Source organism: Sandarakinorhabdus limnophila DSM 17366 (assembly GCF_000420765.1).
Lineage (GTDB): Bacteria > Pseudomonadota > Alphaproteobacteria > Sphingomonadales > Sphingomonadaceae > Sandarakinorhabdus > Sandarakinorhabdus limnophila.
This window is the reverse complement of the sequence record NZ_ATVO01000007.1, coordinates 57672-173014: the sequence shown is the minus strand read 5'-3', so window position 1 is coordinate 173014 and position 115343 is coordinate 57672. Positions and strand designations below refer to the sequence as shown.

97 protein-coding genes, 2 tRNA genes and 6 pseudogenes (2 of these 105 cut by a window edge) are annotated in these 115343 nt (G+C 64.2%); 45 read left to right on the top strand and 60 right to left on the bottom strand.

The features are described from left to right. Positions 1-849, bottom strand: the start of a protein-coding gene (locus tag G566_RS0110410; protein WP_029131543.1) for an AMP-binding protein. It extends 4641 nt beyond the left edge of the window; 849 of the gene's 5490 nt are visible here — the first part of the coding sequence; it begins with the start codon at positions 847-849; the stop codon falls past the left edge of the window. 393 nt (positions 850-1242) lie between these two features. On the opposite strand from G566_RS0110410, the pseudogene G566_RS14170 reads away from it, so the two are divergent. Both G566_RS14170 and nhaA read left to right on the top strand, forming a co-directional pair. Continuing rightward, positions 1243-1688, top strand: a pseudogene (locus G566_RS14170) (GDP-mannose 4,6-dehydratase); the annotation flags it as partial. 46 nt (positions 1689-1734) lie between these two features. Further along, a complete protein-coding gene (gene nhaA / locus G566_RS0110395) occupies positions 1735-2910 on the top strand; it encodes a Na+/H+ antiporter NhaA (protein WP_022680609.1) in 1176 nt (391 codons plus the stop codon). Positions 2911-2913: 3 nt separating this feature from the next. Here the strand turns inward: nhaA and G566_RS0110390 are convergent, their stop codons facing one another. From G566_RS0110390 to epmB, 4 genes are all read right to left on the bottom strand, one after another. Next, positions 2914-3408, bottom strand: a complete 495-nt coding sequence (locus G566_RS0110390; protein ID WP_022680608.1) for a Dps family protein — start codon at positions 3406-3408, stop codon at positions 2914-2916. Positions 3409-3523: 115 nt separating this feature from the next. After that, entirely contained in the window at positions 3524-4228 is a 705-nt protein-coding gene (locus G566_RS15690; RefSeq protein WP_051136026.1) for a hypothetical protein, read from the bottom strand. 23 nt (positions 4229-4251) lie between these two features. After that, positions 4252-4641, bottom strand: a complete 390-nt coding sequence (locus G566_RS0110380) for a glycine zipper 2TM domain-containing protein (RefSeq protein ID WP_022680607.1) — start codon at positions 4639-4641, stop codon at positions 4252-4254. An 82-nt stretch (positions 4642-4723) separates the two neighbouring features. Further along, on the bottom strand, positions 4724-5746 hold the full coding sequence (gene epmB / locus G566_RS0110375) for an EF-P beta-lysylation protein EpmB (RefSeq protein WP_022680606.1): 1023 nt from the start codon (positions 5744-5746) through the stop codon (positions 4724-4726). A gap of 131 nt (positions 5747-5877) precedes the next feature. Here epmB and G566_RS0110370 point away from each other — a divergent pair, with 131 nt between their 5' ends. The 6 genes from G566_RS0110370 (at position 5878) to G566_RS15435 (ending at position 13998) form a co-directional block, all read left to right on the top strand. Continuing rightward, positions 5878-8019 carry an FAD-dependent oxidoreductase gene (locus G566_RS0110370; protein ID WP_022680605.1) on the top strand — a complete coding sequence of 714 codons (2142 nt, stop codon included), beginning with the start codon at positions 5878-5880 and terminating at the stop codon, positions 8017-8019. Positions 8020-8122: 103 nt separating this feature from the next. Continuing rightward, on the top strand, positions 8123-11143 hold the full coding sequence (locus tag G566_RS0110365; RefSeq protein ID WP_022680604.1) for a TonB-dependent receptor: 3021 nt from the start codon (positions 8123-8125) through the stop codon (positions 11141-11143). A 13-nt stretch (positions 11144-11156) separates the two neighbouring features. After that, positions 11157-12413 carry a NupC/NupG family nucleoside CNT transporter gene (locus tag G566_RS0110360; RefSeq protein WP_022680603.1) on the top strand — a complete coding sequence of 419 codons (1257 nt, stop codon included), beginning with the start codon at positions 11157-11159 and terminating at the stop codon, positions 12411-12413. Beyond that, positions 12406-13011: a CDP-alcohol phosphatidyltransferase family protein gene (locus G566_RS0110355; protein ID WP_022680602.1), complete on the top strand. Its 606-nt coding sequence runs from the start codon at positions 12406-12408 to the stop codon at positions 13009-13011. Before G566_RS0110360 ends, G566_RS0110355 begins: the two co-directional genes overlap by 8 nt. Then, on the top strand, positions 13008-13715 hold the full coding sequence (locus tag G566_RS0110350; protein WP_156874498.1) for a DUF3047 domain-containing protein: 708 nt from the start codon (positions 13008-13010) through the stop codon (positions 13713-13715). The genes G566_RS0110355 and G566_RS0110350 overlap by 4 nt, the downstream gene beginning before the upstream one ends. 70 nt (positions 13716-13785) lie before the next feature. Next, positions 13786-13998 (top strand): hypothetical protein, encoded by a 213-nt coding sequence (locus tag G566_RS15435; protein ID WP_156874497.1) that lies wholly within the window; start codon positions 13786-13788, stop codon positions 13996-13998. Here the strand turns inward: G566_RS15435 and G566_RS0110345 are convergent. The 4 genes from G566_RS0110345 to G566_RS0110330 form a co-directional block, all read right to left on the bottom strand. Further along, positions 13977-14051, bottom strand: a tRNA-Val gene (locus tag G566_RS0110345). The genes G566_RS15435 and G566_RS0110345 overlap by 22 nt on opposite strands. A 77-nt stretch (positions 14052-14128) precedes the next feature. Then, complete coding sequence (lon, locus tag G566_RS0110340) at positions 14129-16519, bottom strand: endopeptidase La (RefSeq protein ID WP_022680601.1); 2391 nt, start codon at positions 16517-16519, stop codon at positions 14129-14131. 136 nt (positions 16520-16655) lie between these two features. After that, positions 16656-17840 (bottom strand): CaiB/BaiF CoA transferase family protein, encoded by a 1185-nt coding sequence (locus G566_RS0110335; protein WP_022680600.1) that lies wholly within the window; start codon positions 17838-17840, stop codon positions 16656-16658. A gap of 7 nt (positions 17841-17847) precedes the next feature. Beyond that, positions 17848-19401, bottom strand: a complete 1554-nt coding sequence (locus G566_RS0110330; protein ID WP_243442440.1) for an MFS transporter — start codon at positions 19399-19401, stop codon at positions 17848-17850. Positions 19402-19546: 145 nt separating this feature from the next. Here G566_RS0110330 and G566_RS15940 point away from each other — a divergent pair. Continuing rightward, a pseudogene (locus tag G566_RS15940) lies at positions 19547-20344 on the top strand (TSUP family transporter). Between the two features lie 51 nt (positions 20345-20395). Next, the gene (locus G566_RS0110320; RefSeq protein ID WP_022680598.1) at positions 20396-21976 is read left to right on the top strand and encodes a phytoene desaturase family protein; all 1581 of its coding nucleotides are present in this window, start codon (positions 20396-20398) and stop codon (positions 21974-21976) included. On the opposite strand, the gene G566_RS0110315 is transcribed toward G566_RS0110320, so the two are convergent. Next, positions 21955-23226, bottom strand: coding sequence for an amino acid permease (locus G566_RS0110315; protein WP_022680597.1), 1272 nt, complete (start codon positions 23224-23226; stop codon positions 21955-21957). The two genes, G566_RS0110320 and G566_RS0110315, sit on opposite strands and share 22 nt — an antisense overlap. 111 nt (positions 23227-23337) lie before the next feature. On the opposite strand from G566_RS0110315, the gene edd reads away from it, so the two are divergent. After that, positions 23338-25158 carry a phosphogluconate dehydratase gene (edd, locus tag G566_RS0110310; RefSeq protein ID WP_022680596.1) on the top strand — a complete coding sequence of 607 codons (1821 nt, stop codon included), beginning with the start codon at positions 23338-23340 and terminating at the stop codon, positions 25156-25158. Between the two features lie 54 nt (positions 25159-25212). Here edd and G566_RS0110305 read toward each other — a convergent pair whose 3' ends face one another. The 4 genes from G566_RS0110305 to G566_RS0110290 all read right to left on the bottom strand — a co-directional run bounded on the left by G566_RS0110305 (position 25213) and on the right by G566_RS0110290 (position 30104). Further along, the gene (locus tag G566_RS0110305; protein ID WP_022680595.1) at positions 25213-25644 is read right to left on the bottom strand and encodes a pseudoazurin; all 432 of its coding nucleotides are present in this window, start codon (positions 25642-25644) and stop codon (positions 25213-25215) included. A gap of 192 nt (positions 25645-25836) precedes the next feature. Continuing rightward, on the bottom strand, positions 25837-26865 hold the full coding sequence (locus tag G566_RS0110300) for a DUF2855 family protein (RefSeq protein WP_051136023.1): 1029 nt from the start codon (positions 26863-26865) through the stop codon (positions 25837-25839). Between the two features lie 2 nt (positions 26866-26867). Beyond that, on the bottom strand, positions 26868-28793 hold the full coding sequence (locus G566_RS0110295) for a beta-galactosidase (RefSeq protein WP_022680592.1): 1926 nt from the start codon (positions 28791-28793) through the stop codon (positions 26868-26870). An 18-nt stretch (positions 28794-28811) separates the two neighbouring features. Then, on the bottom strand, positions 28812-30104 hold the full coding sequence (locus tag G566_RS0110290) for an acyl-CoA dehydrogenase family protein (RefSeq protein ID WP_022680591.1): 1293 nt from the start codon (positions 30102-30104) through the stop codon (positions 28812-28814). Between the two features lie 313 nt (positions 30105-30417). On the opposite strand from G566_RS0110290, the gene G566_RS0110285 reads away from it, so the two are divergent. From G566_RS0110285 to G566_RS0110265, 5 genes are all read left to right on the top strand, one after another. Next, positions 30418-31518 carry a PEPxxWA-CTERM sorting domain-containing protein gene (locus G566_RS0110285; protein ID WP_022680590.1) on the top strand — a complete coding sequence of 367 codons (1101 nt, stop codon included), beginning with the start codon at positions 30418-30420 and terminating at the stop codon, positions 31516-31518. A gap of 116 nt (positions 31519-31634) precedes the next feature. Continuing rightward, positions 31635-33332: an amidohydrolase gene (locus G566_RS0110280; RefSeq protein WP_022680589.1), complete on the top strand. Its 1698-nt coding sequence runs from the start codon at positions 31635-31637 to the stop codon at positions 33330-33332. Further along, positions 33329-33886 carry a GNAT family N-acetyltransferase gene (locus tag G566_RS14155; protein WP_243442439.1) on the top strand — a complete coding sequence of 186 codons (558 nt, stop codon included), beginning with the start codon at positions 33329-33331 and terminating at the stop codon, positions 33884-33886. Before G566_RS0110280 ends, G566_RS14155 begins: the two co-directional genes overlap by 4 nt. A gap of 348 nt (positions 33887-34234) precedes the next feature. Then, positions 34235-36958 carry a TonB-dependent receptor plug domain-containing protein gene (locus G566_RS0110270; protein WP_243442438.1) on the top strand — a complete coding sequence of 908 codons (2724 nt, stop codon included), beginning with the start codon at positions 34235-34237 and terminating at the stop codon, positions 36956-36958. A 90-nt stretch (positions 36959-37048) separates the two neighbouring features. Then, the gene (locus G566_RS0110265; protein ID WP_022680585.1) at positions 37049-37519 is read left to right on the top strand and encodes a Rid family hydrolase; all 471 of its coding nucleotides are present in this window, start codon (positions 37049-37051) and stop codon (positions 37517-37519) included. 54 nt (positions 37520-37573) lie between these two features. Here the strand turns inward: G566_RS0110265 and G566_RS0110260 are convergent, their stop codons facing one another. Together G566_RS0110260 and G566_RS0110255 are read right to left on the bottom strand one after the other, a co-directional pair. Beyond that, positions 37574-38212, bottom strand: a complete 639-nt coding sequence (locus tag G566_RS0110260; protein ID WP_029131535.1) for a carbonic anhydrase — start codon at positions 38210-38212, stop codon at positions 37574-37576. A 16-nt stretch (positions 38213-38228) separates the two neighbouring features. Next, the gene (locus G566_RS0110255; protein ID WP_029131534.1) at positions 38229-39809 is read right to left on the bottom strand and encodes a SulP family inorganic anion transporter; all 1581 of its coding nucleotides are present in this window, start codon (positions 39807-39809) and stop codon (positions 38229-38231) included. Positions 39810-39931: 122 nt separating this feature from the next. On the opposite strand from G566_RS0110255, the gene G566_RS0110250 reads away from it, so the two are divergent. After that, entirely contained in the window at positions 39932-40594 is a 663-nt protein-coding gene (locus tag G566_RS0110250) for an MBL fold metallo-hydrolase (RefSeq protein WP_029131533.1), read from the top strand. Here the strand turns inward: G566_RS0110250 and G566_RS0110245 are convergent. The 5 genes from G566_RS0110245 to G566_RS0110225 form a co-directional block, all read right to left on the bottom strand. After that, positions 40591-41007: an MAPEG family protein gene (locus G566_RS0110245; RefSeq protein WP_022680583.1), complete on the bottom strand. Its 417-nt coding sequence runs from the start codon at positions 41005-41007 to the stop codon at positions 40591-40593. The two genes, G566_RS0110250 and G566_RS0110245, sit on opposite strands and share 4 nt — an antisense overlap. After that, complete coding sequence (locus G566_RS0110240; RefSeq protein WP_022680582.1) at positions 41007-41816, bottom strand: outer membrane protein assembly factor BamD; 810 nt, start codon at positions 41814-41816, stop codon at positions 41007-41009. The genes G566_RS0110245 and G566_RS0110240 overlap by 1 nt, the downstream gene beginning before the upstream one ends. Before the next feature lie 74 nt (positions 41817-41890). Next, a complete protein-coding gene (locus G566_RS0110235; RefSeq protein ID WP_022680581.1) occupies positions 41891-43333 on the bottom strand; it encodes an aldehyde dehydrogenase family protein in 1443 nt (480 codons plus the stop codon). A 12-nt stretch (positions 43334-43345) separates the two neighbouring features. Beyond that, complete coding sequence (locus tag G566_RS0110230) at positions 43346-44320, bottom strand: NADPH:quinone oxidoreductase family protein (RefSeq protein WP_022680580.1); 975 nt, start codon at positions 44318-44320, stop codon at positions 43346-43348. Positions 44321-44359: 39 nt separating this feature from the next. After that, positions 44360-45265 carry a hydrogen peroxide-inducible genes activator gene (locus tag G566_RS0110225; RefSeq protein WP_022680579.1) on the bottom strand — a complete coding sequence of 302 codons (906 nt, stop codon included), beginning with the start codon at positions 45263-45265 and terminating at the stop codon, positions 44360-44362. A gap of 121 nt (positions 45266-45386) precedes the next feature. On the opposite strand from G566_RS0110225, the gene G566_RS0110220 reads away from it, so the two are divergent. The 4 genes from G566_RS0110220 to G566_RS0110205 all read left to right on the top strand — a co-directional run bounded on the left by G566_RS0110220 (position 45387) and on the right by G566_RS0110205 (position 47772). Next, positions 45387-45935 carry a peroxiredoxin gene (locus G566_RS0110220; protein WP_022680578.1) on the top strand — a complete coding sequence of 183 codons (549 nt, stop codon included), beginning with the start codon at positions 45387-45389 and terminating at the stop codon, positions 45933-45935. 155 nt (positions 45936-46090) lie between these two features. After that, positions 46091-46609, top strand: a complete 519-nt coding sequence (ahpD, locus tag G566_RS0110215; protein WP_022680577.1) for an alkylhydroperoxidase, AhpD family — start codon at positions 46091-46093, stop codon at positions 46607-46609. A 121-nt stretch (positions 46610-46730) separates the two neighbouring features. Further along, positions 46731-47399, top strand: coding sequence for a serine O-acetyltransferase EpsC (epsC, locus tag G566_RS0110210; RefSeq protein ID WP_022680576.1), 669 nt, complete (start codon positions 46731-46733; stop codon positions 47397-47399). Positions 47400-47430: 31 nt separating this feature from the next. Then, positions 47431-47772, top strand: coding sequence for a DUF2794 domain-containing protein (locus G566_RS0110205; RefSeq protein ID WP_022680575.1), 342 nt, complete (start codon positions 47431-47433; stop codon positions 47770-47772). Here the strand turns inward: G566_RS0110205 and G566_RS0110200 are convergent. The 10 genes from G566_RS0110200 to gph all read right to left on the bottom strand — a co-directional run bounded on the left by G566_RS0110200 (position 47769) and on the right by gph (position 57869). Beyond that, positions 47769-48887: a hypothetical protein gene (locus G566_RS0110200; RefSeq protein ID WP_022680574.1), complete on the bottom strand. Its 1119-nt coding sequence runs from the start codon at positions 48885-48887 to the stop codon at positions 47769-47771. The two genes, G566_RS0110205 and G566_RS0110200, sit on opposite strands and share 4 nt — an antisense overlap. After that, positions 48844-49740: an SDR family oxidoreductase gene (locus G566_RS0110195; protein WP_022680573.1), complete on the bottom strand. Its 897-nt coding sequence runs from the start codon at positions 49738-49740 to the stop codon at positions 48844-48846. The genes G566_RS0110200 and G566_RS0110195 overlap by 44 nt, the downstream gene beginning before the upstream one ends. Before the next feature lie 122 nt (positions 49741-49862). Next, a complete protein-coding gene (phoB, locus tag G566_RS0110190) occupies positions 49863-50585 on the bottom strand; it encodes a phosphate regulon transcriptional regulator PhoB (RefSeq protein ID WP_022680572.1) in 723 nt (240 codons plus the stop codon). Between the two features lie 18 nt (positions 50586-50603). After that, a complete protein-coding gene (gene phoU, locus G566_RS0110185) occupies positions 50604-51314 on the bottom strand; it encodes a phosphate signaling complex protein PhoU (protein ID WP_022680571.1) in 711 nt (236 codons plus the stop codon). Between the two features lie 37 nt (positions 51315-51351). After that, a complete protein-coding gene (gene pstB, locus G566_RS0110180) occupies positions 51352-52098 on the bottom strand; it encodes a phosphate ABC transporter ATP-binding protein PstB (protein WP_051136022.1) in 747 nt (248 codons plus the stop codon). A 38-nt stretch (positions 52099-52136) separates the two neighbouring features. After that, positions 52137-53447 (bottom strand): phosphate ABC transporter permease PstA, encoded by a 1311-nt coding sequence (gene pstA / locus G566_RS0110175; RefSeq protein WP_051136021.1) that lies wholly within the window; start codon positions 53445-53447, stop codon positions 52137-52139. Then, positions 53447-54841, bottom strand: coding sequence for a phosphate ABC transporter permease subunit PstC (gene pstC / locus G566_RS0110170; protein WP_022680568.1), 1395 nt, complete (start codon positions 54839-54841; stop codon positions 53447-53449). The genes pstA and pstC overlap by 1 nt, the downstream gene beginning before the upstream one ends. After that, on the bottom strand, positions 54838-55902 hold the full coding sequence (locus G566_RS0110165) for a substrate-binding domain-containing protein (RefSeq protein WP_156874503.1): 1065 nt from the start codon (positions 55900-55902) through the stop codon (positions 54838-54840). The genes pstC and G566_RS0110165 overlap by 4 nt, the downstream gene beginning before the upstream one ends. Before the next feature lie 129 nt (positions 55903-56031). Next, a complete protein-coding gene (locus G566_RS14150) occupies positions 56032-57192 on the bottom strand; it encodes a sensor histidine kinase (protein WP_022680566.1) in 1161 nt (386 codons plus the stop codon). After that, complete coding sequence (gph, locus tag G566_RS0110155) at positions 57189-57869, bottom strand: phosphoglycolate phosphatase (RefSeq protein ID WP_040605595.1); 681 nt, start codon at positions 57867-57869, stop codon at positions 57189-57191. Before gph ends, G566_RS14150 begins: the two co-directional genes overlap by 4 nt. A 104-nt stretch (positions 57870-57973) precedes the next feature. On the opposite strand from gph, the gene glmU reads away from it, so the two are divergent. Beyond that, complete coding sequence (gene glmU / locus G566_RS0110150) at positions 57974-59314, top strand: bifunctional UDP-N-acetylglucosamine diphosphorylase/glucosamine-1-phosphate N-acetyltransferase GlmU (RefSeq protein WP_022680564.1); 1341 nt, start codon at positions 57974-57976, stop codon at positions 59312-59314. Between the two features lie 2 nt (positions 59315-59316). Then, entirely contained in the window at positions 59317-61140 is a 1824-nt protein-coding gene (gene glmS, locus G566_RS0110145; RefSeq protein WP_022680563.1) for a glutamine--fructose-6-phosphate transaminase (isomerizing), read from the top strand. A 1-nt stretch (position 61141) separates the two neighbouring features. Here glmS and msrA read toward each other — a convergent pair whose 3' ends face one another. Further along, the gene (gene msrA, locus G566_RS0110140) at positions 61142-61678 is read right to left on the bottom strand and encodes a peptide-methionine (S)-S-oxide reductase MsrA (protein WP_022680562.1); all 537 of its coding nucleotides are present in this window, start codon (positions 61676-61678) and stop codon (positions 61142-61144) included. 140 nt (positions 61679-61818) lie between these two features. On the opposite strand from msrA, the pseudogene G566_RS0110135 reads away from it, so the two are divergent. The 6 genes and pseudogenes from G566_RS0110135 to glnA form a co-directional block, all read left to right on the top strand. Next, positions 61819-62253, top strand: a pseudogene (locus tag G566_RS0110135) (autoinducer binding domain-containing protein); the annotation flags it as partial. After that, positions 62230-62526, top strand: a complete 297-nt coding sequence (locus G566_RS0110130; RefSeq protein ID WP_243442443.1) for a response regulator transcription factor — start codon at positions 62230-62232, stop codon at positions 62524-62526. The pseudogene G566_RS0110135 and the gene G566_RS0110130, both read left to right, overlap by 24 nt. A 61-nt stretch (positions 62527-62587) precedes the next feature. Further along, positions 62588-64225 carry a spinster family MFS transporter gene (locus G566_RS0110125; RefSeq protein ID WP_022680559.1) on the top strand — a complete coding sequence of 546 codons (1638 nt, stop codon included), beginning with the start codon at positions 62588-62590 and terminating at the stop codon, positions 64223-64225. Beyond that, a complete protein-coding gene (locus G566_RS0110120; RefSeq protein WP_022680558.1) occupies positions 64222-64992 on the top strand; it encodes an SDR family oxidoreductase in 771 nt (256 codons plus the stop codon). Before G566_RS0110125 ends, G566_RS0110120 begins: the two co-directional genes overlap by 4 nt. 138 nt (positions 64993-65130) lie before the next feature. Next, a complete protein-coding gene (locus G566_RS0110115; protein WP_017667505.1) occupies positions 65131-65469 on the top strand; it encodes a P-II family nitrogen regulator in 339 nt (112 codons plus the stop codon). A 49-nt stretch (positions 65470-65518) separates the two neighbouring features. Beyond that, positions 65519-66928 (top strand): type I glutamate--ammonia ligase, encoded by a 1410-nt coding sequence (gene glnA / locus G566_RS0110110; protein WP_022680557.1) that lies wholly within the window; start codon positions 65519-65521, stop codon positions 66926-66928. 291 nt (positions 66929-67219) lie between these two features. Here the strand turns inward: glnA and G566_RS0110105 are convergent, their stop codons facing one another. After that, positions 67220-68569 carry an ammonium transporter gene (locus tag G566_RS0110105; RefSeq protein WP_029131529.1) on the bottom strand — a complete coding sequence of 450 codons (1350 nt, stop codon included), beginning with the start codon at positions 68567-68569 and terminating at the stop codon, positions 67220-67222. 66 nt (positions 68570-68635) lie between these two features. Between G566_RS0110105 and G566_RS15430 the strand changes: the two genes are divergently transcribed. Genes G566_RS15430 through G566_RS0110090 form a run of 3 tightly spaced genes read left to right on the top strand, consistent with a single transcriptional unit; the run spans position 68636 to position 71622 of the window. Further along, complete coding sequence (locus G566_RS15430; protein WP_022680555.1) at positions 68636-69016, top strand: hypothetical protein; 381 nt, start codon at positions 68636-68638, stop codon at positions 69014-69016. A 39-nt stretch (positions 69017-69055) separates the two neighbouring features. Next, complete coding sequence (gene parE, locus G566_RS0110095; protein WP_022680554.1) at positions 69056-71047, top strand: DNA topoisomerase IV subunit B; 1992 nt, start codon at positions 69056-69058, stop codon at positions 71045-71047. Beyond that, positions 71044-71622, top strand: coding sequence for an acyl-CoA reductase (locus G566_RS0110090; protein ID WP_084706846.1), 579 nt, complete (start codon positions 71044-71046; stop codon positions 71620-71622). The genes parE and G566_RS0110090 overlap by 4 nt, the downstream gene beginning before the upstream one ends. Here the strand turns inward: G566_RS0110090 and G566_RS0110085 are convergent. Next, positions 71619-73484 carry an ABC-F family ATP-binding cassette domain-containing protein gene (locus G566_RS0110085; RefSeq protein WP_022680552.1) on the bottom strand — a complete coding sequence of 622 codons (1866 nt, stop codon included), beginning with the start codon at positions 73482-73484 and terminating at the stop codon, positions 71619-71621. The two genes, G566_RS0110090 and G566_RS0110085, sit on opposite strands and share 4 nt — an antisense overlap. 48 nt (positions 73485-73532) lie before the next feature. On the opposite strand from G566_RS0110085, the gene G566_RS0110080 reads away from it, so the two are divergent. Then, positions 73533-73997, top strand: coding sequence for a hypothetical protein (locus G566_RS0110080; RefSeq protein WP_022680551.1), 465 nt, complete (start codon positions 73533-73535; stop codon positions 73995-73997). Between the two features lie 44 nt (positions 73998-74041). Here G566_RS0110080 and G566_RS0110075 read toward each other — a convergent pair whose 3' ends face one another. The 10 genes and pseudogenes from G566_RS0110075 to G566_RS0110030 form a co-directional block, all read right to left on the bottom strand. Then, complete coding sequence (locus G566_RS0110075) at positions 74042-75415, bottom strand: M20/M25/M40 family metallo-hydrolase (protein WP_022680550.1); 1374 nt, start codon at positions 75413-75415, stop codon at positions 74042-74044. Positions 75416-75573: 158 nt separating this feature from the next. Next, a pseudogene (locus tag G566_RS15145) lies at positions 75574-75678 on the bottom strand (PEPxxWA-CTERM sorting domain-containing protein); the annotation flags it as partial. Positions 75679-75900: 222 nt separating this feature from the next. After that, the gene (locus tag G566_RS0110065) at positions 75901-76719 is read right to left on the bottom strand and encodes a LysR family transcriptional regulator (protein WP_022680548.1); all 819 of its coding nucleotides are present in this window, start codon (positions 76717-76719) and stop codon (positions 75901-75903) included. A 31-nt stretch (positions 76720-76750) separates the two neighbouring features. After that, entirely contained in the window at positions 76751-77161 is a 411-nt protein-coding gene (gene apaG / locus G566_RS0110060; protein WP_022680547.1) for a Co2+/Mg2+ efflux protein ApaG, read from the bottom strand. A 5-nt stretch (positions 77162-77166) separates the two neighbouring features. Beyond that, positions 77167-78375: an O-succinylhomoserine sulfhydrylase gene (gene metZ, locus G566_RS0110055; protein ID WP_022680546.1), complete on the bottom strand. Its 1209-nt coding sequence runs from the start codon at positions 78373-78375 to the stop codon at positions 77167-77169. A gap of 87 nt (positions 78376-78462) precedes the next feature. Continuing rightward, positions 78463-81522 carry an efflux RND transporter permease subunit gene (locus G566_RS0110050; RefSeq protein WP_022680545.1) on the bottom strand — a complete coding sequence of 1020 codons (3060 nt, stop codon included), beginning with the start codon at positions 81520-81522 and terminating at the stop codon, positions 78463-78465. Beyond that, positions 81519-82541, bottom strand: coding sequence for an efflux RND transporter periplasmic adaptor subunit (locus G566_RS0110045; protein ID WP_022680544.1), 1023 nt, complete (start codon positions 82539-82541; stop codon positions 81519-81521). The genes G566_RS0110050 and G566_RS0110045 overlap by 4 nt, the downstream gene beginning before the upstream one ends. A gap of 283 nt (positions 82542-82824) precedes the next feature. Further along, positions 82825-83109 (bottom strand): hypothetical protein, encoded by a 285-nt coding sequence (locus G566_RS0110040; protein ID WP_022680543.1) that lies wholly within the window; start codon positions 83107-83109, stop codon positions 82825-82827. A 281-nt stretch (positions 83110-83390) separates the two neighbouring features. Next, positions 83391-84443 carry a ribonucleotide-diphosphate reductase subunit beta gene (locus tag G566_RS0110035; RefSeq protein ID WP_022680542.1) on the bottom strand — a complete coding sequence of 351 codons (1053 nt, stop codon included), beginning with the start codon at positions 84441-84443 and terminating at the stop codon, positions 83391-83393. A 440-nt stretch (positions 84444-84883) separates the two neighbouring features. After that, the gene (locus tag G566_RS0110030; RefSeq protein WP_273433604.1) at positions 84884-86755 is read right to left on the bottom strand and encodes a ribonucleoside-diphosphate reductase subunit alpha; all 1872 of its coding nucleotides are present in this window, start codon (positions 86753-86755) and stop codon (positions 84884-84886) included. A gap of 525 nt (positions 86756-87280) precedes the next feature. Here G566_RS0110030 and G566_RS0110025 point away from each other — a divergent pair. From G566_RS0110025 to G566_RS0110015, 3 genes are all read left to right on the top strand, one after another. Beyond that, entirely contained in the window at positions 87281-88795 is a 1515-nt protein-coding gene (locus G566_RS0110025; RefSeq protein WP_022680540.1) for a fumarate hydratase, read from the top strand. Positions 88796-88805: 10 nt separating this feature from the next. Next, complete coding sequence (locus G566_RS0110020) at positions 88806-89468, top strand: HAD family hydrolase (RefSeq protein WP_040605585.1); 663 nt, start codon at positions 88806-88808, stop codon at positions 89466-89468. An 84-nt stretch (positions 89469-89552) separates the two neighbouring features. Beyond that, complete coding sequence (locus tag G566_RS0110015) at positions 89553-90122, top strand: hypothetical protein (RefSeq protein WP_022680538.1); 570 nt, start codon at positions 89553-89555, stop codon at positions 90120-90122. On the opposite strand, the gene G566_RS14145 is transcribed toward G566_RS0110015, so the two are convergent. Continuing rightward, on the bottom strand, positions 90116-91381 hold the full coding sequence (locus tag G566_RS14145; protein WP_022680537.1) for a serine hydrolase domain-containing protein: 1266 nt from the start codon (positions 91379-91381) through the stop codon (positions 90116-90118). The genes G566_RS0110015 and G566_RS14145 overlap by 7 nt on opposite strands. Positions 91382-91459: 78 nt before the next feature. Between G566_RS14145 and G566_RS0110005 the strand changes: the two genes are divergently transcribed. Together G566_RS0110005 and G566_RS0110000 are read left to right on the top strand one after the other, a co-directional pair. Further along, a complete protein-coding gene (locus G566_RS0110005) occupies positions 91460-91960 on the top strand; it encodes a RidA family protein (RefSeq protein ID WP_022680536.1) in 501 nt (166 codons plus the stop codon). Then, positions 91957-92553, top strand: a complete 597-nt coding sequence (locus G566_RS0110000; RefSeq protein WP_022680535.1) for a pyridoxamine 5'-phosphate oxidase family protein — start codon at positions 91957-91959, stop codon at positions 92551-92553. Before G566_RS0110005 ends, G566_RS0110000 begins: the two co-directional genes overlap by 4 nt. Before the next feature lie 45 nt (positions 92554-92598). Here G566_RS0110000 and ettA read toward each other — a convergent pair whose 3' ends face one another. Next, positions 92599-94278: an energy-dependent translational throttle protein EttA gene (ettA, locus tag G566_RS0109995; RefSeq protein ID WP_022680534.1), complete on the bottom strand. Its 1680-nt coding sequence runs from the start codon at positions 94276-94278 to the stop codon at positions 92599-92601. 132 nt (positions 94279-94410) lie between these two features. Here ettA and G566_RS0109990 point away from each other — a divergent pair, with 132 nt between their 5' ends. Next, positions 94411-95793 carry a M28 family peptidase gene (locus G566_RS0109990; protein WP_022680533.1) on the top strand — a complete coding sequence of 461 codons (1383 nt, stop codon included), beginning with the start codon at positions 94411-94413 and terminating at the stop codon, positions 95791-95793. Here G566_RS0109990 and G566_RS0109985 read toward each other — a convergent pair whose 3' ends face one another. Next, complete coding sequence (locus G566_RS0109985) at positions 95794-96372, bottom strand: hypothetical protein (RefSeq protein WP_022680532.1); 579 nt, start codon at positions 96370-96372, stop codon at positions 95794-95796. Positions 96373-96470: 98 nt separating this feature from the next. Continuing rightward, complete coding sequence (locus G566_RS0109980; RefSeq protein ID WP_022680531.1) at positions 96471-96653, bottom strand: hypothetical protein; 183 nt, start codon at positions 96651-96653, stop codon at positions 96471-96473. Positions 96654-97131: 478 nt separating this feature from the next. Between G566_RS0109980 and G566_RS0109975 the strand changes: the two genes are divergently transcribed. From G566_RS0109975 to G566_RS0109965, 3 genes are read left to right on the top strand one after another with little or no spacing between them, the layout of a single operon-like run. Next, positions 97132-98856: an alpha/beta hydrolase gene (locus tag G566_RS0109975; RefSeq protein ID WP_022680530.1), complete on the top strand. Its 1725-nt coding sequence runs from the start codon at positions 97132-97134 to the stop codon at positions 98854-98856. Next, positions 98856-99122 (top strand): hypothetical protein, encoded by a 267-nt coding sequence (locus G566_RS0109970; RefSeq protein WP_022680529.1) that lies wholly within the window; start codon positions 98856-98858, stop codon positions 99120-99122. The genes G566_RS0109975 and G566_RS0109970 overlap by 1 nt, the downstream gene beginning before the upstream one ends. A 3-nt stretch (positions 99123-99125) precedes the next feature. Then, positions 99126-99797 carry a spermidine synthase gene (locus tag G566_RS0109965; RefSeq protein WP_022680528.1) on the top strand — a complete coding sequence of 224 codons (672 nt, stop codon included), beginning with the start codon at positions 99126-99128 and terminating at the stop codon, positions 99795-99797. Between the two features lie 165 nt (positions 99798-99962). Here G566_RS0109965 and G566_RS15140 read toward each other — a convergent pair whose 3' ends face one another. The 10 genes and pseudogenes from G566_RS15140 to G566_RS0109925 form a co-directional block, all read right to left on the bottom strand. Further along, positions 99963-100637 carry a fatty acid desaturase gene (locus tag G566_RS15140; protein ID WP_156874495.1) on the bottom strand — a complete coding sequence of 225 codons (675 nt, stop codon included), beginning with the start codon at positions 100635-100637 and terminating at the stop codon, positions 99963-99965. A gap of 22 nt (positions 100638-100659) precedes the next feature. Then, the gene (locus tag G566_RS15820; RefSeq protein WP_051136016.1) at positions 100660-100887 is read right to left on the bottom strand and encodes a hypothetical protein; all 228 of its coding nucleotides are present in this window, start codon (positions 100885-100887) and stop codon (positions 100660-100662) included. 341 nt (positions 100888-101228) lie between these two features. Beyond that, positions 101229-101656 (bottom strand): annotated as a pseudogene (locus G566_RS15135) (cupin domain-containing protein). 16 nt (positions 101657-101672) lie between these two features. Beyond that, positions 101673-102923: an ATP-dependent Clp protease ATP-binding subunit ClpX gene (gene clpX, locus G566_RS0109955; RefSeq protein WP_022680527.1), complete on the bottom strand. Its 1251-nt coding sequence runs from the start codon at positions 102921-102923 to the stop codon at positions 101673-101675. Positions 102924-103101: 178 nt separating this feature from the next. After that, positions 103102-103731, bottom strand: a complete 630-nt coding sequence (clpP, locus tag G566_RS0109950) for an ATP-dependent Clp endopeptidase proteolytic subunit ClpP (protein WP_029131524.1) — start codon at positions 103729-103731, stop codon at positions 103102-103104. Between the two features lie 17 nt (positions 103732-103748). Further along, the gene (locus tag G566_RS0109945; protein WP_022680525.1) at positions 103749-104069 is read right to left on the bottom strand and encodes an acyltransferase family protein; all 321 of its coding nucleotides are present in this window, start codon (positions 104067-104069) and stop codon (positions 103749-103751) included. Positions 104070-104341: 272 nt separating this feature from the next. Next, positions 104342-104740 (bottom strand): acyltransferase family protein, encoded by a 399-nt coding sequence (locus G566_RS0109940; protein ID WP_169522840.1) that lies wholly within the window; start codon positions 104738-104740, stop codon positions 104342-104344. A 29-nt stretch (positions 104741-104769) separates the two neighbouring features. Beyond that, positions 104770-106356, bottom strand: a complete 1587-nt coding sequence (gene tig / locus G566_RS0109935; protein ID WP_022680523.1) for a trigger factor — start codon at positions 106354-106356, stop codon at positions 104770-104772. A gap of 63 nt (positions 106357-106419) precedes the next feature. Beyond that, positions 106420-106504: transfer RNA gene (locus G566_RS0109930), tRNA-Leu, on the bottom strand. A 323-nt stretch (positions 106505-106827) separates the two neighbouring features. Beyond that, positions 106828-107241, bottom strand: a pseudogene (locus G566_RS0109925) (cytochrome ubiquinol oxidase subunit I); the annotation flags it as partial. Positions 107242-107310: 69 nt separating this feature from the next. On the opposite strand from G566_RS0109925, the gene G566_RS0109920 reads away from it, so the two are divergent. Then, complete coding sequence (locus G566_RS0109920) at positions 107311-109032, top strand: formate--tetrahydrofolate ligase (protein WP_022680521.1); 1722 nt, start codon at positions 107311-107313, stop codon at positions 109030-109032. Positions 109033-109041: 9 nt separating this feature from the next. On the opposite strand, the gene G566_RS0109915 is transcribed toward G566_RS0109920, so the two are convergent. After that, positions 109042-109221 carry a hypothetical protein gene (locus G566_RS0109915; RefSeq protein WP_029131523.1) on the bottom strand — a complete coding sequence of 60 codons (180 nt, stop codon included), beginning with the start codon at positions 109219-109221 and terminating at the stop codon, positions 109042-109044. Between the two features lie 87 nt (positions 109222-109308). On the opposite strand from G566_RS0109915, the gene G566_RS0109910 reads away from it, so the two are divergent. Further along, on the top strand, positions 109309-112752 hold the full coding sequence (locus tag G566_RS0109910) for an indolepyruvate ferredoxin oxidoreductase family protein (protein ID WP_022680519.1): 3444 nt from the start codon (positions 109309-109311) through the stop codon (positions 112750-112752). Positions 112753-112879: 127 nt separating this feature from the next. Here G566_RS0109910 and G566_RS0109905 read toward each other — a convergent pair whose 3' ends face one another. Then, entirely contained in the window at positions 112880-113671 is a 792-nt protein-coding gene (locus G566_RS0109905) for a PEPxxWA-CTERM sorting domain-containing protein (protein WP_022680518.1), read from the bottom strand. A gap of 506 nt (positions 113672-114177) precedes the next feature. Here G566_RS0109905 and G566_RS0109900 point away from each other — a divergent pair. After that, on the top strand, positions 114178-115343 hold the 5' portion of the coding sequence (locus tag G566_RS0109900) for a class I adenylate-forming enzyme family protein (RefSeq protein ID WP_022680517.1). Its footprint extends 532 nt past the window's final position; 1166 of the gene's 1698 nt are visible here — the first part of the coding sequence; it begins with the start codon at positions 114178-114180; its stop codon lies beyond the right edge, outside the window.

Below are 115343 nucleotides of genomic sequence, written 5' to 3'. Positions count from 1 at the left end.
GGTCGTGTCGGACAGGCCAAGATCGGTCCCGCCCAGGCGGTCCTCAAGCATCCGCAGCGCGACATTGACCGGCACATAATTGTCCAGCGCCGGATCGGTATAGGCGGTCTTGAACGGCACGATCTGGGCGTTGCGATAGCCGCCGTCTGCGGTGATGACGATACGGGCGCCGGCATCGTGGATGCGGTCAGACAATGTCTTATCCGAAAAGCCGCCGAACACCGGCGTGTAGATGACGCCGATGCGCTTGGCCGCTTCGGTCCAGTACAGCTGGGCCGGCACGTTGGGCATGTTGAGCGCGATGCGGTCGCCGGCCTTGAGGCCGAGCTTCTGCAATGCGACGGCACACTTGGCGGCTTCCAGCAGCAACTGACGGCGCGAGACGGTGACGCAATCGACCGGCGCGCCGCGGCCATTGTTGGCGGCGAGATCCCAGCGGTCACCCTCGAAGATGAAGGCGGCTTCCGCGCCGTGGCCGGCGAGCACGTGGCGATCGAGCTCGTTGAAGGCGGCGTTGGTGCGGCCACCTTCAAACCAGCGGAAGTTGGGCGCGTCATCGGCGTTGAAGGCGCGCGTCCAGGGCACGAAATCGTCGCCCAGATCGGCGGTCACTGACGCGGCGGTTTCGGCATCCCAACCGGTCCAACCGGCCTCCGATTTGCTCAGCCAGGCCGGGCGGCCGGCGACATCAACCAGCCAATGCAGGTTTTGGGCAGCAATCCTGCCGTGGAACGCGCCCGGATCCGTCAGAACTTCGGCACGCATTGCCTCCCAATCGGCTCGGGTGCGCACCGGATTGACACCGGGAACCAGCATCTGGACACGCGCAGCAGCAGTGGGATCAACCATGTTCATTCTGCCCAACCATTGCCGCTGACACGGCAAAGGCCGGCCAACGGACAGGAAATCGTGATAGAAGCCGCGCTTAGGGTAAGATTATGTCGCCGCCAAGTGGCGAATGGTAATTTTGCTACTAATGCGACATTCTGTCCGCCCAGGGTCGGTCAGGTCTGCGGCAGGCCGTGCCCCGCCCTCGGCCAACCGCTCTCAGAAGGCATTCCGGGGCAGTAAAACCGCACCCACGGTCCGCACCAAGATGTAGAGATCGAGCCAGATCGACCAATTCTCAATGTAATAGAGTGTCCCCCGTCAGCACCAATGGCACAGATTTGAGGTTGTGAATTAAGGAGGGTTGGGGCTTCGTCGTAGTGACGAAGGAACGAAGATGAAGACCTGTGGATCGGCATGCAGATCCGTGATTGGCTGCATGTGGAAGATCACTGCCGCGGCATCGAGGCGACCCTGCTCAAGGGCCGGGTGGGCAAGACCTACAATATCGGTAGCGGTGCCCATTGCCCAACCTGACCGTGATCGAAACGCTGTGCGCTGCCGTGGATGCCGCCTTTGCCGCTGACCCCGGCCTCGCCGCGCGCTTCCCGGGCTCGCCGGCAGCCAAGGGCCAGCCCACCGCCAGCCTGAAAACCTTCGTCACCGATCGTCCTGGCCATGATCGGCGCTATGCCATTGACGAGACCAAGGCACGCGCCGAACTAGGCTATGCTCCGGCGCGGACCTTCGATCAGGGCTTTGCCGAAACCCTGCACTGGTATCTGGCCAATAAAGGCTGGTGGCGGGCGGTGATCGACGGCAGCTACCGCGACTGGGTGGCCACCAACTATACACGCTGAACCGGATTTCCTTTCCGGCCAGAGCCTTGCTTGCTAACACAGGGCCATGGCATTTCCCCTGCCCCGCCTGCGCCTGAGCGTCATCCGTGAGTTGCTGTCCAGCCAGGCGGCGGGCGGCCAGATATTGATGCTGGCGGCTGCGGCAGCGATGGGCATTGCCAATTCGTCGCTGGCCGAGGATTATTTTCACCTGCTGCATGTGGATGTCGGGCCGATGAGCCTGCTGCACTGGATCAACGATGCGTTGATGGCGGTGTTCTTCCTGCTCGTCGGCTGCGAGATCAAGCGCGAATTTGTCGATGGCGAGATGGCGACATGGCCGCGCCGCATATTGCCCGGCGTGGCAGCGGCGGCGGGCATGGCGGCGCCGGCGTTGGTGTTCGTGGGCCTCAATCTTGACGCTCCGGCCAATTTGAAGGGCTGGGCCATCCCCACCGCGACCGACATCGCCTTTGCATTGGGCGTGATGGCGCTGCTTGGCAAAAAGGTGCCGGCCAGCCTGAAATTGCTGCTTACCGCCATTGCCGTGATCGACGATCTGGGCGCGATCGTGGTGATCGCCGCTGTCTATACCGAGGGGGTTGATCTGGCGGCACTGGCGGCGGCGGCCGGGCTGTGTGGCCTGCTGGCCTTGCTCAACGGGCGGCGAGTGCAGGTGGTGTGGCCCTATCTGCTGTTGGGGGCGGCCTTGTGGGTTGCGGTGCATGCCAGCGGTATCCACGCCACGCTTGCCGGGGTCATCACCGCGCTGGCGCTGCCCATCAAGCCCAGCCCCGGAGTGCCGGAAATCCATGACAGCCCGCTTCTGCGGGTGGAGCATGGCATTGCGCCGTGGGTGGCCTTTGCCATTGTGCCGATCTTCGGATTTGCCAATGCCGGCGTGGATGTGCGCGGGCTTTCATTGGATGCCGTGATTGATCCGCTGGTGCTGGGTATCGCGGCCGGCCTCGTGTTCGGCAAGATGATCGGCATCTTTGGCGCGATCATGGCACTGGTGAAGCTAGACATCGTCGACATGCCGGCAAATGCCAATGGCTGGCAGATCTGGGGTCTGTCGCTGCTGTGCGGGATCGGCTTCACCATTAGCCTGTTCATCTCTGCACTGGCCTTTGGCGAAGGCAGCCCCCAGGAAGCGGCCGCCAAGCTGGGCATCATTGCCGGCAGCGTGGCGGCCGCGCTGGCTGGCGTGACAGTGCTGCTGTATTGCAAGCGCGGCGACTGAGCCTCAGCCTAGGTTGGCGCGCAGCATCCAGGCGGTCTTTTCGTGCACCTGCATGCGCTGGGTGAGCAGATCGGCAGTCGGCTCATCTTGGGCCGCGTCGGCCAACGGAAACACGCTGCGCGCGGTGCGAACAACGGCCAGCTGATCGTCGGCCAGGATGCGCACCATCTCGGTGGCGCTGGGCACGCCGTCGGCCTCCTTGATGGTCGAAAGCTTGGCAAAGGCCGAATAGCTGCCCGGCGCCGGTTCACCCAGCGCGCGGATGCGTTCAGCGACCAGATCAACCGCCAGCGCCAATTCCGTATACTGGCCTTCGAACATCAGGTGCAGCGAATTGAACTGCGGGCCGGTCACGTTCCAGTGGAAATTGTGGGTTTTCAGGTAGAGCGTGTAGGTATCGGCGAGCAGCCGCGACAGGCCGTCGGCAATCGCGCGGCGCTGGGCATCGGGCATGCCCAGATTGATTGCATCATCCTTGGCTTTTTTCTTGGCCATCATTAGTCTCCTTTGGCAGAAGCATAGGCCGGGCATGCAAATGGCGTCCATCGGGATTATCCGATGAACGCCATCGCTTTTTTCAACCGCTCAGCGGTAGGCGCTTAACGGCAGACGCTTATCGGCAGACAACCCGGTTGCGATCGACGCTGTTGCCGATCACGGCACCCAGCGTGCCGCCGATGATGCTGCCCAGCACCTTGGAACCGCCCGGCGCCAGCACATTGCCGAGCGTTCCACCGGTGAGGCCGCCGATAATCAGTCCGGTGGTGCCATCGCTGCGCCGACAGTAATAGCGGTTGTCATATCCGCGCCAGATCTGATCATTGGCACCAAGGAAGCGCGGCTGGTAGCTGTTGCCGGGGCGATAGAATTGCTCAGCATGCCAGCCCTGACGGTTCCAACCATCCTGGCGATAGCGCCAATCATTGGCCGGCCGGCCACCGGGGCCCCAGCCGCGGCCGTTCTTCTGGCCACGGCGGCGGTCATCATCATCCCAGCCGCCGCGGCGGCGATCATCGTCCCAGCCGCCGCGGCGGCGATCATCGTCCCAGCCAGCCCGATAAAGATCGGCACGATCCTGACGGAATTCGCGCTGCGCCCGATAAAGTTCACGCGACTCTTCGCGGATGTCGCGGGGATCGCCGCGATACTGGGCCCGGGCGAGATCGCGGCGTTCTTCCTGCAACCGATCATAGCTGCGCGCCACTTCGCGCGGGGAGGCGTTGCGGCGATCGCGCCAATCATCATCGCCGGCCAGCGCCGGGGTGGCGGCGCCCATCGTGAGCAGGGCAAGGCCCAAGCTGATTTTCAGGCTGTTCATGGTCACTCTCCTTGAGATGCGGTTCAGCGGCAGACGGTGCGGCCGCGATCGATGCTGCGTCCCAACAGGCCGCCGACAACGGCGCCGGCCACAGTGGCCACGGTGCGATCATTGCGCCTGGCCACCTGGTTGCCGATCACGCCGCCAGCAATCGCGCCAACAACCGTGCCGGTCCCGCCGCTGCTGCGCCGGCAATAGCCGTCGCCCTGATAATCGCCGCGGTATCCGGCGTTATAGCCGCCATTCCAGTTGCCATTGCGCCGGGGGTCGCCGCGATAGCCATCGTCCCAACCGCCCTGATAGCCGCCGTTCCAGCCGGCCTGCTGCACGGGTTCCTGCCACTGGGCTGCGGCCGGGGCTGCGATGCCAAGGCCAAGCGAGGTGAGGAGTGCGATGGTCAGCGTCATCTTCATGGACCGTCTCCGGCTGGTGTTGATGAAGATTGATTCGCACAGATCACATGTGAACTGTCTGAACGGACTTGTTATCGCCCGTTCATGTGGGCAGCGCCCACAGCGGCGTCTTGCCCGTTTCACCCGGCACTTCGCGCACGATGCGCGGTACCAGATAACCGGGCAGCGCCGCCCGCAGTTCAGTCTCGATTCCGCGGGCGCGGGATTCATCCACATCGAAATGCGCTGCCCCGTCCACCGGATCGGTGAGGTGGAGATAATAGGGCAGCACGCCAGCCGCGAAGAGCCGGCGGCAATGGGCCGCAATCGTGGTGGCATCGTCGTTCACCTGCGCCAGCAGCACCGACTGGTTGAGCAGAGTCACCCCCGCCGCCCGCAGCCGGCCCAGTGCTGCCGCCACGTCGTGGGAGATTTCCCGTTCATGATTGCTGTGGGTGACGATCACCACGGTAAGCCGCGTGCAGGCCAGCAGATCGACCAGCGCCGGTGTTACCCGGTCCGGAATGGCCAGAAACGTCCGGCTGTGCAGACGCAGCGTGGTGACGTGCGGGATGGCAGCGATGGCCGACACCAGCGCGGTCAGCCTGGCATCCGTCAGGCTGAGCGGATCACCGCCCGACAGGATGACTTCGTCGATGGCGGCATCGCCGGAAATCACCGCCAGTGCCTCGGCCTCGCCGGAGCGGGTGAGCATGGCGGCGCCATAATCCGTGTGGCGGCGGAAGCAGTAGCGGCAGTGGATGGCGCAGGCGCCGGACGCGATCAGCAGCGCCCGGCTGCGATACTTGCGCAAAACGCCGGGCGCGGCGCGATAATCGGCCTCCTCCAGCGGATCGGTGAGGCGGCCCGGCTGCGGCAAGGCTTCCTCGCCGCGCGCCAGCACCTGCAGCAGCAGCGGATCAGCCGGATCGCCGCGGCGGATCAGCGAGAGATAATGCGGCGGCACGGACAGCGGGAAATCCGGCTGAGCGATCACGCCCTCGGCAAAATCCGCCGCTATCAGCCCGATATGGGCCAACAGATCGGCGGTACTGATGCGGGCAGCACGGGCCTGCGCTTGCCAGGCTTCGGCGGGTGGCAGGACAAGATCAACAACGGGGGACATGCCGGGGGCGAATAGCGGAGTGCGCCGGCAAAGGGAAACACTGCATCCTTTGCCGCCACTCGTGCGAACAACAGATTTGCGTGGCCTGCGCTTTGCGTTCACCGTGACCTGATGAAACGGAACCCTGCCCGATGAAACGTCTGCCCATCATCCTGCTGATCGCGGCGGCGATCTTCGCCTGGTTCCAGTTCGACCTTGGCCAGTACCTCACGCTTGATGCGCTGAAAGCCCGGCAGGGCGAGATCGCCGCGCTCTATGCTGCCAACCCGGCTGTGGTGATCGGCGGCTATTTCGCGGCCTATGTGGCACTCACGGCCCTGTCCTTCCCCGGTGCTGCGATCATGACGCTGGCCGGCGGGGCGATCTTCGGCCTGGGGCTGGGCCTGCTGATCGTCTCCTTCGCCTCCACCATCGGCGCAACCTTGGCCTTCCTCACGTCCCGCTACCTGCTGCGTGATTGGGTGCAGGGCAAGTTCGGGGCGCGGCTTGGCGCGATCAACGCCGGGATTGAGTGCGATGGCGCCTTCTACCTTTTCTCGCTGCGGCTGGTGCCGGTGTTTCCCTTCTTTGTGGTCAATCTGTTGATGGGCCTCACCCCCATTCGCACGCTCACCTATTTCTGGGTCAGCCAGATCGGCATGTTGCTGGGCACCGCGGTCTATGTGAACGCTGGCACGCAGCTGGCCGGCATTTCCAGTTTGCGCGATGTCGCCTCGCCCGGCCTGCTGGCCAGCTTCGCTGCGCTGGGCCTGCTGCCGTGGATCGGGAAAGCCGTGATGAGCGCGCTGAAGCGCCGCCGCGTCTATGCCCGCTGGACCCGCCCAAGCCGGTTTGACCGCAACATGGTGGTTATCGGCGGCGGCGCGGCTGGACTGGTGAGCGCCTATATCGCCGCGACGGTGAAGGCCAAGGTGACGCTGGTCGAAAGCCACAAGCTGGGCGGCGATTGCCTCAACTATGGCTGCGTGCCATCGAAAGCCTTGATCAAGTCCGCCCGCATCGCCCACCAGATGCGCCACGCCGATACCTATGGCCTGACCCCGCACGAAGCCCAGTTTGATTTCCGCGCCGTCATGGCCCGCATCCGGAATGTCATTGCCACCATCGAACCCAACGACAGCGTGGAGCGCTACACCGGGCTGGGTGTCGACATGGAGCTGGGCCATGCTCGCATCCTCGATCCCTGGACGGTGGAGATCACCCGTCACGACGGCGCAACCCAGCGCCTCACCACCCGCAGCATCGTGATCGCGGCCGGTGCCGCGCCGCTGGTGCCGCCGCTGCCGGGCCTCACCGACAGCAATCACCTTACCAGCGACACGCTGTGGGATGCCTTCTCGGCGCTCGATGCCATTCCCAAACGCATCATCGTGCTTGGCGGCGGCCCGATCGGTTGTGAACTGGCGCAGGCGCTGGCCCGGCTGGGCGCGCAGGTGAGCCAAGTGGAGATGGGCCCGCGCGTGCTGCCGCGCGAGGATGACGATGTCGCCGCCATCGCTCATGCAGCGCTGCTCGGCTCCGGCGTGGAGGTGCTCACCGGCCATGCGGCGGTGCGGGTGGAAGGCGCGCAGACCCTGATCGTCAGCCACGCCGGCGCCGAACGCGCCCTGCCCTACGACGCGCTGATCGTTGCAGTTGGCCGCAAGGCGCGCCTCACCGGCTATGGCTTGGAAGAGCTGGGCATCGAGACCGAACGCACGGTGGTGACCGACGATTATCTGGCGACGCTCTATCCCAATATCTACGCCTGCGGGGATGTCGCCGGGCCATACCAGTTCACCCATGTCGCTTCGCACCAGGCCTGGTATGCAGCGGTGAACGCGCTGTTCGGCCAGTTCCGCCGCTTCAAGGCGGATTATCGCGTCATCCCGTGGACAACCTTCCTCGATCCCGAAATCGCGCGCGTCGGCCTGTCGGAAGATGAAGCCAAGGCCAAGGGCGTCGCGGTCGAGGTGACCACCTACAAGTTGCACGAACTCGACCGCGCCATCGCCGACAGCGCCACCACCGGTTTCGTGAAGGTCCTCACCCCACCCGGCAAGGACAAGATACTGGGCGCCACCATCGTCGGTGACCATGCCGGCGAGCTGCTGGCCGAATATGTGCTGGCGATGAAGCACGGCCTGGGCCTCAACAAGCTGCTCGGCACCATCCACACCTACCCCACCATGGCCGAAGCCAACAAGTTCGCCGCGGGCAACTGGAAGCGGGCGCATGCGCCGCAGGGTCTGCTGGCCTGGGTGGGCCGCTATCACGCATGGCGATTGCGGTAGTGGAGAGGGGGTAACCAATCGCCGGCCTGTTGCGTATTTGAATGGCAACAGTCATGAAAACCGCGCGCACGCCTGTGGGTGGCGGAGCACTTGGGGGATTGGAATGAAGGGTTTGAACCGGGCTGCGGCCGTCTTTCTGGCCGGCGCAGCGATGGTGGCGATGCCGGCGCAGGCGCAACAGGCCGGCATCCAGATTTCGGTGGTAGATGCGCTAAGCGGCGCACCGGCAGCCGATGTGGAAGTGGTCATCGAAAATCCCGGCACCGGTTTCCGCCGCGTGGCCCGCACCGATGCCCAGGGCCTGTTGCGGCTAGAAGGCCTGACCACCAGCGGCCAGTTCCGGATCAGCGCCGCTGCCAGCGCCGCCTATGACGCCGCCGAACCGCAGTCGCTCACCTTGCGCAGCAATTTTTCCAGCAGCATCACCCTGCGGTTGACCCCCGTTGGCCAGACCATCACGGTGACCGGCGCACGGACTGTTGTTGGCCTCAACGCCGTCAACGCCGAAGTCTCCGCATCGCTGGGCCGCGAGCAGTTGACCGCGCTGCCCATCGAAGGCCGCGACGTGATCGGTTCGCTGATCCGGCTGCCGAACGTGGTGGCCAGCACCGGCTTCTTCCCGGAAGCGCCGTCGATCTCGATCAATGGCAGCAATGGCCTCGACACCAATTATCTGATCGACGGCCTCGACAATAACGAGAATTTCCTTGGCGGCATCAAGTTCCCGGTGCCGCTGGGCTTCACCCGCAGCGTGACGGTGCTCGCCAACAGCTATTCGGTCGCCTATGGCCGCACCGCCAACGGCATCGTCAACTATACCACGCCATCGGGCACCAACGAGCTGCACGGCGAAGCCTATGGGCTGCTCCGCCCCGGCCGGCCGCTGGACGCCGCCTCGCCCTTCCCGCGCCGCGACCTGTCGGGCAACGCGGTAGGTGAAAGTTTCGAACGCTATCAGGCCGGCTTTGCGCTCGGCGGGGCGATCGCGAAGGACAAGACCTTCTTCTACATCAACTACGAGTATACCCGCGATCGCAACACCCAGGTCGTCGATGCGCCGCTGCTCGGCATCACCGACACGGTGACCGGCAACAACCAGTTCCACCTCGCTTCGCTGCGGCTCGATCATCGGCTGACCGATGACTGGACCCTGGGCCTGCGCGCCAATATCGGCCGCGTCACCATCGAACGGCCCGGCGGCGGGCTGGGCGGCGGCAACAGCCTGCCCTCGGCCGGCTCCAACCAGGATCGCCATTCGACGCTGGTTGCTGCCACGGCGAGCTATGCCGGCGATGACTGGAGCTATGATGGCGCCGTGCAATATGCGCGCTTCCGCTGGGATTATGGCGAGGCGCTGGCCGGGCCGGGGCCGCAGGTGGTGATCCGCGACCCTTCGGGACTGACCGCCGGCGTCGTCGGCCACCCCGGTTATCTGTTCGACAGCCTGGAAGAGACGATCCAGACCACCCATCGCCTGCAACGCAAGCTGGGCGCACACCGGCTGCGGCTGGGCGCCGACGTCATCCACAGCAACTTCACCCTTTTGGGCGGCGGCAACCCCGATGGCAATTTCGTCGTCGATCTGACCGCGCCGCAGCTGGCCGCGCTGCGCGCCGGCGGCCGCGGGCTGGGGCTGACCGCCAGCGACGTGCTGGCGCTGAACCCGGTGGTGGCCAATTACGCCGTTGAATTGCGACCGCAATCCTTCGGCACCGATCAGACCTTGCTGGCCTTCTATCTGGAAGACGAATGGCAGATCAGCCCGCGGTTCACCGCCACGCTGGGCGTGCGCTGGGATTATGACAGCCTCACCGCCAAGGGTTTTGGTGGCGGTGACTTCGACAATATCGCACCGCGGCTGGCGCTGAACTGGCGGCCGGATGCCCGCTCGTCGGTGCGCTTTGGCGCCGGCATCTTCACCGGCAAATTGAGTTATGCCGTCATCTCCGACGCCCTGCAGCGCAACACCACAGCGCCGGCCTTCCTCACCCAATTGGGCCAATTGCAGAGCCGCGGCCTCATCCCGACCGGTATCAACCTGCGCGACGTGACGTTCGACGGCAACCTCACCGTCGCCCCGCCCTGCGCCACGGTTTCGGCCTGCCCAACCCCGGCGCAGGTACAGGCGCTGCGCGGCGCCGCCACGCTGGGCGAAGCGCGCATATTGTCGCCCACCGGCTATGACAGCCCGTGGAGCCTGCAGTTGAGCGGCGGCTATCAATATCAGGCGACGTCCACACTGACGCTGAGCATCGATGGCATCTACAGCCGCAGCCGCAATCTGGTGCGGCTGCGCGACCTGAATGCGCCGGCGGCCTTCACGCCCAACACCGCCGCGCTCACGCCGGCCAATATCGCCCTGCTGCAGGCCGCGCCCGACAATGCAACGCGGGCGGCGCTGGCGCAGACGCTGGGCCTCGTGCGCAGCCAGGCTGCCGCTGATGCCAGCCGGCCGGTCGCGCTGGTCGCGGGCGGGGCGCGGCAGATCACGGTTTCGGAAACCGAAGGCCGCTCGGAATATATGGCGCTCATCCTGCAGGCCGTGAAGGAGCGCGGCGCAGATGATTATGGCTTCCGCCTCAGCTACACGCTGTCGCGGCTGAAGAACGACACCGACGACATCAACTTCCGCGCTGCCAATGCCAATGATTTCAGCACCGAATATGGCCCGTCGGCAAACGATCGACGGCACTTGATTTCGGCGGTGGGCTATCTCTATCCGATCGAGGGCCTGACGTTGACGGCCGCCGGCCTGTTCCAGTCGGGCCAACCGGTCAATCTGGTGCCCGATGCACGGATTTTCGGCACTCAGGATCTGAACGGAGACGGCGCTTCGTTCGGCGAGAATTTCGTCGGCAATTCCGACCGTTTCCCCGGCGCCTCCCGCAATTCGGCGCGGCTGCCGTGGTCAGCCACGGTCGATCTCGGCGTCCGTTATCTGCTGCTGAAGCGCATCGAGCTTTCGGCCGACGTGTTCAACCTGTTCAACGCCAACAACCAGTCCGGCTTTGCCAACGCGGCCACCACATCCAACCAGGTGCAGTTCGGCGGCGGCGCACCCTTCGTGCAACGCAACGCCGGCCCGCCGCGCCAGTTCCAGTTCGGTATCGCGTACAAGTTCTGATATGCCAGCCGGGATGCAGCAATTTCAGGGTCTGATCGGGCTGGCGGCCATTTTGCTGCTGGCTTGGGCGTTCAGCGAAGACCGCGCCAATCGCCCTGGCTGGCGCTGGCTGGGCGGCGCGTTGCTGCTGCAACTGGCGATTGCCGTGGTCGTGGTGCGGGTGCCGCCAATCTGGGCCGCCGTTGGCGTGGCCAATCAAGGCGTGGCTGCCATCGAGAAGGCCACGTTGGTCGGCTCCTCCTACATGTTCGGCTATCTGGGCGGCGCGCCGTTGCCATTTGCCTTGGCGCAAGGCGCCAGCCCGCCGCTGATCATCGCCTTCCAGATCCTGCCGCTGATCATCGTGTTTTCGGCGCTCTCCGCGCTGCTCTGGCACTGGGGCATCTTGAAGGCGCTGGTGCGCGGGCTCAGTTGGGCACTGCGGCGCACGCTGGGCGTTTCGGGCGTTGTCGGGCTGGGCGGCGGCGGCACGCTGTTTCTGGGCGTGGTTGAATCGCCGCTGGTGCTGCGCGCCTGGTTTGCCACCATGTCCCGATCCGATCTGTTCGCCATCATGGCGATGATCATGGCGACGATTTCGGGCGCGATTCTGGTGCTCTATGCCAGCACGTTGGGCAAGGTGATCCCCAACGCCGCCGGGCATCTGATCGTGGCCAGCCTCATCTCCCTGCCCGCCGCGCTGATGGTCGCCCGCCTGATGGTGCCGGGCCAGCCGCAGTCCAGCGAAGCGGCCGAGCCTGACCTCGCCTATGATGGCGCCATGGACGCCGTGGTGCGCGGCGCCATGGAAGGCGTGCAGCTGATGCTGGCGGTGATCGGCATCATCATTACCATCTTCGCGCTGGTGGCGCTTGCCGATCAGATATTGGCGCTGGCGCCCCACGTGGATGGCGCCGCCCTCACCCTTAAGCGCATGTTCGGCTGGATCTTCTCGCCGTTCATGTGGGCGATTGGCGTGCCCTGGGATCAGGCGCCAGCGGCGGGCGCATTGATGGGCACCAAGGCCATTCTCAACGAATATGTCGCCTATCTCGATCTGGCGGCCCTGCCCGCCGGCACGCTCGACCCGCGCAGCGCCCTCATCGTCACCTACGCGCTGGCCGGCTTTGCCAATCTGGCCAGCATCGGCCTGCTCGTTTCCACCATCGCCAGCCTTTGCCCAGAGCGCCGTGCCGAAGCGGCCGGACTGGGCGTCAAGAGCTGGATCGCCGGCAATTTCGCCACGCTGATGACCGGCGCCATGATCGGCCTGGTGACTCCGCTTGCTTGACGCCCGCCTGCGCCCGCTGATCGACCCGCCGCTGAACGCGTTGGGGCGGGTTCTGGCAGACCTTGGCGTGACAGCCAATGCGATCACCAGCATCGGCATCCTGCTCGTCATCGGGGCCGGCGCACTGCTGGCGCAGGGCCAGTTCACGCTGGCGCTGGTTGTGATCATCGTCAACCGCCTGCTCGACGGGCTCGATGGCCCGGTTGCGCGCATCACCGGGCCAACGGATTTTGGCGGCTATCTCGATATCGTCGCCGATTTCGTCTTCTATCTCGCGGTGCCGCTGGGCTTTGGCCTAGCCGCACCGGCCAACCTGGTCCCGTCGCTGGTGCTGGCCTGCTGCTTCGGCCTCACCGGCATCAGCTTCCTCGCCTTTGCCACCATCGCCGGCAAACGGGGCATGGAAACCAGCGCCCATGGCAAGAAGACCTTCTTCTACAACACAGGCCTGGCCGAGGGAACAGAAACCATTGTGGTCTTCATCCTGTTCTGTCTGTGGCCCGCCCACTTCCCCACCATCGCGCTCACCTATGCTGGCCTGTGCATCGTCACCGTCATCCAGCGCACGGCGGCCGCATGGGCGGCGTTCAAGCCATGATCGCAGCCCTGATACCCACACTGATTGGAGCGGTCGTGGTGGGCCAGTTCAGTGCCGAAGGCCCGGTGCCGCCACCGTGGCAGGTCGCTGTCGTTTCCAAAAAGGTGCCGCCCACACGCTACCGCGTCACCCGCATCGACGGCGTCATGGCCATCGAAGGCAGTGCCGAAGCCAGCATGGCGTTGCTCGCCCGGCCAATCACGGTTGATCTCAATGCAACGCCCATGCTGTGCTGGCGCTGGCGCATCGCAGCACCGGTGGCGGGCGCCAACATGAAGACCAAGGCCGGCGATGATTATGCCGCCCGTGTCTATGTGGGCTTCGATATTCCCGATGGGCAATTGGGCCTGGGCACCAAGATGAAGCTTGGCCTTGCCCGCCGGCTGTTCCCCGGCCCCATCCCCGATGCGGCGGTGAATTATGTGTGGGACAATGTGCACCCCATCGGCACCACAGCGCCCAACGCCTACACCGATCGCGCCCGCATGGTGGTGGCGCAAAGCGGCGCCGCGAATGCCGGCCGCTGGGTGGAGCAGCGCGCGGATCTGGCCAGCGATTATGCCCGCGCCTTCCCCGGCACGACGGCCAAGGCCACCTCCATCGCCGTGGCGGTGGACACGGATCAGACCGGCGGAGCCACGCGGGGCTGGTTTGCCGATCTGCACTTCGTGAGCCGGGATCAGGCCTGCCGCTTCCCAGCCTGAGCGGGCCAACCGCTTTCCTTGTCGTCACCCCAGAATTGCTCCGGGGCGACGGGCGCGTTTTGGGCGGGCCTTGCGCGATGCCGCATATCGCCCATCGGCCAGCTGGCGAGCCATGCCGATGCTGGTGAGCGCGTCGAGCAGTGCTCGGCCTGCTTGCTGCACCGCAGGCTGGACGTGCGGCACGCACCGCGCCATCGCACCGATGGCGGCAACGGCACGCCTGGTCAGCGTGATCAGGATCGAGATTGAGCGGGATGCAAGTGGTGGGCGCGACAGGGATTGAACCTGTGACCCCTGCCGTGTGAAAGCAGTGCTCTACCGCTGAGCTACGCGCCCACTTGCTTGGCGAGCGGGCGGATTAGGCGAGACGGGCGGCGCTGTAAAGCCCCGCCCACCCGTTCACCGCAAGATTTTTAGTGCCGCACCGCCGGTTCGGTGGCCACCGCGGCTGGTGGCATGGCGGCCTTTTCATCGGCCTCGGTCCATTCGATCGGCACCAGCGGCTGGGTCAACGCCAGCGCCAGCACTTCATCAACGTGGGAAACCGGCACGATCGTCATCCCCTGCTTCACATTGTCGGGAATGTCGGCCAGGTCCTTCTCGTTCTCGGCCGGGATCAGCACCATGGTGATGCCGCCACGCAGCGCCGCTAGCAGCTTTTCCTTCAGGCCGCCGATGGGCAGCACGCGGCCGCGCAGCGTCACTTCGCCGGTCATCGCCACATCGCGCTTCACGGCAACGCCGGTAAGCGTGGAGATGATGGCGGTCACCATGGCAATACCGGCAGAGGGCCCATCCTTGGGCGTCGCGCCTTCCGGCACGTGCACATGGATGTCCTTCTTTTCAAACACGCTCGGCTTGATGCCATAGTGCGTGGCGCGGGCCCGCACGAAGCTGAGTGCCGCCGAAATCGATTCGGTCATGACGCTGCCCAGCTTGCCGGTGGTCTTGATCGCGCCCTTGCCGGGGCTAGTGACAGCTTCGATGGTGAGCAGATCGCCGCCCACTTCCGTCCAGGCCAGGCCGGTGACAGCGCCGATCTGGTCTTCAGTGTCAGCGAGGCCATAGCGGAACTTCCGCACGCCCGAGAAATCGGCGAGGTTTTCCGAACTCACGGTAACGCTGGTGTCCTTGCCTTCCAAGATGCGGCGCAGGGCCTTCCTCGCCAGCTTGGCGATCTCGCGCTCCAGTTTGCGCACGCCGGCTTCACGGGTGTAATAACGGATCAGATCACGGATCGCGTTGTCGGTGACCGTGAACTCCTCCTTCTTCAGCCCGTGCGCTTCATACTGCTTCTCGATCAAGTGGCGCTTGGCGATCTCCAGCTTCTCATCCTCGGTGTAACCCGACAGGCTGATGATCTCCATGCGGTCCAGCAACGGCTGGGGCATGTTGTAGCTGTTGGCCGTGGTGACGAACATCACGTCGGACAGGTCGTAATCGACCTCCAGATAATGGTCGTTGAACGCCTTGTTCTGTTCCGGATCGAGCACTTCCAGCAGTGCGCTTGAGGGATCGCCGCGGAAATCCTGGCCCAGCTTGTCGATTTCATCGAGTAGGAACAGCGGGTTGGACGTGCCAGCCTTCTTCAGATTCTGGATGATCTTGCCGGGCATGGAGCCAATGTAGGTCCGGCGATGGCCGCGGATTTCGGCTTCATCGCGCACGCCGCCGAGGCTGTGGCGGATGAATTCACGCCCCGTCGCTTTGGCGATGCTGCGGCCCAGGCTGGTCTTGCCAACACCGGGCGGGCCGACGAGGCACAGGATCGGGCCTTTCAGCTTGTTGGTGCGCGCCTGCACGGCCAGATACTCGATGATACGGTCCTTCACCTTTTCAAGGCCGAAATGATCGGCATCCAGCACGGCCTGGGCCGCGATGATGTCCTTCTTCACCTTGCTGCGCTTGCCCCACGGCAGGCCCAGCAGCGTATCGAGATAGTTGCGCACCACCGTGGCTTCCGCCGATTGCGGCGCCATCGCCTTCAGCTTCTTCAGCTCGCACAGCGCCTTTTCACGGGCTTCCTTGGAGAGTTTGACCTTCTTGATCTTCTCTTCCAGCTCGGCGACTTCGTCCTTTTCCTCGTCGGCATCGCCCAGCTCACGCTGGATCGCCTTCATCTGTTCGTTCAGATAATATTCGCGCTGGGTCTTCTCCATCTGCCGCTTCACGCGGTTGCGGATCTTCTTTTCTACCTGCAGCACACCCATCTCGCCTTCCATGAAGGCGAAGATCTTTTCCAGCCGCAGGCCCACATCCGGTTCGGCCAACAGCGCCTGCTTGTCGGCGATCTTCAGGCCCAGGTTGGCAGCGACGGTGTCGGCAAAGCGGCCCGGCTCTTCCACCGCCGAAATCTGGCTGGCGACTTCCGGGGCGACCTTGCGGTTCAGCTTGATGAACTGTTCGAACTGGCTCTGCGCCGAACGCAGAAGGGCGGCGACCTCGGTTTCGTTGCGCTCCACGTCCGGCCGGTCTTCAACTTCGGCCATCAGATAGGGGCCACTGGCATCCAGCTTGACCAACGACGCGCGGCCCTGGCCTTCCACAAGCACCTTCACCGTGCCGTCGGGCAGTTTCAGCAGTTGCAGCACATTGGCCAGCGTGCCGACATCGTACAGCTCGTCAGCGCCCGGATCTTCGTCGCCGGGGTTCTTCTGGCTGAGCAGGAACACGGTGCGGCCGTCGTTCATGGCCGCTTCGAGCGCGGCCACCGATTTTTCGCGGCCCACGAATAGCGGCACGATCATTTGCGGGAACACCACGATATCGCGCAGCGGCAAAACGGGCAGGGTCTGGTTGGTCATGTCATCTCCGTCGCGAAGGGCTGACCTTCGCTTTTGTCCCGGCTGATATGGGTAGCGCCCTTTACGGGTACAATGGCAGAATCAGCGCAAGCTTGTCGCAGATGATGCAAGAGCCGTGCCGGCCGCGATAGGGGCTTCAGCCCTTGAGGACGCCCTTATCCACAAGCGCGGCAATGGCGGCAGCGTCATAGCCCAGCGCGGCAAGGATTTGCCGGCCATGTTCGCCCAGATGCGGCGCCGGGCCGACCTGATCCAGCGGCTGGCCAAAGCGGGCCGGCGGCCGGGCCTGGCGCACGCGGCCTACGGCGTCGCTGTGCGCCACTTCGATGCAGATGCCGTTGTGCTGGACCTGTGCATCATCCGGCACATCGGCAAGATGAACAACCGGGCCGCCGACAGCGCCCTGCGCCACGAAGCCGTCCATCAGCTCGGCGCGGTTGCGCCGGGCAATTTCGGCGGAAACCTGCGGCGCCCATTCGCGCTGATGCTTGATGCGCCCGGCCGAGGAGCGGAAGCGTTCATCGGCGGCGAGATCCTCGCGGCCCAGGCTGCGGGTGAGCGCCACGAATTCGGCATCCTGCAACGCGCCGATCGCCACCTGCCCATCGGCCGCCTTCCACAGCCGCATCTGCGCGCCATATTCCGGCCATGCCGCCGGCGCATCATCCATGAAGCTGTAATTGTACATGCCTTCTGGCCAGTTGAAGGCGATGGCGGCATCGAGCATGGCGACTTCAATCCGCTCCCCCTCCCCGCCCGATCGTTCGCGGCGGAAAAGCGCGGCGGTAACGGCCTGCGCCGCCGTGAGCGCCGTCACCTTGTCTGCCACCAGATGGCGCACGAGGCCGGGGTTGCCTTCCTTGTCCACCTGGCTCGCCGCGATGCCGGAGACGGCCTGGATCACCGGATCATAAACGCGCACATTCTGATACGGGCCATCGGGGCCAAAGCCGGTGATGCTGCAATAGATCAGGCGCGGATTGAGGGCGTGCAACCGTTCCCAATCCAGACCCAGCCGCGCCAGCACACCGGGGCGGAAATTTTCCACCAGCACGTCCGCCGTTTTCACCAGCGTTTCCAGCACGGCGATGCCGTCGGGCGATTTCAGATCAAGGCACAGGCCCTGCTTGCCGCGGTTGACGGCGATGAACATGCTGGACAGATCGGCCTTGCGCGGCCCCAGGCTGCGGACCGGATCGCCGCCCGGGCTTTCGACTTTGATGACCTCGGCACCCTGATCGCCCAGCATCTGGCAGGCCATCGGCCCCGAAACAATCTGCGAGCAATCGACGATGCGGATGCCCGCCAGCGGTCCACTCATGCGCCCCTCAATCGTTGATGTTGATGTGGCGCGAATCCTTGAGGAACAGCAGCATGATCACCAGGCCCACCGCCACCACCACGATCGTGTACCACAGGCCAGCAAACACATCGCCGGTTGAAACCACGATGTACTGGGAAATCACCGGAAGGAAGCCGCCGAAATACCCAGTGCCGATGTGATAGGGCACCGACATGCTGGTATAGCGCACCCGGGCCGGGAACATTTCGACCAGCATCGCGGCGATGGGGGCGTAGGTCCAGCCGCTGAGCAGACCAATGGCCATCACCGCCAGGATCAACTGCCAGGCGACGATGCGATCCGGATCGGCTTTCTCGGGCCAGCCGGCAGCGTTGAGCGCGGCGCCCCAGGCCTCCTTGTCAAAACCCTTCATCCGTTCGCCGGAAACCCGCATCGCCAGCACATCGGCGTCGGTCTTCTTGTAGGAAACGCCGCGCTTGGTCAGCCATTCCAGCGCCTTGCCGCATTCGGCCTCCTGCTTGGTGAAGATGTTGTAGTCGCACGCCGGCAGCTCGACGGTAACCGGCGCGTTGGCCATGGCTTCGGACAGCGCCGGGTTGGCGCCCTTGGCCATCAGATCGAAGATCGGGAACAACGCGACCAGCGTGAGGGCAAAGCCGGTGGCCAGCACCGCCTTGCGCCCGAACCGATCGGAAAGCCCGCCGAAATAGATATAGGCCGGGGCCGAAACCAGCACGCCAACCGCCAGGTACAGCAACGCCTCCGTTTCCGGCAGGCGGGCGGTGTTCTGCAGGAAATAGAGCGTGCCGAACTGGCTGGTGTAGAAAATCACCGTGAAGCCCGCCGATACCGCCAGCGCCACCAGCAGCCGGCCCTTGTTGCCCGGCGCCGACAGCGCATCCTTGAACGGATTGGCCGACGTTGTACCTGCCGATTTCATCTTCTGGAACACCGGGCTTTCCGACAGTTTCAGCCGCACCCACAGCGAAATGCCCAGCAGCAGGATCGACATCAGGAACGGCACGCGCCAGCCCCAGGCAATAAATTCCGGTTCCGCAATCAGTGCCTTGGTGCCCAACACTACGCCCAGCGTGAGCATGAAGCCGCAGGCCGCCGCCGCCTGAATCCAGCTTGTGTACGCCCCGCGCTTGCCGGGCGGGGCATGTTCGGCGACGTAGATCGCCGCCCCGCCATATTCACCGCCCATTGCCAGCCCCTGCAGGGTGCGCAACACCAGCAGCATGATGGGCGCGGCGATGCCGGCCTGTTCGAAGGTGGGCAGCAGGCCGATGCAGGCCGTGGCCCCGCCCATCATCGCGATGGTGATCAGGAAGGTGTATTTGCGGCCCACCTTGTCCCCGAACCAGCCGAACACCAGCGCGCCCAGCGGCCGGAAGAAGAAGCCGATGGCAAAGGCGAACAGGCTGAACAGCAGCTCGGTCGTAGGGTTGCCCGTGGCAAAGAACAGTTTGCCGAGCAGGCTGGCGAGGATGCCGTAGAGGAAGAAATCATACCATTCGAATACGGTGCCCAGGCTGCTGGCCACGATCACCAGCCGATCCCGCTTGGGATCGATCACGTCTTCGACAGTCTCAACATCCGCGCCCAAAACTCCGGCCTCCCCGCCTGTTTCTTGCGCTCCGGCATAGCGGATGCGGTGGTAGTTGCAACGGGGTGAGCGTTATCGATTGCGGCAGGGTCGGACGGCCGGCATAGACGCCGCCATGGATTGGGCCATGGACATGACCGTGATTGCCGTGGTGGCCGCGCTGGCATCGGCGCTCACGCTCTATTCCGGGTTCGGCCTTGGCACGATCCTGCTGCCGGCCTTTGCGCTGTTCTTCCCGGTGCCGGTGGCGGTGGCGGCCACCGGCGTGGTCCACCTGCTCAACAACGTGTTCAAGGCCGGGCTGCTGTGGCGGCAGGCGGATTGGCGGGTGGTGCTGCGCTTTGGCCTGACGGCGGTGCCGGCGGCGATGCTGGGCGCGTAGCTGCTGGCTCGGCTGGGCGATACGCCGCGCCTGTTTGAATGGAGCGCCCTTGGCCGCACCTTCGGGCCAACCGGCGCCAGCCTGGCGGTTGGCCTGTTGCTGCTGATCTTCGCCCTACTGGAATTGCAGAGCTGGTTTCAGAAACTGGCCGCGCCGCCGCGCCTGCAACCACTGGGTGGGCTGGTCACCGGCTTTTTCGGCGGCCTTACCGGCCAGCAGGGCGCCTTACGCTCGATCTTCCTGTTGCGCGCCGGGTTGGCGGCCAAGCCGTTCATCGCCACAGGCGTGATGATCGCCATTCTCGTCGATCTGGCCCGGCTTTCCACTTATGCCGCGTCCTTCGCCGCGCTGGGCCTCAATCCCGATGGGCAGGAGGCGCTGCTGGTCGGCGTCGGCACGCTCGCCGCCTTTGCCGGGGCTTGGGCAGCGACGCGACATCTTGAAAAACTCACCATCACGGCGATCCGATCGGTGGTCGCGGTGCTGATGTGCCTTATCGGCCTCGCCCTGTGCGCCGGCGTGGTGGGCTGAACTGCCGCCCGCAATTGACCACCTGCCCACAGCCGGGCATGGCTGCTGCCCATGCAGTATGACGCGATCATCATTGGCGGAGGCCATAATGGCCTGGTCACGGCCTTCTATCTCGCCCGCGCCGGGCTGAAGGTGCATATCTGCGAAGCGCGCGATATCGTGGGCGGTGCCTGCGTGACCGAGGAATTCGCACCCGGCTTCCGCAACAGCACCGCCAGCTACACCGTCTCGCTGCTGCAGGACAGGGTCGCATCCGACATGAATCTCGGCGAGCATGGCCTGACCATCGTCAACCGCCCGCTCAACAATTTCCTCCCGCTGGCCAATGATTATCTGAAGGTTGGCCCCGGCGTGACGGAAAGCGAAGTGGCGCGTTTTTCGGAAAAGGATGCCGCAGCGCTTGGCGCCTATGATCAGCGGCTGGAGGTGCTGGCCGATCAGATGCGCCGCCTCGCCTTGAAAATCCCGCCCGGGCCGGGCCTGAAGGGCATGGCGGCGCTGGCCACGCAGGGCTGGCCAATGTTGGGGCTGAGCAAGGGCGAACAGCATGATCTGTTCACCCTGTTCACCCGCAGCGCGCGCGAATTTCTGGATGGCTGGTTCGAAAGCGATCCGATCAAGGCGGTGCTGGGATTCGACTCGATCGTTGGCCATTTCGCCAGCCCGGATACGCCGGGTTCGGCCTATGTGTTGCTGCACCATGTGTTCGGCCAGGTGAACGGGGTGAAGGGCGCCTGGGGCCATGCCATCGGCGGCATGGGTGCCATCACCAAGGCCATGGCCCGCGCCTGTGCCGAAAAGGGCGTTTCCATCGGCCTGGAAGAGCGTGTGGCACGCGTCAACATCGTGAACGGCAAGGCGAAGGGCGTTACGCTGGAGGATGGCCGCGTGCTCGATGCCAAAATTGTGGCCAGCAATGCCGGCCCGGCGCTGTTGTTCCGCCAATTGGTGGACCGCGCCGAACTGCCGGCCGAATTTGCCCGGTCGATGGATGGCTATGCCACCGGATCGGGCACCTTCCGCATGAACGTGGCGCTTTCGGAACTGCCGGAATTCAGCGTGTTGAAGGGCCATGGCCCGCACCACGGCGCCGGCATCATCATCGCGCCCAGCCTGGATTACATGGACCGGGCCTATACCGGCGCCAAGGCCTATGGTTGGTCTGCCAAGCCGATCGTGGAAATGCTGATCCCATCAACGCTGGATGACACGCTGGCGCCGCCGGGACGCCATGTCGCCAGCCTGTTCTGCCAGCAATTCGCGCCCAAATTGCCTGATGGCCAGAGCTGGGACGATGTGCGCGAGAAAGTGGCCGATCTGATCGTCGATACCGTCACAGCGCATGCCCCCAATTTCAAGCGCAGCATCATCGCGCGGCAGATCCATTCGCCGCTCGATCTGGAACGCAAGTTCGGGCTGATCGGCGGCGATATCTTCCACGGCCGCATGAGCCTGGATCAATTGTGGGCGGCGCGCCCGGTGCTGGGCCACGGCAATCACCGCATGCCGGTGAAGGGCCTGTATCTGTGCGGCAGCGGCGCCCATCCCGGCGGCGGCGTCACCGGCGCGCCCGGCCACAATGCGGCCAAGGCGATCTTGTCAGACCGGTTCTACGGTTTTGCGCGGGCGTAGAGCAGCACTGGCCAACCGGCGGCGATGAGCGCGAAGCACCACAAGGTGGCTTCCAGCCCGGAGGCATAGAGCGCAAACAGCGAATAGAGCGTGCCGGCCAGGCCAATGAAGCGCATCGGGCCGGAGAGCAATTTCAGTCCGGCCAGCCCCACCGCCATATAGCCGACCAGCATTGCCGCGGTGGCCACCAGGATGGTGAATTCGAACAGGCCCGAAAGGCTGCGATCGGTGTTCATCAACACCAGCGCTGCCGCCAGCCCGCCCGACAGCAGCACGGCCGCTGCTGGTGCGCCGGCGCGGTTCAGCCCGGCAAAGCGCTGCGGAAACTGCCCGACCAGCGCCATGGCGCGCGGCAGTTCGGCAGCCGTGAGGGTAAGGCCGTTGACCGTGCCCAGCGCCGAGATGGCGGCAAACACGCCGATCAGCGCGGCGGCCTGCGAACCGATGAACGGTGCGGAAAAATCGGCAAAGGGCGCATTGGATTTGGCCAGAGCATCGGCCGGCACTAGCGCGATCATCGCCGCCGAAATCGCCATGTAGAGCACGCCGGCCAGCAGCGGGCCCACGATGGTCGCCACCGGCACGGTGAATTCCGGGCGGCGGATCTTGTCGGCCGGCACGGTGGCCGATTCAAACGCGAGGAACGCCCACATGGTGAGCGTGACCGAGGTGATCACCCCATCGGCTTCCATGGCGGAGGGCGGGTTGACCACGGCGGCGCTGCCCTTGGCGAACAGCAGCCAGGCCGCGATGCCGAGCACGGCGAGGAGCGGCATGAGTTTCAGGAAGGTGGTGACCTGCTGCACGAAACTGGCAGCACCAACGCCGGCCAAGTTGATTGCCGTCACCAGCACCAGCACGCCAACGGCGGCGAGCGCGCTCAAGAGTGGATGGCCGGCCAGACCGGGCCAGAGCACGGTGAGATTGGAGACGACGGCCACCGCCAGCGCGGCATTGCCGACCCAGACGCCGATCCAGTAGCTCCACGCCGCGATATAGGAGGCGTTGGGACCGAACGCCTTTTCAACATAGAAATGCGGCCCGCAGGTGCCGGGCATCTGCCGGGACAGCGCGGCATAGCAGCCGGCCAACGCCAGCGTGCCGGCCAGCGCGATCACCCAGCCGCCCATAGCCGACCAGCCATAAGGCGCCAGCGTTGCCGGCAGCAGGAACACGCCGGAACCCACCATGTTGCCAACCACCAGCGCCAGCGCGGCAACCAGGCCCATTTGCTTTTTGGTGTCGGTCATGTGTCCCCCACCCGCTGTTGCTGCCCGCTAGCTGCCTGGCCGTCAACGAGTTGCTTTTGGGCAGTGCTATTTCAGCTGCCCAAGCCCGGTGTTGCTGCCTATGCTAAGCACATGACGAACCTGCACCCCACACTCGCCCGCGTCACCGACCGTATCATCGAGAAAAGCCGCGTTGGCCGCGCCCGCTATCTCGATCATATCGGCCGCGAGCGGGAGAACGGCATGGGCCGGGAGCGGCTGTCATGCTCCAACCTTGCCCACGGCTTTGCCGCCGCACTGGATGACCAGGCGACGATCAGGGCCGGTGCGCGCGTCAACATCGGCATTGTCACCGCCTTCAACGACATGCTGTCGGCCCACCAGCCCTATGGCCAATATCCGCCGCAATTGAAGCTGTTTGCCCGCGAAGTGGGCGCCACGGCGCAGGTGGCCGGCGGCGTGCCGGCGATGTGCGATGGCGTGACGCAAGGCCAGGTGGGCATGGAGCTTTCCCTGTTCAGCCGCGATAGCATCGCACTGGCCACGGCGGTGGCGCTGAGCCACGGCATGTTCGAATCGGTCGCGCTGCTCGGCATATGTGACAAGATCGTGCCCGGGCTCATCATCGGTGCGCTGCGCTTTGGCCATCTGCCGATGATCTTCGTGCCGGCCGGGCCAATGCCCAGCGGCCTGCCCAACAAGGAAAAGCAGCGGATCCGCCAGCTCGCTGCCGAAGGCAAGGCCAGCCGGGCCGAGCTGCTGGAGGCCGAAAGCGCCAGTTACCATAGCCCCGGCACCTGCACCTTCTATGGCACGGCCAACAGCAACCAGATGATGATGGAGGTGATGGGCCTGCACGTACCGGGCGCTGCCTTCGTCAATCCCGGCACGGGCTTGCGCACCGCGATGAACCGCGCGGCCATGCACCGGCTGGCAAAGATCGCGCTGAACCAGCCGGGCGAACGCCCGCTGGGCATCTGTGTGGACGAACGCGCCATCGTCAACGCAATCGTGGGCCTGCTGGCTACCGGCGGTTCGACCAACCATGCCATCCATTTGCCCGCTATCGCGCGGGCGGCGGGCGTGCTGATCGACTGGCAGGATTTTGATGATTTGTCAGGCGCAGTGCCGCTGCTGGCCCGGGTCTATCCGGGCGGCGCAGCGGATGTGAACCAGTTCCACGCGGCGGGCGGTATGGCCTTCACCATTCGCACCCTTTTGGATGCCGGGCTGCTGCACGGCGACATCCCGACCGTCGCCGGCGACAGCCTGGCCGATTATGCCCGCGATCCCGCCATGGACGGCGAACGCCTCGTGTGGCGCGACGTGCCGGAAAGCCGCGACGAGAGCATCCTGCGCGCCGCCAGCAAGCCATTTCGGGCCGATGGCGGCATGCGGCTGGTGAAAGGCAATCTGGGCCGCGCCATCTTCAAGACCAGCGCCGTGGACGAAGAACGCTGGACGATCGAAGCTCCGGCGCGCGTGTTCGAGGATCAGGAGAGCGTGCAGGCAGCCTTCAAGGCGGGCGAACTGGACCGTGACGTGGTGGTGGTGGTACGCGGCCAGGGCCCGCAGGCCAATGGCATGCCCGAACTGCACAAGCTGACGCCAGCGCTAGGCGTGCTGCAGGATCGCGGGCACAAGGTGGCGCTGGTGACCGATGGCCGCATGTCGGGCGCGTCGGGCAAGGTGCCGGCGGCCATCCACCTCTGCCCGGAAGCCATGGCCGCCGGGCCGATTGCGCGGGTTCGCGATGGTGACGTGATCCGCCTTTGCGCGCGGCAGGGGCAACTGGATGTGCTGGTGGATGCCGCAGAGTTCCTGTCCCGCCCAGCGGCGACGATCGATGCTTCGGGGCCGGGCACAGCGCGGGAACTCTTCGCCTTCTTCCGCTCAGGCAGCGATGATGCGGAAGCTGGCGCTTCCGCGATGCTGAAGGCGGCGGGCCTCTAACGAAAACGGCCGGGGTGTTGCCATCCCGGCCGCTTCATCATCGCTGGTGGGCGATTACTTGGCCTGAGCCAGGTAGGCAGTCATGCGCTTGGTGGCCAGCGGCGACAGCTTCACGGCCTTGGCGGCAGCGAGGTTGGCCGACGGGCCGTTGCCGACCTGCACCAGGGCAACCATGCCCATGGAGAAGTGCGGCAGGCACTTGATGCCGTACACGCCCGGCTTGCCGGCCTTCAGCACGAAATCTTTGCCCATGGCGCCCTTCTGTTCGGCTTCACCGGCCGGCAGGAAGCCAGCGATGGTCTGCGCGTTGTGGCCCGGGTTGGTGGCCACGAACTTCACGGTGTCGCCGGGGGCGGCCTTCACGAACGCCGGTTCGAACACCATGGCGCCTTCGGCACCCTTGTTCAGCATCTTGACGGTGATTTCCTTAGCGGCGGCCGGAGCGGCGATCACCAGGGCAGCGGCGACAAAACCCAGAATCTTCATCGGTTATTCTCCTCGCGCCGGCGGGATGCCGGCAGGTTTCTCACACGCCCGGGCGGGTGCGCCGGATCGCTTGGAGGCGGTCCTTACGCGCGCACAGCGGTGCACTCAAGATGGGAACTTGCGACTTAGTGTCCAAACCCCATTCCATGAGTGGGACATTGGCGTCACCGCGCTTTCACCAAGCTGAATGGATCACAGACTGGCGATGATCCCGGCCGCCGGATCGATGCGGCCCGCCACCAGTTCGGCCCAGGCCTTGGCAGCGGCGGCATCGCCGGTCACGCGCTCCACCCGCAACCAGCCCAAGGTGGCGGCAAAGCGGCCCCAGGCTTCACCCAGCCGCTGTTCAAAGCCAGCCGGGCCCCATTCCGCCACCCGATCCTGCGCCACGGTGGGGGCGAAGAACAGCTGCGGCACCGGGCCGGGCAATTCGTTGGTGTTGGGGCTCTGCCAGTGGGTGTCGCCGACGATGTGGCTTTCCTTCAACCGCTCACCCAGCAGGGTGTGGACATCGCTGCGCACGCCGCCATGGCCAGAAAAATCGATGAAGGCGACGGCCTCGCCCACCACCTGCGCAATATCGTCGTAACTGAGCACTTGATCGTAATAGCCCGTCTTTTCGCAGAATTCCCTGTTGCCCGGCGAAGTGAGACCAACCACGCGCTGCCGGCCCTTCGCCGCCTGCGCCACGCCGAGCGCGGTTTTCGAGGAGGCGGAGGACAGGATCAGCGTATCGACCGGCCGTGTCGCCACCAGGCAATCAATCAGGAAGCTGGTGGCATAGAGCGGTCGAAACAGGCACTGGAGCGCTTCATCGCCCCAGGCCGGGCTGGCCGGATTGTAGCGGTTGTAGAAGGGCGGCAGGCCAGCGCGGTGGGCGGCGCCATCGGTGAAGCCGTGGGCCGAGACCTGTACGGGTGTGAGAACCGCCTGGGCGCCCATCGGCCAGTAACCGAAGAAGCGCTGGCCAACGCTGATCCCTTCGGCGCGGCTTTCGCTGACGCGGGCAAAACCCCAGACCGGGACAATTCCGTGCCCTTCGGGTGCCGGGAAGAAGCGCCAATAGGCAAAATCCTCGCCGTGAACCGCATAGGTGACGTTGTTGGCGGTGAGCGCGAAATGCTCGACCAAGAAGCGGGCTTCGCCATCGGCAATCGGGCCGGGATCGGGCAGCGCAGTGGTTTCCGCCAGAGCGCCAACGCGGGCAGCAAGCGTCGTCATGTTCAGTCCCTCCAGATGGCAACGCCCGCAGGCGGCACCGGGTTTTGGCCGATCAAAAGATCATGGGCGATGGTGACGGGTTCCGGGCCATAGTTGAACAGGAAATTGAAGTTGCCACGCCGTTCCAGCCGCACATCGGGGCCAAGGTCGCGCGGGCTGAGGCCGGCCGTTGTCGCCACATCGGCGAGCACGCGGCGCAGCAGGCCTTCATCAACCTGGCCGGCGAGATAATGCGCTGCTTGGCTCGCAAACCACAGGCCGCGGCCATCATCGAGGGCGAGGCGCGTTTCAACTGCCGTGCCGGCCTCGACATCCTCCATCCAGCCCGTCACCTCTCCTGCATTGCCGGCGGGCAGCACGATGCCGGGCGGCAGGCTTTCTACCCGCGCCACCGTCACGTCGATCAGCGTCTTCAGGCCATCGGGCGGCAGGTGCGCAGGAATGGCGAAATCGCGCGTCTTGGAACCGGTACGCGGGCCGGCAAGCACAGTTGCGTCGCTGTCTTCAAGGCGGCGCGCAAACCCTTCATCCACAAAGACCTGTCCGGGCAAAAGTACAAGGCCATAACCCGCCATATCAGCATCTGGAGGCACGATATCGACACTCAACCCCAGCCGCCGCGCCGCCGTGTGCCAGGCCATGGCGGTGGCCAGCGCATCCTGATCGCGGCCCTGCGGCTGGCTCTGCACTGCCCACACACTGTCATAATCGAAGATCAACGCCACATCGCTGCGCCCGCGCGGCGGCAGCGGGCGAAGCGCGGCCAGACAAGCGGCCAATGCCTCCACCTCGGGCCACGCCGCCCCCGGCAGGTTGTCCGGCCGGTTCAGCCCGGCGTGCATCGCCTCCTGCCCGGTTGGCGCCTGCCGCCAGCGGAACCAGCTCATGCGCTCGGCGCCGTGGGCGACGGCTTCCCAGCCCCAGAGTTCGACGGCGCCTTTCGCCGGCGCCGGGTTCCACGCCGCCCAGTTCACCGGGCCGGGCTGCTGTTCGATCACCCACCAGCGCCCCTGCCCGCAAGCGCGGTACAGGCTGTGGTGAAAGGCGGTGAGGTCCGGATGGCCGGTGCGCAGGTAACGCGCCTTGTCAGCGGCACTGAACGGCCCCTGCCCCAGGAAACCGATCGGGTAGCTGTCCCATGTCGCCACGTCGAGTTGGCGGCCGACGGCGTAGTGGTCGAACTCCGTGAACAGCCCCATGAAATTGTGGACGATATCCCGCCCCGGCGAAGCGGCGCGCAAAATCTCCACTTGGGCTGCGTTGAACCGCTCCACCATGGCGGAGGAGAAGCGCTGCCAGTCCTGCCGGTGCGCCGGGTGGCTTTCAGTGACGGTGCCGAACGGCGTGTCTACCTCGTCGAAGCTGCGATACTCCTGGCTCCAGAAGCTTAGCCCCCACGCCGCATTCAGCGCCTGCACGCTGCCATAACGTTCGGCCAGCCAGCGCCGGAACGCCGCCTTGGCCGCGTCGGACGTGCTCACCACCGTGTCATGGCAGCCATATTCATTGTCGGTCTGCCACGCCACCACGGCCGGGTGCTGGCCGTAACGATCCGCCATCAATGCCGTGATACGCTTGGCCTGCTCCAGATACACGTCTGACGAAAAACAATAATGCCGGCGCGAGCCGAAGCCGCGCACCTGCCCGTCGCGGCCTTTCGCCAATATTTCCGGGTGCGCATCCACCAGCCATTTCGGCGGCGTGGCGGTGGGGGTGCCCATCACCACCTCCAGCCCCGCCGCATGGGCCAGATCAACGGCGCGGTCGAGCCAGTCCCATTCGAACCGGCCGGGTTCAGGCTCGATCCGGCTCCAGGCGAACTCGCCGATGCGCACGAACAATAAGCCCAGCGCCGCCATGCGCTGCACATCGCTGGCCCAGAGCGCCTCCGGCCATTGTTCGGGATACCAGCAGACGCCCAGTTTCATGAGCGTTGCTTGCCACGCTTACAAATCGGCGAACAGCTTCTTTCTGGGGCCGAGATAGCCGAACAGATAGGCCGCAACCTTGCGCATCTGGATCTCTTCCGACCCTTCGGTGATGCGATAGCGGCGGTGGTGGCGGAAGATATGTTCGAACGGCTTGTGCCGGCTGTACCCGATGCCGCCGTGCACCTGCATCGCCCGATCGGCGGCTTCGCACACCAGCCGGTTGGCCCAATAGTTGCACATGGAGATTTTGTCCGAAAGCTGGCTCTCGATGGCCTCGTGGGGCATGTTATCCATGTCCCACGCGGTCTTGTAGATCATCAGGCGCAGCATTTCGCACTGGGTGGCGAGTTCGACCAGCGGGAACTGGATGGCCTGGTTCTTCGACAGTGCCTCCCCGAACGGCTTGCGGGTCCGGGCGTACTTCACGCTCTCTTCCACGCAGAAGGTGGCCGCGCCCAACGACGAGGCCGCCTGGCGGATGCGGTTCTGGTGAACAAAGCTCTGCGCCAGCGACAGGCCGCCATCGGCTGGCCCCAGCCGCGTCGAATCCGGCACCCACACGTTGGTGAAGCTCACACGGGGGTGATCGGTGGGCATGTTGAAGGTCCACAGATATTCTTCCACCTTCAGGCCGGGCGTGTCGGTGGGCACCAGGAAGCAGCTGATGCCGCGCGCGGCGCCGGCAGCGCCCGATGTGCGGCAGAAGGTGGCGCAGTGGGTGGCGACGTGCATGCCGGTCGTCCACATCTTCTCGCCGTTGATCAGCCAGCCATCAACGCCGTCGCGGGTTTCCGGCACGGCGGTGGTTTCCATGTGGGTGGCGTCGCTGCCGTGATCAGGCTCGGTCAGGCCGAAGGCGGTGATGCGGTTGCGGGCAAAGCCGCCCAGGATGAACTCCTGCTGCTGCGCTTCGGTGCCAAAGCTTTCGAACATGGCGACAAACGGGAAATTCCCCACAATGCTGTGTTCGTTTTGCAGATCATTGTGCAGGCCCAGGCCCTTGGCGGCGAACTTGTCGCGGATCACCGCCATCCACAGGTTGCTGCCGTCCTTGCCGCCATATTTCTTCGGCGCCGAAAACCGCCAGTGGCCGGCCTTGTCGGCCCGCATGCTGGCTTCGCGCAACAGCAATTCCCATTCGCGCCTTGGCAACCCACCGTGTTCGAAATCGGTGCGCGCCCATTCGCGGCGATGATCGAAGAAACGGATATTGTCGTCCTGTTGCTCCAGTGGCTTGATCTCGGCTTCGATGAAGGCGTCAAGCTCGGCCAGATAGGCAATCAGATCGGCGGGCAGCGCGAAATCCATGGGTGGGTCCTCCCTTTTTCACCGCCACTGTGAGCCGACGCGCGGTTCGGCAAAACTGGTTGATTGGGGAAGGCGCAAGCGGCAGCGGTATCGGAGGTTCGCGCGTGATTCCGGGAAAAACCTGTCGGGCTGGTTTACAAAATGGCTGTAAATACTTCCTTAACTATTGTTTTTTCTCAATGACTTGTCTGGATTTTTCACGCTTGGCACAATTCTTGCCCCCTTGCGGGTAAGTCCCAAGGGGTCGGGACCAGGAAAGTTGGGTCACGTGTACAAGATTGCGAAATTTGTCTCCGGCATGGCAGCTGTCGGGATGGCCGGGTCTGTGATGGCGGCAACGCCGATCACCATCACCCAGAACACGACCGCCAGCCAGTTCACCACCATTCAGACTCAGAGCCGTAACGGCGTCGGCACCAGCACCTTCGCTGGCACGTCCACCGTCGTCGGCCCGACACTGGTTCCGATAAGCCGTTTCGATACCACGACCGGCATCCTGGTTGGCGCACGGATGAGCGTGAACATTCCGATCACGCTGGCGCTGACCGCGCGCGGCAACGTGCCGACTTCAGGCAACAATCGCCGCGTCAACGTGGGTTCGACGATGTCCGGCACGGTTGCGCTTGCTGGCGCATCGGTGACATCGACCAGCTTTGCCGTGACAGAACGATGCGACAACGATGCCTGCCTGGTGCCCACGGCAGGCAACACGACCTCGTCGGCGCGGACGCTCAGTGGTTCAACGGCCGTATCGGCAGCCAACCTTGCCCTCTTGGCAGGCGCAGGCCCCGGCACTGTCAATTTCACGACCTCAGTCAACGCAACCAATACCCAGATCGTCAATCGCTCCAACGTCATCACCGGCTTTGCAGACACGAGGTTTACGGTCGGCGGCACGACGGCGGCCAACAACCAGTACAGCGTGGCCTATGATTATCTGAACTTCGCCAACCCGTCGTTCAGCACCGGATCGACCGTGACCAGCAGTTCGCTGAACTTTGGCACGCTGCTGGTCAACAGCGGCCCGGCCTTGCTCAATTTCACCATCACCAACATCGGCAACATCAATTCGGCCGGGCTCAGCCTCACCTCGATCAGCCGGTCGACCAACAACAGCCAGCTGACCAGCACCATCACCACGTTCAGCAACGGCCTTGATGGCGGCCTTTCCAACACATATTCGATGACCTTCGATCCGCTCGCCGTGGGCGCGGTGAGCGACATCTTCACCTTCAATTTCATCGATTTCGCCCCGGCTGGCAGCGTGGGCGCCCGCAGCTATCAGCTGAATCTGGCTGTATCCGGCAATGTGTTCGATCCGGTGCCGGAACCGGCCAGCTGGATGTTCATGCTGCTGGGCTTTGGCCTGGTAGGCGCCGTCGCCCGCCGCCGCGCCGCGGGCCAGCCCGGCTGATCTGATTTCGCTCGTCGCGAAGTGGGCGGGGTTGGCGGGGGCCAGCCCCGCCCTTTTTCTTGCCTCTTGCACTTCATGATTTGCGGCGCGACGATGCCATCAGGGGGAACCAGCCGATGACCATCCATGCCAATCGCCGCCACCTGCTTGCAGTCGCCATGGCCACGCCGCTGTGGGCCAATTGGGCCGCCCGTGCCGCCGCGCAGGAACGCGATGCCGATACGATCCTGCACAATGGCCGGCTGATCACCATGGATGATGCCCTGCCCACCGCCACGGCGATGGCGATCAAGGGCGGCCGCATCATGGCGGTGGGCGATGATGCGGTGAAGGGCCTGGCTGGCACCGGCACGCGCATGATCGATCTGAAGGGCGCCTGCGTGATGCCGGGCTTCATCGATTGCCACAACCACCCGATCGGCGACGTCCTGCTGTATGAAACCTTGGTAGGCAATCCGTTCGAGGTGGAATTCGTCACCATCGCCTCCATCATCGACAAGTTGAAGGCCAAGGCCGCAAAGACGCCGGCCGGTTTCTGGGTGGAGGGCTTTTTCCACGACGATACCAAGGTGAAGGATGGCCGGCAGTTGACGGTTGACGATCTCGACAAGATCAGCACCACCCACCCGGTGATGGTGCGCCATCGCGGCGGCCACACCGTGTTCGTGAACAGCCTGGCGCTGGCGCTCGCCGGGGTCACCAAGGACACGCCCAACCCGCCCGGTGGCACCTTCGATCGCCTGCCCGATGGCCGGCTTTCGGGCCGCATCACCGATAACGCCATCGATCTGGTCGAGGAAAAGGGCCAGCGCCCGGTGCTGGATGCCGCCGAAAAGGCGAAGCGCGCGCGGGCCGGCATGGCGCACATCAGCGGCGCCTTCAGCCGCTATGGCCTGACAACCGTGCACCATCAGGGCGGCGATCTGGCCGCCATTCAGGACGTGCGAGCCGCCGGGCAGTTGAAGCACCGGGTGAATTACGAAGCCTGGGGGCCCATGGTGGACCAGATGATCGCCGCCGGCCTGAAAACCGGGTTCGGCGATGACTGGATCCGGCTGGGCGCGACTGCCGAACACACCGCCGATGGCAGTTTTTCGGAACGCACCATGGCGCTTTCGACGCCCTACGCCGGCCGCAACCCGGCCTATTATGGCAATGTCACCGAACCGCAGGACGTGCTGGATGCGTGGGTGGAAAAGGTGGTGCGCGCCGGCATCCAGCCCAATATCCACGCCAATGGCGACGTGGCGATCGACATGGCGCTCACCGCCTTTGAACGGGCACAGGCGAAGCTGGCCGTGAAGGATCTGCGGCCAAAGATCACCCATTGCACGCTGGTCAATGCCGGTCTGCTCAAGCGCATGGCGGCGCTGGGCGCGGTGCCGGCACCGTTCACCAGTTACGCCTATTACAACAGCGACAAGTTCGGATTTTACGGGGCCGACCGGATGGCCAACGCCATGGCCTTCCGCGATTTCCTCGATCACGGCATCAAGGTGTGCGCCGGCAGTGATTTCTTCCCCGGCCCGTTCGCGCCGCTGATGGGCATCCAGGGCATGGTGACGCGTACCGGCTGGAACGGCGAAACCTGGGGCGCCAACCAGCGCGTTTCGGTGCTGGAAGCGATCCGCATCAACAGCCTCAACGGTGCCTGGGCCGCGAAGGAGGAAGCCATCAAGGGCAGCCTGACCGCCGGCAAGCTGGCTGATTATGTCGTGCTGGGCGAAGACCCGACCGTGGTGAAGTCCGACCGCATCAAGGACATTCCCATCCTGGAAACCGTGGTGGACGGGCGCAGCCAGTATCGGGCATGAGCCTTGCTACCATGACCAATCTGCACATCCGTCAGGCACAGCCTGCCGAAATCCCGGCGCTTGAGGCCATCATCACCGCTTCGGCCCGCATCCTAAGCCAGGGTTTCTACACGCCTGCGGAAACCGAAGCCGCCATCGCCCATGTGTTCGGCGTCGATACGGAGCTGGTAGCGGATGGCACCTATCTGGTGGTGGAAGACAGCGCGGGCGACCGATTGGGCTGCGGCGGCTGGAGCAAGCGCGCGACGCTGTTCGGCGGGGACAAGTTTGCCGGCCGCGAGTCCGGCCTGCTCGATCCGGCGCGCGATGCCGCCAAGATCCGCGCCTTCTTCGTGGCGCCGCACGCCGCCCGGCGCGGGGTGGGGGCGGCACTGCTCAAGGCCTGTGAAGACGCAGCCGCAGACGCCGGCTTCACCCGCACCGAACTGATGGCGACTCTGCCCGGCGAGCCCTTCTATGCTGCCCATGGCTACACCGGCCAGGCCCCGATCGATTTGGATTGCGGCGGGGTGGCGGTGCGCTTCGTGCCGATGGGAAAGACATTCCCGGCCTGAAGCGGCCCGTTGCAGCAGCGAACTGTTGCGCCAATGCAACGCTCGGCAACTGTATCATTGCGGCAACAGCCCTGCGGCCATTTATTGGGGTGCGCGAATGGCGTATGTCAGGCACAGGTGCATTGGCGCTTGAAAAAGCCCACCGGAATCCGCTTGCAGCCTGAAACTTGGGCTGTTCAGTTGAATGCCGTTGGGCGTTGCCAGTGAGTTGGTAACGTGGATCGGCGGCGGCCAAGGCCGGTTGTCGATTCGGTGTGGCCTGACAGGGCCGGAACTGCTGAGCGGCGGGAAGGATCGCTTCGCAGCAACCGGCGACTGAGCATGACGAATTATAACCAGGGGACTGACATGATGCGATTGAACGACAAGGCCCAAAGGGTCGATCTGAAGCTGGCCACCTCGATGGTCGCCCTTGTGCTGGCCAGCATGGCCGCACCGGCCCTCGCTGCCGCCGACGACCAGGAAACGGCCGCCGCAGGATCGAAGGAAGACACCACGATCATCGTGACCGGTACCCGTCGTACCGACCGCACTGTGTCTGAAAGCGCCGTGCCGATCGACGTCTTCTCCACCGAAGATTTCAAGGCCCAGCCGTCGCCGCAGCTGCAGAGCATCCTGAAAACGCTGGTGCCGTCGTTCAACCAGAACCGCAACCTGCTGGGCGATGCCTCGGCCTTCGTGCGTCCGCCGAACCTGCGCGGCCTGCCGGCTGACCAGATCCTCGTGCTGATCAACGGCAAGCGCATGCACCGTTCGGCGCTGGTGCAGGTCGCTGGCGATTCGCTGAACGCCGGTTCGCAGGGTCCCGATCTGTCGCAGATCTCTTCGCCGGCCGTGAGCCGCATCGAAGTGCTGCGCGACGGCGCTGCTGCCCAGTACGGTTCGGACGCCATCGCCGGCGTGATCAACATCGGCCTCAACCGCGCCGATTCCGGCTACAACCTCGCCGCTCGTTATGGCCAGACCTATCGTGGCGACGGTGAAGACCTGCAGATCAGCGCCAACGCCGGTTTCAAGCTGGGCGATGGCGGCTTCTTTAACATCACCGGCGAATTCATCGATCAGAACGTGTTCGATCGTTCGGTGCCGCGTCCGGAAATCGCCCCGCTGATCGCTGCCGGTATCAAGCCGCCGCGTCCCACGGGCAACCAGCTCGGCCAGCCGTCCAACCGCGCCTATCGCGTGGTCTGGAACGCCGCCGTTCCGGTTGGTGATGGCGATGAAGTCTACATGTTCGGCAACTATGGCTGGCAGCGCCAGTCCAACGACTTCAACTATCGCCGCCCGATCGCCGTGAGTGCGCAGGATATTCCGCTGCGTCCGGGCACCGGCACCTTCTCCAAGTCGATCAACTCGCTGTGGTATCTGGATCGCATCGGCACCGAGGCTTCTACCGGCCGCCCGATCTACAGCGAAACCGGCCGTACCTTCACGGAAACTTCGATCTTCCCGAACGGCTTCGTGCCGGTGTTCGAAGCATCGATCGAGGATATGTCGTTCGTCGCGGGCTACAAGGGCTCCACCGAAGGCGGCTTGAAGTATGATGTGACCGCATCTTTCGGGCGCAACCAAATCCGCTATTTCATGTATGACACGCTGAACCCGTCGCTGGGTCCGGCGTCGCCGACCGATTTTTACCTCGGCAAGGTCACGCAGCAGGAATACAACATCAACGCCGATTTCAGCTATGAAACTGACATCGGGCTGTACAAACCGCTGTTCATCGCCGCCGGTCTGGAATTCCGCCGTGAAGCCTTTGCGGTTGGTCTGGGTGACCGCGCCTCGTGGGAACCGGGCATCTATGGTTCGCAACTGGTACAGCGCGCCAACGGCACCACCTTCAACGTGACCAAGGCCGTGGGCGCCAACGGCTTCCCCGGCTTCGGTCCGAGCGACGTGTCTGAAGGCGGCCGCAACAACTATTCGGCCTACCTCGATTTCGAAGCCGAAGTGGTTGAAGGCCTCGATCTCGGCCTTGCTGCCCGTTACGATTATTTCAATGACTTCGGCAGCACCTTCAACGGCAAGTTCAGCGCCCGTTGGGCCATCAACGATGTTATCGCCCTGCGCGGTGCCGCGTCGACCGGCTTCCGCGCGCCGACGCCGGGTCAGCAGTTCACCCAGAACACGCAGACCGGCTTCCCGCAGGGCAGCCCGGTCCCGGTGGCAACACAGACCGCCCGCCCGGACAGCATCTCGGCGCAGTATTTCGGCGCCAAGTCACTGTCCCCGGAAAAGTCGACCAGCTTCTCGGGCGGCTTCGTGCTCACGCCGGGTGGTGGCTTCAACCTGACGGTCGACGCCTACAACATCGTCGTGAAGGATCGTATCGGCATCACCTCTTCGGTGACCGTGACCGGCGCGGACCAGCAGGCGCTGCTGGCGCTCGGCCTGCCCACCGCGCTTGATCTGGGCCAGGTGAACTATTTCACCAACGGCTTCCGCACTCGCACCCAGGGCTTCGACATCGTGTTGTCGCACCGGACGGATACCGGCATCGGGCGCTTCAACTCCAGCCTGGCGATCAACTACAACAGGACCAAGGTCACCAATCGTCAGACCATCGCGCTTTCGGCCATCCGGCCGACCGATACCCGCGTGCTGAGCCTGATCGACAACACCCGCAAGGGCAACATCGAGGATAGCAACCCGCGCTGGCGCGCCGTGCTGAGCACCAACTACACCAGCGGTGCTTTCGACCTGACGGTGCGTGCCAACTACTTCGGCAAGTTCAGCACCTATTTCGCGCCGATCGGGTCTGTCCCGGCCGGGGTTGATCCGGTGGCCTTCCGCGCCCGGTATCCGGCACCGAACGCAGCCGCGGGTATCCCTGAATGGGGCAAGACCTTCGGTGCCGAAATCGGCATCGATCTCGAAGCCGGCTTCACCGTTGCCGAGAATTATCGTCTCGCCGTCGGTGTCGAAAACCTGTTCAACAACTATCCGGATGTCGAAACCCGCAACGCCTATCCGTCCACCGGCGGCCAGGCCAACGGTTCGCTTTACCCCGGCTCCTCGCCGCTGGGTCAGGCGGGCGGCTTCTGGTACGTGCGCGCCACCGCCAAGTTCTAAGCGGAGGCGCAAGCGATATCGCTTGCCAACAGCGGGCGGCAGGGCAATCCTGCCGCCCGCTTCTTTTTGCAACCGAAGGGGACCTGATCCATGAAATTGTTCACGCTTGCAGCTGCCACCCTGGCCATGGCGATTGCCGCACCGGCGTTCGCCCAGAACGTCGAAAAGGTCGGCCCCGCCGGCGGCCGCATCCTCACCGCCGCCAAGGTCAAGGCCGGCGCCACCACCGTCTATCTGTCGGGCAACCTCGCTTCGCCGGCCACGCCGGGCGGCAGCGATTATGGTGACACCAAGACCCAGACGATCAGCACGCTGAAGAAGATCAAGGAACTGCTGGCCGCGCACGGCATGACCATGAAGGACATCGTGCGCATGGATGCCTATCTGGTCGCTGCGCCCGGCATGGACGGCAAGATGGACTTCGCCGGCTTCAACGCCGGGTTCGCCGAGTTCTTCAACAATGCCGAAAACCCGACCACCACCACCCGCACCACCATGCAGATCAGCGCGCTGGCTGGCCCGCAGTTCCTGGTGGAGTTGACGGTGATCGCCGCCAAGTAACCGCGGCACAACGCAATCCAGGGGCCGTCGCGGCGACGCGGCGGCCCTTTTCCGTTATACCAGCACGCGTTCCGGCTTGGGCACTTCGGAAAGGATCGTGTCCTTATCGATGCGCATCAGCGGCTTGATGTGGCCATCGCGCAGATCATAGACCCAGCCGTGCAGGGACAGCGGCCGGCCGGCCTGGAATGCCTTCTGCACCGGGCCGGCGCCGGCCAGATGCAGCAACTGGTCGCGCACATTCACTTCCACCAGCCGGTTCACCCGCTCCTCGCCTTCCGGCAGCGCCTCGATCTCGCTGCGGTGATCGTTCAGCACCTGGCGGGCATGTTTCAGCCAGTGGGCAATCGCGCCCTCTGGCGCGCCGTCCAGCGCCGCCTGGATGCCGCCGCAGCCATAATGGCCGCAGATCACCACATGCTCCACTTCCAGCACGTTCACGGCATAATCCAGCACGGCCATCAGGTTGCGATCATCGGGATAGACCAGATTGGCGATGTTGCGATGCACGAACAGGCCACCGGGCACCGCCTGCGTCATCTGGTCAGGTGCCACCCGGCTGTCGGAACAGCCGATCCACAGAAAGGCCGGGCGCTGCCAGTTGACGTTGCGGTTGAAGAACTCGGGGTTCTCGGCCAGCATTTCAGCGGCCCAGGCCCGGTTCGACAGCAGCAGTTGATCGATTTCCTTCATGGGATCTGGTCCAGCTTCAGGTGGCGCGGGCGCGGGAAACGGGGGCGTTGATCAGGGCGGCCGTCTTGCGGCCCGGATCGGGGCGCACCCTGACATTGATATCGCGGAAGCCGGCGGCCTTCACAAAGCCGTTGATGATATCGATGCAATCAAGATCGACATAGGAGGTGGCCGACAGGTCAATCAGCAGTTCGGCACCATCGGGCACCCGGCTCAGCGACTCCACCAGCGCCGGCTTGTGCATGAAATGCAGATTGCGCCGCGCCCGCACCATCACCGTGCCACCATATTCGACATAGGTGATGATGTTGCCTGCCGAGCGCCAGATGACAAAGCCGAAGCCGACCAGCAGCCCGATGCCGATGCCGATCAGCAGATCGGTGAACAGGATCGCCGCCACGGTGATCACGAACGGCGCGAACTGGGTGTAGCCCTGCTTCCAGCGCTGGATGAACAGCGCCGGTTTGGCCAGCTTGTAGCCGGTGGCGATCAGGATTGCCGCCAGCGCCGACAGCGGGATCAGGTTCAGCACCGACGGGATGACGGCAAGGCCGAGCAGCAGCCAGATGCCGTGCAGGATGGTGGAGAATTTGGAATCTGCTCCGGATTCGACGTTGGCCGAAGATCGCACGATCACCGAGGTGACCGGCAGACCGCCCAGCAGGCCGGAGATAAGGTTGCCGGCGCCCTGGGCCAGCAGCTCGCGATTCTTGTCGGTTACCCGGCGCTTGGGATCGACTTCATCGACCGCCTTCACCGACAGCAGCGATTCCAAGCTGGCGACGATGGCCAGGGTGAGCGCCACCGTCCAAACCTTGGTGTTGGTGATGGTGGCGAAATCCGGCAGGCGAATCTGATCGGCCAGCGCCCAAGGCGTCGCCGACACCGGCACCTGCACCAGATGGGTGCTGGCCACGGCCAGATCGGGTGCGAACTGGCGGAAGGCTTCATTGGCGGCGACGGCAAACAGCACCACCACCAGCGGGCCGGGCAGCAATTTCAATCGGCCATCCTTGGGCTTGGCCTTGTCCCACCAGAACAGGAACGCCAGGCTGACGGCTGCAATCAGGGCCGCGCCCCACAGGAAATCATTGCTGAGCATGTGGCCAAGCGCTGTCAGCGTGTTGTCGCCATCGCGCTGGAAAAAGCTGAAATCGCCTTCGGGATCGGCATCATAGCCCACCGCGTGCGGAATCTGCTTGAGGATTAGGATCAGGCCGATCGCGGCCAGCATGCCGGTGATGACAGCGCCCGGCACGAATTCGGCAATCACGCCGCCGCGCGAGGCCGCAAACAGCAATTGCAGTGCGCCGGCCAGACACACCGACAGCAGAAAGGCCTCGAACGTGGGCAGCGAGGTAATGGCCGCCAGCACAATGGTGGTGAGACCGGCGGCAGGGCCAGACACCGACAGCGCAGACCGGCTAATGGCGCCGACCACAATGCCGCCGACAATGCCGGCGACCAGCCCCGAAATCAGCGGCGCACCCGACGCCAGCGCCACCCCCAGACACAAGGGCAATGCCACCAGCGCCACAACAATCGACGCCGGCACATCCTGCCGCCAACTGGCCAGCAGGCCTGTCTTTTCCTGCATGCGCAGCCTCATTGATTACAATCACGCAATGAATAGCAGCAGATTGCCGCATTGCGTCATTACGGAACAGCAATGTTTCTGGCAGCTTGCATGGGGCCGGCGGATTCGCCACTGATGGTGGCATGAACGCCAAACCGCCCCTGCAAGCCGTTATTGTGCCGGTCACGCCGCTCCAGCAGAATTGCACCTTGATATGGTGCACGAAAACCATGCGCGGCGCCTTCACCGATCCGGGCGGCGATCTCGATCGGTTGAAGCAGGTCGCCGCCGACAATGGCGTGACCATCGAGAAACTGCTCGTCACCCACGGCCATATCGATCATTGCGGCCTCACCGCGGTGCTGGCGCGCGATCTGGGCGTGCCGATCGAGGGCCCCCACCCCGATGACAAGTTCTGGATCGACATGAACCCCGCGCAAGGCGCCGCTTACGGCGTGCCCGGCGCCGAGGCGTTCACGCCCGACAGATGGCTGCACGATGGCGACCAGGTGACGGTGGGCGAGCTGGTGCTGGATGTCTATCACTGCCCCGGCCACACGCCCGGCCATGTCGTGTTTCACCACGCGCCATCGCAGCTCGCCATTGTGGGCGATGTGCTGTTTCAGGGCAACATCGGCCGCACTGATTTCCCCAAGGGCAATTTCAACGATCTGGTGGAAGCCATTACCACCAAGTTGTGGCCGCTGGGCAATGAAACGGCGTTCGTGCCCGGCCACGGCCCGATGAGCACATTTGGCCGCGAACGCCAGGCCAATGCCTTTGTGGCAGATCGGATGCTTGGCTAAATATAGTTGGGAGATGGCGGCTGAAGCCCCAACCCCAGCCACAGCGCCCATAAGGACAGCCCCAGGATCAGCCCCCAACTGATCAGTGCGCCGCCGGCCCGGAACGGGTTGGGCGATGGCCGGCTCATGCCAATGGCATGGGCGATGCGGGCCAGCACCACCAGGCCGCCCGAAAGCCATAGCCATGGCGCATGATGGCCGGCGGTGATCTCGATGCCCGCCATCAGGATGAGGGTGAGCGGGACATGTTCGGTGAAATTGGCGTGGGCGCGGATGCGTTCCAGCATTTGGCTGTCGCCGCCATCACCGATCATGATCTTGCCGGAAACGCGGCGTCCGACAACGCGGATGGTGAGCGCTAGGAAAACGAGACCAAGCAGCCCGGCAGTGATCAGGGTCGCCGGTATCGGCATCAACGACCGCCCTGATTGGCCATCTTTTTGGGTGCATCCGGTACCCAGCGGCCAATCAGCTTGTAGCTGCGTTGGTACCACTTGGATTCCGGATAATTATTGCCCAGCACGGCGGCCGATTTGGTAGCCTCTTCCGGGATGCCCATGGCGAGGTAGGATTCGACCAGCCGGTGCAACGCTTCGGGTGCATGGCTGGTGGTGTCGAACTTGTCGATCACGGTGCGGAACCGGACAATCGCCGCCAGATACAGGCCCTGGCTCTGGTAGAAACGCCCGATCTCCATTTCCTTGCCGGCGAGGTGATCGCGGGCCAGATCGATCTTCAGCCGGGCATCGGCGGCATAATCGGTGTTGGGATAACGGCGGATAAGCTCCCCCAGTGAATCCAGCGCCTGCTGCGTGGTCTTCTGATCCTTGTTGACCGGCATGATCTGGTTGTAGTGGCTCAAGGCCACCATGTAATAGGCATAGGGCGCCTCGCGACTGCCGGGGTGCAGCGACAGGAAGCGTTGAGCGGCGCCGATGGCTTCCTGATATTCGCCCGCCGCATAATAAGCGAAGGACGACATCAGCTGTGCGCGGCGGGCCCACACGCTGTAGGGATGCTGACGCTCCACTTCGTCGAACTGCGCGCCAGCAAGGCGATACTGGCGCTTCGCCAGCGTTTCGCGCGCGGCGCTATACAGCGTCTCCACATCCTGCGCGATATAGCTCTGGTCCTTCTTGGCCTTGCGGCCGCCTCCGCAGGCGGTGAGCACCAGCGGGGTGAGCAGCAGCAAGGCAAGCGCGGAGCGGTTCAGACGGGGCATGAAGGCACCACTAGCAGGATGGATGTTGGGGGGGAAGGTGCGTGTGAAACGATGAATGGGGGCTGGCTGCCGCCTCACATGTCCTGCGGCCGCCGCCTGATCACCAGGTTCCGGATCTCGGTCATGTCTTCCATGGCAAACCGCACGCCTTCGCGGCCCAGGCCAGAATCCTTCACGCCGCCATAGGGCATGTTGTCGACCCGGTAGCTGGGCACATCGTTGATGACGACCCCGCCGACATCGAGCACGTCCCAGGCTTTCAGCATCTGGAACAGATCGCGGGTGAAGATACCGGCCTGCAGGCCGAACTTGCTGTCGTTCACGATGTGCAGCGCCTCGTCGAACGTCTTGAAGCGGGTGAAGAAAGCGACAGGGCCGAAGGCCTCTTCGGTGTTGAGCTTCGCGCTGCGGGACACATCTTCCAGCAGGGTTGCCGCCAGCATCGCGCCGTCACGCTGACCGCCGCACAGCAGCTTCGCGCCGCCAGCCACGGCCTCCTGAATCCAGCCGTCCAGCCGGGCGGCTTCCTTCACGTCGATCATCGGGCCGATGAAGGTGGCTTCGTCGCTTGGGTTACCGGCGATCAGCTTGGCCGTGCGCTCGACCAGTTTCGCCTTGAAGGCGTCATACACGGCGTCGTGAACAAGAATGCGCTGCACGCCAATGCACGACTGGCCGGACTGGTAAAAGGCACCGAACACCGTGCGATCGGCCGCATCATCCAGATCGGCGTCGGGCATGATCACCACGGCCGCGTTGCCGCCCAGTTCCAGCACCACCTTCTTCTTGCCGGCGCGGGCCTTCAGATCCCAGCCCACATCGGGCGATCCGGTGAAGCTGAGCAGTTTCAGCCGGTCATCGGTGGTGAACAGGTCCGCCCCTTCGCGGTGGGCCGGCAGGATGGAGAAGGCACCCGGCGGCAGATCGGTTTCAGCCAGCACCTCGCCGATGATGATGGCCCCCAAGGGCGTGCGGCTGGCCGGTTTCATCACGAACGGGCAGCCCACCGCGATGGCCGGCGCGATCTTGTGGGCGGCGAGGTTCAGCGGGAAGTTGAACGGGCTGATGAAGCTGCAGGGGCCAATCGGCACGCGTTTCCACATGCCCTGATAGCCCTTGGCACGCGCTGAAATGTCGAGCGGCTGCACCTCGCCGGTCATCCGCACGCTTTCTTCCGCCGCAATGCGGAACGTGTCGATCAACCGGCCGACTTCGCCGCGCGAATCGCGGATCGGCTTGCCGGCTTCGATGCACAGGGCCTGCGCCAGTTCATCGGCGCGCTCGGTGAAGCGTTTCACGCAATGGGCAAGCACGGCCTGCCGTTCGAAACTGGCCATGCGCGCCATCGGCTCGGCCGCCGCCACCGCCGCGGCAATGCCGCGATCGATAGTGGCGGCATCGGCCATGGCAACGCGCGTGGCGGGCTTTCCGGTGAACTTGTCGGTCACCACCAGATCGGTGTTGGGCTGCTCCGGCACATTGGCCACATAGAGCGGATAGGTGTCGCGCAGCGCCATTGTCGTGCCTCCTCAGACGGTCAGGACGATCTTGCCCAGCGCCTTGCGATCCATCATCCAGCGGATGGCGGCGGCGCCTTCATCCAGCGCGAAATGGCGCGAGACATGCGGCTTCAGCTTGCCTTCCGCGTACCAGCGCAGCAGCTCTTCCATATTCTGTTGGTGCAGCGCCGGTTCGGCCTGGGTGAACGCGCCCCAGAACACGCCGACGATGCTGGCGCCCTTGATCAGCGGCAGATTGAGCGGCAGCGCCGGGATGGCGCCGGCGGCAAAGCCGATCACCAGATAACGGCCATTCCAGGCGATGCCGCGGAAGGACGGTTCGGCATAACGGTCGCCAACCGGATCGTAGATCACATCAACCCCGCGGCCATTGGTCAGCGCCTTGATGCGCTCCTTCAGGTCTTCGGTGGCATAGTTGATCACCTCGTCGGCGCCCATCTCGCGGCACAGCGCCAGTTTCTCGTCCGACGATGCTGCGGCGATCACCTTGGCGCCCATCACCTTGCCGAGTTCAACGGCAGTGAGGCCGACGCCGCCCGCCGCGCCCAACACCAGCAGCGTCTCGCCCGGTTTCAGTGCGCCGCGCTGTTTGAGCGCGTGGTGGCTGGTGCCATAGGTCATGGTGAAACCGGCGGCCACGTCGAACGGCATGCCTGGCGCCATCTTCACGATCTGGCCGCGATTGGCGATCACTTCCTCGGCCATTGCGCCGTGGCCGGTCATGGCGATCACTTCATCGCCCACGGCGATATCAGCCACGCCCTCACCCACCGCGCTCACCACGCCGGCGCATTCGCCGCCGGGGCTGAACGGCAGCGCCGGTTTGAACTGATAGAGATTCTGGATGATCAGCGTGTCGGGGAAATTCACCCCCACCGCCTTCACGCTGATGCGCACCTGCCCACGGCCCGGCTCCGGCGTGGGCACGTCCTTCACCACCAGCTTTTCCGGTGGCCCATGTTCAACGCACAGCACGGCCTTCATGTGATGCTCTCCCAAGTTTCGCCCGACAATAGCCGCGGCTTACGACAGCGCCAATCCTGCCACTAATGATTCGCCCATCAGGCGGAATTCGGCTTCGCGCGGGGAGGCGTGTCGCCACACCAGCGACACGGTGCGCGCAGCGTTGCCCGATACCGGCCGCGCGATCAGATTGCCATGGGTGAGGATACCGGCATCCAGCGCCAGTTTCGGCACCAGGGTCTGGCCCAGTCCACCGGCCACCATCTCCACCAGCGTGACGAGGCTGGTGCCGCGATGGGCGGGATCGGCGCGCAGTTCCGGACGACCGCAGGCGGAAAGCACCTGCTCCTTCAGGCAATGGCCATCTTCCAGTAACAGCAGATGGTGTGGATCGATGGCATCGGGCGCGACGGCCGGCGGCGGATCGGGCAGATCGCCGGGGCGGAACACCAAGAAAAAGGGATCATCGAACAGCGGCATCACGCTGAGCCCCGCCGTGTCCCACGGCAGCGCCAGCAGCACCACATCCAACATGCCGCGCGCCAGTGCTTCGGTCGCCGGGCCGCTCATTTCCTCGCGCAAGTGCAGTTTCAGATCGGGCCAATCGGCCCGCACCTTGGGCAGCGCGCGTGGCAGCAGATAGGGCGCGATGGTGGGGATGACGCCAAGGCGCAGCGGGCCGGAAAGCGGCTTGTCTCCACCCACTGTGAGCCCGGCCAGTTCATCGGCCTCGCGCAGCACAACATAGGCCTTGGACACCACCCGTTCGCCCATTGGCGTGAAGCGCACGACCCGGCGGTTGCGCTCCACCAGCCGCACGCCCAGCAGCGATTCCAGCTCGGCAAGGCCCGCCGACAAGGTGGACTGGGTGACGAAGCAGGTTTCAGCGGCGCGGCCGAAGTGGCCGTGGATGTGCAACGCGGTGAGATACTGCAGCTGTTTCAGTGTGGGCAGGAAGGCTGTCATCGACAAACTCGATTGATAATAGCGATATTATCGATTGGATTTCTATCTCGTGCAAGGCCAATGGAACCGTGCTGGCGCTCGCTGGTTCCCGTTTACACCCCCCAAACCAAGGATTCACCTCATGGCTCTCACTGTTGGCGATAAAGTTCCTTCCTTCGATCTGCCGGTGCAGCAGGGCGTTGCCGCGCTGCCGAACGGCGAATCTTTGGACATCACCACGGCTTATCCTGGCAAGTGGAAGATCCTGTTTTACTGGCCGAAGGATTTCACCTTCGTTTGCCCGACCGAAATCATCGGCTATGGCGATCTGAAGGGCGATTTTGCTGACCGTGACGCCGTGCTGATCGGCGCTTCGACCGACACCGATTTCGTGCACTTCGCCTGGCGCAAGAGCGACGAGCGTCTGGCCGCCTGCGATTTCCCGTGGCTGGCCGATAACAGCAAGCTGCTGGCCGACGCGCTGGGCATCATCGTTGCTGGCGCCGGCGTGCCGCTGCGCGCCACCTTCATCATCGATCCGGAAAACGTGATCCAGCACATCACCGTGAACGGCCTGAACGTTGGCCGCAACCCGGCCGAAACGCTGCGTATCCTCGATGCGCTGCAGACCGACGAGTTGTGCCCGTGCAACTGGACCGAAGGCCAGGACACGTTGAAGCCAGCCGCGTGACGGCGAGGGGATAGCGCCTCGGCGCTATCCCCCGACTCGTCAAAGGCGGGGCGGCGAGGATCAAGCCCGCTGAACCTGTTCGACCTCAGCCGCGGCTTTTTCGCGGCCCCTTCCCCTTCGTTCAACCCTCCCCCGCCGAGGGGAAAGGAACCCCCATGATCTTTTCCGAACTCGCCAAAACCCTGCCGGATTACGCCAAGGATCTGCGCCTCAACGTCTCCAGCCTGCTAACCGAGCAGTTGCTCAGCGATCAGCAGAAGTGGGGCACGATCGTGGCGGTGGCCCATGCCTGTGCGCACAAGCCGCTCATTGATGCGGCCGAAGCCGAAGCCGCCACCAAGCTCAGCCCCGAAGCAATGAACGCCGCCAAGGCCGCCGCCAGCATCATGGCGATGAACAACATCTATTATCGCTTCACCTACATGGCGTCGCGGCCGGACTACAAGACGATGCCCGCCAAGCTGCGCATGAACGTGATCGGCACGCCGGGCATCGAGAAGGCCGATTTCGAGCTCTACAGCCTGGCGGTTTCGGCCGTGAATGGCTGCGGCATGTGCATCGACGCGCATGACAAGGTACTGGCCCAGCACGGCATCGGCGCCGACAAGATCCAGGCCGCGGTGCGCATCGCCGCCGTGGTGCATGCCGTCGCCCGAACGCTTCAGGCGCTGTAAGGCCCTGTCAGGTCAACATGAAGGGCCAGTCATCCCGCGTGGGATGACTGGCCTTTTTGTTTGAATTGGATTAAGTGACGCTCAAATCGGTAGCCGCTTTCTGGCCAGCCGGAGAACCGCCATGGGTTTGATCGCCTATCTCGACTCGGTGAAACAACGCGATCCGGCGCCGCGTTCGCGCTGGGAAATCCTTACCTATCCCGGCGTCTGGGCGCTTGGGCTGCACCGCATCGCCCATATGCTGTTCCGCGGGCACTTTTTCTTCGCCGCGCGACTGGTCAATCATTTCAGCCGCTTCCTCACTGCCATCGACATCCACCCCGGTGCCCGTATCGGCCGCAATTTCTTCATCGATCACGGCTTCGTGGTGATCGGCGAGACTGCCGAGATCGGTGACGAGGTGACCATCTATCAGTGCGTGACGCTGGGCGGCACCGATCCGGCTGGCGGCACGGGCGGCAAGCGCCATCCCACCATCCTGGATGGCGCCATCGTCGGCTCCGGCGCGCAGGTGCTGGGCCCGATCACCGTGGGTGCCAAGGCCCGTATTGGCGCCAATGCGGTGGTGACGCGTGATGTGCCGGAAGGCGCGACCATGATCGGCATCCCCGCTAAGCCGGTGGTGATGGCGGCCGAGGACTATGTGAAGCCATTCCTGCCCTATGGCACGCCATGCGCGCAGAAATTCGATCCAGAAACCCAGAAGCTGGAACTCCTGCGCTGCGAGATGGAAGTGCTGAAAAGCCGGCTGGACGAACTGACCCGCGAAGACACGCGCAAGGCCGGTTGACCTCTCCATAGCGCCGCGCCAAACATTGGGCGTGAGCATTGTCATCCCGCTGACCCCGACCGCAGCCGTTCGCCAGGTCGCTTTCACCCGTATCGAGCTTGACCGGATCATGTCGCTGTATGGCCGCATGGTCGCCGCCGGCCTGTGGCGCGATTATGCGCTGGAACTGGGGGCGAAAGTGGCGAGCTTCTCCGCCTTCCGCCGCTCTGCCGAGAATCCGGAGGTGCGGCTGGTGAAAGACCCATCCCTGCGCCAGCGCCAGGGCGAATGGGTGCTGTATGGCGAAGGCGGCGTGGTGCTGAAACGCGGCCACGAACTGGCCGGCGTGCTGGCGGTGGTGGAACGGCGGTTGCTGAAAGCCGTGGAAGGCTAAGTGTTCGCCTGGGCGATAGTGGGCAGATTTGCCCGCAGGCCCACCGGCAGCCGCGGCACCAGCAGCGCCCGCGCCCGCCGCCAACCGGCCGAGAGCAAGACCAGCATCAAGCCTACCAGCAGGAGACCGACGTTGCTGCCGATCGACAAATCACTGCCCTGCCCTACCAACGTCTGGATGGCGTAGATAGCATAGCCAAGAGCCGACACGATCAATGCCCGGCGATCAATGGCCAGCGCAACCAACGTTAGAATGGCAAAGGCCACGACCACGAGTATGGCTGTTCCTGGTTGGCCGCCCGACGCGCTCAGCCCGGTGCCAGTGAACAGCGGGTGCACCAGCATGGGCGCCGCCAGCAGATGCAGCCAGAAGGCAATATCGGAACGGCGCGTGATGCGCGCGGGGTCGCGGCTATCATACCACATTGCCAGCGTGAAGACACCAACTCCGCACAGCAGGACCAGCAGGGTGAGGATATTGATGCCAACAATGGCAAAGGCCGGGCCGATGATGCCGCCAGCCAGGCTGATAACGGTCAGGCTCAAGGCGCCAGCTCCGGCCGCCACGGTGATAGGCACCCGAAACCGCCACCAGTGCGCGGCGGCAGCGGCGGCCGTCAGCATGCCAGCCGCCGTCAACATGCCGCTGGCTTGCAGGATATTGCCATTGGCGGCGCCAAGACGCAGCGCCGCGAGACCACCAAACAGCCCTAGGACCACAAGGAATGCCGCTGCGGAATAGCTGAGCATCAGCAACACGCTGGGCAACGCCATGCGGCGTTGGCGGGTGAAATATTCCGCCAGGGCCCAGCTGGTCGCGGCGACGGCGACGGCCGACGCCAGTTCAGACACTGGCAGGGCGATTGCGGCGATGGCCAACAGCAGCATGCCAATGGCGATGGCCACGAAGATATCATTGAAGCCGGTAAGCAGACGAAAGGATTCCTCGTCGCCGCCAGCCGTGCCACGGCGCAACTGGCGGGCGAAGACCACCAGTCGCTCGCGGGTGGGCGCATCGATCACACCGGCCGCCACAGCGGCGTCCAGATCGCGCTCCTCGATCACCGGATGGTCAGCGTGCGCCGCCCAGCGCCATCGCCGCCTGCGCGCCGCCATTGTCCGGTGCCACTTCGCCGGTGCGGTCGCTGATCTCGGCAAAGCGCGCCGCCACGTTTTCGGCGGTCAGCTCGTCGGCACCAAGATGGATGCCGCGGGTGAGCGTCACGTAGGCGCGCTCGATGCCGCCGCCGCCAGCGTTGAGGATCACGTTGGTCGGCGCTTCTTCCGATACCAGATAGACCGACGCCGGCACCACGGTTTCCGGGCCCAGCTTTTCCAGCATGGCCGGCGGCATCAGATCCTCGGTCATGCGGGTCGCTGCCAGCGGCGCAATGGTGTTCACATGCACGTTGTACTTGGCGCCTTCCAGCGCCAACGTCTTCATCAGGCCCACCAGCGCCAGTTTGGCCGCGCCATAATTGGCCTGGCCAAAATTGCCGTACAGCCCGGTGGACGACGTCGTCATCAAGATGCGGCCATAGCCCTGCTCGCGCATCAATTCCCACACAGCCTTCGTGCAGTTGACACTGCCGATCAGGTGAACGTCCATCACGGTGCGGAAATCGTCCAGCGTCATCTTCACGAATGTCTTGTCGCGCAGGATGCCGGCATTGTTGATCAGGATATCGATGCGGCCCCAACGTTCCTTGACGTTGGCGACCATCTTTTCCACAGCCGCCATGTCGGTGACGCTGGCGCCATTGGCCATGGCTTCGCCGCCGAACGCGGTGATTTCATCCACAACGGCCTGCGCCGCCGAGAGCGACGCGCCCGAACCATCGCGAGCGCCGCCGAGATCGTTGATGACCACCTTGGCGCCACGCCGCGCCAGATCAAGCGCATAGGCCCGGCCCAGGCCGCCGCCGGCACCGGTAACAATGGCAACACGCCCTTCAAAGCTGATGGTCATGAGATGCTGTACCCTTGAATTGTTGGGATCATGTTCGCAGAAGGGCCGTTTAACCAAGCAGGCCGGTGCTGCAAAGCGATTCCGCCACTGCGGTACAGAGGCAAAGCGCCAGAACGGGCCGATCAGGCGGCCACTTGCGCCGACACTGGCGTTGCGTCCAGCGAATAGCCGGCCGAGCGCACGGTACGGATCAGATCGGCCAGTTCCTCGCCGCCCGGGCCGGCGTTCACGGCCTTGCGCAGGCGGCGAATGTGCACGTCGACCGTGCGCTGTTCCACATAGACATCACGGCCCCACACGGCATCGAGCAATTGTTCACGGCTGAACACACGGCCGGGATGTTCGAGGAAATGGCGCAGCAGGCGGAATTCCGTGGGGCCGAGCTGCACGGTGCGGCCGTCGCGGGTCACCCGATGAGCGGTGGTATCCATGGCGATGCCAGCAAATTCCAGCGCGCCGCCCTGCAGGGCCGGGCGCAGGCGGCGCAGCACGGCGCGGATGCGGGCGACAAGTTCGCGCGGGGAAAACGGCTTGGTCATGTAATCATCGGCGCCGGTTTCTAGGCCGCGGATACGGTCCGCCTCGTCACCGCGCGCGGTGAGCATGACGATGGGCAGGTTGGCGGTGGCCGGCGCGCGGCGAAGGCGGCGGCAGACCTCGATGCCCGAAAGATTGGCGATCATCCAGTCGAGGATGACCAGATCGGGTTTTTCCTCTTCGGCCAGGGTCAACGCTTCCTCACCATCTCCGGTGCGGACCACGTCAAAGCCTTCCTTTTCAAGATTATAGGTCACCAACTCAACAAGGCTGGCGTCATCTTCAACAAGCAGGATCTTGGCGCGCATGGGGCGATCTCCTGAGGGTTATTCGGGGCTGTAAACCGTTGACGTGAAATCATTCTTCGGCCGCTCGGCCGGGCGCTGGCCGGTAACGGAATAATAGACCATCTCCGCCACTGAGGTGGCGTGATCGCCGATCCGCTCCAGATTCTTGGCGACGAACAACAGATGGGTGGACGGCGTGATGTAGTGCGGATTTTCCATCATGAAGGTGAGCAGCGCGCGGAACAGCGAGTTGTAATATTCGTCCACCTGCTGATCACGCTGCAGCAGCGCCAGCGCCTTGACCGGATCACGATCGACGAAGGCATCGAGCGTGTCGCGGATGATTTCCACCACCAACCGGGCCATTTCCGGGATGATCACCGCTGGGCCAACCGGTTGCGACTGGGCAATAACCGCAGACCGCTTGGCGATATTCTTGGCGTAATCACCGATCCGTTCCAGTACGCCGGCAATCTTCAGCGCCGACACGATCTCGCGCAGATCATCAGCCAGAGGCGCGCGCAGCGCGATGATGCGGACCGCCAGCGCCTCGGCCCCGGCTTCCAGCGCATCCAGGCGCTTGTCATTCTCAATTATGGTCTGGGCGGCTTCGGAATTGCGGCTCATCAGCGCGTCGACGCTTTCGGCGATCTGGGTTTCGCACAGGCCGCCCATGCGGGTGATCACCGCGCGCAGCTGGGCGATATCCTCGTCGAAGCTCTTGACAGTGTGGGCGGCGAATTCTGCCATGACTTTTGCCTTTCAGGGGCGGCTGATCGGGGGCGGATCAGCCGTAACGGCCGGTGATGTAATCCTTGGTGCGGGTCGCTTTCGGGTTGGTGAAGATCGCCGACGTGTCATCATACTCCACCAGCGTGCCAAGATGGAAAAAAGCCGTCTTCTGCGAAACGCGCGCCGCCTGCTGCATATTATGCGTGACGATAACGATGGCATAGCGGCCGCGCAGTTCGTCAATCAGTTCCTCGATACGGGCCGTGGCGATCGGATCGAGCGCCGAACAGGGCTCGTCCATCAGGATCACTTCGGGATCAACCGCGATGGCACGCGCGATGCACAGGCGCTGCTGTTGCCCGCCCGACATGGCGGTGCCGCTTTCGTTCAGGCGATCCTTGGCTTCGTCCCACAGGCCGGCGCGCTTGAGAGCGCTTTCCACGATCTCGTCCATGTCGGTCTTGGATCGCGCCAGGCCATGCAGGCGCGGGCCATAGGCGACGTTTTCATAGATCGACTTGGGGAACGGGTTGGGCTTCTGGAACACCATGCCGACGCGGGCCCGCAGCTGCACCACGTCCATACCGCTGGCATAAACATCCTGGCCATCCAGCTCGATGCGGCCTTCCACACGGGCGCCGTCCACCGTGTCGTTCATGCGGTTGAGGCAGCGCAGGAAGGTGGACTTGCCGCAACCGGAAGGCCCGATGAACGCCGTCACATGTTCGGCGGACACGTCGATGGAGACGTTCTTGATGGCTTGTTTCTGGCCATAGAAGACGTTGACATCACGCGCCGTCATCTTGGGGACGGTGTTATGCCCAATGGCAGGGTTCTGGTTCACCAGCGCCTCTCGAAACGGTTGCGAAGATAGATGGCCAGGCTGTTCATGGCGATCAGCACCAGCATCAGCACCATGATGGCGGCCGAGGTTTTCTCGACAAAGCCGCGCTGCACGTCATCGGACCACAGGAACACCTGCATCGGCAGCACCGTGGCTGGCGACGTGAAGCCCTGCGGCACATCGGTGACAAAGGCGCGCATGCCGATCAGCAGCAGCGGCGCGGTTTCGCCCAGCGCGCGGGCGATGCCGATGATGGTGCCGGTCATGATACCGGGCAGCGCCAACGGCAACACATGGTGGAACACCACCTGGATCGGCGAGGCACCAATGCCCAGAGCGGCATCGCGGATCGACGGTGGCACCGCCTTGATCGCTACCCGCGACGCGATCACGATCACCGGCATGATCATCAGCGCCAGCGTGATGCCGCCGACGAGCGGCGCCGATCGCGGCATACCGGCAAAATTCAGGAAGAAAGCGAGGCCCAGCAAGCCAAAGATGATCGATGGCACGGCGGCGAGATTGTTGATCGACAGCTCGATGATGTCGGCCAGCCGGCCCTTGGGCGCGAATTCTTCCAGCCATACCGCCGAAAACACCCCCAGCGGGAAAGCAATCGCGATGGTGACCGCCAGCGTGAGCAGCGAACCCAGGGCGGCGCCGCCGATGCCCGCCAGTTCCGGCTCCGTGGAATCGGCGCCAAACAGGAAGGTGGTGTTGAAGCCGGTGCGCAGCAGGCCCTTGCCTTCAAGCCAGCGCCAATCAGAGACTTCGCGATCGGTCACGCCGCGGCTTTCGGCCGGCGCGGCCAGATCATATTTGCCCTTGGCCAGCAGATCGATCGACGACCGCACCGGCACCCACAGGCTGGCGCGCTTGCCCAGCAGGGCAGGATTGTCCATCAGCGCTTCGCGCAATTCCATCCAGGCCGCATCCGACAGCGTGTCATCGGCCGGGCCCAATTGTTCGGCGGCCTTGAGCAGCAGCGCCTGATAATCAGCGCGGGCCAGCAGCGCCTGGCCTTGCGGGCCAGCCACAGCCGCCGGATCAACGCCCAGCGTGGCCGCATCAAACTGCACCTCGATGCGGGTTTCGGTGCGCTGGAACCCGGTCCAGCCGTCGCGCACGATGGTGAACAGCAGGAAGGCGAGGAAACTTGCGGCGATCACCAGCGCGGCAGCGCCCAGGCGACGGAAATTGCGCTCGGCGCGATAGCGCGCGGCGATGCGCGACCGCATGGCCTGCGTCGTCCAGTCGGTGGGTTGGCGCTCGGCAATGGGCGCAGCGGGAGCGGCAAGGGTCGCCATCACTCGTAAGCCTCGCGATAGCGCTTCACCACGGCGAGCGCATAGATGTTGAGGACCAGAGTCATCACGAACAGCACCAACCCCAGCGCGAAGGCCGAAAGCGTCTTGGCGCTGTCAAACTCCTGATCGCCGGTAAGAAGCGCGACGATCTGGGTTGTGACAGTGGTGACGCTGCTGAATGGATTGGCTGTGAGATTGGCCGCAAGCCCTGCCGCCATCACCACGATCATTGTCTCACCGATGGCGCGGCTCACAGCCAGCAGCACGCCGCCCATGATGCCCGGCAGCGCGGCAGGCACCAGCACCTTCTTCACGGTTTCCGACGGGGTGGCACCCATGGCGAGGCTGCCATCGCGCATGGCGCGCGGTACGGCGGCGAGCGAATCATCGGCCATCGAGGACACGAACGGGATGATCATCACCCCCATCACCAGTCCGGCAGCCAGCGCGGAATCGGAGGAGGCATTGGTCATCCCCAGCGCCACGGCAAAGCTGCGCACCAGCGGCGCGATGGTAAGCGCGGCGAAAAAACCGTAAACAACTGTGGGCACCCCGGCGAGCAATTCCAGGATCGGCTTCAGCCATTTCCGCACACGCGGATCGGCATATTGGGTGAGATAGATGGCCGACATCAGGCCCAGCGGGATGGCCACCGCCATGGCGATGATGGCGCCGATGAAGATCGTGCCCCAGAACAACGGCACCGCCCCGAACGCGCCCGTGGAACCAACCTGATCGGCGCGGATCGCTGTCTGCGGGCTCCACTGCAAGCCGGTGAGGAATTCCACTGGCGACACCAGCTGGAAGAAGCGGATCGATTCAAAGATCAACGACAGCACGATGCCGAACGTGGTGAGGATCGCCACAACCGACGACACCAGCAGCAGGGCACGCACCTGCGTTTCGACCCTGTTGCGGGCGCGGAAATCCGGGCGCAGGCGGCTCCAGCCCCACAGGCCTCCCATCGCCAGCAAGGCCACCGCCAGCGCGCTGGCGAGCAGATCGCCGTTGCTGCGCGCCGCCGCATAGACGGGCGCCAGACGGGGCGCGAGCGGGTTGAAGGCTTGCGGCAGATCGCCGTTCACCAGCCCGCGCACTTCGTTCAACAGCGCTTCGCTGTCGTTGCCAGGCGCTGGGCGTTCAGCGGCAGAAAGACTGCCCAGCACCTGGCCTTCGATCAGGCCTTCGCCCACGATGCCCCAGCCGGCCAGCACCAGCAGCGCCGGCGCCAGCGCCAGCACCGCCACATAGGCGCCGTGATAGACCGGGCGCGAATGCACCGCTCCCATGCGGCCGCCCGCCACCGTTACCATGCGGTTGCCGCGGGCACGGCCGGCCAGATAAGCCAGACCAGCAAGACCAAGCACCAGCGCGAAGGCAATCAGCAGCCTCATTGCAGCCCACCTTCGTCCATCGCCGTCAGTTCACGGGCGGTCGCCTCGCCAGCACGGCGAATGGCTTCCGGCGCCGCCACCAAGCCTTTGCGGGCGAGATAGCCGGTGCGGCCCCAGGTCGATTCCCGCGCATACTCGGCCAGAAACTCGTGCATGCCTCGCACGGCTGGCACATGCTGGACCTTCACGTACAGATAGAGCGGGCGCGCGGCCGGGAAACTGCCGCTGGAGATATTCTCATAGGTGGCCGTGACGCCCGACAGCGGCACATCCTTCACCCGGTCGCTATTCTCTTCCATGAAGGAAAAGCCGAACACGCCCAGCGCCTGCGGATTGGCGGAAATCTTCTGCACAATCAGATTGTCGTTCTCGCCGCCTTCGACATAGGCGCCATCTTCGCGCACCTTCTCGCATATCTGCTTGTGGGCGTCCTCGTCGCTCTTTTTCAGGGCCTGCATCGCCGGTTCGCTGTTGCAGCCCTTGAGCATGTACAGCTCGTTGAAACTGTCGCGCGTGCCGCTGGTCGGCGGCGGGCCGATCACCTCAATGCGGATATCGGGCAGCGCCGGGTTTACATCTTTCCAGGTGCGCGCCCGATTGGGGCCCTTGCCGAACGGATTGGCAGCCAGCGCCAGATAAACATCGCGTTCGGTGAGCGAGGGGAAATTGGCTTCGCGCGCCTGGGCGATGACCAGGCCATCAATGCCGACCTGCAGTTCGATCAGGCCCTTCACACCGTGCTTGGCGCAATCCTCGACTTCGCTCTTCTTGATGCGGCGCGAGGCATTGGCGGCATCGGGGAATTGCGCGCCAAGGCCGGCACACATCAGCTTGATACCGCCGCCGGTGCCGGTCGATTCCACGATCGGCGCGGGAAATTCCGTCCACTTGCGCTTGAACTGTTCAGCGACAGCGGTGGTGAAGGGATAGACGGTGGAGGAGCCAACGATGCGGATCTGCGTACGGCTGCCGCCCGAACAGCCCGCAAGCCCGACCGCCAACAGGGCAGCCAGGCCGAGGCCGAAGGCAGCAGACACGCGGATTGGCGGCAAGAAATTCATCCTCATGGGGCTCATGGCCGGGCGATTCGCCGCCCCGTCCTTCTGCCCCGCTTGGTCGGCCTTTATGACCGTCGGATGTGGGCCATATGACGATTTAGTGACATTTTTGTTACGCCGCCTGTGGATGGTTCAGGCAATCGGCAGGGTGAACGACACGCGTGTGCCCTCGCCCAGCCGGCTGTCGATCTCCAGCCGGCCGCGATGCCGTTCCACGATATGCTTGACGATGGCCAGCCCCAGCCCGGTACCACCCAGGGTACGGCTGCGCTGGGAATCCACCCGGTAGAAGCGCTCGGTCAGCCGCGGCAGATGTTCGGGCGCGATGCCATCGCCTTCATCGGCGACCGTCACCTTTACGCTGCCGCCCGGCGAAGTGGCGACACTGGCCAGGCTGACCCGGATCGGGGTGCCACTGCGGCCATATTTCAGCGCGTTGGAGATAAGATTGTAGAGCACCTGCAGCACCTGGTCGCGATCGGCGATCACGCGCGGCAGTTCGTAGGGTTCGTCGATGAGAAGGGCGCGACTATCGCCTTCCAGCCGCATGGCCAGCGTGCTGCCCACTTCGGCCACCAGGCCCTTCAGGTCGAGCGGCTGGGTGGGGCGCACGAACTTGTCGAGCTCGATGCGCGACAGGCTCATCAGATCGTCGATCAGGCGGCGCATGCGATCGGCTTCGGTGGCCATGATGGTCAGGAAGCGCTGGCGGGCCGGCTCATCCTCGGCCGCCGGGCCCTGCAGCGTTTCGATGAAGCCGGCCAGCGTGGCCAGCGGCGTGCGCAATTCGTGGCTGGCATTGGCGACGAAATCGACGCGCATGCGCTCGGTCACCTTGGATTGGGTGATGTCATCCAGCAGCACAAGGCAGCGGATCGGGCCGTCATCGTCGTCATCACCCACCACGCGCAGGCGGAAACTGCGATTGCCGCTGCCCAGGCCGGTCAATTCGCGATCTTCGGCCACTTGCCCGGCCATCACCGCTTCCACCGCATCGAGCAGTGCCGGGTGACGCACGGTCAGCCGCAGATCGCTGCCGACAATGCGGTTGCCGAACAGGGCGCGGGCAGCGGCATTGGCAGCCTCCACCAGCGGGCCGCGTGTCAGCAGCGCCGCATCGTTCAGGCTCTCGATGTGGATACGGTCTGGCAATGGCGGTGGCGGTGGTGGTGGAGATGGCGGCGCAGGGGGCAACGCCGGAGTCTCCGGATCGGGTGCGCTCATGCGGCCAAGCACGAAGCCCAACAGCAGGGCAGCCAGTACGGCCAGCGCCAGTTCCAGCGCGCCGCTCACCGTGCCAATCCCCGGCCAAGGCCCCTCAGCGCTGGCAGCAACGCATCATAATGATCGATCACAGCGTCGCCGCCCAGTTCATGCGCCGGCCGATCGGTGTAGCCGAAACTGACCAGCACGATTGCCAGGCCGGCATTGCGCGCCGCACCCACATCGGTGGCGGAATCGCCCACGAACGCTGCATCATCCACCGCGCCGCCCGCCGCTGCCAGCGTCGCAAAGACATGGCCGGCATCGGGCTTGGGCCGTTCGACACTGGTGGCCCCGATCACGGCAGCAAACCGCCCCTGCCAGCCGAGCGCTTCGACCAGCGCCTGCGCGAGATGGGTGGGCTTGTTGGTGCAGATTGAAAGCAGGCAGCCAGCCTCTGTCAGCGCATCCAGCGCCGTTTCCACGCCATCGAAGGCACGTGAATCATTGGCGATGTTGGCCGCGTAATGTTGCAGGAAAAGCGGCATCGACGGTTCGACCAGATGCAGCGCCGGATCGCCGGTGGCCGCCAGACCGCGCGTCACCAGCGCCCGCGCGCCGTGGCCCACAAGGTGGCGCACATTGTCCACCGGCAAGGGCGGGCGGCCATGCGCGGCCAGCACATGGTTCATCGCGCCGGCGAGATCGGGGGCGGTATCGACGAGCGTGCCGTCGAGGTCGAACAATATGGATCGGGGCAAAGTCACGGACTGGAAATCATGCACTTCTATTGTTTCAGCACTGCGACAGGCGTTGCGCCGGGTGGCGGCACTTTTCAACCCCCAGCCGTTATGGCAGGGCTGCTGATGTGATGTCCACTGCCCCCTTTGCCGCCATCATTCTTGCCGCCGGCATGGGCACGCGCATGAAATCGGCTCGCCACAAGGTGTTGCACACCATCGCCGGCAAGCCGATGCTGCGCCACCTGACCGACAGCCTGGCAATACTCAATCCGGCCCGCACGGTGGTCGTGGTCGGCGCGTTGAAAGAACAGGTTGAAGCCGAAGTCGTCGGCAAGGCAGATGTGGTCGTGCAGCAGCCGCAGCATGGCACCGGCCATGCCGTTTTGCAGGCGCGCGACGCACTGGCTGGTTTCGACGGCAAGATACTGGTGCTCTATGGTGACGCGCCACTGGTGCCGGCGGCGACCATGCAGCGCTTGCTGGATGCCCTCACCGAAGACGTGGCGGTGGCGGTGCTGGGCTTTCGCCCGGCCGAACCGGGTGCCTATGGCCGCGTGATCGCGGAAGCTGGTGCGATCCGGAAAATGGTCGAATACAAGGACGCGACGCTTGCCGAACGCGCCGAGACCTTGTGCAATTCAGGCCTGATGGCAGTGCGTGCCGCCGATCTGTTCCCGCTGCTCGCCCGCGTCACCAACAACAATGCCGCGGGCGAATATTATCTGCCCGACGTGGTGGGCCTGGCGTTGGGCGATGGCCGCGCCTGCGTGGTGATCGAGACCGCCGCCGATGAAGTCGCCGGGGCCAACAGCCGCGCCGAATTGGCCGGGCTGGAAGCGATTTTCCAGAACCGCCGCCGCGCCGAACTGATGGCTGCCGGCGTTTCCATGCAGGCGCCCGAAACCGTTTTCCTGTGCGCCGATACCGAGATTGCCGCCGATGTGGAGATCGAGCCCTTCGTGGTGTTCGGCCCGGGCGTGAAGATAGCCACTGGCGCCCGCATCCGCGCCCACAGCCATATCGAAGGCGCGGCCATCGGCGAGGGCTGTGAAATCGGCCCGTTCGCCCGCCTGCGGCCCGGCACGGTTCTTGGCAAGGGCGCCAAGATCGGCAATTTCGTCGAAACCAAAAAGGCCGTGCTGGGCGACGGCGCCAAGGCCAATCACCTCACCTATCTCGGCGATGTGACCGTGGGGGCCAAGGCCAATATCGGCGCCGGCACCATCACCTGCAATTATGATGGCTTCTTCAAATATCAGACGGTGATCGGCGCCGGCGCCTTCATCGGATCGAACAGTGCGCTGGTGGCGCCGGTGACGATCGGCGATGGCGCTATTGTCGCTGCCGGCAGCACCGTCACACGCAACGTGAGCGGCGATGCGCTGGCGCTGGTGCGCCCCGAACAGAGCGAAAAGACCGGCTGGGCGGCGCGGTTCCGCACGCTCCAGTCGGCGAAAAAGGGCAAGTAACCATGTGCGGCATCATCGGCATTGTTTCGGGTGAGCCGGTGGCGGATCGACTTGTCGATGGCCTCAGGCGGCTTGAGTATCGCGGCTATGACAGCGCCGGGATTGCCACCATCCACGACGGCGTGATGGACCGGCGGCGCGCGCCGGGCAAACTGGCCAACCTGGCCCGCGAACTTGTGCTTGATCCCCTGCCCGCCAGCATCGGCATCGCCCACACCCGCTGGGCCACCCACGGCGCACCAACCCGCGACAATGCCCACCCGCATGCCACCGAAAATGTCTGCCTGGTCCACAACGGCATCATCGAGAATTTCAAGCCGCTGCGCGCCGAAGTGCTAGCCGCCGGGCGCACTTTGAGCAGCGACACCGATACCGAAGTCGTCGCCCACCTGCTGGAGCTGGAGCTGGCCGGCGGTGCCACGCCGGATGCGGCGGTGGCGGCAACGCTCAAGCGGCTGCACGGTGCCTTCAGCTTTGCCATATTGTTCCGCAACCACCCCGGCGTCATCTACGGCGCCCGGCGTGGCTCGCCGCTGGTGGTCGGCCGCGGCGACGGTGAGATGTTCCTGGGCTCCGACGCGCTCGGCCTGGCCCCCTTCACCAACCGCATCGCCTATCTGGAAGAAGGCGACTGGGTGCGGCTGACGGCCGACAGCGTCGCCATGTTCGACGCCGATGACCAGCCGGTGGACCGCGCCTTCATCACCTCGTCGGCCAGCGCCGCGGTGATCGAGAAGGGCAACCACCGCCATTACATGGAAAAGGAAATCCATGAACAGCCGATCGTGGTGGCGCAAACATTGGGCGCCTATCTCGACCCACTGGCGGAAACCATCGCCCTGCCCGGCCTGCCATTCGATCTCGCCAATGTGAAGCGCGTCCAGATCGTGGCATGCGGCACGGCACTGCTGGCCGGCCATGTCGCCAGTTACTGGCTGGAACAACTGGCCCGGGTTCCGGTCAGCATCGAGAACGCCTCGGAATATCGCTACCGCGACCCGGTCTATGAAGACGGGGGCCTGTGCCTGTTCATTAGCCAGTCGGGCGAAACCGCCGACACGCTGGCCGCGCTGCGCCATGCGCTGGCTGGCGGCCAGATGGTGGCGGCGGTCGTCAATGTCGCCACCTCCACGATGGCGCGCGAGACGCAGTTGCTGCTGCCCACCCACGCCGGCCCGGAAGTCGGCGTTGCGTCTACCAAGGCCTTCACCTGCCAGCTTGCCGTTTTGGCCGCCTTCGCCATCGCGCTGGGCAAGGCCAAGGGCCGCGTCGATGCGGCCGAAGAAGCCCGCCTCGTCCATCTGCTCACCGAAGTGCCGGCGGCGATGAACAATGCGCTGAAGTGCGAGGACGCGATTGCGGCGCTGGCCCCCACCTTGGCCAAGGCACGCGACATTCTCTATATCGGCCGTGGTCCGGATTATCCGATGGCGCTGGAAGGCGCGCTGAAGCTAAAGGAAATCAGCTACATCCACGCCGAGGGTTATGCCGCCGGCGAGTTGAAGCACGGCCCGATCGCGCTGATCGATGAACATGTGCCGGTGATCGTCATTGCACCCAGCGGTCCGCGCTTTGAAAAGACCGTCTCCAACATGCAGGAAGTGATGGCGCGCGGCGGTCAGGTGGTGCTGCTGTCTGATGCAGAAGGCGTGGCGACCCACGGTCAAGGCACGATGACTGCGGTGACGCTGCCGGCCGTCGATCCGTTCATCAGCCCTCTGGTCACCGCCATTCCGGTGCAGTTGCTGGCCTATCACGTCGCCTTGGCCAAGGGCACGGATGTGGATCAACCGCGCAACCTAGCCAAGTCGGTGACCGTGGAGTGAGTTACCGGCCCTTCAGCCGGGCTGCATAACCCTTGCGGAACTTGGCCAGTTTCGGGCCGACCACCGCAACGCAATAGCCGTTCTTGGTGCCATTGTTCTCGAAATAGCGCTGGTGATAGGCTTCAGCCGGCCACCACGGCGCGTTCGGCTCGACCGTCGTCACGATCGGATTGTCCCAGCTTGCTTGGTTACGGGCGATGGCAGCTTCGGCTTCGCCGGCCTGCACACCGTTCTGCGGGAAGATCGCCGAACGATACTGGGTGCCGGTATCGCCGCCCTGCCGGTTCAGCGTGGTCGGATCATGGGTGTGGAAGAAGATGTCGAGCAGTTCGGCATAGCTGATGATGTCCGCATCATAAACAATGCGCACGGCTTCGGCATGGCCGGTGGTGCCGCTGCACACCTGTTCATAGTTGGGCATGTCCTTGTGGCCGCCGATATAGCCGGATTCAACCGCTTCGATGCCCTTCAGTTCATTGAAAACTGCTTCAGTGCACCAGAAACAGCCGCCAGCAATGATAGCGATATCATGCGTCATATATACCTCGTTGTCTAAGTCTTGTGTTGATTCTATAGTGATCTGGAGGTGGTGGGGCACCCGAGATAGGCCCGGCTGAAGAGCGGGGCAAGGCAATCGCGCGCGGGCAGGGCGTCGCATGATGGTGCACGGGGGCGTGTGTGAGCAGTTTCCAGGATGTCCAGACGTTTGTGCGCGCCGTGCGCACCGCGCCCAGCCTGACCGACATCGGTCTGGTGCTGAAGGATGCCACGCGCGCCTTTCAGTTCGATCATTTCGCGCTGGCGCAACGAATCAACGCGCCCGACCGGCTTGGACCGGTGCGGCTCACCGATTTTCCTGATCACTGGGTCGACAATCTGGTGCCCAGCGGCCGCGTCGCCGATGATCCGGTGCTGTTGGCCTGTGAACGCAGCGTCACTCCCTTTGCCTGGAGCCGGCTTGATAGCATCATGCCGCTGTCCAGCCGTCACAAGGCCTACATGACCTAGGCGCGCGCCGCCGGGCTGGCAGAGGGCTACACCGTGCCGATCCATGTACCCGGCCAGGCCTCGGGCCTCGTCAGCTTCGTGATGGCCCAAGGCCGCGAACTGCCGTCGGACTCGCTGCAACTGGAAGGCAATGATCCGCCCGAAGGCCCGAAACTGACGCAACGCCAGCTCGATTGCCTGGTGTTGGCCGCGCGTGGCAAGTCCAACTGGGTGGCGGGCCAGTTGCTCGGCCTGTCGGGCGGCACGGTCCACAAATATCTTGAGGCCGCCAAGACGCGCTATGGCGTTGCCACCCGCACCGAACTGGTGGTGCGCGCCCTGTTCGATGGCCAGCTTTCCTTTGCCGATGTGATGGGTGACAGCCGCCGGGACGGCTGATAAGCCTTTGCGCTGAATTGGGGTCGCAGACGCCCCGGCAGCCTTGGGGTGAGCACAGCGCATGGCCGAACACGACAACGATGCTGAGACCGGAAAGCCGGTTCCACCGGTCGGCGGTCCTTATGCCTGGTATGTGTTGGCGCTGCTCGTCCTGGTGTATGTGATGAACTTCATCGATCGGCAGATCCTGTCGATCCTTGCTGAAGACATCAAGCGCGACCTCGATCTCACCGATGCACAGTTAGGCTTCCTCTATGGCACGGCCTTTGCGGTGTTTTACGCGTTGTTCGGGGTGCCGATTGGCCGGCTGGCGGATAACTGGGTGCGCACACGGCTGCTGGCGCTGGGCCTCACACTGTGGTCGGGGATGACGGCGATGTCAGGCCTCGCCGGCAGCTTCAGCCAGCTTTCGCTCGCCCGCATTGGCGTTGGTGTTGGTGAAGCTGCGGCCGGCCCGTCGGCCTATTCGATGATTTCCGATTGGTTCCCCAAGGCCCGCCGCGCCACCGCCATCTCCATTTATGCCGCCGGCCTGTATCTGGGCGGCGGCGTTTCGCTGCTGATCGGCGCGGTGGTGGTGAAGGGCTGGAACACGGCCTATCCCGGTGGTGGTCCGCTGGGTTTGGTCGGCTGGCAGGCGGCGTTCATGGCTGTGGGCATCCCCGGGCTGTTGCTGGCCTTGTGGGTGGCGACTCTCATCGAACCGATCCGCGGCCGCGCCGATGGCCTGCCGCCACCTGTGCCGATGCCGGGCAAGACGATCATCCGCAATTTCCTCGCCGATCTGGCCAGCGTCATCCCGCCGCTCACCCTCATCAACATGGCGCTGCTCGGTCGCCGTGCGCTGATGGAAAATGTCGCCGTGCTGGCCCTGGTTGCCGGACTGGTGGCGACGCTGGTGCATTTCACGGGCGAGATCCCGCAGTTCCTTGCCGTTGGCACTGGCCTTTATGCCGTGCTCAGCTGGGCGCAATCGATCAAGCGCCGCGACAAGCCAACCTATGAGATGATCTGGGGCACGCCGGCCTTCGTGCTCACTATCCTGGGCTTCGGTTCGATCAGTTTCGTCGGCTATTCGGTCGGCTTCTGGGCAGCGCCTTATGCCCTGCGCACCTTTGCCGAACCGATGCTGGCCAGCGGCGAACCCATCCCCTGGTATGCCACCAAGGAATCGGTGGCCTTCATCTTGGGCGGCGGCGGCGCGCTAGGCGGCTTTGTCGGCACCATCCTTGGCGGCGTGCTGGGCGATTGGGCCAAGAAGCGCCATCCTTCCGGGCGCATCATGGTGGGTGCGCTGGCCACGCTGGTGCCGGCGCCCTTCATCTGGATGCAGTATACGACCAGCGATTTGGCGATCTTTTTCCTGTGCTTTGCGCCCACCACCGTTTTTGGTTCCATGTACGTCGGTGTGGCAGCTGCCACGACGCAGGATCTGGTGATGCCACGCATGCGCGGTGCGGCGACCGCCACCTTCTTCATCGGCACCACGCTGTTCGGGTTGGGCCTGGGGCCGTGGTTCACCGGCTTTGTGTCGAAGGTCAGCGGCAGCCTTGGCACCGGCGTGCTGGCATTGCTGTTGATGGCCCCCTTTACCATCATCTGCCTCTATTTCGTCTACCGCCTGCTGCCCAAGGCCGAAGCCACGCGGCTTGATCGCGCCCGCGCCGCCGGCGAAATCATCGGAGCCTCTGCCACATGAAGATCGAATCCCTGTTCAGCGTCGCCGGCAAGACCGCCGTCGTCACCGGCGGCAGCCGCGGCATTGGCGAGATGATCGCCCGCGCGCTGATCGAGAACGGCGCCAGGGTCATCATCACCAGCCGCAAGATCAGCGACTGCGAAGGGCTCGCCGCCCAGCTTGGCCCGGCCTGCACCGCCATCCCGGCGGATCTCAGCCAGATGGCGGAGATCGAGCGGTTTGCCGCCGCCGTCGCCGCTGTCACGCCCAAGGTCGATGTTTTGTTCAACAATGCCGGCGCCTCGTGGGGGGCCGGTTTCGACGAATTCCCGGAAGCCGGCTGGGACAAGGTGATGGACATCAACGTGAAATCCGTCTTCTTCCTCACCCAGAAACTGGCGCCGCTGCTGGAGGCTGCCGCCGGCCCTGGCAATCTGGCCAAGGTGATCAACATCGGCTCGATCGATGGCCAGCATGTCTCTGATCTGGAAACCTACAGCTATGCCGCGTCAAAGGCCGGCGTACTGCACATGACGCGGATGATGGCCAAGTTCCTCGCCAAACGGCATATCAGCGTGAACGCCATCGCGCCGGGGTTCTTCCCATCGAAGATGACCGCCGCCATCGCCGAGGAGTTCCGCGAGGCGTTCCGCGCCGCCACGCCGATGCAACGCTGGGGCACCCCCGACGACATGGCCGGGGTGGCGCTGTTCCTGTCTAGCCGGGCCAGCGATTTCCTGTGCGGCAGTGTTGTGACCGTTGATGGCGGCTATGCCACCACCGTCTGATTCCGGTGCAAAAATCGGCGGCATATGAGGGAAATACCGGTAGCGCGGCATTTTCAAAAAGCGCATTGAGTTGCCGTCCGGCTCGTGGTTATCGCCACGGGTGTGCGTTGATCATGCCGTTACAGGCGAGGATGGGTCGTGAAAAAGATCGAAGCTGTCATCAAGCCGTTCAAGCTGGATGAAGTGAAGGAAGCGCTGCATGAAGTGGGCGTGTCCGGGATCACCGTCACCGAAGCCAAGGGGTTCGGCCGCCAGAAAGGCCACACGGAACTGTATCGCGGCGCCGAATATGTGGTGGATTTCCTGCCCAAGGTGAAACTGGAGGTTGTCGTGGACGATGACCAGGTGGAGCGGGTGGTGGATGCCATCACCAACGCGGCGCGCACCGGGCGCATCGGCGACGGCAAGATTTTCGTGTCCCCCATCGAAATGGCAGTACGCATCCGCACCGGCGAGCGCGACAGCGACGCGATCTGAGTTTACCGGCTGATTCGACAACACCCAAAAAACAACGAGGGAAGACCCAATGACCACGGCTGCTGACATTCTGGCGATGATCAAGGAGAAGGAGATCGAGTGGGTCGATCTGCGCTTCACCGATCCCAAGGGCAAGTGGCAGCATTTGACCATGGTGTCGGGCGTCATCGACGAAGACATGCTCAACGACGGTTTCATGTTTGACGGTTCCTCGATTGCCGGCTGGAAGGCGATCAACGAAAGCGACATGATCCTGATGCCGGATCTGGATGCGACCTATATCGATCCCTTCTCGGCCACCCCGATGATGATCCTGGTCTGCGACATCGTCGAACCGTCGACCGGCCAGCTTTATGGCCGCGATCCGCGCTCCACCGCCAAGCGCGGCGAAGCCTATCTGAAGGCCAGTGGCATCGGCGATACCGTCTATGTCGGCCCGGAAGCCGAGTTCTTCGTGTTCGACGATGTGCGTTTCGGACTGGGTTACAACGAAGGCTTCTTCCACCTCGACGATATCGAACTGCCGACCAACAGCGGCCGCCAGTATGAGCAGGGCAACATGGCCCACCGTCCGCGCGCCAAGGGTGGTTATTTCCCCTGCGCCCCGGTGGACAGCGCCGTTGATCTGCGCGCCGAAATGGTTGCCACCATGCTGGAAATGGGCCTGCCTTGCGACAAGCACCACCACGAAGTGGCCAGCGCCCAGCACGAACTGGGCCTGACGTTCGGCAAGTTGGTCGAAACGGCCGATCGCATGCAAGTGTACAAGTACGTCGTGCACCAGGTAGCCCATGCCTATGGCAAGACCGCGACCTTCATGCCCAAGCCGATCAAGGACGACAACGGCAGCGGCATGCATACCCACCTTTCGATCTGGAACGGCAAGACCCCGCTGTTCGCTGGCGATCAATACGCCGGCCTCAGCGAGATGGCGCTGTTCTTCATTGGCGGTATCATCAAGCACGCCAAGGCCTGCAACGCCTTCACCAACCCCGGCACCAACAGCTACAAGCGCTTGGTGCCCGGCTTCGAAGCCCCGGTGCTGCTGGCTTACTCCAGCCGCAACCGTTCGGCTTCGTGCCGCATCCCCTATGGCACCGGCACCAAGTCCAAGCGCGTCGAAGTGCGCTTCCCGGATGCGCTGGCCAACCCGTACCTGGCCTATACCGCGCTCCTGATGGCCGGTCTGGATGGCATCGAAAACCGCATCCACCCCGGCCCGGCCATGGACAAGAACCTTTACGACCTGCCGCCGCGCGAACTGAAGAAGGTGCCGACCGTGTGCGCCTCGCTGCGGGAAGCGCTCGCTGCTCTGGACAAGAGCCGCGCCGTGTTCACCAAGGGCGGTGTGTTCACTGACGACCAGATCGATTCGTACATCGAATTGAAGATGGAAGAAGTGATGCGCTGGGAAATGACGCCGGCGCCGGTTGAGTTTGATATGTATTACAGCGCATGACGGCGCGGGCGTAACGCGCAGCGTTACGCCCCGGCTCGTCAAAGCTCGGACGGCGAACGAAAAAGGCGGCCCCCACAGGCCGCCTTTTTTGATTCGTCCGACGGCGCGGCTTTGCCGCGCTCTTCCTTCTTTCCTTTCTGAAAACCCAGCACGGACTCGGCGGCTTAGCCGCCGGCCGTGCCCTTCCCGCAGGCCCGCGTTTCAGTGCCAAGCGCAAGCCGGCTTCGACAAGCTCAGCCTGAGCGGGAACTTTGGTAAAAAGGCCAGAGGCAAATAAGCCCCCGGCTCACCTCATGGATTATACGCCCGCTCGCCATGCTCGGCCAGATCGAGCCCCTCGCGCTCAACGTCGCTGCTGACACGCAGGCCCGTCACCGCCTTGGCGACGTAAACCGCAACCACAGTGCCAATGGTGGCCCACACGATCGTCGTCCCCACCGCCGCCAGCTGCACACCGATCTGGCCGGCCATGTCGAAATCCGCCGCCCCCTGCCCACCCAGCGCCGGCGAGGCCACAACGCCCGTGCCAACCGCGCCAACAATGCCGCCAACCCCGTGAATCCCGAACGCATCGAGCGAATCGTCATAGCCAAAGCGCGGTTTGAGCGTGGTCACTGCGGCATAGCAGACGGCCGACGCCGCGGCGCTGAGCAGAATGGCGCCCATCGGGCCGGCCAGGCCAGCCGCCGGGGTAATGGCCACCAGGCCAGCGATGATGCCGGACGCCAAGCCCAGCGCCGACGGCTTGTGACCGGCGATTTTCTCCACCGCCAGCCAGGCCAGCCCGCCAGAGGCCGTGGCCACGAACGTGTTGATCATCGCCAGCGCCGCCGAGCCATTGGCTTCCAGCGCCGAGCCGGCGTTGAACCCGAACCAGCCGACCCACAACATGCCGGTGCCCACCAAAGTGAGCGTGAGCGAATGCGGCGCCATGATCTCGCGGCCATAGCCGATGCGCTTGCCCAGGATGATCGCCGCTACCAGCGCCGACACGCCGGCATTAATGTGCACCACGGTGCCGCCGGCAAAATCGAGCGCACCCATGGTGAAGAACATGCCCGACGAGGCCCACACCATATGCGCGATCGGCAGATAGACGATCGGCAGCCACACCAGGGTGAAGATCAGCACGGCCGAAAACTTGATGCGCTCCACCACCGAACCGAGCACGAGGCTGACGGTAATGGCGGCGAAGGTCATCTGGAAGCAGACGAAGACATATTCGGGGATGACAACACCAGCGGTAAAGGTCGCGGCGGTGGACGCCGGCGTGATGCCAGCCAGGAACAGCCGATCAAGGCCGCCAATGAACGGCTTCAACGCACCGACAGCTTCGGGCCCGAAGGTCAGCGAATAGCCGAAAACCACCCACATCAGCATGGCCAGGCAAGTGGCGGCGCCGATCTGCGTCATGGTGGAAAGCATGTTCTTGGTGCGGGTGAGGCCGCCGTAGAACAGCTGCAGCCCGGGCAGGATCATCAGCAGCACCAGCAATGTGGAGACCATCATCCACGCGGTGTCGCCCTTGTCGGGAACCGGCGCCGCGTCAGCGGCCAAGACGGGCGTGGCCAGCAATAGGGCAGGCAGCAAGGCGGCAGCGGCACGCTTGGCCGAACCCGGCAAACTGTCGAACATCCTCATTTTTCCCTCTGCACTCAAACTCTGACGGGCGCCCGTCAGATGAAGCGTTCAGACGTTTGCTGAACCATGGTCAAGGCAACCGGCGATAGTGGCAAAATGGCGGTGGCGGCATTCAAGCAGAAGGTGCAGTGGCCGGTTCGCTCGGGGCCGAAGTGCCACCGGCTGGCTGCGGGCGACGGATCACGCTCCACCCAGTTCCGAACGAGGAAGGTGCGCCTTTTTGTGCAGCGCACCATTCCCGTGCGGTCGCTGAACCGCTCCCTTGATTCCAACCAACCAACGCTAAAGATTGAAAAAAAGGGCCGAAACCTGAGTTTCGGCCCTAGTAAATCCTTGGGGAGGATCGCCATATCGGCATCGCTTTATTGCACCGCACAATGTTACAGAACAATGCGCGAAATGGCGTACGGCCAAAAAAAATTGTCGCACCCGGTCAAACAGGCCTAGCCGCTGGCGGCCCGCGCGGCGGCGCCCTATACAGTGGCCATGTCCGATCTGTTCGCTGCCACGCAAAGCTCCGCCGAATATGATGCCAGCCATATCGAGGTGCTGGAGGGGCTCGAACCCGTCCGCCGCCGCCCCGGCATGTATATCGGCGGCACCGACGAACGCGCGCTTCACCATCTCGCCGCCGAAGTGCTCGACAACGCCATGGATGAAGCGGTGGCAGGCCACGCCAGCCGCATCGAGGTGACGCTCGAGGCCGACAATAGCCTGACCATCACCGACAATGGCCGCGGCATCCCTGTCGATCCGCACCCGCGCTTTCCCGACAAATCGGCACTGGAAGTGATTCTGACCATGCTGCATTCCGGCGGCAAGTTCAGCGGCAAGGCCTATGCAACGTCGGGCGGCCTGCACGGCGTGGGCATCAGCGTCGTCAACGCCCTTTCAGACGATACGGTGGTGGAAGTCGCTCGCAACAAGCTGCTGTATCGCCAGCGTTATTCACGCGGGATTCCGCAAGGCAAGATCGAGGAACTGGGCCCGACGCAGAACCGGCGCGGCACCAGCGTCAAATTCCACCCCGATGCCGAGATCTTTGGCGAGGACGCCCGCTTCAAGCCGGCCCGGCTCTATAAGCTGGCCCGGTCCAAGGCCTATCTGTTCGGCGGTGTCGAGATCCGCTGGCGCTGTGCGCCCGAACTGGCGACGCCCGATGTGCCGGAAACGGCCGTCTTCACCTTCCCCGGTGGCCTGGCCGATCATCTGAAGGAACGGCTCGACAACCGCCCGCTGGTGGTGCCCGATCTGTTTGCCGGCCGCACCGATCTGCCAGCTGGCCCAGATGGCCGGCCGATGGGTGCGGTGGAATGGGCCTGCGCCTGGCCGCAATATGGCGAAGGTTCGGCCAGTTTCTATTGCAACACCATCCCCACGCCCGATGGTGGCACGCATGAGGCGGGCCTGCGGCTGGCGCTGACCCGCGGCCTGAAGAACTATGCCGGCCTCACCGGCAACAAGAAGGCCAGCGATCTTTCCGGCGAAGACGTGTTTGCCGGCGCGGAGATCATGCTGTCGCTGTTCATCCGCGATCCGCAGTTCCAGAGCCAGACCAAGGACCGGCTGACCAGCCCGGAGGCCACGCGGTTGGTGGAAAACGCCATCAAGGATCATTTCGATCACTGGCTGGTGGCCAATGGTGAACGCGGCAAGGCGCTGCTCGCCTTCGTGGTGGAGCGCATGGAAGACCGGCTGCGCCGCCGCCAGGAAATGATGGTGAAGCGCAAGACCGCGACCAGCAAATCCAGCCTGCGCCTGCCCGGCAAGCTCACCGATTGCGCCCGCAATGACGCGGTCGGCACGGAATTGTTCATCGTGGAAGGTGATTCGGCCGGCGGCAGCGCCAAACAAGCACGCGATCGCAACACCCAGGCGATCCTGCCCATCCGTGGCAAGATCCTCAACGTCGCTTCGGCCAACATGGCCAAGATCGGCGCCAACAATGAAATCGCCGATCTCACGCTCGCCATGGGCTGCGGCACGCGCGACAAATACAGCCCGGAAAATCTGCGCTACGAACGCATCGTCATCATGACCGATGCCGATGTCGACGGCGCCCATATCGCCACCCTGCTGATGACCTTCTTCTTCCGCGAGATGCCGGGCCTGGTGCGTGATGGCCGGCTTTATCTCGCGCAGCCGCCGCTCTATCGCTTGGCGGCTGGCGGCACGGTTGCCTATGCCCGCGATGATGCCCACCGCGCCGAGTTGATGAAGACGGTGTTCAGCGGCAAGTCTAAGGTGGAGGTGAGCCGCTTCAAGGGCCTGGGGGAAATGAACCCGTCGCAGTTGAAGGAAACCACCATGGATCCGGCCCGCCGCAGCCTGATCCGGGTGAAGCTGCCCGAGGATGTGGATGGCCGGGCCGATGTCGCCGATTTGGTGGAGCGACTGATGGGCCGCAACCCCGAACATCGTTTCCACTTCATCCAGAGCCACGCCACCTCGATCGAGGCCGACGCCATCGATGCCTGACGGACCGCCTTCGGGCTGGCGGGCGAACATCGCGCCGCTTCGCGCTCGATGCCGTCACTTTCGGCCAGCAGGCGTGCTCCTCACCGCTGGCGCTGTTGTGGCGCGGTGATGCTGCCAACGTGACCGCCGCGCAGGCGACCTTCTGGCCGCTGGTGGAATCCGCCATCGCCGCCGCTGGCGAGCCCTTCGCCGCTCGCGCCGCTGTGGACAAACTGGTCGCCGAACGGATGCTCGACGCCGCCGGCGCCGTGCATCACCGCGCCACCAGCGATTATCGCCTGCGCGTGACCGAAACGCCCGACATGACACGCCTCACCCGGCTGGCCAGCGACGGCTTCTTCGTCGAACGCCGCATCGAGCGCCTCGAAGACCTCGCCCCGCTTGTGCAGCGCGACTGGCAGACCATCGCCAGCCTTGGCGTCAGCGGCGGCGACTGGCGCACCATGCTGGCAGCCACCCGCCCGCACGGTATCGATCGCATCGTGCCCTTCGGTCAGGCGCTGGCGTTCGGCAATGTGTGGGACGGGGTGAACCTGCTCACCGAGCTCACCCGTATCGTTTCCATCGAGGTTTAAGGCGCCGCCACTGCCACGTCATAGGCCTCACTGGCCGCGGCCCACGCGTCCTCAGCGGCCGTAATACCGGCATCGAGCACGCCGCGCTTCTGCATGAGGGCAGTAATGTCGGCCGGCGCCTGAGTCATCTGCTCGTCCACCGCCTCGCGTTCGGCAATCAGCCTGTTCATCTGCGCTTCGGCCGCCAGCATCGCCTGGCGCAGCGGCTTGGCAGCTTCCCGGCGGGCCGCGGCCTGGCGCCGGGCTTCCTTGGGATCGATGCGTTGTGCCTTGGCGGCGGCAGGCGCAGCGGCGTTGGCGTTGGAGCCGGCTAGAATCAGCGTTTCATAATCGTCGATACTGCCGTCAAACGTGCCGGCACGACCAGCATCAACCAGCACAAGCCGATCGGCGCTGGCTTCGATCACGTGCCGATCGTGGCTGACCACCACCACAGCGCCTTCATAGCCGGCCAGCGCCTGCACCAGGGCTTCGCGGCAATCGATGTCGAGGTGGTTGGTCGGTTCATCGAGCACGATCAGGTGCGGCGCATCGCGGGTGACGAGCGCCAGCGCCAATCGCGCCTTTTCCCCGCCGCTCATCGTGCCGATGCGCTGTTCCGCGGTCGGGCCAGTAAAGCCGAAGCGGCCCAGTTGCGCCCGTACGGCGCTGGGGCTGGAGCCCTTCATGGCGCGGCCCATCATCAACACCGGCGTGGCGTCACCATCCAGTTCCTCGACCTGATACTGGGTGAAATAGCCCACTTTCAGCTTGCCCGATGCAAAGCGCGTGCCCGCCATGGTCGGCAACTGGCCGATCAACAGCCGGGCCAGCGTTGTCTTGCCGTTGCCGTTGCGGCCCACCAGCGCCAATCGGTCATCGGGATCCAGGCGGATATCGAGATTGTTCAGGATCGCGCGGCCGTCATAGCCGACATCGGCATGATCCAGCGTCACCAGCGGCGGGCGCAGCGGTTCCGGGCTGGGGAAATCGAACTTCATCGCCGGATCATTGGCCGCTTCGGCAACCGGCTGCATCTTGGCCAGCGCCTTCTGCCGGCTCTGCGCCTGCTTGGCGGTGGAGGCGCGGGCGCTGTTGCGCGCGATATAATCCTGCAGCTTGGCGCGCTGCGTGGCCTGGGCGGTGCGGGCGGCCTCCAGTTGCGACAGCCGTTCGGCACGCTGCCGTTCGAAACTGTCGTAATTGCCGGTGTAAAGCTGCACCTTGCCGCCTTCGAGGTGCAGGATCATGCCCGCCACTCGGTTCAGCAGATCACGCTCGTGGCTGATCAGTACGATCAGGCCGGGATAGGATTTCAGGAAATTTTCCAGCCACAGGGCCGATTCCAGATCGAGGTGGTTCGACGGTTCGTCGAGCAACAGCACATCGGGCCGGGTGAACAGCAGCGCCGCCAGCGCCACACGCATGCGCCAACCACCGGAATAGCTGTCGAGCGGACGGCCCTGCATGTCCTCGTCAAAACCCAGGCCCACCAGGATTCGCGCAGCGCGAGCGGGGGCGGTGTGAGCATCAATAGCGATCAACCGCTCGTGAATATCGGCCACACGTTCCGGCGAAGCGCCGGCGTCTTCCTCGGCGATCAGCGCAGCGCGTTCGGTATCGGCGGCCAGCACGGTTTCAAACGGCGTGCCCTGCCCCATTGGGGCTTCCTGCTTCAGCCAGCCCAGCCTTGTGCCGCGCGGCCGTTCAATGCTGCCGCCATCCGGATCGATGGTGCCGGCCATCACCTTCATCATCGTGGATTTGCCGGCGCCGTTGCGGCCGATCAGGCCAACACAGCCGCGCGGCGGCAGCGTAGCGCTGGCGCCGTCGATGATGGCGCGCCCGCCAAGGCGAACGGTGAGGTTTTGAACAGACAACATGATGCGCGCCGCCTAGCAGGATAGGGCCGAGCCGGCTAGGCTGCTGGCATGATCAATCGCCGTATCCTGCTGGCCCTGCCGCTGTTGCTCGCCAACCCAGCGCGGGCAGAGCCTGCCGATCCGCTGGTGGCGGCGCTCATCACCTGCTGGCAAGCGCGCGGCGTGTGCTTCACGCCCGAACAGGTGGCGGCCCGCATCGGCGCCCGCACCGGCCGCGACGCGCTGCTGGCCGTTGCAGGCGCGTGGACCGATGCCAACGACGATGATCAGGAAACAATGGTTGAAATCGTCTGGGAAGCAGGCGCGCCACCTTCGCCGGCAGAGCCGCTGTTGACCGTCGATCTGGTGGCGGGCAGGCCGGCGCTGCTGCTCACCCGCGACGGCGAGTGGTGGCTGCTGCACGCGCGCAGCCAGAATATGCTCGCCGTTCACCACCCGCTTACCGGACAAGCGCAGATGCTGGCGCCGGATGCGGCGGCGTTGATCGGTCGCCCGGTTATAGCCGGAGCTTGACCCATCACCTCACCCCGGCTTTCGCCGGGGTGACGGGAACAGCTTCAGGGCCGCGGTTGCGGCGACGGGAACGGCGGGTTGCTGATGAAGTTGCCGGCGTCGCCCGGATAGGCGATCGGGCTTTCGCTGCCATCGGCGGCCACGGCGGCAACGCCAAACAGCCAATCATCGATCGACACATGTTCCAGCACCAGCGACGTGGCAGCGGCCGCGGCGGTGCGGCTATATTGCCATTGCGGTGCGGTGGTGTCGCGCCACCAGATCTTGTAGCCGGCAGCGCCCTTCACCGGAGCCCAGCTCACCTTGGTATTGGAACCGGCGTCGCGCTGGATGGTGACGGCCGGCGGCATCGGCGCACGCGCCAGCGCGGCCAGGGCGGCCACGTTCAACCTGGTCACCTTGGCAAGATACTGGAAATCGACGCCGGGGATGAGATCACCATAGGCGCGGCCGTTTTCCACCCGAATATTCTGGTGCTGCCGGTCATAATGTTCCACGGACTCGGTTATGCGCACCGCCGGATAGCCGGCTTCGAGGAGGCGGGTCTGATCGCCGCCGCGGCCGAACCTGTCGGTGCGATAGATCATCTTCACATCCAGGCCATCGATGTTGTGGTCGGCAAGGCGGTCGAGGAAGCGCGCCACGTTACGGCTGGGCGAATCATTCTCACCCCCGTTGTAGCGGCGGCGGTTGGCCTGAGCGGCGCTTTCCACGGCCTTGGTGCCTTCCGAAAACACGCGGACATGGCCCGACTCCTTCATGCCGCCAATGCCGGTGCTGTTCCCAATGATGTCGTTGTTCAGGTCAGCTTCAACCACCCAGCCCTTAGCGCGGGCGTAATCGGCCAGCACCTTGCCGCCGTTCAGTCCCTGCTCCTCACCCGACAGCACGGCATAGACGACGGTGGCAGGGAACTTGTGCTGCGAAAGCACGCGCGCCGCTTCGATCACGGCGGCGGTGCCGCTGCCATCATCATTGGCGCCCGGCGCATCGCCCTTGGCATCGTTGGGATCGCTGTTGCGGCTGTCGATATGAGCGGAAATGATGATGAACCGGTCCGGATCGGTGGTGCCGCGCTGGATGGCCAGCACGTCCACGATCTCGGTCGGATTGGGCAGGCGATCACCGGTGAACACCTGTGCTGGCTTTTCAATAGTCAGGCAATTGCCACAGGCGGCGCTGAACGCCTGAAAGCGGCTCTCGGTCCAGCGGCGGGCGGCGCCAATGCCGCGGGTCGGGCTGGTGGTGTCGCTGGCCGAATGGCGGGTGCCGAAGCCCACCAACGCGGTGATGCTGGCCTTCAATTCGGCCTCGCTCACGCCGGCGGCAAGCGCAGTGAGCGGCGCTTCGGCAGCCAGCACGGGCGACGTGCCCGCCAGCAAAGCCGCCACTGCCACAATCGATCGCATCGTCACCATCGCATCGCCCCTGTTTGTGCGTAGATCTGTTGCGATGGCGCGAGGCTGCCGCTTTGGCAAGACCTGCGCGTGCGTGCCGCGCCCGAAGGCGGCAAGCCGCGACCACGAAAGAGGCCGGCCCCCGATTGGAGACCGGCCATTATTTGATCAGCGCTTGATCAGGCCGAAACGCTCAGCGCGCCGCGACGACGGCGGGCGACAGCGCCCACCAAGCCGAAGCCGGCGATCAGCATGGCCCAAGTTGCCGGTTCCGGCACCTCGCCACCGCCTGGATCAAAGCCGCCGTCACCGGTGCCCATGCCGATGCCGGAGGTGCCCTGGAAATTACCGGCTACCGACTGCCAACGGAGAATGAAGTTGTTGATGGGGCCATTTCGGAGGGATGAGCGGGCCGTTTCCACCCGTTACGGATTACCGCAATCGCGCGTGCGAAACCGCCGCTGCCGGGCGGCGCGACGTGATCGAAAACTGCTGACGCGGCTTATTCAGTTGATCAGGAAGGCCACCAGCGCCCGCACCTTGGCCTGGCGCCATTGCGGCGTGGGCGCGGTGAGCCACCAGGCGCCGGCGGCAGGCACACCCGCATCGAGCGCGATGATACGCCCCGAGGCGAGATCTGCGGCGGCCAGCAAGGCTGGCACCCGCGTCTTGCCCAGCCCGGCTGCGGCCGCATCGATAGCAAGGCCAGGGTCTGCCACCGTCAGCACGCTTTCAACGCAGGGCGTTTCGGGATCGAGCGGGTGTGCGATGCACGACAAGATATTGGGCGCGTCTGGCCCGGTGCCGAGCGCCGTCACCGTGATCAAAAGTTCATCGCCCATGGTGCGGCCATGAATGCCCTCGGCCTGCGGCTCACCGCCGAAATGGATGGCCAGATCGTGATTGGCCTGGGTGAAATCCATCTCGCCGTCTTCATGGGCGGCGATGGAAAAGCGCAGTTCCGGGTGCTGCCGGCCATAATCGGCCAGCCGGGCGGTGAGCCATTTGGCCACCAGCGCGCGTGGCGCGGCGATGGAAAGCACGCGGCTGGATTGCCCGGCCTGCATCACCCGCACCGCCTCTTCAAAGGCCAGGAAACCCTGCTGCAGCGACGGCAGTGCCTGTTCGGCTTCGTGGGTGAGTTCAAGATTGCGGGTCAGCCGGCGAAACAGCACGACGCCCAGCGTTTCTTCCAGTGCCCGGATCTGCTGGCCCACGGCCGCCGGGGTGACAGCCAGTTCATCGGCAGCGCGCGTGAACGACAGGTGGCGCGCGGCCGCTTCAAACACGCGCAGGGCATTCATGGGCAGATGGGTGCGCTTCATGGGGAGAGAATGGCTGGCCTGCGCGCCGCAATCAATGCACTGGCGGGCGGCCGACTGGCACGTCCAGCGCAAAGGCCGGGATAACGACCGTGTAGCGCACGCCGTCTTCGCCCATCATCACATAACGGCCCTGCATGCGGCCCGACGCGGTGGCCAGCGGACAGCCCGAGACATAATCATAGGCGCCGCCCGGCGCGATCAGCGGCTGCACGCCCACAACGCCATCGCCTTCCACCTGTTCGGTGCGGCCATCGCCATCGGTGATCAGCCAGCGCCTCGCCATCAGCCGCACCGGCACCAGGCCGGCATTTTCCACCCGCACATGATAGGCCCAGACATAATAGCCGCGTTCGGGATCGGATTGATCGGGGAGATAATGGGGAGCGACACGCACGGTAATGCCGCCGGTGGTTTCGGCGTAGGGGAAGATCTGGCCGATCATCCCCGTCATAGGCCAGCCGATTTCAGCGCCTGATCAAGATCATCGATCAGATCGTCCACGTCTTCCAGGCCCACGCTCAGCCGCAACATGCCTTCGGTGATGCCCATTTCGGCACGCACCGCTTCCGAAACGCTGGCATGGGTGGTGCTAGCCGGATGCGTCATCAGGGTGCGGGAATCACCCAGATTGTTGGAAATATCGATGATGGTGAGCGCATCGAGCAGCGCCTGCGCCTGGGGCCGGCCGCCATCAAGATGCATGGCGACGATGGTGCCGCCCGCTGTCATCTGGCGCAGCGCCAGGGCGTGCTGCGGATGGCTGGGCAGGCCGGGATACACCAGCCGCGGCACCCGGCTTTCCAACCAGGCGGCCAGTTTCAGCGCATTGTCACACTGGCGGCGCACGCGCAGATCCAGCGTTTCAAGGCTCTTCAGTACCACCCAGGCGTTGAACGGGGACAGATTGGGCCCGGTGTGGCGCGCGAATGCCAGATAGGTGTCGTTGATCCACTTTTCGCTGCCAACCACGGCACCGGCCAGCACGCGGCCCTGCCCGTCCATCAGCTTGGTGGCGCTGTAGGCCACGATATCGGCACCATTCTCCAGCGGGCGCTGCACGATCGGCGAGGCAAAGGCGTTGTCCACCATGACCAGGGCGCCGGCATCATGGGCAACATCAGCAATTGCCCGGATGTCGCACAGGTCCAGCCCCGGATTGGTGGGCGTTTCGAGGAAAAAGGCCTTGGTGTTCGGGCGGCGCGCCTTGGCCCAGGCGTCCACGTCGCGGGCGTCCACCGTGGTGGTTTCGATGCCGAAGCGCGGCAGGATCGTATCCACGAGCACCCGGCACGAACCGAACAGCGCGCGGCCCGCCACAAGATGATCGCCCGCGCTGAGCGTGGAAAGCAGCATGCCGCTCATCGCCGCCATGCCGGTGGTCGTGGCGCGGGCGGCTTCGGCCCCTTCGATCAGGGCGATGCGCTTTTCCAGCATCTCCACCGTGGGGTTCTGCAGGCGGCTGTAGGTCATCCCCGGCCGCTCGCCCCGGAAGCGTGCGGCGGCTTCCTCGGCATTGTCGTAACAATAGCCCGACGTCATGAAGATGGCTTCGGAGGTTTCGCCAACCTCCGTGCGCATGGTGCCGCCGCGCACCATCTGCGTGGCGGGCCGCCACTGCTTCACGAGTTCCAGATCCTGACCGGCGTTACGCTTCATGGCTCCCGCCATAAACCTGTGATGGCCCAGGCGCAATGAAGCGCTGCTTCAAATTGCCACAGTTTCACATGATCTTTGCCGTGACTGTCAATCTGCAATGGCCGTGCTGGCCTTGTCGCCCTGCACGATGAGCAGATACATCACCGGCGTGACGACGCGGGAGAGAACGGTGGACGATACCAGCCCGCCGATGATCACCCAGGCCAGCGGCGAATAAAGGCCGGAGCCGGACAGCGCCAGCGGCAGCAGGCCACCGATCGCCGTCACGCTAGTAAGCAGCACGGGCAGGAAACGCACCTCGCCGGCTTCCTCGATGGCTTCGCGCAGCGGCCGGCCGGCTTCGCGCAGTTGTGTGGTGAAATCGACCAGCAAAAGGCTGTTCTTGATCTCGATCCCGATCAGCGCGACGAAACCGATGACAGCGGTGTAGCTGAGGCTGTTGCCGGTGAGGAACAGCGCCACCAGCCCGCCAAATAGGCCGAGCGGGATGACGCCAGCCACCACCAATGTCTCACGAAAGCGGCCGAATTCGATCACCAGCACCGCCAAGATACCGAACACCGCCAGCGCGATGATGGGGCCCAGCCCGCCGAAACTGCGTGCCGCCGTTTCCGCTTCGCCGCCAATGTCGAAACGATAGCCTTCGGGCAGCTTCACCTGGTCCTGCACGGCCTTCACCACCGCCGCATTCACCTTGGCCGTGAGATAACCCTCCGCGATCTGGGCATCGATATAGACAACGCGGCTCTGGCGTTCACGGCTGATGCGAGGCGGCGCGGAATCGAGAAAGGGTTGGGCGATCTCGCGCAGCGGCACTGCACCCCGGCTGCCCGGCATGTAAATATCATCCAGCACCGTCACGTTATGGCGTTCGTCCAACGGCAGGCGCACGACAACATTATAGCTGTCGCCTTCCACATCGCGGAACCGCCCGGCATTCTCTCCGGCCAGCGCCAGCCGCAGGGCGCGGCGCGGCGCGCCTGGCGCGACACCGAGCAGGGCGGCCTTATCACTGTCCAACCCAAGGTTAAGACGCGGCGTGTCCACGGCCACCGGATTGCGCACATCGCGCGTGCCAGGCACGTTACGCATCACGGCTTCCGTTTCGGCGGCCAGACGTTTCAGCACATCCAGTTCCGGGCCAATGATGCGCATCTGGATCGGCGCGTCGATGGGCGGGCCGTTCTGGAAGATTTTCACCACATATTGCGCGTCAGGTGCTGCCGCCAACTTGGCCCGCAGTCGCTCCACCAGCGCCGGACCGCCCTTCTCGTCCCAACGCTTCAGCACCACCAACACTTCGCCGATGTTGCTGCGCTGATCGAAACTGCGCTGGTTATAGAAGATCTGCGGGTTGCCGCGGCCGATGTTGCTCATCACCGCCTGCACCTCGGCTTCGCCTTTCAAGGCATTTTCAACCACGCCCACGGCGCGGGTGGTAGCGGGAATCGCGGTGCCTTCGCTCGCCGTCACCTGCACCAGGAAATAGGGCGTTTCCGCGGGCGGAAACAGGCTGGAGCCAATCAGCGGCACCAAGCCAAAACCAGAGACGATCAAAAGTGTCGAAACGCCCATCGCCCGCCACGGATGGGTGAGGCCCCAGTGCAGCACCGGTTGATAGAAGCGGTGGATGCCCTTGTTCACTGCCTGCAGGAAGGCATTGCCGTGCTCGCTTTCCTCGCGCGGCAGGATGCGGCTGGCCAGGAACGGCACGATCGTGAGCGACACGAGCAGCGACGCCGCCACCGTGCCCAGCACGGCCACAGGCAGGCTGCGTGTGAACTTGCCAGCGCCTTCAGGGAGCATGGTCAGCGGCAGAAAAGCAAACAGCAGCACGAAGGTACAGCCGATCACGGCCACCGCAATCTGGCTGGTGCCGTCGATGGCCGCCTGTTGCCGAGGTTTGCCCATGCGCAGATGGCGGGCGATATTCTCCGTCACCACGATGCTGTCGTCGACCAGCAGGCCAAGTGCGATGATGAAGCCGGAAATCGCCAACTGGTTGAGCGTGAACCCGCTCCAGCCCAGCACGGCCACACCCATGGCGAGGCTCAACGGCACCGAGACCATCACCACGATGCTCGCCCGCCAACCAAGCGGCAGCAAAGTGATCAGCACCAAGCCCAGCGCGATGGCGAAATCCTGGCCCAATTGGCTCAGCTTGCGGGCGATGTCATCGCTTTGGTCAAAGCCCACCACCATCTGCACATCGGGCGGCAATTGGCTGCGATATGCATCTGCTGCCTTCACTGCCGCATCGCGGATATCGAGCACATTGAGCCCGTCCTTCTGGGTCAACGTCACCCACACGGCACGCTTGCCATTGTAACGGCCGAAGTGCGGCTGCTCTTCATAGGCCCAGCCGACCTGTGCGACATCTTTCACCCGCACGATGCGGCCATCCTGCGCGCGCACCGGTTCATCCGACAGTTCGTCGATCGATTTGTAGGCGCCGCCGGCCTGCACGTTCAGCCGGGCATCGCCCGATTGCACCGCACCGGGCGGTAGATCCTGGCCGCCGCTGCGCAACGCATCAGTAACGGCAGTAACGGGAATGCCCAGTTGTGCCATGCGCCCGTTATCCAGCGCCACACGCATTTCGGGCTGCGGCAGCGCCCACACCCGTGTTGCCCGCACGCCCGGCACCCGGATCAGCCGCTCGCGCAGGTCCTTGGCAACCTTTTCCAGCCGACGATAGCTCGCTGTGTCCGAGACCAAAGCGAATTGCAGAACGGCTGGTTCGGTGGTGCGGGTCTTCTGAAATTCCAGGCGCGTCAACGCTGATGGCAGACTGGAACGAATGGCGTTCACTTCGCGCACCACCTCGTCGTAGTTCTTCTCGGCATCGCCATCCCAGCTGAATTCGGCAGTGATCACGGCGGTTGAATCGGTCGAGCGCGATTGCACCTTCACGATGCCATCCAACCCCTGCACCACGTCCTCGATCGGCTTGGCGATGGTCGATTCCATGTCGGCTGGCTCGGCGCCCGGCACGGTGGCAACGATGTTGACGAACGGCGACGGGAAGTGCGGATCAACCGATCGCGGAATGGTGAAGAAGGCCGAAAGCCCCATCGCCGCCAGCGCCAGAAACACCACCAGGGTGATCTGCCAGCGCTGAATGGCAAAACGGATGATGCCGTTCACTTGGCGGTTGCCTGCGCCAGTTCGATCACCTGGCCATCACGCAGCCGGTCCACCCCGGTGGTCACCACCTGCTCGCCGGGCCGCAGGCCACCAGTCACCACCACGCCTTGCGGCCCGACCGCGCCCAGCGCCACCTGCCGCTGCCGCACCCGGCGCGTCACAGGTTCAAGGACATAAACAAACCCTTCATCGGCCCGGGCCGAAAACACCGCCGTTGTCGGCACACTGATCGGCGCACCGGGCTCGGTCGGGCCGAGCACCAGCCGGGCGCTGCCTATCTGGCCGGAGGCGAGGCGCCCATTAGCCGGCAACTTCACTTCCACCCGGAAGGTGCCGGTGCCATCATCGCCGCGCGCGCCCACTTCGCTGATCTGGCCTTGCAACGTGCCCGCCCCCAGCGCCGGGATACGCACAGTGGCGGGCATGCCCTGCCGCACCCGTGCCGCATCGCGATCTGCCAGCGGCAAGCGCAGCACAAAGCCTTGATTCATTTCACCTATCGTCAATATCGCCTGGCCTGGCTGGGCAATCTGGCCCGGTTCCCCCGGCCGCGCCAGCACGACACCGCTGGCGGGTGCGCGCAAACTGGCCAATGTCACGTCAAACCCGGCGGCCCGCGCCCGCGCTTGCGCCGCCGCCATCGTCGCCCGCGCCTGCTCAACGCGCGGCGCCGTCACCCAGCCCTTGGCAAACAGATCCTCAGCGCGCTTCACGTCCGCCCGCGCCCGCACCACGTCCGCCGCTGCAGCGTATTGGTTCGCCCCCAGCGCCGTGGTGTCGAGCCGCGCCAGCAACTGCCCGGGCTGCACCCGATCACCTTCGCGCACCAGGATCGCCGCGATGCGCCCCGGCGTGTTGAAGGCCAGCGGCGTTTCGCGCTTCAGCCGCACAGTGCCGGCCACATCAAGCTCGGTCACGCCGCTCACCGGCGCCACGCTCACCACCCGCACCGGTACGGCCGGCGCAGGGGCTGGCGGCGGCGTTTTGGTTTCGCCACAGGCCGCCAGCGTTGCGGCCATGCCCAGAATGGGGCCAAGAATGAAGATCGTGGATGCGCCGGCACTAGGCGCTGGCTGAACGGCCCTGTTGACCCTGTTCTTCACCATGTGCGTGCCCGCCGACCTTGTTGCTGCCAGTGGCGACCGGCAGTTTTGATTGCTACTCACATCCTGCCCACGTCGGCTCGGGCTGGCAAGTGTTTTTGAGCGGCGCTCAAGTTTGTCGCAGGGGGGGGGGGGGGCTGCCCGCCGTCAGCCAGCACTTCCCCCGGGTGCTGGCGCGACAGGCGATCGCCCGCTTGGTTCAGTCGTTGATCACTAGGGCACAGATGGTCATTGCCACTCCCTCGTCATCGGCGGTGCCGGGTTCCACCAAGGCTTCGGCCAGGATCTGCCCGGCAATGGTAATGGTTTCGTGGGCCAAGCTTTCACCCAACGCGGCCAGCGCGGCTGCTGCACCCACCCCATCCAGCCGCACATCGAGTTCATGGCGCGTGCCGGTCAACGTCAGGCTCGCCCAATCGCGAGCACGCAGTCCCTCGATCACCACCCGCGCCCCGAACGGCGCCGCGATGGCAGCGCCATCCACATCATCGGACGCGTCGTCTGGGTGGGGCGCAAACTGACTTGATCGCAGGCAAATTCCTTTCCCGAGATAGGAAGAATTGGGCCTCCGGCAGGCAGGGGATCGTCCCTGCACCCGTTTGTTTGGAGCGCCCCTCGCCAAAAAGCCGTCGTCATGCTGGCGTAGGCCAGCATCCACAGCACTGCTGGGGCCAACTTCGCTGCAGCGGGCGCACCGACCCACAGAGAAAATCGGCGCGCCGAGGGCCGGCGCGCCGCTGTTCGATCAGATGGTAAATCCAGCGCTTACTCCGCGGCCACTCCGAGCAGCCCGCCCTGGGCGTCATCGGTGTTGGCCGGCTGGGTTTCGCTGGCAATCTTGGCGGCCTTGCGGCTGTCAAAGGCAGTCCACACTTCGTTCCAGTCGCCCTTGGTCGCGGCCTTGCTATATTCGGTCGAGCGGGCTTCGAAGAAGTTGGCGTGCTCCACCCCATTGAGCAGCGGCGTCAGCCACGGCAGCGGGTGTTCCTCGATCATATAGATCGGCTGCAGGCCGAGCTGCTTCAGGCGCCAATCGGCGATGTAGCGGACGTAGCGCTTGATATCCTTGGGCGCCATGCCGGAAACCGGGCCTTGTTCGAAGGCAAGATCGATGAACGCATCTTCCAGGCGCACGGTACGCTGGCAAACATCGGCGATATCGTCGCGGATTCGGCTGTTGAGCACGCCGGTTTCGGCGCAGAACGCGTGGAACAGCTTCACGATGCCTTCGCAGTGCAGCGATTCATCGCGCACGCTCCACGAAACGATCTGGCCCATGCCCTTCATCTTGTTGAAGCGCGGGAAGTTCATCAGCATCGCGAACGAGGCGAACAGCTGAAGGCCCTCGGTGAAGCCGCCGAACATCGCCAGTGTCTTGGCAATATCCTCGTTGTTGCTCACGCCAAACGTGCTCATGTAATCATGCTTGTCGCGCATTTCCTTATAGTTGAGGAAGGCGCTGTACTCGCTTTCGGGCATGCCGATCGTGTCGAGCAGGTGGCTATAGGCGGCGATGTGGATGGTTTCCATGTTGGAGAACGATGTCAGCATCATCTTGACTTCGGTCGGCTTGAACACGCTGCCATATTTGTCGTGGTAGCAATCCTGCACCTCGACATCGGCCTGCGTGAAGAAACGGAAGATCTGGGTGAGCAGGTTGCGCTCGTGATCGGTCAGCTTCTGCGCCCAGTCACGGCAATCCTCACCCAACGGCACCTCTTCCGGCATCCAGTGGATCTGTTGTTGACGTTTCCAGAAGTCATATGCCCAAGGATATTCAAAGGGCTTGTACGACTTGGATGCCTGAAGCAACGGCATGGTTCAAAATCCTGCGCTAATGATTGAAGAAATAACAGAAAAACTAGACCTTCGGCGGACAGGGGCCAAACCCCTGCACCCGCCCTTCGCAGTTGCCCTGGCCATCAGTGGGCCGGCCAGCAACGCCCGCGAAGGCGAGGACCATGCTGCAAGGCTGGTGCGCCTTGCACCTGCACCAGCCGTGGAACACGAGAACTTTGCCTGCAGCGCCGCGGCACCCATCGGCACCGTCGAACATCCACTGGAGGCGATACGCATCCCGACGAAGGCACGCCCACTCGCAACAACGGCCCCGGCTTGAACAACCATTTGGCCTACGGTTGGGAGGGGGTCGTAGCCACACGTCGTGGAATGCATCGCCACGACCCCCTCACCGTCCAGCCGGGAAGCATCCCGGCCGGTGGATCGCCCCGCGGTATGGCAGGGCAAGCTGAAACGCTTCACTGACAAGCGATACACTCGTCGTAATCACGCCGCTCGACTTGGATGACCGGGGCTTCGCTCGTGTTGTCAGCTTCAACGCCGCCGCCGGCGAACCCAGCCCGCTGTACACTCATCGAACGCAGATAATAAAGCGATTTGATGCCCAGTTCCCAGGCGCGATAGTGGAGCATAAGCAGATCCCACTTTTCGACATCGGCCGGGATGAACAGGTTCAGCGATTGCGCCTGATCGATGAACGGCGTGCGATCGGCCGACAGCTCGATCAGCCAGCGCTGGTCGATCTCGAAGGCGGTCCGATATGTGGCCTTTTCATCGGGAGTCAGGAACTCAAGATGCTGCACCGAACCGCCGTGTTCCAGCATCGAATTCCACACCGCGTCGCTGTTCTTCGCCTTGGAAATCAGCAACTTCTCAAGATAGGGGTTCTTGACGACAAAGCTGCCCGACAGCGTCTTGTGGGTATAGACGTTGGCAGGGATCGGCTCGACGCAGGCCGAAGTGCCGCCGCAGATGATGGAAATGCTGGCCGTCGGCGCGATCGCCATCTTGCAGCTAAACCGCTCCATCACGCCCATGTCGGCGGCGTCCGGGCACGGCCCGCGTTCAACCGCCAAGTTCATCGATGCCTGATCGACCTGGGCGCGGATATGCTTGAAGATCTTCTTGTTCCAACTCTTGGCCAGCGCGCTTTCGAACGGCAGGCCGCGCGCCTGGAAGAAGCTGTGCAGGCCCATCACGCCCAGGCCCACCGAACGTTCGCGCATGGCTGCATAGGCGGCCCGCGCCATCGCCGGTTCGGACCGATCAATATAATCCTGCAGCACATTGTCGAGGAAGCGCATGCAATCCTCGATGAACTGCGGCTGGTCGTGCCACTGGTCCCAAGTTTCGATATTCAGCGACGACAGGCAGCACACCGCGGTGCGATCATTGCCCAGATGGTCCGGCCCGGTGGGCAGGGTAATTTCGGAACACAGGTTCGACGTCGACACCTTCAGCCCCAGATCACGCTGGTGCTTGGGCATGGTGCGGTTCACTTCATCGATGAAGATGATGTAGGGCTCGCCGGTGGCCAGCCGTGTTTCCACCAGCTTGGTGAACAGCGCGCGGGCATCGACTTCGGCGCGCTTCTCGCCAGTCTTCGGGCTGACCAGATCGAACTTGTCGCCGTCGCGCACCGCTTCCATGAACTTGTCGGTGATCAGCACGCCATGGTGCAGGTTCAGCGCCTTGCGGTTGAAATCGCCCGACGGCTTGCGGATTTCGAGGAACTCCTCGATCTCCGGGTGCGACACGTCGAGATAGACCGCCGCCGAACCACGGCGCAGGCTACCCTGGCTGATGGCGAGCGTCAGGCTGTCCATCACCCGCACGAACGGGATGATGCCGCTGGTCTTGCCGTTGAGGCCAACCGGCTCGCCGATGCCGCGCACATTGCCCCAATAGGTGCCGATGCCGCCGCCGCGCGAGGCCAGCCACACATTCTCGTTCCAGGTGCCAACGATGCCATCCAGGCTGTCAGATACGCTGTTCAGATAGCAACTGATCGGCAGGCCGCGCCCGGTGCCACCGTTAGACAGCACCGGAGTCGCCGGCATGAACCACAGCCGGCTGATGTAGTCATAGATGCGCTGGGCATGTTCGGCGTTGTCGGAATAGGCGGCCGCCACGCGGGCAAACAGATCCTGATAGGATTCACCCGGCAGCAGATAACGGTCGTCCAGCGTATCTTTGCCGAAATCGGTGAGCAGCGCGTCGCGGCTGCGATCCACCGTCACCGGGAATCGCCACGGCAGGACTTCGCTGCTGCCCGGCCGCGTGGTGGCTGCCGCCGCCGCAGAGGCCTGCGCCAGCACGCCAGCCGCCATGCTCGCGGCCAGCGCGGCGCCGGCATCGGCGGATTCGGTGGTGTGATCAGCTGTGGTCAAGCCGGCGCTGCTATCTGTCATGCGAAACTCGCTCATCTCTACTCTTGCCCCTCAATCATACGAGGGGAACAAATCGGGGTCACGCGCCTTCTTTGCCGCAGCAACACTTGTCCCCGATATCCACAGGCTGGCTCGCCCTGCCGCCCGGGAGTCCCCCGCCCGAAACCACCACGCCTTGTGTCTGGCAGGTCCCGATACGCTATTGATAGTGCCACAGATGAATCGCGGCGCAAGCCCCATTGTTTGCTTGACGGCCCGAAACGCCATCCGAACCGGTTGAATCGGCAGCGATTCATCCACAGGCCACCGCCCTGTCCACCCCAGCGAGATTCGTTTCCTCAAGGGCTTGTGCAAGATTGCTGCAACAATCCGGGAAGCGCCCGCTGCGGCAAACTAGACGCGAAAGCCACCGCCGCCTATCGTTTCCCCATCAACACGTGACCAAAACGCAACAGGATTTGCCCCATGACCGTGATCCGCGAAGAGGATGTCATCACCTCCGTGGCCGATGCGCTGCAGTACATCAGCTATTTCCACCCGATGGATTATATTCGCGCCTTGGGCCGCGCCTATGAACTGGAAGAATCGCCGGCCGCGAAGGACGCCATCGCCCAGATCCTCACCAACAGCCGCATGTGTGCCGAAGGCCACCGCCCGATCTGCCAAGATACCGGCATCGTGGTGGCCTTCGTAAAAGTTGGCATGAACGTGTCCTGGCAAGCCACGAAAACCGTTCAGGAAATGGTGAACGAAGGCGTGCGCCGCGCCTATCTGCACCCCGAAAACAAGCTGCGCGCCTCCATCGTCGCCGATCCTGCCTTCACCCGGGTGAACACCCGCGACAACACGCCTGCCGTGGTCCACATCGAGCTGGTGCCGGGCGATCATGTCGAGATCACCGTGGCAGCCAAAGGCGGCGGCAGCGAGAACAAGGCCAAGTTCGCCATGCTCAACCCCAGCGATTCGATCCGCGATTGGGTGGTGAACACCGTGCCATTGATGGGCGCCGGCTGGTGCCCGCCTGGCATGCTGGGCATCGGCATCGGCGGCACGGCCGAAAAGGCGATGATCCTGGCCAAGGAAGCGCTGATGGAGCCGATCGACATGGCCGAACTGAAAGCGCGCGGGCCGAAGTCGTCGATCGAGGAACTGCGCATCGAACTGTATGATGCCGTCAATGATCTCGGCATCGGCGCGCAGGGCCTGGGCGGGCTTTCGACCATCCTGGATGTGAAGATCCTCGAAACGCCAACGCACGCCGCCTCAAAACCCATCGGCATGATTCCCAATTGCGCCGCCACCCGCCACGCCCATGTTACCCTCACCGGCAATGGCCCGGCCTATATGGAACCGCCGAATCTTGCCGAATGGCCGCAGGTGCATTGGACGCCGGACAAGGCATCAAAGCCAGTCAATCTGGACGCGCTCACCCCGGCCGAAGTGGCGAGCTGGCAGCCGGGTGACCGATTGCTGCTCAGCGGCAAGATGCTCACCGGCCGCGATGCCGCCCACAAGCGCATGGCAGACATGCTGGCCCGCGGGGAAGCGCTGCCGGTCGATTTCACCAACCGCGTGATCTATTATGTCGGCCCGGTCGATCCGGTCGGCGATGAAGTGGTCGGCCCCGCCGGCCCGACCACCGCCACCCGCATGGACAAGTTCACCGAGGTAATGCTGGCGCAGACTGGCCTGATCGCCATGATCGGCAAGGCCGAACGTGGGCCGATGGGCATCGAGGCAATCAAGCGCCACAAGGCGGCCTATCTGATGGCAGTCGGCGGCGCCGCCTATCTGGTGGCCAAGGCGATCAAGGCCAGCCGCGTCGTGGCCTTCGAGGATCTGGGCATGGAAGCCATTTACGAGTTTGAGGTCAAGGACATGCCGGTGACTGTTGCGGTCGACTCCGAAGGCACCAGCGTCCACCAGACCGGCCCGGCCGACTGGAAAGCCCGCATCGCCCGCGCCAAACAGCCGACCTGACGGTCCAAAAATGATCAACGCCCGCCCGGCGGCCGTCCTCTTCGATATGGACGGCCTGCTGCTCGATACCGAACGACTGATCCGTGATGCCATGATCGCGGTGATGGCGGATTTCGGCTTTGCCATGAGCCGCGCCGATTATGCGGAACTGATCGGCCGGCCGGAACCGGCGAGCCGGGCCATAATGCAGGGTCGCTTTGGCGCGTTGCTGGATTATGATGTGATGCGCGCCCAAGTGCGGCAGCGCATTCGCAGCAAATGGGGGCCGATCCGGCCGCTAAAGCCGGGCGCGGCAGACCTTCTGGCCCAGGTGAACGCGGCTGGCATTCCGGCTGCCGTCGTCACCTCGTCCGAACAGGCGCTGGCCCGCGCGCATCTGGGCCATGTCGGGCTGCTGGATGGGTTTGCCACCATCGTTGGCTGCGACGACGTTGCCAACGGCAAGCCACATCCCGAACCCTATCGCACCGCCGCCGCCCGCCTTGGCATCGCGCCCGGCGCCGCGCTGGCACTGGAAGACAGCTACAATGGCATCATCGCTGCGCACATGGCCGGTGTGCCCGTGATCATGGTGCCCGATCTGCTGCCCGCCACGCCCGAAATAACGCCCCGCCTGCTGGCGGTGGCCGATGATCTGCACCAGGTGAGCCGCTGGCTGGCTGCGACGGGCTGACGCAGCCAGGGCCGTTCAGGCTGGTGAAAGCCGGCCTCGGCTTTATCGGCAGCAGGCAAGATCACGATACCGGGAGAGGGAATCATGAAGGGGTTCAAGGCGCTGGCGGCACTGCCGGCGCGGGGGACACGTGCAGCCAGCGTGCTGGCGATGATGGGCCTGGCGGCATGCAGCACCAGCGAAGGGCCGCCCCGCCCGGTGGCGATGGTGCCGGCCGCGCCGGTGCAGGCCATCGAGCCTGCCGCCATCACCCGGCTGGTGCCTGACAATGTGGTGGCCAGCGCCGAAGTGGTATGGGCCTTGCGTGGTGAGCTGAACGTTGCGGCGCTGCTGTGCGGCAGCCAAGCCTTGCGCGATGATTACAACCGCATCCTCAAAACCCACCGTAACCTGTTGAATGAAGTCTATTCCACCGAACAGGCCCGTTATCGCCAACAGCATGGTACGGCCGGCCAGGCGCGCCATGATGTGGCGATGACCCGGCTGTACAATGGCTTTTCCAGCGTGCCCGATCGCCGCCGTTTCTGCACGCAGGCCAGCCGCGTTGCCGATGAACTGCTGGCCCTGCCTTCAGCCGACGTGCCGCGCATCGCCGCCCGCGCGCTCACCGCCATGGAACCCGGCGCGATGCGGTTGGTGAGCAGCGCCTATTGAAGCGCAGCCACGATGGCATCATAGGCCGGCGTGGTCACCGCGGCATTACCGCGGTTGCTCGCCACCGGGTGGCTACCCAGCCGGGCGATCACCACGCCGGCGCCGCGATCGACATAAATGCCCTGCCCGTGCACGCCCATCGCCATCAATTGGCCGCCGGCGCGGTGCCACCATTGGCTGCCATAATTACCATCCAGGTTGCCGGTGTATTGGCAGGCGACAAACGCGGCCGGATCGCCGCCGGCAAAGATGCGCTCCACCACGGCTTCGGCCACGATCTGCTGGCCATTAGAGCGCCCGCCCAGCCGCATCATCTCGCCAATGCGGGCGATATCGCGCAACGACGCCATCAGGCCGCCGCCGCCAAAGCCGGTGCCCACCCGGTCCACGCCCAGCGCCGCATCATGATCCATCCCCATCCGCGCCCAGAATCGCGCCTCGATCTGCGCCGCCAGTGACTGGCCTTCGATGCGTTCAATGATCCACTGCAACGCCGTGGTGTTGGGCGTGCGGTAGACGAAATCGCCACCATGGGGCGCATTCTTGCCCAGACTGGCGCTGAATACGAAATTCCCGTCTGGCCCGGCATAATCGGCCAGACGCGGCACCCAGCCGGTGGAAATGCTCATGCGCTGCACATCAGTCAGGCCCGTCTGGCCGGGGACATAATCCTCGCTGAAGGCCAGGCCGGTGCGCATGTCGAGGATTTCGCGGATCGTCGCATCACCCAGGCCCGAACCACCAAGTTCAGCGACATAATCCGCTGCCTTCGCTTCCGGGTTGAGCTTGCCCTCCTCGATCAGCATCTCGGCAATGGTGCCGACAAAGCTTTTCGTGACGGAAAACAGGATATGCTGCGTGGCTGGCGTGGTGGCGCCGAAATAGCGTTCCTGCACCACCACCCCGTCCTTCATCACCAGGATGGCATCCGTATATGTCGCGGCCAGCGATTCCCGCCACGTCATGGCCTGCCCGTCGAGCGTCGTCAGCCGCACATCGTCCACATCATCGCGCAGCGCTTGCGGCAGCACACTCACCGCCCCTTCGCGTCCGATATTCACCGTCGGCACCAGTTCGCGCATGTGCGAAAAGGCCCAGCGCTGCTGCGGGAACCGCCACATCGAACCATCGGTCCAGCGCACCTGTTTGTCGGCCGGCACCGGCGCGCCGTGCATCAGGCCCAGCACTGCCGGATCGGTTTCGGCAGCGCTGCCATTCTGGCCATGGGCAAAGCCCGGTACGTGATGTGATGCGGCCATGACCGGCCCTCCCCTGTTTGCGGTTCTTTGCCGGGATGCTAGGCCGGAGCCATCAACCCGGCAAGGAGTCCCCAGGTCATGCGCATCGCCATTCTCGCTCTCGCCCTGATGGCCACGCCGGCACTGGCCGAAACCCCGGAACAGCGCCTCGCCGCCGCCGGCCTCACCCTGCCGCCGCCCAACGCGCCGATCGGCCTGTATGTGCCGGCCGCGCGCGTGGGCAAACTGCTGTTCCTGGCCGGCCACGGCGAATGCCCGGCCGGCGGCGCCGGCAAGCTGGGCGCGACGATGGACGTGGCCGCCGGCAAGGCCAATGCCGCCAAGGTGGCGCTGTGCATGCTGGCCACGATCAAGGCCGAGCTGGGCGATCTTTCCAAGGTGAAGCGCGTGGTGAAGGTGATGGGCCTGATCAATGCCACGCCCGAATTCACTCAGCATCCCGAAGTGATGAACGGCTTTTCCGAAGTGATGGTCACCGCCTTTGGTGATGCCGGCAAGGCGCCCCGCGTCGCCGCCGGCGCCGGCAGCCTGCCGCGCAGCTGGCCGGTGGAGGTGGATGCAATCGTGGAAGTGAAATGAGACCCGAAGACTCGCTCCCCGAAATACTCGCCCACGCCTGGAGCCTGCTGGTGCGCGGCGGTGCAGACCGGAAAAGCCCCGTCCACACGCCGGTGATCGCCAGTGTGGACGCGGATGGCCTGCCCCATGCCCGCGTGATGGTGCTGCGGAAGGCAGATCCGGCGGCGGCTACCTTGCGCCTCCACACCGACGCGCGCAGCCCCAAGGTGACGCAGCTGAGTGGCAAGCCGGTCGCCGTGTTGGCCTATCATCCGGTCGAGCAGGTGCAACTGCGCATCGCCGGCACTGCCCGCGTGCTTACTGATGATGGAGTGGTGAACGGCTTCTGGGACCAGTCCACCCCCTTCGCCCGCCGCTGCTATCTGGCCGAACACCCGCCCGGCACGCCGTTGCCGGGGCCGTCGTCAGGCCTGCCTGCGTGGATCGAAGGCCAGCAGCCAACGCTGGAGCAGATCGCGCCGGCCCGCGCCAATTTCGCGACGCTGTGGATCGAGGTGACGGCAATTGATTGGCTGCACCTGGCCAACAGCGGGCATCGCCGTGCAGTATTCCGCAGCACCAACGACTGGGCGGGGGAATGGGTGGCGCCGTGAGGCAGACTGTCTTCCCGACTGCAGCCGGGAACACGGCAAGAGCGCTTAGCGCGTGAGTTTCTTGTAGGTCAGCGCATGCGGACGATCTGCCGCGTCGCCCAGGCGCCGCCGCTTGTCTTCCTCATACATCTGGAAATTGCCTTCGAACCATTCGACATGGCTGTCGCCTTCGAACGCCAATATGTGCGTTGCCAGGCGATCGAGGAAGAAGCGATCGTGGCTGATGACCACGGCGCAGCCGGCGAAGCTTTCCAGTGCTTCTTCCAGCGCCCGCAGGGTTTCCACGTCCAGATCGTTGGTCGGTTCGTCGAGCAGCAGCACGTTGCCGCCCTTCACCAGCATCTTGGCCATGTGCACGCGGTTGCGCTCACCGCCTGAAAGCAGGCCAACCTTCTTCTGCTGGTCCGGCCCCTTGAAGTTGAACGCGCCCACATAAGCGCGTGTCAGCACCTCGTTCTTGCCGAAATAGAATTTGTCGTTGCCGCCGGAAATTTCTTCCCAGACATTCTTGTCGGATGCCAGCGCATCGCGGCTCTGGTCGACATAGGCCATCTTCACCGTTTCGCCGATGACGATCTCGCCGCTGTCGGGCACTTCCTGGCCGGTGATGATGCGGAACAACGTGGTCTTGCCGGCGCCGTTCGGGCCGATGATGCCCACGATGCCGCCCGGCGGCAGGCTGAACGACAGATTTTCGAACAGCAATTTGTCGCCATAGCTCTTGGTGAGGTTGTGGGCCTCGATCACCTTGTTGCCCAGGCGTTCCGGAATCTGGATCAGGATCTGCGCTTCACCCAGGCGGCGGTTGGCCTGTTTTTCCACCAGTTCATCAAAGGCCTTGATACGCGCCTTGCTCTTGGTCTGGCGGGCCTTGGGTGAGGCGCGGATCCACTCCAGCTCCTGCTTGATGGCCTTTTCGCGGCTGGCGTCTTCACGCTCTTCCTGGCCCAGGCGCTTCTGCTTGGCTTCCAGCCAATCGGAATAATTGCCTTCGAACGGAATGGCGCGGCCGCGATCCAGTTCCAGAACCCATTTCACCACATTATCAAGGAAGTAGCGATCGTGGGTAACCAGGATCACCATGCCCTTATATTCTTTGAGGTGGTTTTCCAGCCACGACACGGATTCCGCATCAAGGTGGTTGGTCGGTTCGTCGAGCAGCAGGATTTCCGGCTTTTCTAGCAGCAGCTTGCACAGCGCGACGCGGCGCTTTTCCCCGCCCGACAATTTCTGCACACCGCTGTCCCCCGGCGGGCAGCGCAGCGCGTCCATGGCGATTTCGAGCTGGTTGTCGAGCGTCCAGCCATCCACCGCGTCGATCTTTTCCTGCAGCGTGCCCATTTCCTCGAGCAGCTTGTCGAAATCGGTATCGTCCTTGGGATCGGCCATTTCGGCGCTGATGGCGTTGAACCGGTCCACCAGATCGGCGACGGGGCGCACCCCGTCCATCACATTGCCCTTCACATCCTTGTTGGGATCCAGATGCGGTTCCTGCGGCAGATAGCCCACGCGCACGCCTTCGGCGGCCCAGGCTTCACCCACATACTCGGTATCGATGCCGGCAATCACCTTCATCAGGGTCGATTTGCCGGCGCCGTTCGGGCCGATGATGGCGATCTTCGCCCCCGGCAGGAACGACAGGGTGATATCCTTGAAACAGGGCTTGTTGGCGCCGGGATAGGTCTTGGACAGACCCTTCATCACGAACGCATATTGATAGGCCACGGGGAGGCTCCGGATTCTGGGTGTTGGAAGGTCGCGCTGCCATTAGCCGATGGGCGCGGTGGGCGCAAACGGGTCGATTGACCCCACGCAGCCGGGGCGTAAAGGAAGGCGCACAAACAGGGGAACCCTCACATGCGCCGCATCACCACGTTGGCAACCGCTGCCTGCCTGCTCGCCATTCCTGCCATGGCCCAGCCGGCGGGGAACGACCGTCTGGCCAATGCGGCCCAGTTGCGCGATGCCGCCCTGGCCGGCAACAAGGCGTGGGGGCTGCTGTCGAACCTCACCGACACCGTGGGCCAGCGCCTGGCCGGCACCGAAGCCGAAGCGCGCGGCCGGGCGTGGGCCAAGGCCGAAATGCAGAAGCTGGGGCTGGTCAACATCCGTGAGGAGGCCTTCCCGCTGACGCTATGGGAACGCGGGCAGGCCAGCGCCACCATCGTTGGCAGCAATCACCAGCTGGCGCTCGCAGCGCTTGGCACTTCGGGGGCAACGCCAGCCGGCGGCATCACCGCGCCCGTCACCTGCTTCAGCAATCTGGCCGCCTTCCGCGCGGCGCCGGACGCCGCCGTGAAGGGCCGCATCGTTTTCATCGATCACCGCATGGGCGTGACGCAGGATGGCAGCAGCTATGGCGCGAACGGTGCCGTGCGCCGTGCCGCGCCAGCCTTGGGCGCGCAAAAAGGGGCAGCGGCCGTGCTGATCCGCAGCCTGGGCACCGATTATCACCGCAATCCGCACACCGGCGGCACCGTGTTCCCGGCCGGCACTGCGCCGATCCCGGCGCTGGCGCTGGCCCTGCCGGATGCTGAGCTGTTGGCGCGCCGCTGCGCCGCCGGGCCTGTGCAGATGCAGTTGCTCTCCACCCCTACCAGCCGGCCCGGCCAATCCGCCAACGTCACCGCCGAAATCCCCGGTACGGTACCCGGCGAAGTGGTGGTGCTGGGCGGACATCTGGACAGCTGGGATCTGGGCCAGGGCGTGTTCGACGATGGCGCTGGCGTCGCCATAAGCCTGGCGACGGCTGCCGCCATCAAGGCCCACGTGGACCGCACCGGCTTGGCGCCGCGCCGCACCATCCGTGTGGTGCTGTGGGGCGCCGAAGAGTTCGGCCTGATAGGCGGCCGCGCCTATGCCGCGGCGCATGCGGGTGAAAACATCGTGCTGGCCGGCGAAAGCGATGCCGGTGCCGATCGGATCTTCACCATCGATTCCAAGGTGGCCACAGCCGGCCTGCCGCTGCTCACCGAAATGGCCAGCGTGCTCGCCCCGCTGGGCATTGATCAGGCGCGCAGCAACAGCGCTGGCGGCGGGCCGGATGTGGGGCCGCTGGCCGCCACCGGCGTGGGTGTGCTCGATCTGGGGCAGGACATGACCCGCTATTTCGACGTGCACCACACGCCCGATGACACGCTGGACAAGGTGGATCGCAAGCAGCTCGATCAGAATGTGGCAGCGTGGACGGCGGCGATCTGGCTGGCGGCAACGGATGATCGGCCAATCAGGACGAAGTGATCAGCGCTTTCCCAGCGGATCCGGGCAATGCGTGATGACGGGGATGCGCACCGTGCTGCTGGCGCCATCCTTGATGCTGAACCGCAGCAGCACATCGTCGGGCGCTTCGGCGCTGACAGACAGCCGCACCAGCCGGCATTGATGGGCGAAGCAGCCCTGCGCTGAGGGGCGCTCGGCGGGCTTCAGCGCCTTGTCGTATTCGGCAATGGTTTCGGCCTTCACGCCTGAGCTGTCGCTGGCGAGATCGACTTCGGCAAGGCCGAGGTTGGCCCCCTCCAGCCGCACAATCGCCGTGATAGCACCGCCGGGGCAACTGCGCGTTGGCCGCCACTGCGTCGGCACCGGCGCCACGGGCCCCAGCGCCAACGTGGCGCGGCAGGCAGCGCGCGGTTCACCCTCCACCTGGGCCTGGCCGGGGCGAGTGCACACGGGAACCCGGGCCGATGTTTCCAGCACGAAACCAGGCGGGCAGATCAGGCTGCGATCCGCCCGCGGCTTGGCCGCCACGCTTTCGATGGGCGCGGCAGCGGCCACCGATCCCTTCTCGGGCAGATGCGCACACAAGGAGGGCGCTGCCATCGCTGGCAACGCCCCCAGGAAACAGAGTGCTGAAAATGGTATGGCGCGCATGGCACCAAGCTAGTCTGCGTGTCAGGCGATAGCCAGCCCGGCGATGATCAGGAGAAGCGGTTCAACTGGCTGGCCGAAGCCCGAGCCATCGAGCGAGGCAGGCGGCGCGGGAAGGAACGACCCGACCACAACATGCCCAGCAGCACACCGAACAGCATCGACAGCACCATCAAGGCACCATCGGTTGCCAACAGCTGGCCCATGCCCTGTGCGAAACCGGAAAAAATCATACGCCGCCCTCACTCGTTAACACTTGATAGACCAACTTTCTAATTTGGAAGTTACTTAATGTAAAGCGATATTGATGCTTGTTAACTATTTTTCCATTAACGAGTATTACGATCCGGCGTCCCCTTCAGCGCTTATCACGCCCGATTGTCTCATTCTGGGAGGTATCGCTCCTTCGTTCGGTCCGAATGCGTTCCCCAAAAACGCCAAGAGGAACCCCCAGCAGCAATGAAATTCGACCAATATCACATCTGATGCCAGGATTTGTTGCATGTTTCATGCTTCCCCGACCAAAAATTTTGCTGAAATGCTCACAAAATTATTCTTCTGAATTTTTAACATATATTGAATGAATACGACCACAGGAAAATCATGAATGACGCAATATTTATATTTAACTATCATCAATCTGTAAAATTCAGGTGCGTTGCCGCTGATGGCAATTCATGCTTAAAACATCGGCATAGGGGAGGAACGGACATGAACAAGCGCGTTTTGACTGCCGCCATGATCGGCACTGCACTGGCGGCCAACCTGTCGGCGCCGGCATTGGCAACCGATTTCCGCGTCACCTTGCCAGCCACCGGCATCGACGCCAGCAACGATGGCCGCATCATCTTGGTGATCACGCCCGACGATACGAAGGAACCGCGCTTCCAGGTCAAATTGGGCGCCGATGCGCCGCAGGTGTTCGGCATCAATGTCGATGGCCTGAAACCCAGCGGCAGCGCCAGCATCGGCCGCGGCGTGCTCGGCTATCCGGCGGAAGACCTCTCCAAGGTGCCAGCCGGCGACTACACAGTGCAGGCCGTCCTCCACAAATACACGACCTACAACCTTTCCACCGGCCACACGGTGAAGCTGCCGGCTGCGCGCGGCGCTGGGCAGAACTGGCGCGCGGAGCCCGGCAACATCATTTCCGAACCGATAAAAGTGCGCTTCAACCCGGCCACCAATGATATCGTGACCATCCCGCTCACCAAGGTGATTCCGCCGGTGGAGCAGCCGAAAGACAGCGAGTTCATCCGCCACATCAAGGTGCGATCAGAGCAGCTGTCGAAATTCTGGGGCACCGATGTCTTCCTCACCGCCCACGTGCTGGTACCCAAGGATTTCGACAAGCATCCTGAAGCGCGTTACCCGCTGATCATCAACCACGGCCATTTCCCGGCTGATTTCGGCGGCTTCTCGGTCACGCCGCCCGATCCCGCCATGCCGTGCAAGCCGGAGCCACGCTTCAACGAGCCCTGCTACAACAAGATCGAGGCCCAAGAAGCCTTCGACCTCTACAAGAAATGGACGTCAGACAGCTTCCCGCGGATGCTCATCGTCGAGATCGACCACAGCAATCCCTATTATGACGACAGCTATGCGGTGAATTCCGCCAATCTCGGCCCCTATGGCGATGCGATCATGAAGGAGCTGGTGCCGGAGATCGAAAAGCAGTTCCGCGGCCTTGGCCAGGGCTGGGCGCGCTTCACCTATGGCGGTTCCACCGGCGGCTGGGAAGCGCTGGCCGTGCAGATGTTCTACCCCGATGATTTCAACGGCGCCTTCGCGGCCTGCCCCGATCCCATTGATTTCCGTCAATATACCAACATCAACATCTATGAGGACAAGAATGTCTTCTGGAAAGTCGGCCCATTCGGAAAGGTCGATCGCCCGGCCCATCGCAACTATCTGGGCCATGTCGATTACACGGTGGAACAGGAACAGCGGCTGGAACTGGTGCTGGGGGACAAGTCCCGCTCCGGCCAGCAGTGGGACATCTGGGAAGCGGTCTATTCCCCGCAGGGCGCCGATGGCTACCCGCAACGCATCTTCAACAAGCGCACCGGCGAGATCGATCCCAAGGTCGCCGCCCACTGGCGCGAAAATTACGATCTGCGGCACATCATGCAGCGCGACTGGAAGACGCTGGGCCCCAAGATCCGCGACAAGATCTTCCTCTATGTCGGCGACATGGACAATTATTACCTCAACAACGCCGTCTATCTCACCGAGAATTTCCTGAAGAAGGCTGATCCGGCGTTCACAGGTGAAATTGCATACGGCGATCGGGCCGAACATTGCTGGAACGGCGATCCGAACCAGCCCAACCACATCAGCCGCCTGCGCTATCACACCATGTATGTGGACAAGATGCTGAAACGCATCGAAGCCGCCGCACCGAAGGGAGCTGATCTGAAGAGCTGGCGTTACTGATGGCGGGCACGCCACTCCCCGGCCTTTACCGCGTGCAGTGGAACCAGTTCGCCCAGGCCGTAGCCCTGCCGCCGCTGTTCTGGGCCCTGCCCTGGCCCACGCCGCTGGCGCTGGTCGGATTGGTGCTGCCGCCGCTGGCCCTGGCGCTCAACCTCGTCCTCATCGCCGTGATCAAATGCCCGGCCTGCACCAAACGCCTGATGATCAAGGGCCTGATCATCTTCCCACGCCGCAAATGCCCGCACTGCCGCGAAGTGGTCGCATAAGACGTGATCCCCCGTGAACTGATCGGCGAGGCCGAAGTGCCCGGCGGGCCGCCGCTGCGGCTGTTTCGGCGCGGCAGCGATTTCATGATCGTGCTCGAACGCAACGAACTGATGAGCACGCGCATGCATGGCTCTGAAGTCGCGCTCGGCACCATGGCCTGCGATCGCCTGGCCGGCCACAAAAGCCCGCATCTGCTCATCGGCGGCTATGGCATGGGCTACACGCTGCGCGCCGTGCTCGGCCAGTTGGGGCCCACCGCACGCGTCACCGTCGTCGAACTGGTGCCCGGCATCATGGCCTGGGCGCGCGGGCCCATGGCCGCCGTCACCGCCGGCTGCCTCGATGATCCACGCGTCACCGTCACCATGGGCGATGTCGGCGCCAGCATGGCCCTCAGCACCGCACAGTATGACGCCATCCTGCTCGATGTCGATAACGGCCCCGACGGCCTCACCCGCGCCGCCAATAATGGCCTCTACCGCCCCCGCGGCCTTGCCGACGCCCGCAACGCCCTGCGCCCCGGCGGCATCCTCGCCGTCTGGTCCGCCGCGCCGGATACCGCCTTCGGCCGCCAACTGGAACGCGGCGGCTTCAGCGTCGAAACGGTGAAGGTCCGCGCCCGCGAAACCGGCAAGGGCGCCACGCACATCATCTGGTTCGCCACCAAACGCTGAGCCGCCAGGGCGGCATTGCCTCCACCCCTTAGTCAGAACGAAGTAGCGCCTCCGGCGGGCAGGGACTCGTCCCTGCACCCGTTTGTTTCAGTGTCGGCTGTTGGGCGGGGAACCGGCTGTTCGATCCGGGTCGCGATCCAAGGCAAGGCTGGGCTGACGCGAGCGCTATGCGACTGCCGCCGCCTCGCGAAAGGAGATCAGCCGGCGGCGTTCTTCGTCCCACAAGGTGAGTGCCAGCGGCCGGATCATCTGCGCGAAGGTGAAGCGGTTGAGATGACGCAGATCGGGACAGGCGTTGAGCACCTCTTGCAGGCGATAGAACGGGATACGGCTGGCGAGATGGTGGACGTGATGAACGCCGATATTGCCGGTGAACCAGCGCAGCGGTTGCGGCAGGTCGAGATGGGTGCTGCCGTACAAGACGGCATCGTGGAACGACCAGGCCGCCGCCTTGTCCCAATGCGCCGTTTCGAACTGATGCTGGATGTAGAAGAGATAGACCCCGGTCGATGCCGCGATCAGCAGGGTGGGGATCACCACCAACAGGGTCGTGCCCCATCTAACCAGGAGGATCAGTCCGCCCAACATGGCGGCGATCGCCAGATTGGTGGCAATGGCGCTGACCCAATGTTGCACGCCGGCCCGCATCAACCCGATCGGCAAACGGTGCCGCAGCAGGAATAAATAAGCAGGGCCAATCCCCAGCAGCACCGCCGGGTGGCGATACAGCCGATAGCCCAGTCGCCCAAGCCGGCTGCGGGACTGAAACTCCCTCACCGTCAGCGTGTCGATATCGCCATAGCCGCGGGCATCGAGATTGCCGGTGCTGGCATGATGCAGCGTGTGCGCGCGCCGCCAGCAATCATGGGGCGATCAGATAGCCTGCGTTGATGGCGGCCAGCACGGCGGACAAGACACCGAAAAACGGGACAAGCGTGATCGCCAGTTCCCAGATGCTGCGGACGGTGTGAGGTCGGGAAAACGGCTTGAGCTGCGAAACCAGCGTGCGCGGCACCAATGCGGGGAGGCCAGTGGGGGGAACAGTTCCCTGATATGGCATTTCGGTGTTCGCAAAATCCATGAATTCCACTTTTTATCCAATAGCTTCCGACACGGGGGTTCTTATATCAGGGCGCAAAGATTACAATCGGGATGTGGCGCAGAAAACTGCCCATAGGATGAGCAAAAATGGTCAATCATCCCCACCCAACCTCGGGTCAGGACCTGTTGAAGCTGGGCCTTTCCGGATCGAGCCCATGTCTGCTTTAGGGCTTATGATCCGGTCGCCCGAATGTCCGTTTTGAAGGCGCAATGCCGTCATGTTGGTTTGACGACAGCCAACACGGAGCCGCCCAGATCAAACGGGTGCAAGAACAGCGTCCCTGCCCACGTCACCCCGGACTTGATCCGGGGCGGAGGCCCCTTCTCCCTTCAGTCCGCCGCGCCTGGCATCCAGCCCGGCGGCGCCAAGGTGAATCCGGCAAAATCAAATCCCGGCGCAACGATGCAACTGACCAGCGCCCACCCCAGATCGGCAACCGCGGCCTGCCAGTGCCCAGCGGGAATGTAGGCCTGGGGGAATGGCCGGCAGCGACGTCTGGCCCAAGGGTGATCCAGACCGGTGCATCGTGATCGCTGGCCGCGTGGCCCAGCGCCAGCGGGTGGCCGGCGTGCCAGCACCAGATTTCTGTAGCGTCCACCGTATGCCAATGCGACCGCTGGCCGGCTTTGAGCAGGAAGTGGATGGCGGTGACGGTGGCGCGCTCCGGCCCACCGACGCACAGTGTTTCGCGGTACCATCCGCCCTCCGGATGTGGAGAGAGGCGCAGCGCCGTGATCAGGCGCTGCGCCTCTCCCATGTCCATTGCCGGCGGTTCAGGCGGCCTTATCGGCCACCATCAGGCGGGTCGGTTGCTTGGTGCCGGCGACGACATCCCTGTCCACCTGCACTTCTTCCACGCCTTCCAGGCCGGGCAGATCGAACATGGTGTCGAGCAAGATGCCTTCCATGATCGAACGCAGGCCGCGCGCGCCGGTCTTGCGCTCGATGGCGCGTTTGGCGATCGCCGACAGCGCGTCGGTGGTGAAGGTGAGTTTGGCGCCTTCCATTTCGAACAGGCGGGCGTACTGCTTCACCAGCGCGTTCTTCGGCTCGGTCAGGATCTTGATCAGCGCCGGTTCGTCAAGGTCTTCCAGGGTGGCGATCACCGGCAGGCGGCCGATGAATTCCGGGATCAGGCCGAAGCGCAACAGATCTTCCGGTTCGCATTTGCGCAGCAGTTCGCCAACGCGGCGTTCATCCGGTGCAGCGACATGCGCGCCAAAGCCGATCGAGCGGCCCTGCATACGATCGCCGATGATGCGATCAAGGCCAGAAAAGGCGCCGCCGCAGATGAACAGGATGTTCGTCGTATCAACCTGCAGGAATTCCTGCTGCGGATGCTTGCGGCCGCCCTGCGGCGGCACGGAGGCGGTGGTGCCTTCCATGATCTTGAGCAGAGCCTGCTGCACGCCTTCGCCCGACACATCGCGGGTGATCGACGGATTGTCAGACTTGCGGCTGATCTTGTCGATTTCATCGATATACACGATGCCGCGCTGGGCGCGTTCGACGTTGTAGTCGCTGGCCTGCAGCAATTTCAGGATGATGTTTTCCACATCCTCGCCCACGTAACCGGCTTCGGTCAGCGTGGTGGCATCGGCCATGGTAAAGGGCACATCCAGGATGCGCGCCAGCGTTTGGGCGAGCAGCGTCTTGCCGCAGCCGGTCGGGCCGACGAGCAGGATGTTGGACTTGGCCAGTTCCACTTCGGCACCCTTGCCGCCGTGGTTCAGCCGCTTGTAGTGGTTGTGGACGGCGACCGACAGCACGCGCTTGGCGTGGAACTGCCCGATCACATAATCATCCAGCACCTTGCAGATTTCGCGCGGGGTTGGCACGTCGCCGGACTTCTTGACCAGCGCCGTCTTGGTTTCCTCGCGGATGATGTCGTTGCACAGCTCCACACATTCATCGCAGATGAACACGGTCGGGCCCGCGATGAGCTTCCTCACCTCGTGCTGGCTCTTGCCACAGAAGCTGCAGTAAAGCGTGCCTTTGCTATCGGTGCCGCCCAGCTTCGTCATGACGTTCCTTCCTCACGCCGGCCCGCCATAGCCGACAATATACGCGCCGGCATGCCACCGGCTTAATAGTGTAGCGATGAATCACCGCCTGCCGCAAGGGCAGGATTACGCCAAAGCGTCACAATTGCGGCAGGGCAATAGCGCCATTCTGACGCCACGGCCCTGCCCCGATGAAGGTTCAAGCCGCCTGCGCTTCGCTTTCCGGCGCCACGGGGCGCTTTTCCATCACGGCGTCGATGATGCCGAATTCCTGGGCTTCCTCAGCGCTCATGAACTTGTCCCGCTCCATGGCGTGTTCGATGGTGGCGAGATCCTTACCCGTGTGCTTCACGTACAAATTGTTGAGAATGCTGCGAATCCGTAGAATTTCACGGGCCTGGATTTCGATATCAGTCGCCTGGCCTTGGGCGCCGCCCGACGGCTGGTGCACCATGATGCGAGCGTTCTTCAGCGCGATGCGCATGCCCGGCTCACCAGCGGCCAGCAGGAAGCTGCCCATCGACGCGGCCTGGCCCACGCACACCGTGCCAACCTTGGGCCGGATATACTGCATGGTATCGTAAATCGCCATGCCGGACGTGATCACCCCGCCCGGAGAGTTGATATACATGTAAATATCTTTTTTCGGATTTTCCGATTCGAGGAACAGCAGCTGCGCCACGATCACCGAGGCCATATGGTCTTCCACCTGGCCGTTCACGAACACGATGCGATCACGCAGCAACCGCGAATAAATGTCGAAGCTGCGTTCGCCGCGGTTCGAGCTTTCGATGACAATGGGAACCAAGCCGGCAACAGGATCGAACATGGGAATCTCCTTTCCCACTAGTTCGGACGTTTACGGCCTGAGTTCAAGGGGGCAAAGGCAATTGCCGCAGGCGGAATCGGCACCGGATTGCGGAAGTGGGCCCGGCGCCACAGCTCTGCCGGGAGATCGACCCAGCGATTCAGGGCCACGGCGAGCACCGCGGAGATCAGCAGCATGGCCAGCTTCAGCGCCAGGCCGCCTGCTGGCATCAGCACCGCCATGGCGGTGATCACCGGGGTGTGGACGAGATAGAGACTGAACGACAGGTCACCGGCCCAGAGATCCTGCCTGCTGGAATATTGGTGAACGCTCCATGCCACGACCGGCTGCAGCAGCACAGGCCAACCCAGATGGGCAAGTTGCACAGAGCCATGTTGGGTGTTTCAATGCCGTTCTTGAGCAACACTTCGCGGGCTTGCGGCAGCAGGGCAAGTCCGGCTCCGGCTGCCATAAACAGCAGAACAGAGGCGAACGCCTGACCATCCGTGGCCTTCCAGCAGGACTCCGCCAGCCAGGCACCGCCAGAAAACGCGGGCGGATAGAACAGCGCGGTGACAAGACCCGCCGACATGAGGCCGATGCCGACCACCCAGCCAATGAGCGCCAACAGCTACACTTCGGCCCGCCGCAAGTGAATCAACAGCGGGGCTAGCAAAGGGAGCGCCAGACAGAATTGCAGCTCGATATCGAGCGACCAGGATACGCCGATCACGTCACCGGCGCGCGCCGCCAACCCGAGCAGGGTAAGCGCCGACCACAGACCTTCCGGGCGAACCGCTTCGGCGTGGGCGTGGAGCAGCCAGGCCAGCACGGTGACCACCGCATAGAGCGGCCAGACCCGCAAGGTGCGGCTGACATAGAAGGCCGGCACGCTGGCCTGCCAACCGGCAAGCAGGCGCGACACCCAATAGCCGCTGAGCATGAAGGACAGCAGAACGGCTGGCCGGCCGATATTCAGACTGGTGAGGTGCGAAACCACCACCATCGCTGCGAGGATGAATCGCAGCATACCGGGCCCAAGCAGCCGCAGCTGCGGCATTACTCGGCGGCTTTTTTGCTAGCCTTCTTTGGCTTGGGCGCAACCTCAGCCGGGATTTCGACGGCCGGTTCGGCATCGGCCTTCTTGGCCGCAGCCTTCTTGGCGGGCGCCTTCTTCACCGGTTCGGCATCAACCACCGGTTCCTCGGCTGCCTTGGCCTTCTTGGCTGCAGGAGCTTTCTTGGGCTTGGCCGGCGCATGATCATGATCGTGATCATGGCCACAGCCGGGGCCGTGAACGTGGCCGCCCGGCGTTTCGTCTTCGCTCTCGATGGCAGCTTCCAGCTCGGCGCGAGTAACCGCACGTTCGGTGATTTCCGCCTTGCCGATCAGGAAGTCCACCACCTTGTCTTCATACAGCGGCGCGCGCAGCTGCATGGCGGCCATGGCGTTTTCCTGGAAGAACTTCACGACCTTCTGCTGCTCGGCCGGGGCATAGCGCGCGGCTTCCTGGCCGATCAGGCGGTTCATTTCAGCCTGCGAAACGGTGACACCGTTGCGCTGGCCGATTTCGGACAGCAACAGGCCCAGACGCACGCGGCGCACGGCGATGCGGCGGTAATCCTCGCGCTCGGCCTCGATCTCGGCGCGGGCTGCTTCGGGATCAGCTTCGCGCGCGGCTTCGCCTTCCAGCGTCTGCCAGATCTGTTCGAACTCGGCATCGACCATCGATTCCGGGACGTCGAAATCATGGCGGGCAGCCAACGTGTCGAGCAGCTTGCGCTTGAGATAGGTGCGCGACAGCGTGCCCAATTCGGCGTCGAGCTGATCCTTCAGGATTTCCTTCAGCGCATCAAGGCTATCGAGGCCGAAGCCCTTGGCGAATTCATCATCGATCTTGGTTTCGCCGGGCACTTCGACGCCGGTCACTGTCACGTCGAATTCGGCCGGCTTGCCGGCCAGATTGGCGGCGCCATAATCGGCCGGGAAGGTCACCTTCAGGGTGCGCTGTTCATTGGCCTTGGCGCCGATCAACTGGTCTTCAAAGCCGGGGATGAGCTGGCCCGAACCAATCTTGACCCGCATGCCTTCGCCCTTGCCGCCATCGAACGGCACGCCATCCACCTTGCCTTCGAAATCGATGACCACAGTGTCACCGGTCTTGGCCTTGTGTTTTGCCGGGGCGGGTTCGGTGCGCTGCGCCGATTCGGCGAGGCGGGCGATCGCGGCATCCATGGCACCTTCGTCGGCCGGCACGACCAGCTTTTCCAGCGCCAGATCTTCAGCCTTCACGTCCTCGATGGTCGGCAGGATTTCCAGGCTGACAGTGAAGCGGGCATCGCCCTCTTCCGGCAGTTCGCCATCCACATCAACCTGCGGCTGGGTCGCCGGGCGCAGACCGTGATCGGCGATCACCTTGTTGACGCCATCATTCACAGCCGCCTGCAGCGCTTCACCGCGCAGAGCCGCCCCGTGCATTTTCTTGACGAGGTTGGCCGGCACTTTGCCCGGACGGAAACCCGGCATCTTGATGGTCTTGGACACTTCGGCCAAGCGCGCGTTCAGCCGCGCGGCGATGGCATCGGCGGGGATCACCAGCGAATAAGCGCGGCGCAGGCCCTGGTTGGTGATTTCAGCAATCTGCATCGAAGAACCCATCAATTTGAATTTGAAATTCTTGTGAAGTCACCCGGACAAGCAGCGGCAGGCTGGTGCGGGCGAAGGGACTCGAACCCCCACGTCTTTCGACACTGGAACCTAAATCCAGCGCGTCTACCAGTTCCGCCACGCCCGCACCCGGGACGCGAGCGCCCGGCTATAGCAGGGACATTCCGGAGTGCAAGGCAGCAATGCCATGCTGGGACACGCCGTTTGGAACGGCGCCCGGCCGGCCAGCCGGCGCAGCGCGGGATCAGGCGAGGTTGAGCGAAACCGCCATAGTAGCAAAGCCGGCGAGGACCAAGGCCGAAACCGAGGCCACAATGCGGCGACGACGCTGCGGCGAGCCAACAAAGCGCTGAATCATCGGATGGCTGCTGGTGCCAGACGCTGCCCAGGCCATAAGCGCGATCCACAGGGCGAAGGAAAACAGCGAGATGACGTTGAGAGCGGCGAGCAGATGGCGATCAGGCAGGTGGCCATGAAATGCAGTTTCTTGCCGACCCGATCGAGCCCGAACAGCACGACACCCAGGAAACCGGATCCCAGGAAGAAGGCCGACAGCACTTCATAGGCCATCAACGGCCCGATGACCGGGCCGGCTTTGTCCGAAAAGGCCGACCAGTTCGAACCGAACTGATAGGCCATGACGATACCCGACACGACACCCATGCCGAAGGCGATAGCGAAAATCTTCAGCCAGTAATGGAAGAGCTGCAGATAGACATCGCGGCCCGTCTTCAGCCAAAGCCCTTCCAGAACAGAAAGATAGCTGGCCAACCCGATCGAGAAGGCCGGAAAGATGAAGTGGAATGAGACAGTGAAGGCGAACTGGAAGCGGGCCAGCGTCAGGGCAGACACATTGTCAAACATATGGCTCCTTCCCGACGGGCGCGCAACCGTGTAGCCGGAGAGAACACTCGGCGCCTATGGCGGGAAATCATGGCAACGGACATTGAAATTGCGCGGGCAGCGACATTGCGCCCCATCCGGGCGATCGCGGCTGGGCTGGGGCTGGCGGAAACCGACATCGAACCGCACGGGCATTTTATTGCCAAAATTGCGGCCAAAGCGCTGCCGGCGGTGGCCGGCCGTGATCCGGTGGCTGGCGGCGGTGTTCCGGCGGCTGGCGGCAAGCTGATTCTGGTGACCGCCGTCAATCCAACGCCGGCGGGGGAAGGCAAAACCACCACAACCGTGGGTCTCGCCGATGCCCTCAACCGCATCGGCCGCCGCGCGGTGATCGCGCTGCGCGAGCCGTCGCTGGGCCCCGTGTTCGGCCGCAAGGGCGGCGCCACCGGCGGCGGCCAGGCGCAGGTGCTGCCGATGGAGAAGATCAACCTGCACTTCACCGGCGATTTCCACGCCATCACCTCGGCCCATAATCTGCTCGCCGCGATGATCGACAATGCGGTGCATTTCGGAACACCGATGGCAACGGGCGCCGCCATCAACCCACGGACCGTCACCTGGCGGCGCGTGTTGGACATGAACGATCGCGCCCTCAGGCAGATCGTGTCCGGCATGGGCACCGGTAACCACCCGCTGCGCGAAACCGGGTTCGACATCACGGTTGCATCAGAAGTGATGGCGATCCTGTGCCTCGCTGACGATGTGGCCGATCTTCAGGCCCGCCTCGCCCGCATCCGGGTGGCGAAAGACATGGCCGGAAGTCCGGTGACGGCCGGTGACATCGGCGCGGCCGGCGCCATGGCGGCGTTGCTGCTTGATGCCATGCAGCCCAATCTGGTGCAGTCGATCCACGGCTCCCCTGCCCTCATCCACGGCGGGCCGTTCGCCAACATCGCTCACGGCTGCAATTCGGTGATCGCCACCCGCACCGCGCTGGCGCTGGGGGAATTCGCCGTCACCGAAGCCGGCTTCGGCGCTGATCTGGGGGCAGAGAAATTCGCCCATATCAAGTGCCGCTCCGCCGGCCTCGCCCCGGCCGTCGCCGTGGTGGTGGCGACGGTGCGTGCGCTCAAATATCATGGCGGCATGGCGCTGGCCGATCTCGGCACCGCCGATCCACACGCCGTTGATCGCGGCCTCGAAGTGATAGCCCGCCATGTCGAAAATCTGCAGTCGTTGGGCCTGCCGGTTGCCGTGGCCATCAACGCCTTCAGCAACGATCGGCCAGAAGAGCAGCAGCAGGTGCTCACCCACTGCCGCGACACGCTGGGGGTCGCCGCCCACCTGTGCAGCCACTGGGCGGACGGCCCGGCCGGTGCGGAGGAATTGGCCCGCAGCGTCGCCGCACTGGCCGACGCCAACACGGAGCCCCATGCCGCTTTCACCCCGCTCTATGCCACCGGCACCGACGTGTATGACGCGCTCACCATTGTGGCCACCCGCATCCACCGCGCCGCCCAGGTCACCCTGTCGCCGGCCGCGCAGAAGCAGCTCGCCGCGCTGCGCCACGAAGGCCTGGCCAATCTGCCGGTTTGCCTCGCCAAGACGCCCTACAGCTTCACCGCGGACGAGAAGGTGCGCGGCGCCGTGTTCGGGCACGACCTGCCCATCCGCGAACTGCGGCTGGCCGCCGGCGCCGGCTTCATCGTCGCGCTCGCCGGCGAAATCGCCACCATGCCCGGCCTGCCAAAGCTGCCGTCGGCCATCGGCATCCACCTCGATGCGCAAGGCCGGATCGAAGGGCTGAGCTGAGAGAGCAGCTCAGCGCATCACGAGATCGATCTCGACCGTCTTCACCGGCTGGTCCGGCGCCCACGGCCGCGCCAGCCGGGCGGTGATGCGATAGTGGCCGGCTGGGGCCTTCACCTGAACCTGGCCGCCGGCCGGATCGCCCAGCTGGCCCGGCGCGGCGGCCAGTGTGCTATCGGCGATCTGCTGCACGCCCGCCGGCACAGAGCTACCGCTTGCGCGACGCAAGAAAGGTCAGTACTATTGACCCATCTTGCACATGCACAAAGAGCCTCAGCCATGGTCGCCGGTCTACCGCCTGTCAGCCTCGAAGACAAATATCGCTTCCGCGAAGGCCGCGTGTTCATGTCGGGCGTGCAGGCGCTGGTGCGGTTGCCGCTGGTGCAGAAATGGCGCGACACCGCCGCCGGGCTGAACACCGGCGGTTTCATTTCCGGTTATCGCGGCTCGCCGCTGGGCGGTTATGATCAGGAGCTTTGGCGCGCCAAGAAGTGGCTGAAGGAACAGGATATCCACTTCGTTCCCGGCGTGAACGAAGAACTGGGCGCCACCGCCGTCTGGGGCAGCCAGCACGTTGCGCTCAACCCGTCGGCGCAGCGCGATGGCGTCTTCGGCATCTGGTACGGCAAGGGCCCCGGCCTCGATCGCGCCATGGACGTGCTGAAACACGGCAACGCCGCCGGCACGTCGGCGCATGGCGGCGTGCTCGCTATCGTGGGCGATGATCACGGCGCCAAATCCTCCACCCTGCCCCACCAGAGCGACCATAACTTCCAGGCGGCCTTCGTGCCGTTCCTGGCGCCCGCGTCGGTGCATGAATTCGTCGAATATGGCCTGCTGGGCATCGCCATGAGCCGCTTTGCCGGCACCTGGGTCGGCTTCAAGGCGACCGCCGATACGGTGGAAACCAGTGCCACCGTCGATCTGGCGCACGAGAACCGTTCCATCATCATCCCGCAATTTGAATTCCCCGATGGCGGCGTCCACATCCGCCCCGGCGACATCTGGCGCGAGGAAGATACCCGCCTGCAACGTTACAAGGGCTTTGCCGCCATGGCCTTTGCCAAGGCCAACGGCATTGACCGGGTGGTGTGGGATTCGCCCAAGCCCCGCATCGGCATCGTTTCCACCGGCAAGGCCTTTGCCGACACGATGGAAGCGCTGGACGAACTCGGCATTGATGCGCGCGTCGCTGCGGACATTGGCCTGAAGGTCTACAAGGTCGGCATGCCGTGGCCGCTGGAGCCCGATGGCATGCGCGCCTTTGCCGAAGGCCTGGATGAAGTCCTCGTGATCGAGGAAAAGCGCGAATTCGTCGAACATCAGCTGAAATGGCAGCTGTATAACTGGCGCGAGTCCGTGCGCCCGCGCGTCGTTGGAAAGCATGACGAGAGCGGCGAATGGCTGCTCAGCCCGGACAATGAACTTTCGCCGGGCGTCATCGCCCACGTGATCGCGGCGCGCCTGCAGCATTTCCACGACACCGACCGGATCCGCAGCGCACTCGCCTTCTTCCGCGATCAGGCCGGCAAATCCGCCGCGCACATCACCCCGGTCAAGCGCAGCCCCTATTTCTGCTCCGGCTGCCCGCACAACACCTCCACCAAGGCGCCGGAAGGCCAGCGCGCCCTGGCCGGCATCGGCTGCCACATCATGGCGCTATGGATGGACCGCGCCGAAACCTTCACCCAGATGGGCGGCGAAGGCGTGACCTGGGTGGGCGAAGCGCCGTTCGTCGGTGAAAAGCACGTCTTCGCCAATCTGGGCGACGGCACCTATTTCCACTCCGGCCTGCTCGCCATCCGCCAGTCGATCGCGGCGGGTGTGAACATCACCTACAAGATCCTCTACAACGACGCCGTCGCCATGACCGGCGGGCAGAAGCATGACGGCGAACTGGGCGTGGACCAGATCGCCGCGCAGATGCTGGCCGAACATGCCAAGAAGGTGGTGATCCTCACCGAGGACCTTGATCGCTACGACAAGGCAAAGGGGGGCGTCGCCATCCCGCCCGCCGTGCGCCTGCTCGATCGCGGCGAACTGGAGAATATCTCCCAGGAATTCGCCGCCACGCCGGGTTGCACGGTGATCATCTTCGATCAGACCTGCGCCGCCGAAAAGCGCCGCCGCCGCAAGCGCAAGCAGCTGGTCGATCCGGCCCGCCGCGTCTTCATCAACCCGGCCGTGTGCGAAGGCTGCGGCGATTGTTCGGTGCAGTCCAACTGCGTCTCGGTTGAGCCGCTGGAAACCGAATTCGGCCGCAAGCGCCGCATCAACCAATCAAGCTGCAACAAAGATTACAGCTGCGTCAAAGGCTTCTGCCCCAGCTTCGTCACGGTGGATGATGCCGACGTGAAGAAATCCAAGGCGGAGTTCTCCCTTGATGGCGTTGCCGATCCGGTCATCCCGGCCCCCGGCCATGGCTATAACATCATGGTCACCGGCATCGGCGGCACCGGTGTGCTCACCGTCTCGGCCCTGCTCGGCACCGCCGCCCATATCGAAGGTCTGGCCAGCACCACCGCCGATATGGCCGGCCTCGCCCAGAAGGGCGGCGCGGTTTACAGCCATGTCCGCATCGCCGGGTCCAACGATGATCTCCTCTCCCCGCGCATCATGGCCGGCAGCGCCGATGTCGTGCTGGCCTGCGATGCCGTGGTCGCGGCCGACAAGCCGACCCAGACGCTGATGGTGCCGGAACGCACCGCCGTGATCGCCAACGCCGATATCGCGCCCACATCCGATTTCGTGCGCAACCGCGATTTCGATTTCCACAGCGCGCAGGTGGAACGCACCATCCGCAAGGCCAGCAACCCCAACGCCTGCGATTTCATCGCCGCCGATACGGTGGCCACGGCGCTGTTGGGTGATGCCATCGGCAGCAACATCCTGCTGATGGGCTATGCCTGGCAGAAGGGCCTGATCCCGCTGAAGCGCGAGAGCATCGAGGCCGCGATTGATCTGAACGGCGTCGCCATCCCCTTCAACAAGAAGGCCTTTGCGCTGGGCCGCCTGCTCGCCACCCGCCCCGATCAGGTGCTGGCGCTCGTTGAAGCCACGCGCGGGCCCCAGCCGGAACCGCCCGCCACCACGCTGGACGAGATGATCGCCCGCCGCGAAGCCGACCTGATCCTTTATCAAGACGCCGCCTACGCCGCGCGCTTCCGTGCGCAAGTGGACAAGGCCCGCACTGCCGGCGGCGACGCCTTTGCCGAAGCGGTCGCCAAGAGCCTCTACAAGCTGATGGCCTACAAGGACGAATATGAAGTCGCCCGCCTGTACAGCGACGGCCGTTTCGAAGCGGCATATTCCGCCCAATTCTCCGGCGGCAAACCGCGCGTGCTGCTGGCCCCGCCGCTGATCACTCGCACCGATCCCGCCACCGGCCGCCCGAAGAAGATCAGTTTCGGCCCATGGATCTTCAAGGCGTTCGGCGTGTTGGCCAAGTTCAAGGGCCTGCGCGGCAGCAAGCTCGACATCTTCGGCTACAGCGAAGAACGCCGCCACGAACGCGCCGACATCGCGGCGTTTGAGGCCGACGTCGATCGCCTCTGCACCGACGTGAACCCCGCCAACATCGGCCTCGCCATCGCCATCGCCAAACTGCCGATGGACGTACGCGGGTTCGGCCCGGTGAAGGACAAGGCGCGCGGTGAAGTCGCAACCCGCCGGACGGCGCTGTGGGCGAAATGGCCGGGGCTGGCGGCAAGGGCCGCCGCCTGATCTTGAACTGAGGTTCCCGGCTCCGGCGGCAAGGGCCCTTGAACGCCAATCGGCGGCAGGCTGAAAGGCCTGCCGCCGAAAGGCGCGCTTGAACCTGTGGGCGGTGTTTTGGCGCCGCCCGGCAGGATCAGGCAGTGGTGGCCAGTGCCGCAATGCGGCGACGACGGGCCTGGAAGCCGACGAGGCCGAAGCCGGCGATCAGCATGGCCCAGACCGACGGTTCAGGAACGCCGCCGACGACGATCGCTGCCGGGTCACTGGAGAAGCTGCCGGTGCTGTAGGCTTCGAACGAACGCAAAGCGGCGCCCGGGTTAGCGAACAACAGCGGCGCCAGCGAGGTCAGCGAAATCGACATGTCAAAGTCGCTATTGGGCACGAAGCTCACGAAATCCGACGTGAACAAGATGGTCGAACCACCGCCGGTCGAACCGTTGTAGGCCGCGGCCGAAGCATTGGACTGCCCCGCGATGCTGACATCGGTGAACGTGCCCGAGAGCAGGTTCGCGCCAGCAGCGTAGTTGGTCCCGCCGACCGAGATTGCGCTGGTCGACAGGAACGAGAAGCCGCCAGCGAGGCCGGGCTGGAGGGTGAAGCCACCGACAGTCTGGGCCGGCGACGCCGTGCTGGACAGCAACGTCAACGATGCCGTGACATTGGTGATGGACGCGGCAAGCGCCGGCAGCAGGAACGAAAAGTTGTCCAGGCGGGAGCCCGGCACATTCGTCAGAGGATCAATGGTGTACAGCGAGCCGGTGGCGCCGCTGACATCGTCGGGAGCGCTGTTCTGGAAACGAACGCCGGACACGGAATTGATACCGGTGAAATTGGCGAAGGTCGTGAGCACCGCTTGGGCCGGCGCGGCGGAGAGCCCGACCACGGCAAAGACCGTGGCCAATGCGAGGCGTGGAGATTTCAACATGCACTTCACTCCATGAAATGGTGCCAGAACGAAAAAATTCGGCCGGAAACGACCGCATCCTTGTCCAGCGCCACTAAACTCCATGCAAATATCGTGCCAATCGAATATTAATGGTTAACGCACTATAAAGATTGAAACCGAATATTTCGTCAATTTGTAAAGTGTAAAATCTCTTTACACTTTTTTGATTCTGATAATGAACATATCGTTCCTATATAGAGCAGATACACGAAAATCTATTTGGTTCCATTGTATAGAAAAAATATTTTTACTTATAATTATGGAACCTTTTTGATTTTGCTGAATCGGCTCGATCGTGAAACCGGCGGGGTCGGCCCGACCCCGTGTCGGGCATCAGCCGCAGGCCTTTGGCGGCTTTCTTGCTGTCACCGGCTGTGACAGGGCGGGTGCTGCTGGCGATGGCGCTTCCGCTGGCTCTAGATAGCTTTCCGCGCGCCGGATCGCGTGTATCACTCTCGGCCAAACACTATGGTCTGGGGAGAGCCATGCACTACACGGAACTGGCGCAGGCGCGCGACGAGCTGACGGGGCCCGGGGGCGCGTTCGAGATCGCTCATGTCAACGTCAATGGCATCCAGGTGCGGGCCTATCGCCATGCGCTGCCCGATGTGCGCGCGCTGTGGCAATCAACGCACGCGTTCGCCGACCGCACCTACCTGGTCTATGGCGAGGAGCGGCTGACCTACCGCCAAGCCCATGCCCGCGTGGACGCCATCGCAGCCTGGCTGGCGGCGCAGGGCATCGGGCCCGGCGACCGGGTGGCGATTGCCATGCGCAACTATCCCGAATGGATGCTGATCTATTGGGCCTGTGTGTCTTGCGGCATCGCCGTTGTCGGCATGAACGCCTGGTGGACGCCCGAGGAAATGGCCTATGCACTGGCGGACTCGGCGCCCAAGGCCGTGTTCCTCGATGCCGAGCGGCTCGACCGCATGCACGAAATCGCCGCGCCGCCGGCCGGCCTGATGCTCATCGGGGTGCGGCTGCGCGGGCCGGAGCCGGGGGTGACGCCGTTTACCGATGTGCTGGCGCACGGCGGTGCCATGCCACAGGTGCAAATCGATCCCGATGCCGATGCCTGCATCTTCTACACCTCGGGCACCACCGGCTTTCCCAAGGGCGCGCAGCTCACCCATCGTGGCTGCATCACCAATTTGTTCAACATGCTCTATGCCGGCGCATCGACGGCGCGGGCGGTGCAGCTCGCCACCGGGGTGGAGCCGCCTGCCGTGGCGCCGGTACCCGTCTCGCTGCTGACGACGCCGCTGTTCCATGTCACCGCCAACAATTGCGGTGCCTATGCGACGACCGCGGCCGGCGGCACCATCGTGCTGATGTACCGCTGGGACGCTGGCGAAGCGCTGCGCATCATCGCCCAGGAACGCGTCACCTCCATCGGCGGCGTGCCGGTAATGGCGCGCGAACTGATTTACCACCCGGATTTCGGCACCACCGACATGTCGAGCCTGACGGCGATGTCGGGCGGCGGTGCACAGGTGCCGCCCGATCTGGTTCACAAGATCGAGGACAATGTGGCCAGCGCCCGGCCAAGCACCGGTTACGGCATGACCGAGACCTGCGGGATCATCACGTCGGTCTCCGGCGATTTCTTTGTCGACAAGCCGGACAGTGCCGGGCCCGCCATGCCCGC

Bases quoted from the DNA above. Each gene is read 5' to 3' on its own strand.
- ahpD (WP_022680577.1), top strand. From the start codon at position 46,091: ATGATCTTTTCCGAACTCGCCAAAACCCTGCCGGATTACGCCAAGGAT.
- G566_RS0110380 (WP_022680607.1), bottom strand. From the start codon at position 4,641: ATGAAGATGACGCTGACCATCGCACTCCTCACCTCGCTTGGCCTTGGC.
- G566_RS0110035 (WP_022680542.1), bottom strand. From the start codon at position 84,443: ATGCCGTTGCTTCAGGCATCCAAGTCGTACAAGCCCTTTGAATATCCT.
- glmU (WP_022680564.1), top strand. From the start codon at position 57,974: ATGTCCACTGCCCCCTTTGCCGCCATCATTCTTGCCGCCGGCATGGGC.
- G566_RS0110075 (WP_022680550.1), bottom strand. From the start codon at position 75,415: ATGGTGACGATGCGATCGATTGTGGCAGTGGCGGCTTTGCTGGCGGGC.
- G566_RS0110280 (WP_022680589.1), top strand. From the start codon at position 31,635: ATGACCATCCATGCCAATCGCCGCCACCTGCTTGCAGTCGCCATGGCC.
- G566_RS0110360 (WP_022680603.1), top strand. From the start codon at position 11,157: ATGCAGCAATTTCAGGGTCTGATCGGGCTGGCGGCCATTTTGCTGCTG.
- parE (WP_022680554.1), top strand. From the start codon at position 69,056: ATGTCCGATCTGTTCGCTGCCACGCAAAGCTCCGCCGAATATGATGCC.
- G566_RS0110320 (WP_022680598.1), top strand. From the start codon at position 20,396: ATGCAGTATGACGCGATCATCATTGGCGGAGGCCATAATGGCCTGGTC.
- clpP (WP_029131524.1), bottom strand. From the start codon at position 103,731: ATGTTCGATCCTGTTGCCGGCTTGGTTCCCATTGTCATCGAAAGCTCG.
- G566_RS0110230 (WP_022680580.1), bottom strand. From the start codon at position 44,320: ATGAAGGCCGTGCTGTGCGTTGAACATGGGCCACCGGAAAAGCTGGTG.
- epmB (WP_022680606.1), bottom strand. From the start codon at position 5,746: ATGTCCCCCGTTGTTGATCTTGTCCTGCCACCCGCCGAAGCCTGGCAA.
- clpX (WP_022680527.1), bottom strand. From the start codon at position 102,923: ATGACGAAGCTGGGCGGCACCGATAGCAAAGGCACGCTTTACTGCAGC.
- G566_RS0110045 (WP_022680544.1), bottom strand. From the start codon at position 82,541: ATGGCCGCAACGCTGGCGGCCTGTGGCGAAACCAAAACGCCGCCGCCA.
- G566_RS0110305 (WP_022680595.1), bottom strand. From the start codon at position 25,644: ATGAAGATTCTGGGTTTTGTCGCCGCTGCCCTGGTGATCGCCGCTCCG.
- G566_RS0110085 (WP_022680552.1), bottom strand. From the start codon at position 73,484: ATGTTGTCTGTTCAAAACCTCACCGTTCGCCTTGGCGGGCGCGCCATC.
- G566_RS0110295 (WP_022680592.1), bottom strand. From the start codon at position 28,793: ATGAAACTGGGCGTCTGCTGGTATCCCGAACAATGGCCGGAGGCGCTC.
- G566_RS0110080 (WP_022680551.1), top strand. From the start codon at position 73,533: ATGATCAATCGCCGTATCCTGCTGGCCCTGCCGCTGTTGCTCGCCAAC.
- G566_RS0109920 (WP_022680521.1), top strand. From the start codon at position 107,311: ATGGCAACGGACATTGAAATTGCGCGGGCAGCGACATTGCGCCCCATC.
- G566_RS0109990 (WP_022680533.1), top strand. From the start codon at position 94,411: ATGCGCCGCATCACCACGTTGGCAACCGCTGCCTGCCTGCTCGCCATT.
- G566_RS0110120 (WP_022680558.1), top strand. From the start codon at position 64,222: ATGAAGATCGAATCCCTGTTCAGCGTCGCCGGCAAGACCGCCGTCGTC.
- G566_RS0110335 (WP_022680600.1), bottom strand. From the start codon at position 17,840: ATGAGTGGACCGCTGGCGGGCATCCGCATCGTCGATTGCTCGCAGATT.
- G566_RS14155 (WP_243442439.1), top strand. From the start codon at position 33,329: ATGAGCCTTGCTACCATGACCAATCTGCACATCCGTCAGGCACAGCCT.
- G566_RS0110250 (WP_029131533.1), top strand. From the start codon at position 39,932: ATGAACGCCAAACCGCCCCTGCAAGCCGTTATTGTGCCGGTCACGCCG.
- G566_RS0110365 (WP_022680604.1), top strand. From the start codon at position 8,123: ATGAAGGGTTTGAACCGGGCTGCGGCCGTCTTTCTGGCCGGCGCAGCG.
- G566_RS0110195 (WP_022680573.1), bottom strand. From the start codon at position 49,740: ATGACCATCAGCTTTGAAGGGCGTGTTGCCATTGTTACCGGTGCCGGC.
- G566_RS0110290 (WP_022680591.1), bottom strand. From the start codon at position 30,104: ATGGATTTCGCGCTGCCCGCCGATCTGATTGCCTATCTGGCCGAGCTT.
- G566_RS0110025 (WP_022680540.1), top strand. From the start codon at position 87,281: ATGACCGTGATCCGCGAAGAGGATGTCATCACCTCCGTGGCCGATGCG.
- G566_RS0110350 (WP_156874498.1), top strand. From the start codon at position 13,008: ATGATCGCAGCCCTGATACCCACACTGATTGGAGCGGTCGTGGTGGGC.
- G566_RS0110225 (WP_022680579.1), bottom strand. From the start codon at position 45,265: ATGACAGCCTTCCTGCCCACACTGAAACAGCTGCAGTATCTCACCGCG.
- metZ (WP_022680546.1), bottom strand. From the start codon at position 78,375: ATGAAGCGTAACGCCGGTCAGGATCTGGAACTCGTGAAGCAGTGGCGG.
- G566_RS0110130 (WP_243442443.1), top strand. From the start codon at position 62,230: ATGGCCCAAGGCCGCGAACTGCCGTCGGACTCGCTGCAACTGGAAGGC.
- G566_RS0110105 (WP_029131529.1), bottom strand. From the start codon at position 68,569: ATGAGGATGTTCGACAGTTTGCCGGGTTCGGCCAAGCGTGCCGCTGCC.
- G566_RS0110020 (WP_040605585.1), top strand. From the start codon at position 88,806: ATGATCAACGCCCGCCCGGCGGCCGTCCTCTTCGATATGGACGGCCTG.
- G566_RS0109975 (WP_022680530.1), top strand. From the start codon at position 97,132: ATGAACAAGCGCGTTTTGACTGCCGCCATGATCGGCACTGCACTGGCG.
- apaG (WP_022680547.1), bottom strand. From the start codon at position 77,161: ATGATCGGCCAGATCTTCCCCTACGCCGAAACCACCGGCGGCATTACC.
- G566_RS0110240 (WP_022680582.1), bottom strand. From the start codon at position 41,816: ATGCCCCGTCTGAACCGCTCCGCGCTTGCCTTGCTGCTGCTCACCCCG.
- G566_RS0109985 (WP_022680532.1), bottom strand. From the start codon at position 96,372: ATGGCAGCGCCCTCCTTGTGTGCGCATCTGCCCGAGAAGGGATCGGTG.
- pstC (WP_022680568.1), bottom strand. From the start codon at position 54,841: ATGAGGCTGCTGATTGCCTTCGCGCTGGTGCTTGGTCTTGCTGGTCTG.
- pstA (WP_051136021.1), bottom strand. From the start codon at position 53,447: ATGGCGACCCTTGCCGCTCCCGCTGCGCCCATTGCCGAGCGCCAACCC.
- G566_RS0110235 (WP_022680581.1), bottom strand. From the start codon at position 43,333: ATGGCGCTGCGCGACACCTATCCGCTCTATGTGGCCAATGTGCCGGAG.
- G566_RS0110015 (WP_022680538.1), top strand. From the start codon at position 89,553: ATGAAGGGGTTCAAGGCGCTGGCGGCACTGCCGGCGCGGGGGACACGT.
- G566_RS0110125 (WP_022680559.1), top strand. From the start codon at position 62,588: ATGGCCGAACACGACAACGATGCTGAGACCGGAAAGCCGGTTCCACCG.
- G566_RS0109940 (WP_169522840.1), bottom strand. From the start codon at position 104,740: ATGCTGCGATTCATCCTCGCAGCGATGGTGGTGGTTTCGCACCTCACC.
- G566_RS0109905 (WP_022680518.1), bottom strand. From the start codon at position 113,671: ATGTTGAAATCTCCACGCCTCGCATTGGCCACGGTCTTTGCCGTGGTC.
- edd (WP_022680596.1), top strand. From the start codon at position 23,338: ATGACGAACCTGCACCCCACACTCGCCCGCGTCACCGACCGTATCATC.
- msrA (WP_022680562.1), bottom strand. From the start codon at position 61,678: ATGACGCATGATATCGCTATCATTGCTGGCGGCTGTTTCTGGTGCACT.
- G566_RS0110220 (WP_022680578.1), top strand. From the start codon at position 45,387: ATGGCTCTCACTGTTGGCGATAAAGTTCCTTCCTTCGATCTGCCGGTG.
- G566_RS15430 (WP_022680555.1), top strand. From the start codon at position 68,636: ATGGTCAAGGCAACCGGCGATAGTGGCAAAATGGCGGTGGCGGCATTC.
- G566_RS14145 (WP_022680537.1), bottom strand. From the start codon at position 91,381: ATGGCCGCATCACATCACGTACCGGGCTTTGCCCATGGCCAGAATGGC.
- G566_RS0110390 (WP_022680608.1), bottom strand. From the start codon at position 3,408: ATGATGGCCAAGAAAAAAGCCAAGGATGATGCAATCAATCTGGGCATG.
- tig (WP_022680523.1), bottom strand. From the start codon at position 106,356: ATGCAGATTGCTGAAATCACCAACCAGGGCCTGCGCCGCGCTTATTCG.
- phoB (WP_022680572.1), bottom strand. From the start codon at position 50,585: ATGCGCGCCAAGATCCTGCTTGTTGAAGATGACGCCAGCCTTGTTGAG.
- nhaA (WP_022680609.1), top strand. From the start codon at position 1,735: ATGGCATTTCCCCTGCCCCGCCTGCGCCTGAGCGTCATCCGTGAGTTG.
- glnA (WP_022680557.1), top strand. From the start codon at position 65,519: ATGACCACGGCTGCTGACATTCTGGCGATGATCAAGGAGAAGGAGATC.
- epsC (WP_022680576.1), top strand. From the start codon at position 46,731: ATGGGTTTGATCGCCTATCTCGACTCGGTGAAACAACGCGATCCGGCG.
- G566_RS0110000 (WP_022680535.1), top strand. From the start codon at position 91,957: ATGAGACCCGAAGACTCGCTCCCCGAAATACTCGCCCACGCCTGGAGC.
- G566_RS0110315 (WP_022680597.1), bottom strand. From the start codon at position 23,226: ATGACCGACACCAAAAAGCAAATGGGCCTGGTTGCCGCGCTGGCGCTG.
- pstB (WP_051136022.1), bottom strand. From the start codon at position 52,098: ATGACGGCGCGTGATGTCAACGTCTTCTATGGCCAGAAACAAGCCATC.
- G566_RS0110065 (WP_022680548.1), bottom strand. From the start codon at position 76,719: ATGAAGCGCACCCATCTGCCCATGAATGCCCTGCGCGTGTTTGAAGCG.
- G566_RS15690 (WP_051136026.1), bottom strand. From the start codon at position 4,228: ATGAACAGCCTGAAAATCAGCTTGGGCCTTGCCCTGCTCACGATGGGC.
- lon (WP_022680601.1), bottom strand. From the start codon at position 16,519: ATGACCAACCAGACCCTGCCCGTTTTGCCGCTGCGCGATATCGTGGTG.
- G566_RS0109970 (WP_022680529.1), top strand. From the start codon at position 98,856: ATGGCGGGCACGCCACTCCCCGGCCTTTACCGCGTGCAGTGGAACCAG.
- glmS (WP_022680563.1), top strand. From the start codon at position 59,317: ATGTGCGGCATCATCGGCATTGTTTCGGGTGAGCCGGTGGCGGATCGA.
- G566_RS0110245 (WP_022680583.1), bottom strand. From the start codon at position 41,007: ATGCCGATACCGGCGACCCTGATCACTGCCGGGCTGCTTGGTCTCGTT.
- G566_RS0110200 (WP_022680574.1), bottom strand. From the start codon at position 48,887: ATGGCGGCGCGCAGGCGGCGATGGCGCTGGGCGGCGCACGCTGACCAT.
- G566_RS0110030 (WP_273433604.1), bottom strand. From the start codon at position 86,755: ATGGCGGCTGGCGTGCTGGCGCAGGCCTCTGCGGCGGCGGCAGCCACC.
- G566_RS0110300 (WP_051136023.1), bottom strand. From the start codon at position 26,865: ATGACGACGCTTGCTGCCCGCGTTGGCGCTCTGGCGGAAACCACTGCG.
- G566_RS0109980 (WP_022680531.1), bottom strand. From the start codon at position 96,653: ATGATTTTTTCCGGTTTCGCACAGGGCATGGGCCAGCTGTTGGCAACC.
- G566_RS0110265 (WP_022680585.1), top strand. From the start codon at position 37,049: ATGAAATTGTTCACGCTTGCAGCTGCCACCCTGGCCATGGCGATTGCC.
- G566_RS0109910 (WP_022680519.1), top strand. From the start codon at position 109,309: ATGGTCGCCGGTCTACCGCCTGTCAGCCTCGAAGACAAATATCGCTTC.
- G566_RS0110165 (WP_156874503.1), bottom strand. From the start codon at position 55,902: ATGAATTTCTTGCCGCCAATCCGCGTGTCTGCTGCCTTCGGCCTCGGC.
- G566_RS0110270 (WP_243442438.1), top strand. From the start codon at position 34,235: ATGATGCGATTGAACGACAAGGCCCAAAGGGTCGATCTGAAGCTGGCC.
- G566_RS0110255 (WP_029131534.1), bottom strand. From the start codon at position 39,809: ATGCAGGAAAAGACAGGCCTGCTGGCCAGTTGGCGGCAGGATGTGCCG.
- G566_RS0110005 (WP_022680536.1), top strand. From the start codon at position 91,460: ATGCGCATCGCCATTCTCGCTCTCGCCCTGATGGCCACGCCGGCACTG.
- G566_RS0110285 (WP_022680590.1), top strand. From the start codon at position 30,418: ATGGCCGGGTCTGTGATGGCGGCAACGCCGATCACCATCACCCAGAAC.
- G566_RS0110260 (WP_029131535.1), bottom strand. From the start codon at position 38,212: ATGAAGGAAATCGATCAACTGCTGCTGTCGAACCGGGCCTGGGCCGCT.
- G566_RS0110370 (WP_022680605.1), top strand. From the start codon at position 5,878: ATGAAACGTCTGCCCATCATCCTGCTGATCGCGGCGGCGATCTTCGCC.
- phoU (WP_022680571.1), bottom strand. From the start codon at position 51,314: ATGGCAGAATTCGCCGCCCACACTGTCAAGAGCTTCGACGAGGATATC.